Raw genomic sequence first — 115,343 nt, 5'->3', positions numbered from 1 at the left:
TTTGATCACGGACCCAAAGTCGCATTACTTTTTTATTGCCGATATTTCCTTTCTTAAAAATTTTAGAGAATATATGCTGTCCCTCTCTCCCAGCATCCGTTGAGCAATAAATTAATTCTGCTTGCTTCATCAAATCTACAACAATCTTATACTGCTTTCTAACTCCTGCATCATCCTTTACTTGTAAAGGAATATCTCTTAATAAGAATGGTAAATTTGATGGATCACCCTTCCAACCAAAATCAGGATTAATCTGATCTGGGTTTACACATTCAACTAAATGTCCAAATGCATATGTATATATCCGTCCATCATTACCTTCATAATAACCATTCTTTCTTGTAGAACCACCACTTAAGGCTTTTGCATAATCCTCCGCTTGCGACGGTTTTTCACAGACAAATAATTCTTTCATCATAATTCACTCCTAATTATATTTAAATTTATTTATTTTCAATTAGAGATTTAAAACAAATTCCAATAAACTATAATTTTTGAATAAAGTTTGATTAAATTTACTTAATAACCCTTGATAAAAGAGCGAATAAAAAAGCGTGTTTTGAAAAAAAGATTGATCAAAACACGCTTTTTCTATATTCAATTTAATCATCCTTTTATAAAAAAGTTTGATAATTTTTGTGAACCTTACTCAATTAAAGCGCCCGATAATTGAAGATGATTCACGTGATTTTATAATTCAAACCTTTTTGACACTATTTCAGCTACTTCTGCAGCACTCAAATTTGTATTATTAATTTTTATGTAGTTCTCATTTTTAATTTCACCTTTATGGGAGTTCAATCTGTATTTTTCCATTGATTCCCTTAGTTCATTCTCCGACCAATCAACGTTTCTTTTGGTAGGTTTATGCTCAAGTCGATGCGGACTTTTATTTCGTTCCAGCCTCTCGTCCATATCAGCTTCTAATTCCACAAAATAAATAGTGGCAACCTGGGATTTAAAGATTTCACATATCTGATCTACGAAGTTCCAATCCTCTTGTTGATCAAAAGCCCACACATATGTAAAGATCAAACCTTCCAGTTCACTCTCAGCCACTGCCTTGAATATTTCTTTTCTAAATAAAGTTGACAACCTCCACATTTCCGGGCTAAAGCTGAATAAGGGCTCAAGTAATTCAATGGTCATATGGTTATGAAATAGTTTCAATCCTGTTACTTTAGCTAACTCTTGCCCTACTGTCATTTTACCAACTGCTTGCGGACCAAATATAAGTACAAATTTCATAGACTTCCTCCATTAATGATTTTTCATTATTATACCAGTAATTTCAAGTACCCTTTTTCACAAACTTCATACTATCTGAAAAATTTTAGGTTGTTCAGTAAATATGTTTCACATTAACGTTTTAAATTTGTTTACCTGAAAAAGTTATGCCGTTAAATGGCCCGATTGTTGAAGAAAGAGATACTCTGCAAAATAGATCTTTTTATCAAACTTTTTTACAAATTATCAATCTTTATTACAAATGATCAAACTTTATTTTAAATCAACATAAACGACTAAAAATACTACTAGCCAAAAGGGTAAGACTAAGAAAAGAGCATTAATGCATCCTTCTATAAAAGCAAATGGATTTTCTTCAATTTGCACAATGTTTTCCATATAATGTTCTCTCTTTCTTTATCTAATTTTTTGTTTTACCATTTTACCGAAGAGCATGCTTATATGTGCGCTCTTTATTTACACAAAAGTTGCACATATACAAGAAGCATACGCAGGATGTTATTGCATTCGCTTCTCACTTTTCGATATAAGTAATGATCAAAGAGTGTCCCCCTGCTATTTGGACACATTTACCAGTGTTTTTACCAAAAAATTCATGATATGGTTAATTTGTCGAGTACGTCATTACTTGACACTTACCCTTAGAAGCCCCGTAGATAATCGGGGCTTCTTTTATCAATATATAGTTATCAAAATAATTAGTTGAGTGTTAAAATATCATAAATTCTCCTTAGGGAGTTTTCATGTAATTAAACAAGAGTTTACAAGTTCTCGAATCTCAGCCCCTTGGAGCGCCCTTCAAGGGGCTGAACTAATTAAGATAACGATTTTGTTAAGAATTCTTTTCCTTTTACAAAACAATGATATGATGTTCCGTCTTCATTTTCGCCATTAATAATGTTCTCATTGATACATTTAATTAATAGGAATTTCCTTTCTAAAACCTCATCTTTATTCATAACTAAAAATAAGCCCCAACTTGTTAAAGTAAGAGTCTATTTCTAAATTAATCATTTATTATATGCCACACTAAAGTATAACCAACTGTTATCCATAATATTATTTCTTATATTCTGTATATGTCCCAATAAAACTAAATTTATTATTATCATATTTAAAAATTTCTATTGTATTAACTGCTTTATTAATCTCTAGATAACTACCTATGATGTTATTTGCCATACCACAAGCTTCCTCTTCGCTTGCTAAAAGATAGCTATCACAATCTACGATAGTATTATCGTTCTTCGTTACAAATGTGTATACATCTTTCAAAATATATCATTCCTTTCTACAAAATAAATTAGTAATATTTAAATTCTATTTACCTAGCAACCTCTAGATCATGCTTTTTTTACTGGATCTCTTTTGAATCTTCTTTTATTAATTTGCTACTTTTTCAGTGTGCCTGCATTGTGGAAAAGATGAACAACCTAAAAACACACGTCCATCATGAGTCCGAGATACCAATACCTCTCCACATTTCGGACACTTCCTTGTAGCTGGTTCTACTGATTTTCTTATATCGGCTGGCTTCTGTTCTGGATTTACTTGTACAATAAATGCTTGTAAAGATGATCTATCCAGTAATTTCACATCACATGCTCTTGCTAACTGTTTTGCTGATGATGTATATGTACTATTTGTAATTACCCACGCTTCATTAGCTTTATAAAAGGCTTTTGCTGCATATATTTCTTGTATAGCTTTAATCCCTACTTTGTTTTTAAAGCCATATCGTTTCGCCTGAATAACAATTTTATTTTTCCCTTCAAATATTAAATCTGCTCCGAAATCATGACTACCATTTGTAACAGCTGCCTTATATCCCAGCTTTATAAATAGAGCCTCAAGAAAGAATTCAAATTGTCTTCCATCCATTTGATCAATATCTCTAATCCCTGACTTTAAGAATATATTTTTCACTTTACGCTTTTGCATTACTTTATAAAGCATCAACAGCACAAATAATACGATGCTGCAAAAAAACATATATGGTGAAACATTTATGAGAAGCAAATCTACACCTCCTCTTTAAAAAGAAATAATAAAAAAAGACCAACTCTATCAGTTGCTCTAAACTTCATCAAGTATTGAATTTAGAATTCCTTTATCTTTCCATAGCATTTTCTAACGTACTTTTGCGGAATAAGGAAAAAGCTTTGTACTTATTAGGATGTGGATTTGGTGGCTCTTTAAACATTTTACTAATGTCTTTTTGTAAATTATAAAATCTTTCATCCTCTTTTAACCAATCAACTGCTGCTTTTGGTTTTCCCCATTCTCTGACAACTTGATTAGGCTGCTTCATTGAAGCGAAAGTATAAAAAAAAGAATCCATATTTTCTTTATCTGTTAATTCAACAGCATAGAAATGGATTCTTTTATTCGTATCTGATTTTCCTAAGGGTTGTATTTTATTTACTTCAAGCATTTTATCTTCCATATGCTCATATTTACATTCCCCTTGATCTGTAGTTAAGAAATTTAATTTTTCAGCGATAATCGCACGTTCAAAACATTGCATTGCCTCTTTATGACCTGGTGATTCTTCATTTAACACTTCTACAAAGTCCCTTTTTTTCACAAAATCTCTCTTTTTCAAAAGCTCTTTGTAATTTTTTAGTACGGCAATCTTAGTATCTAAACCTACGCTAGTTAATGGCATTGATATTTCATCATCATCAAAAAACTCAATTCTTTCAGTCTTAATGACTCCATATACAGGAACATTTCCTTTAGCTGAACGTTTGTAATATGTAACACTTTCTGGAACTTTAATTTCATCTGCCCTCAACTTATGATTAGTTTGCTCAGTTCTGCCTCCATGTGAAGTTATTTGAAGAATTGGTAAAGCTATCATTCTGTTATTGCCAGCATTTATAACAAGACCGAATCTTCTTTTCCCTTCTTGTTCTTCCGTATCATTACTTAATGCTTTCGGTTTAAAAGGATAAAAAACCCTTACAATATCACCCGAATTATATGTTTCCACTTGATTCACCTATCCTTTTATCTTTTAATATAAACAACATCATCTTCATCAAAATCATCTTCATCTTCATGAATATCAATTAACAAAAGAATTCTTCTATCTAGGTGATAGCCACTATATTCTCCTTCTATTGCTAACTCTTTGATTGCTTGATCTAGATATTTTTGTTCGTAATCTTCAAGTTCCATTTCCTCAATAATTTGCTCCCTATCCTTTCCTTTCCATGAATAATTTAATAAAAAGTCAATCGATTTATTATTTTCCACACTAAAACCTCCATTTTATTGATAAAATTATTATATCATTCGGCATTAAAGAAAATTATTATATTGTATTCACTTCTTACACTTTTTTCTCAACAACTTACCCCCTTTAATAAATGAGGTTACTATTATATTTAAAATACTTGCAACTACTATCATGCATAATGCAAATAGCCAATTATTCACCTATTCACCTCCTTTCAAGTCTAGCTTTCCAAATTATTAAGTCGACTAGGAGGCACAAACATCTATAATATATACATCTACTTCATGATGAATAAACTTCTTACATTCTTCTTTGATAATCGCTAAACATTTTTCTTTTTTTAATCCTCCTGTACCGCTTCCTATGATCGGCATTGCAACCGAACTATATTTTTTCTTTATTACTAATTGCAATGCGTTATAAGTTGACTGCCTAATTGAATACTCTGTTGCTTTCCACAAAGCATTAATACCAGCTACATGAATTAACGCTTTGCAGTTTAAAAAGCCAGATGAAGTTATAACCGCCTCACCTAGCTTTAATAGCCCTTCTTTTTTCAATTGTTTAAATGGTTCATGACCTGCCTTTTTCCTAATTCCCTTTGAAACACCAGCTTCATTTAACAAATAATGTGGTAAAAAGTTTCTATTCCATGCATTAACTATTACATCAACTTTAGTATCATAATTTGTGATATTACCATTCTTCATAAAGATTCTCACGCAATAATCAACCTTTCACTTTTTATTCTTACCAAAATTCATTAGAAATTTTTGCAATAAAAAACTTCACATGTGAAGTCCACTAATTAACTAAATTTATCTAATAATAAATCAATATTCGCAATCGAAATTAGTATATAGGCTATAAATCTCATAATATAATTATATCTCTAAAAACAGATCATTCCCTCCCAACATACTCCCAACAAACTCTCATTTTTATCTTCCATATCCATTTTCAATTTGGTCTTGTAATTGTTCATATTGTCGTTGGTTCTTCCATTGTTCATATTCATTATTCATATGATGGTTCATATTTTTTAAGCTTCTCATAATATTAGTACGTTCTTTAATAACAGAACGTATACGTTTACCACGAGAAAAAATATTTTTCCCTTTATGAAATTCAACTTGCTGTTGTTCTTTTGCTACCTGCTTCATTTCTTTTAAAACTGCGTTACCCAATCTAGTATATAAATCATTAATCTTTGTATCACCAAATTGGTTATAACGTTTTTTATCCTCTTCACTTCCTCCATAAGCTTCTTTCATTATCTTCATTTCTTCATCCAATTTCTCTTTTAATTCTTCATATTCTTCCTTATGGTATTTCTCTATGTACATATCACTTAATTGATCTATTTTATCTCTTACATGACTAATAGAATTATAGTTATACTGCCACTGTTTTTTATCTTCGGGTAGCTCTTTCATAATTTCAACAAACAACTTTTTCATTTTTCTTTTTTCAGAAAGGTTCACGTCTTTTTTACTTTTAACAATTTTATTTCGTATTAAATCATTAATTTTTTTATACTCTTCGCTACGATCCATAATGCTATTTACTACTTTTGATTTCATTGCATCAATTGATTTTTGTTTTCTTTTTCCTCGATGCATCACCTTAAATCTGCCTTTGGAAATTATCCTTCCCGCACTCGGTACAGGTTCCACCATTGCAACATGAACATGGATATTACCTGTATTATAATGAATGGCTGCTGACCAAATTGCCGTATCACGTAACCTTTCTTTTGTCATCATGACATCCATTGCTTTTCTTGTTACATCTTTTAATTTTTCTTCATCTAGCATTTTGCTTTCCTTGTCATAAATACCGTGTTTCTCTAACCATTCATTGTCAAAACTAATTACATCCTGCCACAAAACACTTTTATTTTTTTGTGCCTTTTTAAAAGCCTCTTTCAATCTATTCTTACCATCCAATGAAACTACGTCTTCCTCTTTTGTAAAAAGTGAAGACGTTTTTTCCTCGTTCCCCATATAATCTTGATAAGAACTAAATTCATTTCTATCTTTCTCTACAGCGTCTTTTCTTCCAATATAATCTATATAATCTCCAAATTCTTTATCTTAATTTTTACTAAAATCATTTCTTGAATATACGAATTGACTTTTAATTACTACACCAGGTGTATTCATTTATAACCTCCCTAATTTCAATCACTTGTACCTTGTTGTCTTTCTATCTTTTTCATTCGAGCATTTGAAATTTGGTCTTTAACAAATCCTTCTGCTTGTACCATTCCTTTGGACATATACTGACCTGTTGTAGCTAGGTTTTCAAATTTATTCACTGCAAAATAATGATTTGCAAATTGTAATAGCATTCTTGTATGTTTATCAGCTAGATTTGTACCAGCTCTAATTCTTCCTAAATCTTCATGAACAACTTCTTTAACTGCTCCTTTAATCTGTTCTAATAGATCATGATTTTGGTTTTGATGTTCAGCAACAATTCTTTCTAATGCATGGCTAGGTTTGATTCCTTTTTCTTCTGCATATTCCTTTATATAAGCAATTGTATTTTCATTTAAATAATAAGTCTTATCCACTTTTTTCTTAGACATATTTAAGCTCCTTTGCATATTTTTATTTAATCATTATCCAATTCAACATCTTCAATAACTTGCAACACACGATTCATAGTTTGTGTATTTTGTTTTATGAGAAGCATACTTTGTTTTTGTAATTCTATATGTTTATCTTGTAGATCTTTCATATCTTGAAGTACTGCAAGATTACTAATGTATCTATGCAAAAATTCTTGTCTAGAAATTTTTTTTGCCTTTGCTAGTTCGTCAATTCGTTTCACTAAACTAGCATCAAGATCACGGATTAACACATTCATAGGGGAAAACCTCCAAATTAGTGATTTTAATTGCAAGAGCATAAGGGTTTTTTGCTATCACCGAAGGTGACAGGTTAGGCAGAGCCTAACAAAAACGTGATATCATGAGAAAGAGAAATTCAATGTAGTTTCAGCGTGGTTTCAATGTAGTTTCAATGAAAATCCAATGTATTTCCAATGTAAATCCAATGTGGTTTCAATGTATTTCCAATGTAGTTTCAATGTACTTCTTCCAATCTTTATTCTGAACCACAACTCCTTATATAATGGCAAAAAAAATTATCAGATAACTTTTTTTATACAACCAAAAAATCATCTGATAATTATATTCGTAATGTTTATATCTCTTTTTATTTTTAAAAAAAGTTTAATTTCATTCTGCTATATTAAACTTTTTACGCTGATCTTCTAATTTCTTCTGAAGATTTTTCTCTTTTGCTTCTAACTCTTTGGTTTTGTTTTCTAGCTCTAATTTTCTCTTTTTATACTGTTCTATTTGTAGCTTTCTTTTTTGAATTTCCGATTCACTTTTTTCTTTTTCATCATCTGTTTGATATACTTTATTTGCTTTAATCCTTTCAATTTCATTTACAATTTTATCTGTTAGTTCATCTTGTAATGGGATTGTTTTCTTTACATTATTTATTTCTATCTTTACAGATTGTAATTCTTCCTCCGTTTCATCTTGTGCATACTCATTTTCATTTTTTCTTAATAAAACTTTGTTTGTTTTTATTTTTCGATAATCCCCTGTTAAAACAATTTTCTTTTCCTTTAGATTATTATTTTCTGCTTTTTGAATGGTTCCATTCAACACCTAACATGACTTATTAACTGATAGATACAGAAACTAATCAAACAGTTGCAACTATTCCAATTAACACGCAACATAAAAAAATGGTGAATGGTACTATAAACTATTCAAAGCCGATCTAGGTAAATTTATAGTTGTTCCTAAATATTACAGGGTAGATGTAGAAAATAATTCTAAAATTGGGACAAACATTGGATTTGATTTAGATAATTATGTTTACGAACAATAAAAGAACCAGTACCACCTTAACGTTAGGATAAAATAGATTTATAATTATTATTTTTTAATACTTAACAAGGGTTACCTCCACATCACCATCAAGCTAAGCTTATATAAGTTTAATTTCATGTGAGATTTTTTCTTTTTTCTAAAGGTCCAATGTAAGTTCTTTAAAGATTTGCATACTAAATAAGCCCTATTGGGTTTCATTTTTTTGATTATGCTACAGGATTGTAAGACATAGTAAAATCATATACGACGCCTAAGATATCAAAAACTTTTTCTTCTTGTACCGGTAAGATTTTCTCCCGTTTTTCTCTAAAAGATAAAACAAACGCAGTAAAACTTTTGATAATTCATGGATGCCCTGCTGTAATCCTTCATAAAACAATAGATAATAATTTTTTATCATATAGATGGATTTGTATTCACTTAGCTCTTTCTTGATTTCTTTGCACTTGTCAATTTGAAAGAAAGATTTCCATGTTTTGAACAAGATTTCAATTTGCCAGCGTAATGAATATAAGTCATGGATATGTTCCGTTGGAACATTTTCTGCAGAAAGATTCGTTATATACACGTTGATTCCACTCAACCTTTTACTTCGTTCTTTGTAGGTAATACCTTTCTTCTTTTCTTTTTTTGCTTGTTCCTTCAATCTTTTCTCTGTTTGTTCTCCTGTTAATCGATGAATAATAACACGAGCTGATAGTTTTTGATGTATGTTATTGCTAATCGTAATGGTATTCTCATTAATACCAAAGAGCACTTCGCTAGAGAATACAAACGAAATAGTTAAAACACAAAGCATGTGGTTTGTTTTAATGAAAGCTATAACTCTTTCTTTCATCGCTCCTATCTGTGAAGAAATTTTGTTCAGAGGCTTTATTCTTAGTCGTTTTACATATAAATTCGGAATAAAAAAAGCAGTTATATTCTCTTCCATCTGCTTCGGTGTTTTACATCTAAACAATGGATTTGGAACCACAATATTTGGGATTATTTCTTGTTTAATGTACTTGAAAACTAAAAGTTTATTCCCTTCTATAATAGCTCACATGGTTAATAATATAATTGTAGCTTCAAGAGATATCTTTTCTGCTTTAAAGTCTACAACTACAAACACACCTTCAGCACAACCTGAATTAACTATCATTCTATTAATGTCTGTTGTGCTAATAACAATTGGATTAATGTGGATTATTCCTTTTATTAGAAGACATTCTGAACTAATAAGATATGATAGTTTACCGCCTTTAAAGTACACCACAACCTAATTAAATTTGTTATGGTGTATAAAAATAGTAATAGAAGTTTTTGAGTAGTAAACGTAATCATTTGTAGTACAGAAAAGGATAGATAAGGCTAAAATGCCTTTATCTATCCTTTTCTCTAATATATTATGTGAAGAATTTTTTTGTTTTGGGGGCATTATAAAATTTTAACTTGATGGTGATGGGATAGCACCAACATTTCGCGAATTTTGTACGCTAAGCAAAATTTTATAAAGAAAAAGCCGATTTCCCTTACGCTAGGGACTCGACTTTTTTAGATTGATATATTCCGACTAAAACTCCCTCAAATAACTAAGGGAGTTTTTTAGTAAATTATAGTTTAGGAATATATTGTACTCATTGAGTAAACAATTTTGCATCCGCCCAGTCAGCATGATCATTGTCAATATTATCATTAGCATAATAGGAAACTAACTCAAGTGTATTTTTCCCTGCAATATTTACTTCTACATGTTCAGCTGACTCGTGAGATTTTTTAACCGGACTTATATACAGAATTTTACCATCAGCGATTATCACAAAATTCACAGAACCATGACCAGGTGCTACTTGATCATCTATTCCTACATCTACTGTAAATTTAGAATACTGTCCATTCAAATTATACTTAATTGTGCTATTTGAATGCGAGCCAATCCCTTTGTCATATTTCACACCATTAATAGATAACTGTGTTTTATAAAACGATTGATTTTTATTATACGAAAAATAATTAGGTGTCATTTGTTCTATATCGCCTACAACTGAAACTGGAGTTAACGTATCACTCAATTGTACAGATCCAGGTGTAGGAGCTGCTAAAGTTTTTGTATTTCCACTTGCAAAAAATGTACAAATAGTAATCAATAAAACTGCAACTAAACTTAATACTTTAAACCGAAAATATTTTGGGCTAATAACATACTTTGTATTCATATCAAATCCCCTTTCGATTTTGTGAATTACCTCTCTAATCTTTACATATCAACCTAAGAAATTTCAAACTATTTATACAATTATAAATAGTTATACAGAATTGCAAGAAAATTGAAAGCGTATTCCTATGTTTTTAAGCAAAAGTTGATACAGAGATTTTCATATATCTACAAAAATGGACACCTATTTCGGTAGGTGGGATACAAATGATTTTGCATAATTAAGTTATAGCAAAATCATTTGTATCGAAAGTAATTAAAATTAACTTTGTAACCCTAATACCTTAATAATCTCAATTGTTTTATTATCTTTTATTTTAAAATGAAGTCTTTTCCCTATACGTTCACTAATTACAATATTTCCAAAGGCTAATTTACGCAAATGTTGTACAATCAAATCTTCTGTAATTCTTGTTTGCTTACTTAAATCAGAAACTGACAACGATCCATATGTAATCAATTTACAAACAATTGATAATCGAGTAGAATTCCCTAATAACCCTAAAACTTTTATATTTTCTGTATAGAAACTAAAATCCATATGAAAAGCATGTAACAGATCTTCCAACCTCCTAAAATAAGATGAATAACACCCAAAATATCTTAACATAAAAATAGCTCTCCCCCCCTAATATATACCAATTATTCGTTGAGAAAAATAATATTTGAATAGGAGTCCAATACATATTCTTAGAATTAAAGTGATTCAAGTCGGAAGAAGGCACCTTTGGGTGTCTTTTCTTTGTGCTTTTATACAAATAAAAAAGCCTCGTTATGAAGTGCACCCCAATTGTTAGACACAGTTTAACAATTGGAGGTGCACTTCATATTTGTGAGCAACTTTTAGAATTTCAAACCCAAAAGGATATGATATTGTTAAAACTAGGAAAAGCTAAAAAGAATAATAAAGGATATAAAGAGGTATTCAAAACAGCAGACGCTATGGATAAAGCTTTAGACCGTATGGAAAATATAAAAGTAACTGATAAGTACAAGGACATTCACGAACTTGTGTTAGAAGGTGTAACAGATGCAAGACAAGGAACAAAGATAATACACGACGCTAATAAAGAAGATAGAAAGGAGATTGAATTAGCTATACTAAAAAGCACTCCCCATATGCCAGGTGTAGACGGTGAACAGTGGGATAAGGCAATTTATGAATTAAATCAGGAAACTAAAGATGCTTATGCTAAAACACTTGAAAAGAAAATGGAAGAACATGCAAAGTGATAGATTAACTTATCACAATACATACTTGATATATCATTTGATTTAGGCGGGCATCTTCATGAAAGTTGTGCGCCCTATATTTAAAGCTTTTCGTTTAATAGGTTTAATTGTAAAGCCTGTACTTAAAGCATTATCGATAAGTAAATTTTAGTATAATAGCAATAAAAAAGCCGTCATATGACAGCTCTTATTTTTGTTCATCAAACTATTCTTTTGTATAGAAGTATTTTAATCCTTTAGCATCTAACCACGCCGTCGCTTTGTCTAACTCGTTGCCTTGACGATAATCTGTCTCAAAATGCGCAAGCCCTCGACGATCTCCACGAGAAACTATTTTAGAAGTATATCCAAGACTATCCATCATTTGAACCATATCAGGAATTAAATTTACACCAAACTCATAAGTGATTACTTTATTATATTTATTCACTATAATTCCAACTCCTTCTTGTGTTGTTGCTTGCTCAACAGTTTGATTAGTAAACCACGCTAACGATTTATTTCCAACCAACTTATTTAAATCACACTTTCCGATACCAGCTACATTCCCTGTTTCTGTATATTGCCAAATATCACATGGGTACGCTGGTTTGTTACCACCATAACGAGGAATCCATACAAAGTCACTCTTTACATTTGCCATTCCAAATGGAGCATACATATGATGGCCAACATATAAACCGACTTTTTTAGCACCTAATCGACGTAATTCATTGATAAAAGCCTGTGTACCTGCCCGCATATTATCCATTGTTTTCACTTCTACATCAGCCACCCAAACTGTTGCACTCTTGTCACCACGTTTCCAGAAATCACGAGCTTCTACACGTGCATCATTTTCAGAAACGAAACGACAGAATGCATAGTTACCAAATGGTACATTTCGTTGCTTCATAGCCTGTACATATTTTTGATACATTCTATCTCTAACTCTTGAACCATCCTGCACACGAGCAATAACTAAATCCAATTGAGAAGCTGCTTGGCCCCAATCGATATTACCGTTATGATGAGAAATATCTACAATGTAACCCATTATTTATCGTCTCCTTCATATTGTTTGTCAGCAAACCATTTACCAGCATTAGGATTAGAAATTACACCTGCAGCAGGTAAAATAACCAACATCACGTCTACATACTCTTGATATCGCCCTAAATTAAAATTAGGGACAGTATCCATTATTATCATTCCCAACAGTGCAAATAAAGCTATCCATAATCCTCAATTTTTTAGTTTTTCTTTCATTATTTATCCCTACTTTCCTAAGAATTTAAAAAGCAATGCGATTGTTCCAGCAATAATTGATCCAATTACTGTTGTTCCCATCCAAAAAACTAAACAATCTACACGTAAATGCTCGCTTTTCGCTGACTGCTGTGCCTCAATTGCTAATTCTCTCACGTTACCAAGACCATCAATTTTTGTTTTTACTAATTAAATGTAAATTTCTTAATGATATTACTTTAATCCCTTTATTAACTTATTTTATAAAAATATAATAAAAATTTGGTACGTGAAATTTCATTACAACGCATTTGAGAGAAATACATATCAAATATTGGATTAATTATAAGAAATTCAGATTTAATAAGCTCAATATCTGAGAAGCCTTTCAGCCATTGAATTGTATGTTCTTTTTAAAAATCAGAAAAAAATCAAATTCAAAATATATAATATAGAAAATACAAAAATGTTAAATTTTAAGGATATAATTGGTTATAATATAGCTACTTAAAGTGGCTTTTTACTGTAGATTTTTATTCAATTAACTACTAAAATCTTTTTTAATATTTATATCTTCCGCATTACGAATAATGCAAAATAAACAGCAGGAGATGAGGGTATGTTAAAAGTAATAGAAAACAAAGTGGATTTAATAGCAGGAATTAGTTTATTTTTATTGCTTTTAGCTAATTCTTATATAAAAAATGAAATTTGGGTCATTTGTATAGATATCTTTTTAGCTTTGGTTAACTTAGCTTTGCTTATTATTTCTAGATTGAAACTGCATCCTTCTAATTAATAAGTACTACTTAAAAAACATAATAAAAAAGAGTGCTATTAAAATATGCACTCTTTCAAAAGAATTTACCAATCTCGATGGTCACCATGATTATGCTCACGATCGCGGTCATGATTACGTCTACGACGACACTCATCACAATCGCAGTCACGTCTACAATGACAGTCGTTAAAATCGTTTCTTCTTCGTCTACGGCCGCATCCGCAAAATACTAAATCATCCCAAAATCTATTACAATCTCGAGAATGCCTAAAATTATTATTCCATCCCATAGATATGATTCCCTCCTCTAAAAATAGAATTCATCATATTCTATGATTAAAAGGTAGAAATAGTTTGTTTACTAGTCTATGTTTCAGACTAATAATATTTCAATTTGCAAGTCTATCTCACCCCTTATCTTTCCTTAACATCAAACAAGACGCTAACCAGAACACCGCAGCGCCTACGGTACTTGCCATACACTTCATCAAAATCATTTATCCTCACTTTATTTATTTCTTTGTTTCCATACCCCATTCTCTTTACGATAAGTATTCTTGCCATCCATGAAGTCAGCTGTATTACCCGGAATGCTATATTACTTATTCTTTTTCTTAGCCTTCTTCTTCAGTCTCTTCTCTTTTTGAATAGCTTGCAAATCTACCTTCCATTGTTTCATTAAATCCTTTTCACGTCGCATCGAATTTGTACCCCTTTGATTAAAATGTGAACTAACCAATTAGATTCTACCTATTTATGTAGAATCCTTTAACCCAAATGTCCATTTTATTCACCCCCCTCGTTTAACATGTACCAATTAATTTTTTCCCTTCTATATAGACCAACGATATATTATAATTCTTTATATCTCCAAGAAGGTTTAGCATGCTTAATTCTCATAAAATATTCCCCGTCTTAGGATTCTTTTGGTTTTTATACGGTTTTATTGGTCTCATATTTTTATTACTATTCCTTAGCGTATCGTAACAACGCGTATACATATATGCTTAATGTGTAATTTCTATATAACAAAGAAAAAAGCACCCGTTATGGATGCTTTTGATTACTTATGCGCTTAATTTTTCAGTAATCTCTTCTGCTGTTAAATCATATTGTTATTCCTCACTGTCTATAAAATGATTAGTTCGTTAAGTTTCAATATGTAATATTGCATATTCTTTACTTTCAATTTCCATACATGCAATAATTTATTTATAAAAATACAAAATATTAGTAAGGATGATTTATATGAACAAATTCCGGAAGAAGATAATTAAATTCTTACAAACTTTTTGGGGATGCTTAGTATTTGGTGTATTAATGTTTGCTATCTTCTTAATTATAGATCTAACAGATACACCTTTAAATACATTAAGTTGGAGAGATTGGCTAGGTTCTTCAGTAGGTGCAGCCATTGTATCTGTAGGAATGTTTACTTTAAGTAACTTGGATTTAAAATAATTTTTCCGTCAATACTATATGTAGGCTGTATGTCAAAACTCATTTGAAGTAATTTTCTTTGTATCTCCTTGTATTGAGCAGTTAACTTTTGCTAACTGCTTTTTTACTCGTAACCATTATTGACAAGCTATCATATAATGTAGTCATACCTTTCTTAAAATTAAGTTCGTCACTTGAATTATAAAAATGGGATTAAACCCTATAACCTTTTCAAGAATCATCCATATTTTATTCCTGAAAAAGTGCTTTATTTTACTGAAAGGTGGTTGCGGAAACAACTGCCTTTTTATTTATGACAAAAGGATAATTTTTTTCAAATGTTCACTACTAATAATCAATGAATATCTTATAATTGTTATATATGAAATAATTTGTTTAGGAGCAGATTAAATGCCAGTTACACTAGAACTTATTCTTTTTATTCTTATAGCAATTAGTGCTGTTGGCTATTTGATAAAAGAATCTCAAAAAACTAAGAAAAGAACCCTTGGAATTTCACTAGAACTTTTAGTTCTTTTCTGGTCAATATGGAGAATATCGACTATTATAATCCAAATTTCGGAATATAATCTCTCGTGAATAAAACTCAATATTCCGTCAATACTTTATATGACATTAGATTTTCTCCTTGTTCCCCCTTGGAGAACCGAGCAGTTAGCTTTTGCTGGCTGCTCTTTGCCTGTAAAAATACACTCCATTAACAAGAAACGCATATAATATTCTGTGTTCCTTTCTTTATAAAATAAAGTAGTCTTCACAAAATGGATCTCGTCACGAGAGCACTTAATAAAGTGCTCTTTTTTGTTTTTAAAATAAACAAAATAAAATTTTTATTTATTTGTCTTTCATATATAATATTTTAATATTTGTTTATGATATAGTTGTAACTTTTTTTACAACATATATCTGTATCCAGTGAAACTTCTAAAATTGTACAACCGAGCAATTAGCTACTTTAGCTAGCTGCCTTATTATGTAAAATAAAGCATTTATAAAAAGCTTTCTCAACACCTAATTGATGGAATTCAATTACCTTTTATGGTAATCTATTGGTAATCCCATAAAAATCTATCGTTCCATTCACAGGACCCGTCCCCCTAATCGGGTCCTGTGAAATGTTCTCTATTAAAATGGTGTTTTGGTTCAACTATCGTCTTCATCTCCCCATGTCCTACAATTCAATATGCAACATTATATATTAAATTTATAAACATGTAATAATTGATTTATACAATATTTAAAATTAATATCGAAAGAAGGATACTAAATGTCTTTCTTTTCGTGGTCTCCTCTTATTTTCTTAACAGTTGTTGCAATCATCATTTCTATTAAAAAGACTAAGAAACAATAGCTTTAAATAGTTACAATAAGTTATTTTTAGAAGGTGTAGTTATGTCATTTGCAGCATGAAGTGCAATTTTTATGACTTTAATCGGAGCAATATTTGGTACAATTCCTTCTAAAAGGAGTAAAAATACCAACTAAAAACCTACTAATAAAAATGAATTTTTTTTAGTGACAGCTGATACAATCTTAATATTTCATCTGTCATTTTCTATTCAAATAACTATTTTTTCACTTTTTTGATACATTTATGAAACATTTATGTGTTAACTTCAGTAGGTTCTTTTCTTTTCATAAATTGTGTGAATTATACCCACACAAGAAGCTCTAGATCCCTAAATCTAGGGCTCCTTCGTTTAAATATATATTTTTTTAATTCGATGTATAGACGACTATATATTTGAATGTTAAAATATTATTGTGATTACCGCATGGTTTCACATACGACTTTTTTTCTTCGATTATGGGGTTCTTACGTAATAGTAAGAGCCATTTTTTTATTCCAATAATTTTTTTGTTAAAAATTTACACACACGTACTTTTAGATATATAATTAAATTATCAATATATTAGGAGTGTTAAGTATGTCAGGAACAATAATGATTTTATTATATATTTGTTTCGGAATGAGTGTCATTTTTAGCTTAATAAGGGAATTTCGAAAACCACAGAAAAACCAGTTCTTAATTTTAGTTGATTCTTTAATTTTGCTAGGAGCTCTATTCCTAGTAAGTAGTATCTTCATCTAAATCAATAATCACGTAACTCGGTACTATTAAGTTTTCTTTACCGCATACATTATATTTAGGATTTCCATATGCAGAAATCCCTTTAATAATTTCAATTTCTAATAAATCCATGTCTTTGTTATCAAATATTTCAATCACATGTAAAAGTTACGTAAAGATTGCTATGATTTAATCCTTCCACCCCAGAAACGTTATATAATGAAATTGCAAACATTAGGTTTTACCTTTCTGTACGACATAATTCTTTGCTAGGAGCAAATCCTAGCCTTTTTTATTTCACCCTCCGTTAATCCGAATTCCAGATTCCCTCTTTCAATTACATTAGCTTGCATGCTAGCCTCTTTAGGGAATTCAGTGTAATCAACAAGTATACACTCCTCCCCTTTAAAACCACTATCCTCAGTTCCAAGAATCACGCGTCATACCACTGCGGGCGTACCTGCAATTCATATCCTGGTGGGATCTCCAAAGCTAATCCCATTTGTACAACCTTTGTTTGGCCCGGCCAAATAATCGTGTCCTCTGCTGCTACAAGATCAAAACCAGCATCACCAGACTTTACATATCTTGGTAACTCCGCATCTTTTACAGATTTTCCGAACAGGAAATCCCACTACGGTGCGATAGCACCCACTTTAGGGGTGGGGTGGGATGAGAGTGAAGTCAAATGCGCTGTACAAATAAAACACCGAACGTATGTTCCGCACATCAAGAATTTGAAATGGTATCATTTTCATAATAGACAAGTAAAAGTCCCTAAAACAATCTTGTTCTCTAAAAACAGAATACATATGAGATTGGAGTAACAAATTCTTCTACTCTGTAAAATGTATTGAGTCGTCAAGCACAAGACGCTAAAACACATTTGAGAACTCACAATCTGACTCATTTGGTAATAGAATGAGTGCCGTATCTGCTATATGCACTGGATACCGAGTGGTAATGACACACCGCAATCTTGCACGTCAGCGATACTAGAAATAGACTTCGCCTTTAGTAGTAAGAATCCCACTGACATTAGTCAGCTTGTGGCTTTAGCCGTGGGAGTGTCAATTACCTCCCTTTGCTTTGATTAATAATTGAGTCACTTCGTAAACACCATGTTGTATTTCCATCATTCTTATTACTCCCCTTATTCATGCTTCTCACTGCTCTTAATATTCTACTTACTGCTAACTTTTCAATTGACATCACATATCTCCTTTTCCCTAAATCAAATAAAAAAAGCCCTTTGGGACCTTTTGAAGCGCAAACTTCTTCGGAATTAGATACAATTCTAGCAATCTATATTTACCAAGCTATAACGGTCCCCCTTATTACGTTCATTAATGTTTTCCAATTACCTTTTTTGGTACAGTATGCTCTCTACTAAACAATTAAATGCCCTATTAAGGGTATACTTGTTAACCATAATCAATCCCTTGTAAACAAACATCATAACATTGTATTTTAATTAAAATTATTTAGTCTTACTTAAAAACAATTTAGAACAAAGACTATAAAACAGTCATATAATTATCAATTTCATGTTAATACCAATAGAAAATCAATACATCTCGCCCATATTTAACATTAACATATCAACTAAGATTAACATATCAACCGAAGCGCGCCAACTTTATCACTATTATCCATCGATTGACATTAACATAATATTAACAAGCGGACACTTAACAGAAATGTTTGTGCTTATCTAAACTTCAAGATCTATATTATTTGAACATTAGTCCATTGCAATAGATTGTAAGGAATTATATTAAGTGATTAACTAGCATTAAAAATATTTCAATGCTAATAAGATATAAAAAAAGAAACAACATAAAACTATCAATCTCATGTTGATACCGATGAAACGACAACTGATTTCCAATCTTTCATTTGGTATTAACATGTTAAGTAATTATTTTCTTTTGTTATCAATATTATTCTGATTAAGATTGACATAACATTAACAATCCGACATCAAAAAGAAGAACTGTTTATAACTTTCAAGATTTCAAAGTCTCTATTGGCTGTTTTTTCTTCTGCGGTAGTTTTCTCAAAGCGAATCTAGTGAAGATTTATCCCGGGAAATGTTTCGACACTATCAAAAAATAGTTAAAAATTCAATTGAGTAATAAATGATTACAGCAATTCAATGATTTTCACCCTTTAACTATCATTTACATAGAGATAAAAAACAACAAATAGACAGGAATACTGTCTGTATTGTTAATCTCATATCAACAATTTGTATTTAACATTAATATAACATTAACAATTAAGTGGTTGAAATACGCATAAATGCAACTCTCGAAGATCCAAAATCTGAATTAGTTATAAATTTATCTAATACAACAGATTTCTATTGAAAAGTCAAAAAACACTTTAAAAGAACTATAATTGTGGTTAGAAGCTAACAAGAAAGCCATACAAATGATTATTTCTTATTAGTGACATCAAAAAAATAACAGTTTTCTTTTCTTTTATCATTGATATATAACCTGAGATTGACATGTTAAGCATTTTTTCTTTCGGTATCAATATTATTCTTATTGATATGACATTAACAATAAGGCACCAAGAAAGCCAAAATGTCTATGGCTTTCGAGATTTCAAAATTTATATTGGTGAGAATTTTCTTTTGTAGAGGTTTACTCAAAGTAAATCTAGTGATGATCTATCCTAGAAGATATTTTCACACTATCAAAACATAGTTATAATTTAATCGCAATATTAAATGACGACGGCTAAACAATGGTTTTCAACCTTTTTTTAACAATGACATATAGTCTAAAAGTAAAACGTAGAGAGACATGCTATTTAATTATTAATGTTATATCAACAATTTGCATTTAACATTAATATGACATTGACAATTAAATAGTAGAAATACACCTAGAAGCAGATCTCATTTTTTTAAAATCCACATTAGTTAAAAATTTTATCTACCACAACAGATTTCTATTAAAAAACAAAAAGAAAAACACTCTAAAAGAACTATAATTGTGAATAGATATTAACAAGAAATCCATACAATTGATCGTTTCTTATTAATAACACACGAAAATTAACAGTTTTCTCTTTATTTATCATTGATATATAACCTGAGATTGACATGTTAATAGGGCTAGTTATTAATTAATGGTAGTATCATGTCAACTATCTTTAATTAGTATTGACATAACATTAACAATTGTTGGTTCTAAAGTTGAGAATATACATACAGATAGAGTTTTAGATTCTACATCTATTAAAGGGCTTTTTTCTATAGTAAAATTCACTGCATAAACTGCGGAAGATATCATTCTTGAAAACATTTTGATAGTAATAAAAAACAATGAATCGCTTTTTATTACTTCCTATTTAAAAGTAGCAATTGTATAAATCAATTTTGATTATATAGAGATCACTTGTAAAGGGTGATGCCCTTAAGTAAGTTTATATTAAACCGCATAAAAGCTATAATAGCCTTCACGTGCATTCTAAAGACCTACCGAAACCAATTAGCTATACAGTTCTTGTTTTTCTAATACCGAGTGTCATAAACTATAATAAATATAGGCCTTTATTTACTATTAGTATGGGCTTTTCTCTTTAGATTTATACATACTTTTTAGCTTTTAAGTCTTTAAGTTTAATGCTATATCCTTATAATTTATTTACAAATCACTAATATTTTCTTATCATTAATATATTGTAGACTAATTTGTTAATTTCATAGCAACAATAATCATTAATAACTAATGGATTGTTAACAGGGCATTAACATTAGTTAATTCCAAACCCTTATTTATCAACTTTATGTTGACAAGTAATACTTTATATATCAATGACACATTTCATGTGAATGTCGATCGATAAAGGTATTAAGGTTTATATCGTCGAAAGACACTTAACATGTCAATCTCACTTTATATGTTAATTACATTTTGCTATGGCCATTATATTTCAAGGAGGTATAACGATGATTGAACAAGATAACAAAAATACAACTGAACATATGGAGTCAAATAATACAAACTCTAGTCATGAAGATACTTTTGAAAAAGCTTGGCGAATAACAGAGTTTTCAAAACTAGTAGGCCGACATCATAACACTGTATACAATTGGTTCAATATCCTAGAGGAAAAGGGGTTACACGGAACATTAAGAACCAATAATACAAATGAAAAGCTATATAACACACTGGATTTAGACATAGCTTTATTTATCAAGCTAAAGAGGGATGAAAAGTGGTCGCTAGATGCAATTATTGAGCTTTTACCACATCAATTTGAACTAAGACCAGTTTCTCCAGAAAATCAAACCAGTGAAGTCTCAACCCAATTAAACATGCAGGAAGCTGCAGCGACTATTGAAAAAATAGTAGAGCAAAAGATTCAAATGCATTTACAAAACATTGAATTAGAGTATCAAGGAAAGTTTGAAGAGGCTATACGTGCCATGCTACCTGAACCAGAAGACCCTGAGAAGTTAAAAGAGCGCCAAAGACAAGAAAGACTAGATAATATAATTATTCAACATAGGGCGCGTACAGAGTTAAGAAAACAAGCTGAAAACGAGTGGAATACACAGCCAGAAGAAACTCGTATAAAAAAAGTTGGTTGGTTTAAAAAAGAGGAAGATCTTGCGAGAAAACAACTTTTCATAGAAAACTATATTGATGAGAACATGATTGAATACATGAAAAATGTAATGAAAATAGAAAAATAAGCCTGGAAGATTCCAGGCTTATTTTTTATTTAGTTCCGAACATCTTATCAGGATCCATAAATGCCGCTAATTCTTCATCATTTTGAGCTTGTGGTTCTTCATCTTTATCTGGTTCTAATTCAAAGTAATCACCAAAATTAATATTGAAATCATCGTCCGAATCTTGCGCTTCAATAGTAGTAATTTGAGACTTTGTATATTGAATTTGACTTTGTTTTTCTTTAAATTCATTATATTCTTCAACTAATCCTTTAGATAATCGAGATGGTAGTGCATCTGTCTTATAGAAAGTATACACGCTACCCATAAAGTCATTTTTACTCACTAAATAACCATTAAAAACAGTTCCATTGATTGGTAGTTTATTTGTTACTTCTACTTTTGCATCATCCATAAATGAATCATCAATGTTCTTCTGTTCATCTAAAATTGCTAACATCCCAAAATGATGTACCTTTGATGCCTCTAAATCTCCATTTTCATTTGTCTTCATCAGGTCAATAGGATGATGGAATGAGCTTCCTTTCAATGATTCTGAGAACATATCTACAATTTCTTTACTGTTTTCAATTTGATTCATATTACGTGAAACCTTATTAATTACTAAACAGCCTGTTCTTTCTAGTAAAATTCGTTTAAAGTCCTGAGAATCTAGAATTACTGATGTTCCTGAACCATTTGCAGCTGTATTTAACTCATGAATAATATCTCCAATTCGTTGGTTTGCATAGTCTCGTGAGTTTCCAATGCCTTTTTTCTCATTTTCGTTTAATCCCTTAAACTCATCATAGAAGTGTTGGTTATCTGCAAATACAACAAATGCAACGCCTTTTGCTGGATCATTAGCTAACTTCCAAATTTCTTGTGAAAATTTATTCACCTGTCTCAGTACATCAGGTCCATCCGCTCTAACTGGAAGTGTAACTACAATACCCATTTTAATGAAATCTTTACGCTCAATAGCATTATTGAAAGCAATTCTTGCATACTTTTGTTGATTTTTTATTAATTCTTCTCTAGGAATTTTCATTGCCATACTTTTAAGTTCTTCAGCAATTACAGGTTTATTATGAAAAGCGGAGAATTCTTCAATTGCTTGAATAATTGTAGATGTACCTGTACCACCGCCTAAACCTGCAAAAAATAGTACTAATTCATCAGTTGGTCTAACACGTTCCGTTATAAATTCTTTTAGTTTATCTTTAGCTTCTTCATTAGATTCTAAAACCTTTACAGCACGCTCAGGATTCTTACCTAAACCACCTAATTTTAGTGAAACTTGGTTACTTTTCGGCACATTTTTCAGTTCAGCTAAATCTCCATCATTACTATTCAATGCTAGACAATTATAAACTGCTGTACCGTCTGTATGCTTATACTCAGCAAATTTATCTACCATTCTAGTTCCAGCTTGACCAAAACCAACCATAGTCATTTTCACAGCTACTTCGTTTTTTAGAAAGTTTTTTGCCATTATTTTATCTCTCCCTTATTCTCATTACTTTTTTTACGTTTCCCTAATTCAACTAATACTTGTTGTCCCCTAATAGTTGAAATTAAAAACTTATACGGATGCATAATTTTTTCTGTTATTAATGACATTGAAGCTAAAGTAGCAACACTACCTTCTGCCGATCTTCTTGAAATGTTAGTTCTTTCAAGTTCTAATGAATAGGATTTACCCTTAGGTTTCTTTACTCTCCTATCAATAACAACACTTTCTACTATTTCATTTATTGAGATTCCTCTCATATACTTTGTCTCTTGGTATTGTTTGTTTACTTGAGATCCTATGTAATGAAATACATTGTAGAGTATTTCGTCTCCTTCAATAATGTCTGCAAACATTTCCACAACTTCCTCAGTGAATTTGTTTTGTTTATATTTTTCGCTTAATACCTCGTTCAAGTTGTCCCCCCCTTAAAACGTTGGTTAATTATTCCTAAAAATATATTACATCATTGTAAGACGTATATCAAGTCGTTATATATAAGACTTATATTAAGTTGTTATATACAAGACTTATATAATATTTACAAAATATAAAATTGAAACAACGTCCTATATATCAATGTCAAATATATAAGACGTACATGAAAGCCGTTCATATAAGAAGTGAACAAAACATGTTAATATCAGGTTTCATATAACTAACAATAACTATTAAATAATAAATATGAGTGCAGTATTTATGTATATTTTTATCTAGAATTATAATTCTAATATATATTACTCCTAAAATAACGTACTAATATCATGGTCATTAGGTTCATACGTCTTGTATGCAAAAACTACATGTAAGACGTATGAATAAACACTTATAATTAAAGGTTTTTTATGCTTTTATATTAATTTCATGTCAATAGAATATCACCACAAATTATTACACGACCTATTTGAAAGACTTATATGAAAGACTTATAAATAAAACGTGTATATATCCCTATAAAAAAAGAGTAATACCTCTTAAGTATTACTCTTTTAACTATATAGTTTTATATAAAACACTTAGTTTATTAAACAGATTTTTATGATTCCGCTTCTTTTTTAATAACCCATTTTTCTGTTGATTGTCTACAGAAAGGTAAGGGGATGTCAATGTCATGTTATATTTCGTTATTTCTTTTATTAATTCCATAGTTATTTCTGAGATTTGCAGAAATAACACATAAAATTGTGATTCATTTGGTTTTCTTTGAAATTAAGTTCTATAAATTTGTCAGTATAACTTGTCAATTTCATATCAATATAATCACTATAACTCACATATAAAGCCATAAAGCGATTAAATTCAGCTAAACTATAAACATAGATGTACTAAATAAATCTTGTATACAGCTTTAAATAAAATAATATATTTAGTTTCTTTAATTGTCATTGCACAAACAATTAATCAATTAACAATTGAACATGACCAAAGATTCATGGATATCCCGTTAGGAACAAACTTGTTTATGATGATATTACTAATGAAGATGATACTGACAATGAAGGGGAGTTAACAAATAATCAGTCTGTGCAAAATTACTCAAGGAATTCTGCTCCTAAGCTAGAAAAGGAAGGTACTACAGCATCAATTGCTATTTCTAATACAACAGAATCCGCAAAAAGTAATGAAGTAATGGCTGTTCAGAAAGAAAATGGACCAGATACAAGTAAACATAGAGAACCTATTGAACTTAACAACAAAGCACCCGTTATTACTGAAACTCCAATAGAAGTGCCAAGGGCGAAGCATACACCACAAAATATAGAGAGCCTGCTTACACATCGACAGTAACCCATAATCAGCAGGAACATGAAATTCAACGAACTGCAGAAATCAATGGTAAAAATACAACATCTAACTTAACAATGCAATGATTATGACAAATGGCTGCTACTGTTCCTCAAGATGATGAAAATACATTACCTTTAGATAAAATGGAAGGTGGCTCTCATCTTCACAATCGTAAAGTAGCAGAAGTAACTCCAGAAAGTACGGCAATTAAGGATAAACTCAGTCAATATATCGAAGGTGACATTAATCGTGATTGCTATACTAAGCATATAACGAATATTTCTACTAGTAAAAAGGTGTGGGTCGTAAACTCATACCTTTTTATTATTTCATATGTAACTTTCCCCAAGGAGACAATTTCTTTATGCTAAAATTTAATTGAGTTTGTGTAGAAGGAGAAAATGGATGAAAGATTAAGGGTTGGAGGAATGACATTGGAAATAGCCAAATTAAATTTGCCCATTGATAGTATACACTTTTTACTTAATCATCAAATCAAAGAAAACGAATTCGAATGTCTCAATGTAGAATTTTACACCTATTCAAATGGTTTTCTTTTAGATGTAGTGGAATGGACAAAACAAAATGATTTTTCTTTATCGATATTGGATAAAGAATATACAGAAGCGTTTTTAACAAGTTTAGAGAAGTTTAAACGATACCTTGTTATTGGGAGTAATATGGATTCAGGTAATCTAATTACTATCTACCAACCCACAGGAGAAATATATGAGCTAGAACATGAAATTACAGAAAAAGTAGAAAGATATTTTGTCAATTCTTCTATAGAGAAAATGTATTGCTGCTTCAATTACTTTAAAAAGTTTTGGGTTCAACTAATAGAGCAGGAACACGACAAAAGTCACGATCTAACAAACAATTTTTATGAATTAAAGAACAAATTAGCGGAGTTTGATACTAACGTATTAATAAATGATGATGACTACAATAGACAATTTTGGAATTGTTTATATCACGACAATTTAAACTTTCTTTTGGAAAAGTCAGACGAGAATTAGATTATCTTTAATTGAGATACTTCCATGAAATAAACGTTATTTCGGAGTAAAAAATGACTTTTTAAGAACCAAAAGCAGATTAAGGAATAGCTCCTTACTGGTTAAAATTTCACTAGAAAAATAAAATAACAGTAAGGAGTGGTTTTATTAATCCCGCATTGCACCTGCTTCTCGGGAAGTCATTGCTCCTTATCCTTCTCTTACATCATTTTGAATTTGTTGTTTCACTTTTTTCGCATCAGTTTCTGCAAAATTTAGTTTCATAATAGAACTAGACTTTTCTATAGCTTTTTTATTATGTTGCATACAAACCCTCCTGACTTTAACATTTAACAATCTTATTATGTGCAAATGTACACATGATATCCACCGAGCAATTGAGCGCGTTTATGGATTAATACAGGCAGATATGGGGCTGGCAGAAGCGCTATTTAAAAGCAACAGCTATTTTACCTAAAAAGCTGATATTAGAAATTCAGAAGTATGTTCAAGAAGAAACAATATATATTCCTAAATCTAAAACCTCTCATCAGAGATGGGGTACACATTCTGGAACAAGAAAGCTGATCGATGAAAGAAATGCTTCTATTAAACGGTAGAACGATTAATCAAATAGCTGATGAATATCATCTCTCCATTGAAACAATCAAAAAATTGTCTACTCTAAATGAATAAAAAGGAAGCACAGGTGAAATGATGCTCCTTGCTTTTTATTATGGTGAATTTGTTTCTTAGTTATTTCCTGCATTTTATATCATTCAGCAACCATGTAATGTTAAGGGAGATGACAAAAGAAAGGAAGAATGTACAAATGAGTATAGTAAAAAACGGAACATTGCAAGTACTTGGAGCAAGCATCTATTATGAGGTGCGTGGCTCGGGTCCAATTCTTCTTTTGATTCATGGTGGGGGTGGTGATGCCGACAAGTTCCATAATATCGCCGACCATCTTGCTAAATGGTATACCGTTGTTACTTACGATCGTCGTGGTCATTCCCGTAGCAATCTCGTCAATAAAACTGAGGATTACCATGTGCACACACATAGCGAAGACGCTCACCGGCTGCTAGCCAATCTGACCAATGAACCGGCTTATGTATTCGGAAGTAGTTCAGGTGCTGTCATCGGACTTGATTTGTGCATACGCCATCCTGAGCAGGTACAGTTACTAATCCCACACGAACCGGTTTTATTACAACTTTTACCTGAAAATGAGTTGAAGCAGGCTATAAATTTCATGGAAGACCTTAAAGGAAATCATCAAAGTGAGGTCATGAAGTTATTGTCAAATATTGATGATAGCAATTCCGGACCATCGAAGGATATGCTAACAGAGCGACTACTCGGCAATTCGATTTATTTCACTGAGTATGAAATCCCGGGAATTCTCAGCTATACTTTAAACATCGATGCATTAAAGCACCCATTAAAACCTGCATTAATACAGGTACGTCCAGCCGGTGGAAGTATTTCACGAGAATCCTTTCCTTACCATTGCGCATTCAACTTAGCAGAACACCTCGGAACAGAATTCACAGAGTTTCCAGGACATCATGTGGGCTATAACACAGTGCATCATAAAGAGTTTGCTGAGAGGTTACATGACATTCTTGAGAATTTATCCGGAAACGTATCCATCGGTAGTGTATGAACACAATATCGCGAATAGATATCCAAAGAGCTACAAGACACTTCGTAATTTAGGGTTTTGTCTATATGTCTAAATTATAATACGATGCATGTTGTTTAAGAAATGGGCACGTTTGTTGAAAAATAAAGATAGAAAATAATCAAACTTTTTATAAAATCGAAACTTAAATTTGTTAGATAAGAATTCATTTTGATCAATCTTTTTTCAAAATGAATTCTCCTTGTTTACCATAAAGTACGAGTCTGTGAGATATTTTCAATCAAAGTTTATTTCAAAGCAACAGCAGAATATGAACAAACTAAAAAGAAGCAGGTACCTCTGTAAAGGTATCTGCTTCTTTTTACATAGACTCTATAATCATTTGTCTCTCATACCACTTGTTCAGTTTTTCATTAACGCTTTTTGAAATACGCTTCATTTTTTTATTACAGAATCTTGATAGCGTAGCAGGGGATAGTCCTATTTCATCTGCTATCTCACGCATTGTTTTATTTTGATGCATATGTTGATGCATAATTTTCTCTCGAATCATATCCTCTGATCCTACAGTAGGTTGTTTTACTGTATCTGCAATATAACGCTCCTCTTGCTTCTCTTGCGTATCTATTGTCTTTTTCTTCACCATACTATCTATATTATTCATTAATTCTTTTGGAGGTAAAATAATGATTCCCAACTTTTCAAAGTAATTCTTAAACCAATTGCGTTCTCCTATTTTTGTTTCATCCAATTCTTCTGCATATGCCCAATGTGAAATGACATTTTCCTTTTCTAAGTCAATTAAAACATTTTCTAGTTGTTCTCGAATTCGATGTGGACGTCCATTCGTAGTTTTGATACCCATTACAGATAGTAAACCTTTTTCTCCACCAATGGAGTATGGTCTTTTTAAAGTACTGTATTGCTGACGAATCCTCCACTGCCATGATAAATAACGAATTAAACGTTTATGAAACTTATGTCTATAGCTATTATACTCTAGTGCTTTTTTCGATAATAAAGCAGTTGTACTATTAGAGCCATACAAATAGCCTGATAAGAAACTACCTGGTTTAATCTTACAGGATTCTATGCCCATATATTCATTAGTATTCTTATCTCTCCATAACACTACTGAATCGAGTACGAATAGCCTTTTAATGACTTCACGTTTTACTTCGAATTGCTGCCCCGTTTCTGCTTGATCATTCAGTACTACAACTTCATTATCATCATTCAAATAAATAAAGATACTAGCTAAAGCTGCTATACGTTGTGCTATTTTTATCTTATCTTCTGCTCGATAATACTCTACACCATTTGCAGATGCTTTTGGCATATTGCACATTTCTAATACATTTTCATAACTAAAATCTATAAATTCATCTGGTGATTTAGCTTGATTTAACCACTGGATTGTAATGGTATCCAAACAATCTGCTGTAAGGTCATCCATATTACTAATTACTCCATCGACCAATATGGACCATCTCTCTGCTTCGTTTGTGTTAACAAGTCTCAAATCCTCATCCTTATGTGAGGATAGTTGTGCAACTCCACTTGAATTTTTCGTTTCTAATGGTAATACCGGTTTTGCTACTGCTTCATCTTCCTCAAAATGATTTTTTGCTATTCCATCACGTAATTGATAGTACATTGCGTCATTGGTTACAGGATAGTAATCATCCGATATATCTTCTATATGTTCTGTTACCTGACTATCTTCAAAAATTGAAATTTGAGTTGGTTCAACTGCTTCAACTTTTTCTTCGAATTCTTGTTCAATGATCTTATCTAGTACATTTTGAATCTCAATTTTATATTTATTCAGATTGGCATAAATGTTTAACAACGATATTCCTTGCTCTTGTTTCTGACCTAACCAAGAAACAAGTGTCGAAAAGGAAGGGGACATATTAGCTGATGTTACTAATTTATCGTGATTCTCTTGTACTTCTTTATAATATTTATTCCATTTGGCCCATAACTGCTTGTTTTCTTCATAAATTGGAGCAGCAAGTAGGAGGGCATCACTAAACAATGCTAACACTTTCTCCATATTTAAATACCTCCTAACAATGTTAATTACAAATATAATTTGAATCTTAAAAATGTGAAACGCCATAGCTATATGATGGCTATATAACCTTTAAGTTGAAATGTTGTCTGAATAATCTACATAATCGTTGTTTTTTTACACGTTTTACTGTGAATCATTGAAATTCTCTTTACTTGTCTTTAATTATATAAAACTGCTTCTATTTGTAAAATCAATACTTTACAATACAATTCCAATTTTTAAAAGTTTTTTATGCTCAAATTCAGTTACTGTTACATTTTTAACATCTATATTTTTGATTCAAAAAGTTGTAAACCCGAGTGGTAAATATGTTGATGTAAGTCCTTGGATATCTTATTCTTCAGTTTTCCATTCCCTAAATCTTCTTCATCAACAATAATAGTTTTTGGGGCGATTCGATTTGTTAGCTTAATAATTATGGGGCTTTCCTCTAAAAGAACCAAAGCAAACAATAAAAGCGCTTGCATAATTAAAAATCCGAGTTATAATACTTGTATACAAGTATACTTGATTAACATGAGGTGAATTTATGGCGAAATCAATGGAATTTCTTTATCCTGAAAAATGGCTTTCAAAAGCTTCTACAGGTGATCGTGTTGCGAGCGAACTGAGAATGCGCATTATTGCAGGTGAAATTGAAAGCGGTACCATCCTGTCGGAAAATAAATTAGCTGCCGATTTTTCTGTAAGTCGGTCACCTGTTCGTGAAGCATTAAAAGTACTAGCTTCTGAAAATATTATTCGCTTAGAAAGAATGGGCGCAGTTGTCATTGGTTTAACCGAGAAAGAAATCGAAGAAATATATGATGTTCGTTTACTTATAGAAAAGTTTATCTTTGAGCGACTTGTAAAGATGGACACAAATGATTTAGTAAGAGAACTAAATAAAATAATGGAAATGATGAAAATCGCCATTAAATATCATGATTCTGATGAGTTTTCTTATCAAGATCTCTTATTCCATGAAACGATTATTCGAACCATTGAGCATTCCTACATCCTGATGATCTGGAATAATTTAAAGCCTGTTATGGAAAGCTTAATCCTTTTATCAATGCGTACTCGTTTCAAGGAAAAGTACGAAGACTTTGAACGGGTTATTAAAAATCATGAGCTTTATATAAAAGCAATCGAATCAAAAGATCGAGCCCTCATGATTGAGGCCTTACATCAAAACTTTGATGATGTTCAAGGGAAAGTTGAAGATTTCTGGATGTCACAACAAATGTTATCTAAAGGAGTAGAGCAAGGACATGAGTAGCTATATGTTAGGTATTGATATCGGTACAACAAGTACGAAAGCAGTTTTATTTACTGAAAAAGGCGAAGTCATTCAAACTGAGAATATTGGTTATCCACTTCGCACACCGGATATATCCACAGCGGAACAAGATCCAGAAGAGATTTTCCAAGCTGTTTTACAAGCAATATCAAATATAACGAAACAGCATTCAGATAAAAAACCATCGTTTATTTCATTTAGCAGTGCTATGCATAGTGTCATAGCTATGGATGAAAATGATCATCCGCTGACACCTTGTATCACTTGGGCAGATAATCGTAGTGAGGCATGGGCACATAAAATCAAAGATGAACTGAATGGCCATGAAGTTTATAGACGAACAGGAACACCTATTCACCCAATGTCACCATTAAGTAAAATTACATGGATTGTGAATGATCATCCGGAAATTGCTATTAGAACGAAAAAATATATTGGAATCAAAGAATATATCTTCAAACAATTCTTTGATCAATATGTTGTTGATCATTCCATCGCCTCGTGCATGGGTATGATGGACTTAAAAACACTAGATTGGGATGAGGAAGCTTTAAAAATTGCTGGTATAACACCAGCTCAATTATCTGAACTCGTACCAACCACCCAAATATTTAGCAACTGCAATCCAGATTTAGCCCAAAAGATTGGTATCGATTCACAAACACCGTTTGTCATTGGTGCCAGTGATGGGGTGCTTTCTAATCTAGGTGTAAATGCAATTCGGAAAGGGGAGATTGCTGTCACAATTGGGACAAGTGGTGCTATTCGGACCATCATTGACAAGCCACAAACAGATAAAAAAGGAAGAATATTTTGTTATGCCTTAACTGAAAAGCATTGGGTAATTGGTGGACCGGTAAACAATGGCGGAATGGTCCTTCGTTGGATTCGTGATGAACTTGCTTCATCAGAAGTAGAAACTGCGAAAAGACTAGGAATTGATCCATACGATGTATTAACTAAAATAGCTGAACGCGTGAGACCTGGTGCAGACGGATTAATATTCCATCCATACCTCGCAGGTGAACGTGCACCATTATGGAATCCAGATGTACGTGGCTCCTTCTTCGGTTTAACAATGTCACATAAGAAGGAACATATGATTCGTGCAGCTTTAGAAGGCGTTATATATAATTTATACACTGTATTCTTAGCGTTAACCGAATGCATGGATGGTCCTGTAACCCGTATTCAAGCAACAGGCGGCTTCGCAAGGTCTGACGTTTGGCGACAGATGATGTCCGATATTTTCGCATCTGAAGTCGTTGTTCCAAAGAGCTACGAAAGCTCTTGTCTAGGTGCATGTATATTAGGTCTCTATGCTACAGGAAAAATTGATTCTTTTGAAATCGTTTCCGAAATGGTTGGCAATACCTACAAACATACACCGAAAGAAGATGCAACAAAAGAATACAGACAATTACTGCCGATATTTATTAACCTATCAAGGGCGCTAGAAGATGATTATACACGAATTGCAAATTATCAAAGAAATTTAGTAAAGTAAAACTTTCATCAGTAATCCCCCACGCCTCGTTTCTATCTAAATCTCGAGATGGGGGGCCTTACTGCCCACGAATAGCGGGATAAATACAAATACAGCTAAGATTAGGGGGGAACTACGATGCCATTAGTCATTGTAGCAATTGGGATTTTAGCATTACTTTTACTGATTATGCGCTTTAAATTAAATACCTTTATTTCATTAATCATTGTATCGGTCGGGGTTGCTTTAGCACTTGGAATGCCACCAGAAAAAATTTTTAAAACCATTGAAGCGGGATTAGGGGGAACACTTGGTCATTTAGCACTCGTTTTTGGACTTGGTGCGATGTTAGGTAAGTTGCTTTCAGATTCTGGAGGCGCACAACGCATTGCCATGACCCTTGTGAAAAAATTTGGTGAAAAGAACATTCAATGGGCTGTTGTGACTGCCTCATTTATTATCGGGATTGCATTATTTTTTGAAGTAGGATTAGTATTATTAATTCCGATTGTATTTGCGATTTCAAGAGAATTAAAAGTTTCTATCTTATATCTCGGTATTTCAATGGCAGCAGCTTTATCTGTAACACACGGATTTTTACCGCCACACCCAGGACCAACTGCTATCGCTGGTGAATTGCATGCAAACATCGGTGAAGTATTACTTTACGGTTTTATGATAGCGGTTCCAACGGTTGTGTTGGCTGGACCTGTATTTACTAAACTTGCAAAAAAACTAGTACCTGATGCGTTCACAAAAACCGGTAATATCAAATCTTTAGGTGAGCAGAAAGTATTTACACTTGAAGAAACTCCTGGCTTTGGAATCAGTGTTTTTACCGCTTTACTGCCTGTTCTTTTAATGGCAGTCGCTACAATTATTACTTTGCTGCAAAAAACAATGGGATTCAAAGATAATAGTTTACTAGCAACGATCGAGTTTATTGGGAATGCGGATACTGCCATGTTGATATCCTTACTAGTTGCAATCTATACAATGGGATTGGCAAGAAATATTCCAATCAAAAATGTGATGGAATCTTGTACAACAGCGATCTCGAATATTGGGATGATGCTCTTAATTATTGGTGGAGGCGGCGCTTTCAAACAAGTATTAATTGATGGCGGCGTTGGTAACTATGTAGCCGAATTATTCAAAGGAACTTCATTATCACCGATCTTGCTCGCATGGATTATCGCTGCCATCTTACGTATTTCATTGGGGTCTGCTACGGTTGCTGCATTAACAACTGTCGGTTTAGTGATTCCGATGTTAGGTCAATCTGATGTTAACCTTGCTTTAGTTGTCCTTGCAACAGGGGCTGGTAGTTTAATTGCTTCACACGTAAACGATGCTGGTTTCTGGATGTTCAAAGAGTACTTTGGTTTAAGCATGAAAGAAACATTTGCAACATGGACTTTACTTGAGACTATCGTTTCTGTAGCTGGATTAGGATTTACTTTATTATTAAGTTTATTTGTATAGATCTTTCTAAACAATACAAGGGATACGGAAGCTGTTTAATGTGATTTTCCATAATTAACCGGTTATTTTTCATGATTGATTAATAAGGATGAAAATTTCTCTTTATTTTTTAACTTGATAGTGATGCGCCGTGTCCCTATAACCTTTTGCACAAATACTGGTGGAGCCTATTGAAATGAAAAAGATTGATTATTTGATTAAAGTGTTATTTTAGGTATATATACTATAATACAGAGTAACATACATGGAAAGGAACGATGGAATATGGAAAAGTTACAAATTGGAGTTGTTGGTGTGGGTGTTATGGGAAAAAGCCTCGCACTTAACTTTGAGAGCAAAGGGTATTCTGTTGCCCTATATGATATTTCAAAGGAAAAAGTTGATGAAATCATTGAGGAAAACCGTGGTAAAAACTTAGTTGGTACTCATATAGTTGAAGAGTTTGTTAACTCACTTGAATCACCAAGAAAGATTTTATTAATGGTTAATGCAGGGGAAATTACAGATAAGGCAATTGATTCTCTAGTCCCTCACCTCGATAAAGGTGATATTTTAATTGACGGTGGTAATACATACTTTGTCGATACAATCCGCCGAAACAAACGTCTTGCCGAAGAAGGAATCAATTTCATCGGTGCAGGTGTGTCAGGCGGCGAAGAGGGTGCATTGAAGGGACCATCTATTATGCCAGGCGGACAGAAGGATGCATACGAAAAAGTAAAGGAGATGCTTGAAAACATCTCTGCAAAAGTGAATAACGAGCCTTGCTGTTCTTATATCGGACCTAATGGGGCAGGCCACTATGTTAAGATGGTTCACAACGGTATTGAGTATGGAGATATGCAATTAATTTGTGAAGCATATTTCTTCTTGAAACAAACACTTGATTTGACTGCAGAAGAGTTCCATGAAATATTTGCTGAATGGAATAAAGGTGAACTGAACAGCTATCTAATTGAGATTACAGCCGATATCTTCAAGAAGAAAGATGAAGAAACTGGTAAGCCATTAGTGGATGTTATTCTTGATACTGCAGGACAAAAGGGTACAGGGAAATGGACAAGCCAAAGCGCACTTGATTTAGGTATCTCTCTCCCTATTATCACAGAATCTGTATTTGCACGTTGCATTTCTGCTTTAAAAGAAGAGCGAGTGAACGCAAGCAAAGTTTTATCTGGTCCTAAAGATAAAACAGCAATTGGAGTTGAAAAAGCTGAATTAATTGAAGCAGTGCGCCAAGCTTTATATATGAGTAAAATTTGTTCTTATGCACAAGGATTCACGCAATTGAAGGCAGCTTCTGATGAATATGATTGGAACCTTGATTTTGGCAGCATTTCTATGCTTTGGAGAGGCGGATGTATTATCCGTGCTGCCTTTTTACAGAACATTAAAGAGGCTTATGAAACAAACACTGACCTACCGAACCTTTTACTTGATCCATACTTTAAAGAAATTGTAGAGTCATATCAAGGTGGATTACGCCAAATTATCTCAATGGCGGTACAACAGGGCATTCCGATACCTGCATTTTCAGCAGCAATTTCTTATTATGACAGCTATCGTACTGCCAAACTACCTGCCAACTTGTTACAAGCGCAGCGCGATTATTTTGGAGCGCATACGTATAAACGAGTAGATAAAGAAGGTACATTCCATACAAAATGGATATAAAATAAGAAATGGACTAAGATTAAATTCTTAGTCCATTTTTCATCCCACAATTCGCAGGCTATAAGACTCCCACTGATGGAAGTTCCACTTTAAACGAATGACTGAATCAAAATGCGTTTATTTTTCCCATTTAGATGAAAAACCACATAACCTTTAAGGCGAAATGTTATCTGAATAATCCGCACAATCGTTGATTTTTACTCCTTTTATTTTGGATTATTTAAATCCTCTTTACTTGTCTTTAATTATATAAAACTGCTTCTATTTGTAAAATCACTAATTTACAATACAATTTCAATTTTTAAAAGTAAATTAGTTAAACACACTGATTTTTTGCTTAACGCCTAGATAACTTGTTACTCTAAGTCACAACTTAAATACCCCAGCTGCTTCTTATTTAAAATTACATAGCCTTATCATGGCTATATACTCTTATTTGAAACTATATAGCTTTATCGGGGCCATAAGCTCTTATTTAAAACTGCATAGCCTTATCACGGCTATTACTTCTTACTTGAAACTGCATAGCCTTATCATGGCTATAGGCTCTTATTTGAAACTATATAGCTTTATCGGGGCTATAGGCTCTTATTTGAAACTATATAGCTTTATCGGGGCTATAGGCCCTTATTTGAAACTGCATAGCCTTATCACGGCTATTACTTCTTACTTGAAACTATATAGCCTTATCACGGCTATTACTTCTTACTTGAAACTCCATAGCCTTATCATGGCTATAAGCTCTTATTTGAAACTATATAGCTTTATCGGGGCTATAGGCCCTTATTTGAAACTGCATAGCCTTATCACGGCTATAAGCTCTTATTTGAAACTATATAGCTTTATCGGGGCTATAGGCCCTTATTTGAAACTGCATAGCCTTATCGCGGCTATTACTTCTTACTTGAAACTATATAGCCTTATCACGGCTATTACTTCTTACTTGAAACTGCATAGCCTTATCGCGGCTATTACTTCTTACTTGAAACTATATAGCCTTATCACGGCTATTACTTCTTACTTGAAACTCCATAGCCTTATCGCGGCTATTACTTCTTACTTGAAACTATATAGCCTTATCACGGCTATTACTTCTTACTTGAAACTCCATAGCCTTATCATGGCTATAAGCTCTTATTTGAAACTATATAGCTTTATCGGGGCTATAGGCCCTTATTTGAAACTGCATAGCCTTATCACGGCTATAAGCTCTTATTTGAAACTATATAGCTTTATCGGGGCTATAGGCCCTTATTTGAAACTGCATAGCCTTATCACGGCTATTACTTCTTACTTGAAACTCCATAGCCTTATCGCGGCTATTACTTCTTACTTGAAACTATATAGCCTTATCACGGCTATTACTTCTTACTTGAAACTCCATAGCCTTATCGCGGCTATTACTTCTTACTTGAAACTGTATAGCCTTATCACGGCTATTACTTCTTACTTATAATAATGAATAGCTATATTGTGGTTATAATTTCGTAATTTATGAAACGTTATAGCTATATGATGGCTACAACTTTTAAAAAATGAAACGAGAATATCCTGAAAATCATTCGACTAAAAAAAATTTATTCTATGTAATTTACTAATAAACGTTGATATAAAGCCATTTCATTAAATATGAAAGAAAACGCAATAAAATTATTATAGCTATATGATGGCTACAACTTTAACTTTAAAACTTCAAACAAATCTATATATACCAAGGGTTAAAGCAGCTTTCAATAAAATATAACTTGTTTTAAAAACATGAAACGTTATAGCTATATGACGGCAGGAAACATGAAACGAAATGAAACGTTTATAGCGGTATGATGGCTGTAACTTTTCATTTAAAAACAGTTATAACTCCCTATATATCAGTATTTATAAGAAATCTATAACAATTTCTTAGTCAATCCAAAACATGAAACGTTATAGCTATATGATGGCTACAACTTTAAAACGAAATTAGCGTAAAACCCTATAAAATCAATGGTTTAGTAAGATTCACCCCACAACATACTACGTTTCATATTCAAAAAACTTCATAGCCCTATGGTGGCAATAAACTTTTTTTTATGAAACGTCCAATCCCTTGTCCCCCAAGGGATTGGGGCACGTTTCATTTTTTTATTTTTCCTCTTAAAGGGACAGATTTCACCAGCATTCGATTTGATATAATCAAAAATGAAATTCTATATCTAATTGTGGGGAAAACTGCAACTTAACATAAAAGGAGGTGAAAAAGATGGCAAAACCTTTCGTTATAAAGAACAAGCGTAGTTTGAATGGTGAAACAACAACACCGGTAATTGTAACAATTAAATCGTGGCAAAAGTTAGTAGAAGCTTTGGAAGGTAAGTATTACAGTTTTAAAGATACCTATCTAGAAGACATTGTGAATTCAATGTCCTATGAAGAACGAATTGCAGATGAAGAGGGATTTGTTGAACAAGCAAAGCCATCTTTTTCACTGAAAATGAAAAAGATTGTAGATAAAGTAAGTGGATTTGATAAAAATGAGGGCAGAAAACATAAGCTATATGGTATTACAAATGCTGATTTAGAAGTATTTCTATTTCTTCATAAAAAATGTAATACATATGGTGAGCTTTCACATGTATCGATCCATATGCTTTGGGAAGATTATAAAAATTATAAAGAAGCATTTGCACATATTCACCACTCGCAATTTTATGTGGCTTTGAAGAAGTTAAGTTTCCATAACATCATTACAATTGAAAATGAGTACAGTGGTAAATATAAAATCACCTTAACTGACTTCATGAATAAAGAAACGAATAAAGCAAATGCATATACATTTATTAGCCCGATAGTATTTACCAAAGAATTCTTTGAGTTATCCATTGCAGCTAAGAAACTATTCATGGATGTAGCAATGCAGCAGAAACGCGAAACTACCCTGAAACGTTCTTTATTTAAAGTTGATGAGCAAGGTAATTCAACTCACTTTGGTGGAATGTATCGTTACTTACATAAGAAATACCCGCATCAGATTCGTGCTGTACTTGAGGAACTAGAAACAAAACTATCTGCTACCGAATCTCCTTTATTTAAAATTTGCAAGTTAGCAAAAGGGAAGAAGAATAAAAAGCAATATACAACATTGCATTTATCTGTACATCCTAATTTCTTATGCGCAAAAGAAGAAGGAGCAGAATACCGTGACCCATTTACACCACGAGATACATATAAGCGTAAAGCTAAATTCATAGAAAACTTGTTAGTAGAAATGAATATTGCTGAATTTGCAAAGGATATGAACCAATTCATTAACGTTTTAAAACACTCTTGTCATCGTCAAATTCGCCAAGTAGTTCGTGGCTTACGTGAAATGATTGATCGACAAGAAGGATATCCGAAAAAGCTTGTTTATACACTAAGTAAATTATTAAAGCAATCTTCTCAATACCGTGTATTAGATACAGCTGCTAAAACTGGTATTTATCCTTTAATTACACACCATGTACCTAAACATGAACAAGAAGAGGCCATTTTTAAATTTGGTACTCATTTTGCTATATACTCTTTACGTAATGTTCAAAAGCTATTCCGTAACGCGCATGACCTGCTTCATGCGAAATATGCTGTACCTGTAACCTTAGATGCTTACCATCGTAATTACATGCAGTATCAAGAGGAATCACTATTTAGAAAATACGCTTATGAACAAGGCGTAAATATTAACGCATATACAGCGTTAGAAATTGAAATTCGCGAACTATTAAAGTCTAGTGGGTATAAAGGAAATCAAATCCCTAGCGATATTCGTGAACTGTTCATTGAAAAAATTGATAGATTACCGAAGGAAAAGATTCGTGTAATTGAAGTCCCTGAAGACTTTAATTTAATTCAGTTTCTACAGTCCTTAGAAGCATATTACCGTTCAACAAGTGAAGTACCACATACGGTTGATCAACTGCTTCCAGCAATGTAATGATACAGCTCTCTATTTTTGAAAAAAGCAAAAGTGGAGGGCTATTCGTGTTGGAGATAACATGTGAAGAGTATTACTTCAAACAAAACAGAGAGTAAGTTTTCAATTTTAATGATTACAACTCTCTATTTTTTATGCAATTACATACAGTGCATGTGAAAAAAAATGAGATATTCACATTTTTTAATTTGTTTATTCTGAATTATCAATCCAATTACGTCGTTTAATCTACAAAAAAGCGAAAATATTTTTTAGTATTCTGTTGATATCTTAATAATTTTAGCCTGATGTGTATAATATAAAGCCTTAAGTACTGTTCTTATCATGTTTTACCTCTAAATCTACTTAAAATCAGAAAAACATCTGTTAATTCTGTTTAAAAAGTAGATTATGTTCCTAACTTTGCCCCCTTTGTTAATAAATTGTGGGTAGTTTTTTATAAATGTGGAAATTTTGTTCATAAGTCATCGAAATTAACATTTATTATTTATTCAGTTACCTGTATAAATTTAATGATGATTATATGTAGTTTATATATATCTACTTTACGATATTTTGTAGTTTTAAATCATCATCCAGCTCATTAAGTACGTTCCCAGTATTTACTTTTTATGATTTTTTACGGCTAGAGAAATTATGAACCCTTATTACAGCAATGTTTAAACACGATTTTTTCTCTGTATAAAAGTTTTATCTTTTTTCTTTATATATATTAAAGATATATATTATATTAGGTTTTAATATTGTGTAATCCTTACTATAGAGAATCGTTCCTGTGTATAATCAATTTCATTATTTTATTTCTCTTAGATTAGATAGTTGATTAGTGAAAATTACAATGAAGTTTGTAATCTCCTAACCATAAAAAATAATCAGTTCGATTTATCGAGCTGATTATTACATCCAGAAATCCTCAAAGTCTACGCTGTAACCTTTTCTTTTTAAGGCCCTAATTAGTTTTTGGCCGTTCCCTAATGAAGGCTTAAATGTATTTGAACGAGAAATACGACTAATTGTATTTTGATTTACTCCACTCCATTCCTTTAATTCGGTTTGAGTAATATTATTCTTTCTTAAAAATTTACCAAACTTTGATAATGGTTTCCCCAAGCCAAACATTGTGAACACTCCTATCCGTAAATCTCCTATTAATCACATCTTTACCAAAGCATGATTTTTTTAAACAAAAGTGTTAATAATGTACAAGCCCCACGTAATATGATGTATCAAGGTAGCCACTATGGTATATAGCAAACTTATTACCAAATTAGATGCGAAATCAACTAGCCTTTGTACTAGCAAAGTTTCTACCAAGTTAACAGTCAAGATAATGCTATCAAGGTAATAGGCATATAAACCCTATATTTTAACTAGTTTTTTCATTTTGTTTATAGAGGGGGACATTTAAATGCGTAATAGGAAGGAAACAATTTCTTTTCGTGAATGTATGAATCAACCATACGAAGAGAAAGAAAAGAAAAATCATAAATACAATTCATTTAGTCCTTTCGCATTCCTTCATGTATCGGATCAGGTACTACATACTTACATTGCATTAGGAGTAATGGGAACGGTTTTAATAGGGGCAGTCATGTTAGAAAGATATTTAGTGCGGCATGACCATATATCGGCAGCTAAATTTATAAGTGAAGGTATTTATTACGGCATGCGGATAGGTGGAATTTGTTTGATTGGATATGTATTTTTTCGCATCCTAATCATGTTTTAGGGGGAAGTATATGAGAATGATAAAGAATTGGCTTCATATAAAAAGGTTAAGGAATCAACTTATAGAGGTATTTGGAAAAGCGGGTCTATATACGGAACATCAAACACGTGGGGGGAAATTTCCTATTTATCCAAAGATATATAATATATCTTCTTCAGCAGAAAGCGTGAGATATGTATTTACCATACCAAACGGATTAGATCCACAGAAGATTGAAAAGAAGTGGTTTTGTTTTCAACAAATATTAGGACGGAATATTACGATTGAAGGGGATGTGAAAAAGTTTGTCCTACATGTATTTCATTCGAATGCTGGGCTAAATCCGTATACTTATTGTTATAGAGAATGGCAGCCACAATTAAAAGGTTACGATTTACCTGTTGTGGTCGGCAGGGACCAATACGGAAAAATAATTGCGTATGACATGATTGGTTCCAATTCACCGCACTTATTAATCGCAGGAGAAACGGGAAGCGGGAAAAGTAGTATGGTACGTGTTGTGCTATCCACACTCATTCAATATATGTCTCCTAATACGTTGCATTTGTATCTTGGTGATTTAAAAAACTCTGAATTTCATTTTTTACGTAAAGTCAAGCATGTAAAAGAAGTTTGTATGGAGGAAATCGAAATGAAAATAATGCTTCAAAAGTTATGGAAGGAAATCAGGGAACGAAGAAAACTTATGGAAAAATATGAAGTTGATCATATTAATGCGTACAACAAATTAAATCCAAATCATCAAAAGCCATATATCCTACTTGCTATTGATGAAGTGGCTATGCTTAAAGATGAAAAAGAGTGCATGACTACGATTGAAAAGATTTCAGCAGTCGGGCGATCACTGGGGGTTTTTCTTTTGCTTAGTATGCAGAGGCCAGATGCCAAGGTGTTAGATGGTAAGTTAAAACTTAATATGACTGTAAGAATGGGCTTTAAATGTGATAGTGCGATTAATAGTAATATTATGGGGACTCCTGGTTCAGAGCATTTAGAGCAATCTGGACAAATGATTTTTAAACGAAATGGATTAAAGAAAGTGCAAGCTCCTTATTTGGAATTAAGTAAGGCGAAACAAATTGTTGAACCATACCGAATGTCTAAAGAGGAGAAGATACTCAAGAACTCATCGCAAGAAGAAATTCCGTTATTTGGGGTGTTAGATGATGAAGAGTAGAGATAAAGGAATTCTGAATGATTTGAAGCAATTTAGATGCATGTCCCGAGACGATATTATTGATTTGCACTTTCAAGGCTTAAAGAATGCGATAACCTGCTGTAATACGGTTATGAAAAGATTAAGAAGAGATGGCTATGTTGATGCTAACGTATTACAGCACCCATACATTTATTTTCCGCAACCCAGTACTATCAGAAAAACTAGTCAAAAAATTCCTCATTTCCTTGGTATTGTGGACGTATACAAACAACTTGTTCATTATGAAAATCCTAAGTTATTCAAAGTGGAACCAAAGTATGGGAAGGAATATATGGAGCCGGATGCTTTTACTATATGGCGTAGGTCGCCATTCTTTATTGAAGTTCAAAAGTCGGTGTACAGTAAAAAGATAATGCAAGATAAGATAAACAGATATGAGTTATACTTCCATAGTCAAGAATGGCATAATGAATCTTGGCAACCGAAAACTTCTAAATTCTTTCCTTCAATTCTTATCATTACCGACAAATATTACGACGTTCAATCTCCTTATTTCCGTATATTCCAGGCGAATTCTATAGTGAGTTTTATGAATAATTTAGTAGTGAAATCATAAAGAAAGCCTGCATAGTGCAGAGCTTTTTTTCTTTCAATAATGTATTAAGTCATGTGTGATGATCGTTAAAAGGCAATAAATGCGAAGGGTGAATTTGAAGCAAGTTATGAAATAGTAAAAAAATGAAGAAAGTAATTGTTTAAATAATTTTTAATGGTTAAGCGAATATCTCATTTAGAAACATTGATATAGGTAATCTTGTTATCTTTCGAAAATGTAATGTTGACGTAATGTTTTTGAATTTCTCTTCAAACGAACACAGATTAAGATTACAGTATCATAGAAAATCAATGAGGTGAACAATATGAAAAAATATTTGGCACTTTTAAGCCTCTTAGTTGTATTTGCAAGTCTACTAGTTGGGTGTGATATCAATCGTATGGGTAAGGATGAATATTATGTTCAAATTACAACGGATGGAAAAGAGGGAGTTTCAAAATCTATGGATGATAAAGTGATGGGAAAGGAGTATGAATATACATTATCGGGTTTTGATAAGGAAGGTAAAGAAAAAGAGTTAGAATTTAAGGCACAAAAGAATCTTCGTAAAGAAGCATTCATACGTGTATATCACTCAGAGAAAAAAGGTGTAACAGCTTGGGAGGAAGTGCAGGAAGACGAGCTTCCTAAGAAAGCAAAAGAAAAACTAGGTGTGAAATAATTAGTTATTTGTGATGGTGGATTCTCCTACGTGGAGGGTTCGCCTTTTTTTATTATATTTTATGTTGTAGCTTTTTATATAAAACATATTGAAAAGATAGGGTAAATCTTCTGGAATGATATATCCAAAATTAATAACTTGTACGATAACCTCTCAATTATCACTAAATCCATTCATATCAACAAGTTGTCCCACCTATTACTTTGTACCAATATCTTTTAAAGTACGCTAAAAAATGCCCTTTATCTTATCTTTATCTTATCTTTACCTTATCTTTAATTTTTTATATTAAACTTAAAACCTTAAAGTATTGATGTTTGAGTCTAAAAAAGTGCGGGAGATAGATGTTCATTACATAGTTTGTAAATAACCAATTATCTTTGGAAAATTGAATTTCTTATACGAGGAGGAATATATGAAGGATATAAGTAAAAATCAAATTATAAAAGTGTTCCTTATTAGTATTTTAGGTTTAGGAACAATACTTGGCATGCTATATTTTAATCATAAAACTAATATTCAACAAAATAAAGCGCTAGCCACCGAAAAACGTGTATTGCAATATGAGTCTACCTTGAAAAAAGAATTAGAAAAATATAATTTAGGAGAGAAAACAGCAGTTTTATTAGGAATTATGTATCAAGAGAGTAGAGGTGAGGGAAACGATCCTATGCAGTCATCCGAATCATTTGGATTAAAGCCAAATGAAATTCAAGAGACAAGCTTGAGCATTGAACAAGGGGTAAAGCACTTTGCTAAAATGTACAAATATGGAACGGACAAAGATGTTAGCATGGATACAATTATTCAAAGCTATAATATGGGGCCAGGGTATATTGATTTTATTGCTAGTCAAGAAGTTAAACAACACTCGGAGGATTCAGCCAAAAAGTTTTCTAAGATGAAAGTTGATCAAAATCCAGCGATGTATACTTGTGGTGGAAATAAAAATAATTTTAGGTATCCATATTGTTATGGTGATTTCACATATGCCACAAAGGTAAATGAAAAAACAAAACTTATTGAAGAACTTCTTCGAAATGTACATAGCTCTTCTAAATAAGTTGCAGAATGAAATATAATGATACCATCAGTTATTAACAATAATATTTAAGAAAAAAACTACTTCCTTTCTTAATTCACATAATTTTCAAAAATAAATCCCGTGGATGTTAATATTTGTTATATAATATATTTGTCAAAGCATTACCCCTAAAGTTTCTACAGTCAATCTGTAAGATAGTTTGTTTGGTCCGTATATTCACCTTAAACTAAAAAGAACTTGTAGAGAGTCCTACAAGTTCTTTTTGTTTTAAGGGTTAAATGTGGATTTAAAATATAGTTGCAATTCTTTGAGGGGGAAAAGTAAATGTTTATAGAAACAGAAAGATTATTAATACGAAAATTTGAGTTCAAAGATTGGCAAGCTGTTCATGAGTATACATCAGATATCAATGTTATGAAATACATACCTGAAGGGGTTTTTACTGAAGAAGGTGCAAGAAACTTTGTGAATGAAAATATTGGTGAAAACGCTAAGAACTTTCCTGTAGTATTAATTGATAAAGATATTCTGATTGGTCATATAGTTTTTCATAAATACTTTGGTGAGCATACTTATGAGATTGGTTGGGTGTTCAATCCAAAATATTTCAATAAAGGATATGCTTCTGAAGCAGCACAAGCTACAGTAAAATATGGCTTTAAGGAAATGAAATTACATAGGATAATAGCTACATGTCAGCCACAAAATATCCCATCATATCGGGTGATGGAGAAGATTGGAATGAGAAGAGAAGGCTATTTCAGGAAGTGTATACCACATGGGAATGAATGGTGGGATGAATATTATTACGCTATTTTGGAAGAAGAGTAGTGTCTCAGAACGCATTTTTTAAATTGAAGCTTCTATCTCTAAAGGGGCAAGTTGACTAACGTTAGTAGGATTCTTGTTACCAAAGGCGAAGTCCATTTCTGCTATGGCTGACGTGCAAGACCATGGTGTCCCATTACAACTCTCGTGATTGACCCTATGGGTTCTTAAAATATAGAATATTAGAAAAATATTATGGTAAAATGTGTATAACTATAAATTATTAAATAGATTGGAGAATACTAGAATGAAAGTACAATTATTAAGAATAGGGATATTGGCTTGCTTCATGATATTCTGTTGGTCCTATGAAGATGTCTCTGCTGCATCTACGTGTGAGCCATATGGTGAAATTAAGCCGAACCAAAATCCCTCTCGTCAGCACATAAATTGCCTACTAACGAACGCAGCATTAAAAGAAAATGTTCCTCCTGAAGTTGTAAAAGCTGTAGCTACACAAGAAAGTGGATGGAAACAATTTGATGGAAACGGCCAGCCAATCATAGCACAAGATGGTGGAATTGGGATTATGCAAATTACCAATCAACCTCAGTTCGATCAACAAAAGTTAAAATATGATATTAATTATGATATTGAAGCAGGTGTTAAAGTTCTTCGTAGCATGTATCAGCGAACAGACCTACCTAAGGTAAACGTTGCTGGACCAGAAATAATCGAAAACTGGTACTTCTCTGTTATGGCTTATAATGGAACAAAACCTGCAAACAGTCCTTTGTATAAAGCTACCGGTCAAAAAAATTTAAATGCTTACCAAGAAAAAGTGTTTTCTATTCTAGAACAATACAGTTTTTTAAATGATACAAAATTGGGGCAGTTTCCTTTCAGTACAGCTGATTTTGAATATGATCCTAACACGAGCACAAATATTATATTTAAAAAGAAGGAGTACATACTAACAAATCTACATTCTTCTATCTATCATCTAAAAACAGGTGATCAAGTACTTGTAACAAGAGATGGAGTAAATTTAAGATCTAAACCTACTTCCGCTTCAAGTGGGAAACCGTTAAGTAAAAATACGAATTTGATTATTCAAGGAAACTTTGCATATGATGAATCTGTAGATAGTAGCAATCAGTTTGTATGGTATCCAGTTAAAACTGCAGATCAAAAACTAGTAGGTTATATTTCCTCCGCATATATTATGAAAAAAGTATAATTTAAGAACTAACGAAGAAGAGGTTCACTGATAAAGATATGGTAGTGATGAGAACGGTTGAGCACAATACAGTTGTAGGTTCTGGTGCAAAAAAATTATCAAACTTGGACATACCGATACTATTCCTCTACAAAGGCTTGTAAATGGTATGCAAACAAAAAAGTTGTTCAATTGGAAGCATTTAGGTTCGGACTGTATTTTGTAAACAGTGAGATGATACATGCGGTAAAACTTGAATCTTCGTACAGAAGCATTCCTACGTGTATATTACACAGAAAAAAAGGTGCAACAGCTTGGTAGGATATGAGGACAGACGAGCTTCCAACGAAAGTAAAAGAAAAAATAAATATGAAATGATTAGTTACTTGTGATGGCGGATTCTCTTACATGGAGAATCCGCCGTTTTTTTATTTACAATGAGAAACGCATGCTAGGATGAATATTGGGGTTAATTAGAATGTTTGACTGGTCAATACTGCTAATGTATTAATGATCGATATGTATAAGTACCTATACATATCAGATTAACGAAATTTTGTTCATTTGTTTTCACTAGAGGTTGTATCCTGGGTGAGAAGAAGAAATTGTGATAAAGAAGTGTGAGAAAGCCGTAGCGTGACTGACAGAATTAAACTCGTAAGATATCTCGTAATAGACAGCAAAGTAGAGAATTAACCCATTGTATATTTTAATATATTGTTATAATATTACGAAGGTGCCTAGGTAATATAAGGTAAATACACTATTGTATTTGTATAAATATGGAGTGAACAGGGGGAATGGACATGAAAAAATATCTAGTAGCAGGATTATTGTTACCAAGTTTATTAGTGGGATGTGGTCAGGAGAACGTCTCTACCAAGAAAGAAACATCTAAGAATGAACAGATAGTGAAGAAGGATGAGCAAGCCGATAAGAAGGTAGATGATACAAAGCGTGATGAATTAAAGGACAAGGAAAAGTTGGATGACAATGTGCCAAAGGATAACGAAAACAAAGAGGTTAAAACGGAAAAGAATGAGGAAAAAGTTGACATTGTAAAGTATCAGTTTCCATCAGAAGATAGTAGTTCTACAATGCCTGTCGATTATTTTGAAGCACTTGAACATGGTATGCCATATGAAGAAGTAGCTAAGGCATTACACCGTAATGCGACAAGTGCATTTAAAACGAAGAAGTATGATATGGAATTAATTGAATATACTTATGAGGCGCCACAAGCGGTAATACAAGTTCAATTTAAGGATGGTAAGTTACTTGGTGCGGATTACGTTGGTCAAGATAAGGAAATGTATTCAGTTATTCCTGTTGGATGGGATGAAAAAAATAATCGTTGGGCTGAAGAGAAAAACGTAGGCGTGCAATCTAGTGAGAATAAGCCAAATAATCACAAGCCTCAAATAAACGAAGGCAAGAATATTGAAACGAATGATAAGCCCGAATCTAGTACAGCAGGTGTAAAGGCAGATAATAAGCCTGAAGAAGCTACTACAAACCATAAATTTAATAATAAAGAAGTTGAACAACCTCGTAATAAGGAACAGCAACGTAAGGAAGTAGAAGAATTTAAGCCGAGTGATGCAGACATGGAACGTATTAAACGACAGGAAGACCGTTGGAATACACCATCAGGTGGTGTTGGTGCTACATGGCAAGAAGAAATAAAAAAACAGAAATAAAATAACAGAAATAAAATAACATACCAACCTATTATACGGATTAAGTGAATTTAAAGTGGGAAATTTATAGTTTTTATCATATTTTATTATATTCATTCTATAAAATTCAAAAAGATGACAGAGTGTTGGAAACCCAAAAGGATTTTTCATCACTCTGTCTATTACAAAATATTAATATTGTTGTTGATATTGTCTTATAAGAAGGAGTTCATTTAAGATATTACAGGTCCCGTTCTTTGGTTTAGATAGTAAACAGATTGACTTAAAATAGGTTAAAAAAGGCTATGGATTAGAAGCAAATATTTTTGATGGGACATCTTTATTTGATAACTCATATACAAAAAGATTTTCAGAGGTTCTTTCTTTTGTTCTAACCCTTGATCCATCCCTGTTAACGTTGCATTTTCCTACTGATAATGCAGACTACCTTAATGATGAATTTATTAATATTGCTATAAAGTATAATGCATCAGGTATAACAGTGCATGCTAATCAATTCATAAATGTCGTGGAATTTCAGAGCTATAATCTTCTTGATAATAAAAAAAGGATTATAGAGTTCTTTAACATGCTAGATGAAGAAATAAAAGGAACTGATATATATAGAATCAAAAACCTACCCATTTTTGGAAACTTGGGCGATGCTTTTGATCCTATATTTATATATCCAAGGGATTTTACTGATTTGGTTAATTTGGAGGTATCTAACGCTGGAATAACATGGGATATATATCATTGGTCTATAACCTATCTTACACGTCTAGGTATTTCTAAATTATTAAGGCAAGAGGAAATTGAATACAAGGATTTTCATAAGTATTTAAGCTTAATGGATCATATTAAACATTTTCATTTCAGTTCTTTTAAGCATTTAACGATTCCTTATAGTGAGGTACGTTGCTTTGGGGGGGAGAATCCGGTTAATGAATCTATTGATGAGAGTTTATTACATGAAACTTTATTAAAATTGAAGAACAATACTTTGGATAAAAACATAGGTATTGTATTTGAGGTTCAGGAAACTGATTATAAGAATAGAAAGAGGTCATGGGAGACTCTTAATTGGTTTCAAGTAATAGACGCAAATGATTTAGTTATCCTAAGCTCATTATTAATAGCTTATACAGTTTATACAGTAGGGGAAATGATTTATGTCACCAGTCCAAATGACATTTGTTGCTAATATAGCTCCAGAACATTTGAGGGGGACTTATATGGGAGCGGCTAATCTTCAACGGATTACAGGTAATGCATTTGGACCACTTCTAGGTGGTGTATTACTGGATCAGCTTTTAGGGCATATGTTATTTACAATCTTAGGTGTGGTTGTATTATTTCTGGATTTGTTTACTTACTACTAGATAGACTTATTGAAAATAGAAGTAAAGAAATACCTATAAAACAAACATCTTAATTTTAATATTGTTAAGGAGTTGAAAATTAAATTTTATGTTTTAAGAATTAAATAAAGTGCACGTTTATTAATAGTAAACGTGCACTTTATTTATTAGTATTTAAAATTAATTCGTATATAGTAATTTTTTAGGTTGCGACCTAAGTATATAAAAGTAATATACTGCTTCTTTTAATCAATTACAACTAAGCTTCTTGACCTATCAATATGATTAAGTAACATACGATACTCTTCTTCGTACATAGTTACACGTTGTAGAAGGAACTGATTTTCTACCTCTAAATTTTTTATTTGACCTTGTAAGTTTGTAAATTCATTTGTTTTTTTATAATTTTGTAGAAAGAGAATAATATCATCTAATGTCATAGATAAAGAGTTGGTTTCTTTTTTTTGTTGAGAGGGAGAAATATTGTTTCCCATTTTTCGATTTTGTTTTGCTTGTTTTATTTCCTCTTGGTATTGTTTTCTTACGTATGAATTCCAACGAAATCCACAAGCGGCAGGTGTCCTATTTAGTAGTTTTGCTACTTCTTTGAATGCAGCTAACTGTGTTCCACCGTTACGAATATTCTGGAGTACTGTTGATGCGAGAAGTAAATCGTTATCGTTAGTCCAGGAATCTTGTCTTGAGATTACCACGTTTTGACCTCCTTTACATGCTTTATATTACATATATGCAATTACTTAAAATGATAGAAGTTTAACTTATCTTGAAATAATTAGGAGTAAGTTGATAGAAGTATGTACTATTTAAAATGCGAAATTGCATAAAAAATTAGATTGACTATTTGTTATAAGTGTAACTATAATGGTTACAACAATGCAGCTAAATTAATAGGTTTGATGTTATGAAGTAGTTGTATTAATGATGTATAAGCAAATATTAACAAATGAACGGAGTTGGAAATATAAGAAGCTAATATAAAAAAGAATTAAGGCCATATAAAACATTTTATAATCATATACAAATTAAAAGAGGTGCACATTTTGAAAATTTTTAAGGGAATTATAGTTTCTTCAATTGCGTTAACAGCATTTAATGGGGTGGGTGGACTACTTCCAAGTGATAAATCAGAAGTTGCCTATGCAGCTAGTTACAATTATTCAAATAAGCAATTGAATTCTACTGTACATAAGCAAGTTACGAAACAATTAATTTTGAAATTTAAAAATGAGGCAAATTTGCCATATCAGGATGGAATAGAAAAATTCATTAAAGAAGAAAAACAAGATCCTGAATTAATTGGAATTTTAAACGAATACCCAAATGTAACTATAAATCGACTTTTTAATTCTTTAAATCCTAAAGAAATTAAAAATCTTGGTAAAGAAATAAAAGATTCCGATCATATTTCTTCTAATTTGCTAAACTATTATATTGTAGAAAACCAAGGTGATATTGATGTACAAGCCTTACTTACAAAGTTTGAGAAATCATCTCTTATTGAAACGGCATATCTACAGGAAGAAGAAACGCCACCTGAAGAGCGTTTACCAAATTTATCTGTTAATCCATATGATGAGCCTAGACTTACAAGACAAGGTTACCTTGAACCAGCACCATTAGGAATTAATGCACCTTATGCTTGGAGTATAAATGGTGGGAACGGAAAAGGAACTACTTTCGTAGATATGGAGTATGGTTGGTTATTAAGTCATGAAGATTTAGTGAATCAAAAGATTGAATTGATGTCCGGACAGAATAAGAGTGAACACCATGATCATGGTACCTCAGTATTGGGAATTGTTTCTGCAGAGGATAATAACATAGGTGGAATTGGGATTGCACCAAAGGCTAAGGTAAAGGTTGTATCCCAAATTAGGGATAACGGAAATTATAATACAGCTGATGCTATTTTAAGTGCGGTTAACAATATGCAAGCTGGAGATATTCTTTTACTAGAGGCACAAGCAACTTACGATGGATATGGAGATAAGAACTATTTTCCAGTGGAAGTAAAACCAGACATATTTGATGCAATTCGTATGGGAACAAATAAGGGCATTATTATTATTGAAGCAGGTGCAAATGGTGGAAACGACTTGGATCAATTTAGAGACCGTAATGGTAAACAAGTTTTAAATCGTAATAGTCCTGATTTTAAAGATTCAGGGGCAATTATGGTTGGTGCAGCTTCTGCAAGGGTTCCTCATAAGCGTTCATATTTCTCTAATTACGGTAGTAGAGTGGATGTGTATGGATGGGGGAATGCAGTAGATACTACAGATGCCAAACCAAGTGAATTTATAACAAATCTATATACATCTAGTTTTGCTGGAACATCTAGTGCATCGCCTATTATTGCTGGTGCTGCAGCATCAATTCAAGGAATTGTAAAAAATAATCAGGGGAGAGTATATACACCAAGACAGCTTAGGGATATTTTAAGTGATTCTAGTACTGGAACGAAATCTAACGATCCAATCTCTGATAAAATTGGTGTTTTACCTGACTTAAAAGCTATTTTATCTAAACTAGGTTTTTCACCGAACTTAGGCAATGATTCTTCCATTGTATTTCCTGAGGAGCAAGAAATAAATAAAGGGAATGAAGGATCTACTATTACATTCCCAAGGGAGGATTCCGCTAATGGTGAAGGGAACTCTAACTTCATTTTCCCAGAATAATTGTAGGGATAACTTCTATTTAATATAAAGGAATTTTATATAACCAGTTAAGTATAATACTAGTGAGGTAGGCTCTTATGTGTAATAGCATAAGAGCCTATCTGTTGTACTTTTAACTATATAAGAGGGAAAGTACTTCTTTAGATATTTACCTTACCAGGTGGAGATTTAAGATTATTTAACAAATTCGGTAGTGATGCATATATGAAAGAGGGATGGTTTAGGAAAGAGCAAGTTATTAGTACACGTCCCAAAGGAGGATATTACTATGGGGCAGGTACTTCAACTGCAACTCCCGAAGTTTCTGCGCGTTGGCATTAATTATTGATAAATATAAATTGAAAAATTCTCCTAATGAGGCAACTAGAGAATTATATAAATATGGAGTTAATAAAACTCCGCTAGATGCTTTATTTTTGGAAATGGAAAGCTAGACATCTATAATAATATAAATCATTGATTCTTAATTAATTATTATTATAAGACAAAATAAAAGGGAGAGGATTGAGAGTGAAAACTCATCCTACTCCTTTTTTATTTGTAAATATAAAAGTCCATTATTATTAAGTTATCAGTTGGTTCAAATTGAAACTATTTATACCATACTGCCAATTCTTTTATGCCAAATGAATAATGATGTTCCAAAAAATAAGGGTATAATTAATATAAATAAAACAAAGGTATAATCAAAGTTGTATGTTCCTCCTAAAATTGAAAAGGCAATATCTGGGGTGTGAAATAGAATGTTTTTTATTGAATCGAATAAATAAATGGAGGCTACTATAAATGCAATACTTCCCATAAATGTGAGTAGTGGTTTTTTTAAGATAACACTTATAAATGAAACTACAGAAAGTAATGCAATATGAACTATAAAAATAATAAAATAAAATTTTAGATTATATATACTGGAAGCAAATAAACCCATAGGTTCTTCTATATTATAATAATTTGCCTGTTCTACCTTAGGCATAAAGACATATCCAATTAAAGTGTTTGTTAGATATGTTAACAATAACATGCCTGCATATACAATTATTAATGAAATCCATTTACTTACGAGTGTTTTCCATTTTTTAAAAGGTCGTAGTAAGATCATCTTATATGCACCTGAATCAACTTCTGAACTTAATGATTCGGAATAGAATAAAGGTAAAATAATAATTATTAAAAGAATATGGTATGTAAGAATTTGGCCAACTGGAAAATTTAAATTATTCAAAGGAAGTTTTATTCCATTTACAACATAACTATCAAAATTCCAACGAAGTTGACTTAAATAAAAGAACATAAGTGGATATAAAATAGAAATTAAAAATAAAACTATTGTACTTTTTCTAGCAAAAATCCTTTGAATTTCGGCTGAAATTAATTTTTTCATAGTATACACCCTCTCTATATAGCATTAAATAAAATCATTATTTACTTTTAATAAGTCATAAAAATAATGCGTAACATATGTGTCTGTAGAGTTTGTAGGTTTAAAAAATATATTTAATACTCTCACATTTTAATTTGTTAGCGATTTAATCAAGATAATCGTTACGTGTAAAGGTTATATAAGATAAAGTTTTAAAAACTATAAATATAACAATTGGACTATATAAAAATATATTTGTAACGCCAGCAGCAAAATATGCAGCCCCTTTGACTTGAGTTAATATTAGTGATAGAGATTGGTATGTAAATACAACAGGATGATTTTCTGGATATCCTTTAATAAAAGGACTTATTACTATAATGTATAAAATATTAGCAAATATAAACCCTAGACTTAAACCGATAACACCTGTAATTGTTTTAAGTTTCAAGGAAATAAACTCAACGATGCTACCAAAAGCAAGTAAACTCATATACCCTAATAAATAATATTTAAAAGAATATTGTACGAGCTCTTTAATTCCATAAAGACCATTCATGAAAAATAAAGGAATTTTAGTTAACTTAGGTAAGAATAACCAACCTATAATTAATGAAACAAGGAGTTGCAAAATTAGGATTAAAAAGATATTTAACATAAAAATTAAAGATTTTGCTAAGTATAATTGTTTTAATGAGATACCTCTAGTAAAAGGGATTCGTAGAGCACCTTTTTTATATTCTTCATGAAAACTTATAGCACTAAAAGTAATGGCAATTGCATTAAAAGCAGTAAAGAGCATTTCCTGTAAACTTGTTAAATGAAAATTTAAATTTGAACTGAATGCTACACTTAATGGTTTGAGTGTAGCATTCGTTTGCATAGCAAATTTGAGAGATAGTAAAACGATAATAGGTATAGCAATAAAACATATTATATTAATTTTTTTAGACCAAAACTTTTCAGATTCATATAAAAGTAGAGATTTAAACATTGAATCCTCCTATTACTGATAGATATATTTTTCTTTAGAATGTGTGAGGTTTATTGGATTTTTAAGACATTAACTCCATAAAGACATCTTCCAGTTTCTTTTCATTACCTACTGAACTCATTAGAACATGACTATCACCTGTCCATTTAATTTTGCCCTCTCTAATGAATACATATTTATTGCATATTTTTTGAAGTTCATCTAGAAGGTGACTGGAAATGAAAAATGTAATTCCTAATTTCTTTCTAAGATTAAGAATTAATTCTCTTAAATCTCTCATTCCCATTGGATCAAGACCATTTGCAGGTTCATCTAATATCACTATTGTTGGATTATTAAGTAATGCTTGTGCAATGCCAAGTCTTTGTTTCATACCCAAAGAGTAACCTTTTACCTTATCATTGCCTCTATCTTTTAAATCAACAATTTCTAAAACCTCTTCAACCTTTGCTAATTGTTCTTTTCTGTTCATATTGGGATTTAATCGTGCAAGATTTTGGAGATTCTTTCGTCCTGACATATAATCGAAAAATACAGGAATTTCAATAATTGCCCCGATTCCATTTAGGGCTAATTCTCTATTTTGTAATACGTCAATACCCTTAGTATATACATTGCCATCATCAGGTTTTATTAACCCCGTTATTATTTTCATAAGAGTGGTTTTTCCAGCACCATTTGGTCCAATAAATCCGCATATATCTCCTTCTAAAACATCAAAAGTGGCATCATGAATTATCTTTCTTTTATTAAGGGTTTTATTAACGTGCTTCACTTCTATTTTTTTCATTTTTCATTTCCTTTCTAATTAAGAATTATAAAAATATCATTTGGCTTGAATAGGGGTAATTGTTCTTACACTTATATCTAAACAAATAAAAAACAACTCTTTATCAACTTTGTTTATTTTTCTTATTTTTAGTTTTAAAAATGAATAGTATGAATGAATAATTTAATGTGATTTTGCTCAAAAGAGGTATTTATTGTAAAATCTATGTAGCTATTATGTTAAGAATAGTAAAATAATTAATACTTATGTAACAATATTTATTTATATTACGATTATTGGATTTTAGGTCAGAGTGAAGGTAAGTAGGATTTATAAAGAGTTTATATAAAGATATTAAAAAAGGGTGATGTAAGAAATGGATAGACGAGTGCTTATAGTCGATGACAATATAGAAATAATCTCATTTGTAAAACCAGCACTTGAAGTTGAAGGATATACTGTAGATTATGCTGTATCAGGGGATCAAGCTTTACAAAAAATTAATTCAGATTTTGATATTATCCTATTGGATGTAATGTTGCCTGATACGAGTGGATTTGATATATGTAAAAAAGTTAGAAGTAGAGTTAATTGTCCGATTTTATTTTTAACTGCTAGGGGGCTTGAGCAGGAAAGAATCAAAGGGTTTTTAGTTGGGGGAGATGATTATATTGTAAAACCATTTTCATTAAAAGAACTTATCCTGAGAATGAGCGTACATATAAGAAAAGATAAAAGGGATTCGTCTTTAAAAAAATCTAATGAGTTAATCTTCGGTGACCTTAGAGTTAATATATTATCTAAAAGTATTCAAATAAATACACAATTGGTAGAGTTGACAAGAAAAGAATATGAAATTATTGAGTTATTATGTACACACCCTGGGCAAGTATTCTCTAAAGAACAAATTTTTGAAAGTGTGTGGGGAAATATAAGTGACAGTAATATAACTACTGTTACTGAGCATGTAAGAAGAATACGTTTAAAACTTCATGATTGTGGATTTAAGAACGAGTGTATAAAAACAATATGGGGATTGGGATATAAATGGGAATGCTAAAACGTTTAAATATGCACCTAAAAATAAAAACACAGTTTGTACTGTACTTTCTTTTATGTTTCATAGTATCAGTTATCATATCATTGCTATTTTTAGGTATAGCTTTATTTGCATTTGAAAATAAGAAAGTTGCAAATGCTATTAAGAATTATGCAGTAATTAATAGTGATAAAATTTTAAATGTAAACTTTCAAGATGAATTAAATAAACAAATTCCTAAAGATGATTTTGAATATTGGATTGTATCTAATAATAAGAAGGTATTATATACTTCAGCAAAAATAAAAAAGTTACCTGAAGATCTTACAATTAGTTCAAAGGAGTATTATGGCAAAGAATATAATAATGCTACATATGGAATTTCTTTTAAACCTTTTTTTAGCGAAGGCAAATTTCAAGGTGGAATAGTTTTAAGGTATAAAAGTAATATTTTTGTAGAATCCAGTATCATAAATACTCTTTTAAAAAAAATTAAATATAATGTATTCTTTTTCTTTTTTATTCTTTTTCCTATATTTGTGATTTGTCCCTTTATTATTATATTAATCTTTTCTGTATTATTTTCAAAGGATATTATACGTCCTTTAAAAGAAATGATTAAACTAAGTAATCATATAAAGGATGGACGTTTAGATTTTATAATAGACACGTCTTATACTAATGAATTAGGGCAAGTTCTAAAATCATTTGAAGATATGAGGATAGCACTGCAAAAATCGCTAAAAACGCAATGGATGATGGAAGAGCAAAGAAAAGATATGATTTTGTCACTTACTCATGATATTAAGACACCAATTACTATAATTAATGGACATTTAGAATTACTCGCAGGATCGTATAATCATATTTCAGAGGAAAATAGAAAAACATATATTAATATTATGCTTAGTAATTCTGAAAAAATAAAAAAAATGATTAATGAACTAAATGAAATCTGGGACTTAGAAAGACCGAATTTCACATTAAATATACAAAAGGTGGATTTAAATGACTATATTTTAGAGCTTGAAGGGGATTATATATATATATGTGCAAAAAAGAATGTTAATTTTCGTATAATATCTTCATTATCACCTGAGGAAAAATTTGATTTTGATTCTTTTAGAATAAATGAGGTACTCCAAAATATTATAACTAACTCTTTAAAGCATACAGAGGATAATGGAGAAATTATTCTTGAAATATACTTAGAGAATAGTAATTTAATATTTCGAGTGTCAGATAATGGGAAGGGATTTAATGAAGAAGTCGATTTAGTTTTTAATAAATATTATAAGGGAAATGGAGATTTAATATATAAAAATAGTTCTGGGCTAGGGCTTTATATTTGTAAGCTAATTATTGAAAAACATGGAGGAGAAATCTCTGCGTATAATAACAAAAGAGAAGGAGCTACTATAGAGTTTTCTTTACCTGGCAATAATAAGCTAATAGAAGATGATGAATGTAGTGATATTGTATAGAATTATACAATTAAGAAAAGAAGAATGATTTTGTACGATTCATATTCAATGCTAATCAGTGGTAATTAATGCGTTCTAATAATTAGATAGAAGAAAGGGCGTATGTTAAAGAGTGTTTAAAGATAAGTTCTTTCTTTTTTATTATTTCATTCTTTAGTTTGACACTTGTGTTAATATCCTCATCATGATGTGTAAGACTGGAAGGAAAGTCTCATTTAAGGTGGTTTAGATTTTTAATGTCTTTGTTTTGATATCGACTACAATAACATAATTAGTTTAAAGCAAATGTAGATACGACACTAACTTGTTTGCCGTATCATTTTGCTCTGCTCTGTATTCCAACATGGTCCGAAACTATAATCCTTTATGAATTAGGTGGCAATGAATTGGCCTCGGGCAAGAGGTGGTAGCAGGTCATTTTAATTGTTTGAAAGGTGATCAAGTGTTAATAATGAAGAGGGTGTTTTAATTTTCTTAATGTATTATAAAACGTAGCTGAAAAGGTTATATAATGGTTATGATATAATAAAATTCAAGTATAATAAGGGGGATTAATTAGATGATTTTTCAAAGCATGATAACAGCTATTATAGAAAAATTACAAGAGACGGTGAATCCCTATTGGATAATTGTGTTTGGATCAACGGCTGAGAACAGAGAACGAGAAGATAGTGATATTGATATAGCTTATTTAAGTGACACAACTTTAGGGAACTATGAACGTTTTTTATTAGCACAGGAGTTAGCTAACATTGTTCATAAAGATGTTGATTTAGTTGATTTATCCGAAGCTTCTACAGTTTTTCAAGCTCAGATTATACATACAGGAAAGACAATATTTTGTTCGGATGAAAGACGTAAGGTCATTTTTGAAATGAAAACCTTAAAAATGTATTCAAAATTGAATGAAGAACGACAGATAGTATTTGATGATATAAAGAAAAGAGGTTCTATATATGAAGAATGAGGTTATTTTAAATAAAATTTCTACAGTAGAGCGTTGTATAAAAAGAATCCAAGATGTGTATGGAAATGACCCTGAAAATTTAGAGGATTTTACAAAACAAGATTCAATAATATTGAACATACAAAGAGCTTGTGAAGCGAGTATTGATTTAGCAATGCATATTGTTGCGGGGAAAAAATTAGGACTACCCCAATCTAGTCGAGAGGCCTTTGATTTATTGGTTACAGCAGGATTACTTAGCGCTGATTTAGCAAATAAGTTAAAGGCAATGGTTGGATTTCGTAATATTGCTGTTCATGATTATCAAAGTGTGAATTTAGATATTGTTCGTCAAATTATTGAAAAACATTTAACTGATTTTAAACTATTTACAAAAGAAGTAATGGGGATATTGGAATTTTAGGTAAAAGAACAGGATATTAGGGCTGAGAAAGAAAGTAATTCTATGATTCCCAAACCAGCTATTGAAACAATCACTTAATTTCGTAAGAAGAAACGCGGTCATAAGATGAATTTGTTTATGTTGTAGTGAGGCTTTGCATGAGATTTGTGTAGATAAATAGTAGGGAAAATATCCATATACAATTTTATCAACAAATAAGTAAATATTTTCAAAACTAATTTTTATACATATAATGTATACCCAAAACAAAAAAGTTTCCATAAGGAAACTTTTTTGTTTTGGGTAAATTTATAGCGGTTAATTAATATACAGTTTTTGAAAAAAATGATGACTCATGTCAAATCATCTTCATTTACACGAACATGAATGTAGTATAAAAATGAAGCATATCCAAAATAATTAAAGGGGCTGAAAAAATGATTAAAAAACTTATTATTAGTTCTATTGCTTTAGGTGCAACAATAGGAGTGAGCAAACCTACATTTGCTGCTATAATACATTCTCCATCACAGTTTAAAGAAACTCGAAATGTTCATGTGCAATCCCTATATTCTCCATGGCAGTATTTAGGGCAAACTTCAAGGGAACTTCAAATTAAAAGTAAGGATCCAAAAGTACTAGCTTTTGAACTAGCAAAAGAAGCACCATTTTACGAAGAAGAATTAGTAGACATATGTTCTGTAATTTTAGATGCAAATGTAGATGTTGTATATTGGACAAGTAAGGAATGGGTTAGATTTGAAGAAGGAAATTATGAATTTAAACATGAAATTAAAATTTTTAGAGATAAAGAACGTCAGCAATTAATTACGGCACTAGAATCTTAGATCTTTTACAAAAAAGAAGCTATCTTTAGTATGCTATTCTCCCCTCATAGTAGATAGGAAAAAGAAAACACATTAACCTATTTATTATGGAGGGGATTTTTCTATGGGGTAAATTAGAATTACTTGCTATACAAAATGAAAGGAAAAGGAAGTGGGTTTATACTTAAAAGAAGATATAAAACTGTTAAGAAAGAAATAGACATTTATTATCCTATTGTAAGTCGTCGGATGAAATGATCCGAAACTTTAGGTATTAAAGAACTAGAAGAACATGGGAAAACAAAAGGGTTATATTTAGGTAGAATGAAACCTAATGGATTAGGTACTAAGAATAAACGATTGGAAAAAGAGAATGGGATGTTAGAAAAATGAAGGATAGTATGTCGCGAAAGTAAAAATTTTAGGATAGTGTACATAAAAAAGATTTCTTCATCTATCTTAAGTCCGCAAATATTTACAATTTTATAATCATCAAAGATTTCAAGAGAAATTAAATAACCTGAGTCCATACAAATATAGACTCAGGTGGCTTAGCTGCGCTTTGAAAATACTGTCTACCTGACAGAGCCCTCTCTTTTTATTCTTTAAATAAACAAACTGAAACAAGACTATTTAGAAGTATTAGTGAATTAGCCTCTCTTTAATTTTTATTTCGTGTCTCTTAACTTTAACAAGTACAAACATAATTCATTAATCTATATTACCTTTAAAACATTTATAAATTTGATAATATAAAAGCAATAGAATTATGTAATAAGTGAATCAAAAAAACAACCCCAAAAGCAGGCATTGTAACCTGATATTTTTCATTCTTTTTTTATATACCCAATAAGCATAGTTATATAAAAGACCAATTATCGTTGTACCAACTATATAAGTGATTCCATATCGATGATTTAATCCAAATATAATTGAAGCTATTAAAATGATAAGGTAATCGCGATTTTTAATGTAAGGAATCCAACTTAATAGCCAAAATAAAAATACTTGAAAAACTACTGTTTCATATATAGGTGCTGCTAATATCCCCAATAAAACTTGAAGAATAAGAGGTGCTTCTGTTATTGGGTTTTTTTGTATTTCAGGTAAGAATAGACCTAATGGTATTACAAATAAAAATGATCCTAATAAAATAAGAAAAATAAAAGAAATGGTAGGCAAAGTAAACATAAATCTATTTATTTTTTTGAGCATATATATTTCTCCTATAATCTTTTATTACATCTATACGAAAAGTAATAAATAATTGAGTCTCTTTTTGTTTGACATGTTTTCGTCTACCATTGATGAAAACCGTTCTGTAATTGAATTCTTGGCTTATATGTAGGTGTAGCGATAAAGTAGGCATATATTAACTCTATATAGTTAATATCAAAATATTAAAGAGCTAAGTGAGATATTAAGGTCACACCAATTTTATGATGAATATAATATCAAGCCCGTTAAGGAAATATGCTATATAGGACACGTTTGTACTGATTATTTTACTATATGAATATTTAAGTGCATATAGTTTTGGAGGAGTATGTATTTTTGCATTTTTTAATACAAACGTTTTTTATTAAAAATTTACTTACTGCGCTACCTCATATGAATTTAAGACAATTGAAGAGTAAAGGCCAAAAGAGTCTAAGTTTAGATTGTACAGGTAAATATTATAATGTTATAGAAAAATAAGGAAAAAAGTTATAAAATAGGAGATTGAATTAAACTTTCAGATTTTATTGTTCTGCAAGATAAAAATAACTAAAGATGAGGCTCTTAAAAATTCTTATCTTTATTTAAAACTAATGATATTATAAAAAATCCTCGCTGAAGGTACTGCAACAAATCTAATTTGAAAATCTTTAGGAGATAAATATGGAATTTTAAATATTCTTAGTCGTCTATTAAACATTATAGCAATTATTATAGGCAAATCCTTTAATATCATCGATTTAGAAGAAATCAGTACAAATAGAAAAGATGAAGTAGTAGAAGTATTACGTCTTCCTTTTAATATATTTTCAGGAGCAGCTGGACATATAAAAGATGCGATTGCAAATGAAAAAAATTGGAACGTTTGGTTGAATGATCAGTATGCTATTTTAAAGTTTAAATTAATAACAGAAAGAAAACCTCTTAATATGTTACTACTTTGTTTTTGTATTGTTGAAAATAAGAAAGGAGAAATCAATGAAAAAATATTGGCATAAGCTATCGTTGCTTCAAAAAAATGTATTACTAACGGTATTAGTAATTCTGACCCTTGTTGGAAGTATGGGAGCGTTAAGTTTTAATATGTTTCAAAATAGTATGATGTCTATATTTGAGAGGCAGTCTTTTGAAACAGGTGATGCGGTACTAAATCAATTAGATCTAGAAATAGTAAGAGATGTAGCAAAAGACCCCACAGCTCAAAGAGTGAAGAAAGAAAAGTTGACAGAGCAATTAGATAAATCTATAAAAGATATGAAAAGTGTTGGGCAAACATATGTTATAGGAGCCAAGCTAAATGATAAAGCTGAATTACAAATAGTAGCTTTGGATACAGAATTAGCAAATACTGTTTCTGTAAAACCAGGTGAATATTATGAGCAGCCTACTTATTGGATGAAAACATATGATAAAGTAATACAAACAAAACAGGCACAAATGACAGAAGTGTATGAAGATGAATTAGGGTTCTGGGTAACAATTTTAGAGCCAGTTACAGATGAAAATAAAAATATAATTGCAATTGTTGCAGCGGATTTGGAAGCTTCTATTATTCCTCTTACAAAGAAAAACTTTATGATACAAGGTTTACTATTTATTATAATTTCATTAACTATCGCAATTACAATTCAAATATTTATCTCACGAAACTCTCTATCGCCTTTAAAGGATTTACAAGAAGGGTTACGTAAAGTTGGTGAAGGGGATTTAAGTATTAAATTGAATGAAAGATCTGATGATATAGGGATAACCAATATCTATTTTAATAACACTATTAAAAAGTTTAATAGGATTATAGATAAAGTAAGGCAGACTGCTGAACAGGTTTCGACATCTTCACAGGAATTGTCGGTAAGTACAAAAGAGAATAGCATAGCCTTTAAAGAAATTGCAAGTGCTATTACAGGATTAAATTTAGGAGCACATTCTCATGAATATGTAGTGCAAAAATGTTTAGGGATTGTTCAAGAAATAGAAAGTAAGATGAAAGAAATTAAAGGAGCTGCAAAACAAGTTGGCAATGCTTTGGAAGACATGGATCAGCATTCTGTAGAGGGAAAAGGTTTGATTAAGCAAATCGTGAATCAAATGAAAAGAATCAAAGATACAGTTCAGGATGTATCTTCTAGTATTTATGCATTAGAAGTACAATCTAAGGAAATTCATGAAATTCTTACTGTAATTACAACCATTTCAAATCAAACAAATTCATTAGCTTTAAATGCTTCTACTGAATCCTCATGTGCTGGAGAGATGGGGGAAGAATTTTCAGGTGTTGCGGACGAGGTACGTATATTAGCGGAAAGAACCGAGGCATCTACAAGGGATATAGCTAAATTAATTGGTGAAATCCAAGCTGAAGCAGAGGAGGCTGTAAGATCCATACAGAAGAGTTCAAAGGAAGTAGAATCAGGAATAACACTTGTTCAAAGTAGTGGTGCTTTCTTTGAAAAGATTTCAGAATCTGCACAATCTGTTACAAATCAAATTAAAGCGACTTCGAATCATTCAAGTGACATTCTAAAAGATAATCAAACTATTGTTCATTTTATAAATGAATTATCACACATTGCAAATACATATGTGAATAGCAGTAGTAATGTGGAGACAAGTATGAAAGAGCAAGAACTATATGTACAAGAGATTGCAGAGTTAGCAAATTCTTTAAATTGGCTCTCGCAAGAGTTACAGGGGTTAATAGGGGAATTCAAAAGTAAGTAGGATAGGAGAAGGTGTAGGTATAGAGTATGACCTATACCTTTATTTATTTCTATATAAGAGATGAAAGCTTAGGTATATATAAAATAGCTAAACGAATAATTTTTTGCATATTTTGTTGGAAATAGAGCATGATATTACCAAATTCAACGGAGGTGTTTAAAAAATGCAAATTCACGAAAATAATAATTCAAACGAAATCTTAATAGCAGCTGCAGCAAGTGCAATTGAACAAATGAAATATGAAATTGCTCAGGAGTTTGGTGTTACACTTGGACCGGATTCAACTGCACGAGCAAATGGTTCAGTAGGTGGAGAAATTACGAAACGTTTAGTTCGTATGGCGCAAGAGCAGCTATCTGGTCAATATAAAATTCACTAAAACTAAAGGTATATCCCATGCAAGGGATATACCTTTTTAATTTGTTTGTAAAGAGGATCGTTACATTTTTTATTATTGGTTAAGTTTAGAAACAGCAAATTTAGCTGTAAAATTCATCTTCTTCATGTACGTAGAATTTACACCTGCTTGAAATTGTACAGAAATATTACCGTCTTTTTGCGCTTTAAATACGCGACCATATGGGGAATTAGCATTGAATGTGCCAATTACTTGATTATCCGCATCAAAGACCGTATAAGAAATTGGGAACCCTGAATTTTGTACAAAGACTGTAAGTTCTTCCCCTTTTTTAAGATTAAATGATTCTTTTTGAGACACTTCATAGGAACTCATAGAGTAGTATTTTGTGACTTCTTGAATTTCTAAATTCGTAGTAGCTGCACTCGCTTTTGATGCCTCAGCCCCTGGTAAGTTCATACCTGAAAATACTGCAATTCCTAGTGCCCCTGCTAAAATCAATTTTTTCATAATAGTATTTCCTCCTTTAATATATTGTGAGATTTGAAACGAAAGTGAAAATTTCAATCCCTGAAACCATTATAGTTACAATGAGAATTATTTTCAATGAGGGTTAGTATGTAATTTTGCATATATAAAGTATTAACATAAGGTAATCAGTCAAGTTTTGAAGTATTCTTAACAGAAGGGAAGGAAAAAATTAAAAAATCATGAATGATATTGTAACCGAACTATATATCTTTTGAGCATATTCCGTCTGCATCAAGTGAATATATTATTAATTTTATTTGTATTTGTTTTTTATTATAAAACATTTTAAGGTTGATAAAGTTTAATTGAATGGAATTATTAAACAAAAATGATAAATTATATGTTATGATAAAAAGGCAATAAAGTACATCATCCTGACTTTATTGTATGTGTTTAGCCTATGTATGTCGTTTGTATTAAAAATAAGAAGTCTCTTAAAAAGAGACTTCTTATTTTTTGTATGGAGGGGGTATTACAGATGATGGATTACTATCAAATGTTTTTAATTACTATGGCAGGTATTGCTTTATTTTTTTATATACAACATGCTAGAAAACCAACGAAAAGAAACAAATGGAAGTTTTTAATTGTAGTATTTTTATTTTACCTCTTGAATTATTTATTTCTTAAATTTTTATAGATAGATGTAGAGGGGATACGTTTAACATTCTAAAATATAAAAAAGGAAGGGGTAATCCTTCCTTTCATTATCCAGTATGTCCATGTGAATATTTAATAATATTTACAGTACTTTGAGTGCTTGTTGAAGAATTTGATCCAAAAGTTACTGTCACAACAATTAAGATACCCAGTAAGCTAACCGCTAATTTTTTCATTTTAATGCTCCTTTTTTAAAGTTTTTTTCACTGGCTTTACTAGCTTCATAAAAGTAATAGCTGGCTTTTTTATGATTATTTTCTTTGTAAAATTGGGTTGCTAACTTTTCAGTATATTCATTTATATACTCATATAGTTCTTCGCGTTCAAAATAGGAAATTCCTTCTAAAACAGTTTTTTCTATATCAGTAGCACAACTATTTAGATTCATTTTTTCTAAAATCTTAAAGTGATGTATATAGCCTTCAATTCCCAATTGAGTAGAAAGCTGCAGGCCTTTTTTTATTAATTCTTGAGCAGTTTGATGTTCTCCTAATTTATAATGTTCCCTAGCTTCAATAAAAACAGCTTTATAATCGCTAGGTAGTTTCTGATTAACTTCAGATAAATAACGTAATGCTACCTCGGATAAATTCTGTGTAGCATACATAAATCCTAGATTGTGACGAACAATCAAAATATTGTATTCTAAATTTTCTTTTTGGAATGTATCCATAGCCGAGATAAAGTGTTCCTCAGCTAATTCCCACTCCTTTAAATGAGTACATGCTAATCCATATAGGTTATTACAGAAGGCAACTTTCAATTCATACCCAGGATGTTTTGAAAATATATCTTTAGCCTTCATTACATGATTAATACATAAAATCGATTTATGTGTATGACAATAGAAAATGGCCAACTCATAATGGAATTCAGCATGTTCAATCTCATCAGGAATTGTTTCTAATAGGTATTCAGCTTTATCGTAATGTATTTTTGCAAGGCTATGATTGCCAGTAATATTGGAATGAATGGCTTTAAAGAAGTGATAATAGTATGAAAGGAAATCGTCTGTAGGAGTTTTGTAAGCATCACTTTGTTTAAAGCTATCTTTAGAAATACTTAAGCTATCAATTAAATATTGATGTCTAAAATCTAGTAGTGAGTAGTATAATAATATCGTTTGATTTTCTTCTATATCATGGATTTTGTTTTCAATTTCTTGTTTAAGTAATTGAGCGGCGTCTACATGCCTAGCCCTAATTTCTTGATACCATTCACTTAATAAATGAGTTATTTGCTCGTTCCCCTGTATATGAACATTCATTGTTCAATTTCATCCTCTCCAAAGATATTATTCAGCAATTAGTATCATATCAGAATTTTCCTCTATCAAAATCTATTTAATAGCATTTATCAATATAAGACGGAATATTCTATCAATTTATATTTATTGAGATTCAAGTAGTATGTATTATTGTAGTTTCTGTAAAAATAACCTTTTTTTAAATTTAAAGATTTGATCAAAATATATTTTCTTAACAGGCGAAAAGGGAACCATACCTAAGTAATTATGTATGGAGATAATAGGAAATAGAAATAAATAATAAAGGAGAATTTGGATTGTTAGAGTTAAAAGGAAAGCAAGAGAGAAAAGAAATCTTAGAAGAAGATGTAGAGTTATTAAAGGCGAAGGTACATCCAGTACGGCTACAAATTGTTAATGAGTTAATGTACCATAAGACATGTAATGTTACACAGTTAATAGAGATTTTAAATCTTACGCAATCTACGGTCTCACAACATTTATCAAAATTGAGAGGAACAGTACTTCGTGCAGAAAGAAAAGGATTAGAAATGCATTATTATATTGAGAATTCAAAAGCCCGTTAAATCGTCGGAGTTTTAAATGTGAAAATTGGAAGTAATATCAAAATCTCTTGTGTTAAAGCAGGGGATTTTTTATTTTTATTAAAATTTAAATATTTATATTAAAGTAAAAAACTATTTTCTTATTATAGAAATGAGATAGAAATATAAAATAGGTTTTCATTAGTAAAAATATAGAAAAATAAAGAAAAATATGTTAATGTAATAACCGCAATATAGTATTATTCGAAAAGGAGTGAAGAGAGTATATGTTAAAGAAGGGTGTAATGTTATTATTCTTTATTCTATCTATCTCGACATTTAGTATGGTAACTCACGCTGCTAATAGTTCTGAGTACGTGAATCAATCATTCTATGGGTATAAAGAACCGTCATTTACTTCAGCTAAAACAAATGGTGGGTCAGAGTACGGTGCTCAAAATGTAGGAGTCGTAGAAAAAAGAGATAATGGCTGGTGGAAGATTGAAACATGGGAAGGTCCAGTTTGGATTAACTTAAATGGGGAAGAACGTGTTATGGGAGATTTCTATGCATATGATGAACCTTCTTTCTCATCAAAAGTTGCGAATGCTGGAGCGAAGTACGGGCGACAAACATTTAGAATAGTAGATGGAACAACAGATGGTTGGCTAAAATTTAAGACGTGGGAAGGCGAAAAATGGATGAATCCTACGTCTGAACAAATTACTGTCAACAAAACAATTTATGCATATAATGAGCCTTCATTTAATGCAAAGAAAGCAAATTATGGAGAACCATTTAACCCACAAAATTGGGGAGTAGTAGAAAAAAAAGAAAATGGCTGGATGAAGGTAAGTACTTATGAAGGTTATAAGTGGATCAATCCAGATGGCGAAGAAAGGTTCATAAACAAATCATTCTATGCGTATAATGAGGCTTCATTTAATGCAGCAAAAGCAAACGCTGGAGCATTATATAATCCACAGAATTTTAGAGTTGTGGATGGGACACCTAGTGGATGGTTGAAGGTTAAAACATGGGAAGGCGAGAAATGGATGAATCTAGATGGAGAAGAACGATTCATAAACAAATCATTCTATGCGTATAACGAGCCTTCATTTAGCTCAGGCAAAGCAAACGCTGGAGCATTATATAGTCCACAGAATTTTAGAATAATAGATGGGACAACTAGTGGATGGTTGAAGATTAAAACATGGGAAGGCGACAAGTGGATTAATTTAAATGTGGAAGATACAGGCATAGAATTGTACGTGGAAGCTACTGCATACAGCGTAGAAGGTAGTCCACCACATGAAAGAATTACGGCGGCCGGAATAGACATAGGAAAAAATCCTAACATCAAGTTAATTGCAGTTGATCCTAAAGTGATTAAACTAGGAACGAAGGTTTGGGTTGAAGGATACGGTGATGCAATTGCTGGAGATACAGGTGGGGCCATTAAAGGCAATAAAATTGATGTCCTGTTTCCTACAGAAAAGCAAGCACGTGAATGGGGACGTAAAAAAGTGAGAATTAAAATAATGAAATAGGATATATCTATTCTTTGCTTCGAAAATTATATATTAGACAAAATAAAAGGGAGGATATTTTTATGTTTAAGAAAAGTATAGGAATCTTATTGTTTTTTATTCTATCTATCTCGACATTCGGTATGGTAACTCACGCTGCTAATAGTTCAGAATACGTGAATCAATCATTCTATGGGTATAAAGAACCATCTTTTAATTCAGCTAAAACAAATGGCGGATCAGAGTATGGTGCTCAAAATGTAGGAGTCATGGAAAAAAGAGATAATGGCTGGTGGAAGATTGAAACATGGGAAGGACCAGTTTGGATTAACTTGAATGGGGAAGAACGTGTCATGGGAGATTTCTATGCATATGATGAACCTTCTTTCTCATCAAAGGTTGCGAATGCTGGAGCGAAGTATGGGCGACAAACATTTAGAATAGTAGATGGAACAACAGATGGTTGGCTAAAATTTAAGACGTGGGAAGGCGAAAAATGGATGAATCCTACGTCTGAACAAATTACTGTCAACAAAACAATTTATGCATATAATGAGCCTTCATTTAATGCAAAGAAAGCAAATTATGGAGAACCATTTAACCCACAAAATTGGGGAGTAGTAGAAAAAAAAGAAAATGGCTGGATGAAGGTAAGTACTTATGAAGGTTATAAGTGGATCAATCCAGATGGCGAAGAAAGGTTCATAAACAAATCATTCTATGCGTATAATGAGGCTTCATTTAATGCAGCAAAAGCAAACGCTGGAGCATTATATAATCCACAGAATTTTAGAGTTGTGGATGGGACACCTAGTGGATGGTTAAAGGTTAAAACATGGGAAGGCGAGAAATGGATGAATCTAGATGGAGAAGAACGATTCATAGATAAATCATTCTATGCGTATAACGAGCCTTCATTTAGTTCAGGCAAAGCAAACGCTGGAGCATTATATAGTCCGCAGAATTTTAGAATAATAGATGGGACAACTAGTGGTTGGTTGAAGATTAAAACATGGGAAGGCGACAAGTGGATGAATCTAAATCAAACAGATTCTGGTTCTTCTGGAGTAATTGATTTAGCTTTAAAACAACTTGGAAAGCCGTATGTTGAAGCTGGGACAGGACCAAATGGATTTGATTGTAGTGGCTTTATTTATTACGTATTTAAAAATAATGGATATAACATTGTGAGAACAAGTGTTGCAGGATACTGGGGAATGGTTACAAAAATAAGTGATCCTCAGCCAGGAGATTTAGTATTCTTACAGAATACATATAAGCAAGGTCCTTCTCATTTAGGTATATATTTAGGAAATGGTGAATATATTCATGCCGCGGATGTGAAAACAGGTGTAATTAAAAGTAAAATCAACAGTCCATATACTCAGCAGCATTTCTTAGGATATGCTAGATTTTCAAAATAATTAAATTGGATTTAATGAAAAGACAGTTATCTAAGATAGCTGTTTTTTTATTTGGTGTCATTTTTGAATGAAGTTTAATCAAAAGCTTTAGATAAAATAATATGGAAAATAAAGATAAAATTTAACAGTAAAAATATAGAAAAATAAAGAAAAATATGTTAATGTGATAATCGAAATATAAAATTATTTGAAAGGGGAGAAAAGAATATATGCTAAAAAAGGGTGTAATGTTATTATTCTTTATTCTATCTATCTCGACATTTAGTATGGTAACTCACGCTGCTAATAGTTCAGAATCTGTGAATCAATCATTTTATGGGTATAAAGAACCATCTTTTAATTCAGCTAAAACAAATGGCGGATCAGAGTATGGTGCTCAAAATGTAGGAGTCATGGAAAAAAGAGATAATGGCTGGTGGAAGATTGAAACATGGGAAGGACCAGTTTGGATTAACTTAAATGGGGAAGAACGTGTTATGGGAGACTTCTATGCATATGATGAACCTTCTTTCTCATCAAAAGTTGCGAATGCTGGAGCGAAGTACGGGCGACAAACATTTAGAATAGTAGATGGAACAACAGATGGTTGGCTAAAATTTAAGACGTGGGAAGGCGAAAAATGGATGAATCCTACGTCTGAACAAATTACTGTCAACAAAACAATTTATGCATATAATGAGCCTTCATTTAATGCAAAGAAAGCAAATTATGGAGAACCATTTAACCCACAAAATTGGGGAGTAGTAGAAAAAAAAGAAAATGGCTGGATGAAGGTAAGTACTTATGAAGGTTATAAGTGGATCAATCCAGATGGCGAAGAAAGGTTCATAAACAAATCATTCTATGCGTATAATGAGGCTTCATTTAATGCAGCAAAAGCAAACGCTGGAGCATTATATAATCCACAGAATTTTAGAGTTGTGGATGGGACACCTAGTGGATGGTTAAAGGTTAAAACATGGGAAGGCGAGAAATGGCTGAATCTAGATGGAGAAGAAAGATTCATAAACAAATCATTCTATGCGTATAACGAGCCTTCATTTAGTTCAGGCAAAGCAAACGCCGGAGCATTATATAGTCCGCAGAATTTTAGAATAATAGATGGGACAACTAGTGGTTGGTTAAAGATTAAAACATGGGAAGGGGACAAGTGGATGAATCCGCATGAAACAGATTCGGGTTCTTCTAAATATCAAATGCCTATCAAAAATCCAAATGTTAGCTCATGGTATGGAAGTCGTTGGGGGACAGTGCATAAAGGTATTGATTTCTCAGCGGCAAAGGGTACACCAATAATGGCATCTAAATCAGGAACTGTAGAATTTGCTGGTTTTGGTGTAAGAGGTCAAGGATTTGGTGGATATGGAAATGCAGTGGTTATTAGGCATGAAGACGGACTTTGGACATTATACGGTCATATGGACTCAATTTTAACTACTGTAGGGGCACATGTACAACAAGGTCAAGTAATAGGAAAAGTAGGTAGTACAGGCGATTCTACTGGGAATCATCTGCACTTCGAAATTAAGAATCAGTATATAGGTGGACAAGTAGATCCAAAACCATATTTACCATTTTAATAAACATTAAGTTTGAATAATTAATATACGATAAGAATAATTTATTTATTGCATATTTAATAAAAGGACAGTTATCTAAGGATAGCTGTTCTTTTATAATTTATGGAATGGATTACTCGTGGGTACCGTGATTGTCATTTTATTGGAACAGTTTTGGAAAGAGTAAAGTATTTATATGCTTTTTCATTTAGAAGCAAATAAAGAATGAAAATCAGCATTTGGAAATATTTTAAAATATCTTGATATAAATCTATGTATTTTGTAATATATAGGTATATTGTTAGTTTATTTGATTCCGTTTATTCCCACACCTTATGTGTTGTGGTTGAGTTGTAGAAGTAAGTTTTGTTCTTACTTTAATTTTGAAAGGGCTTCTTTGAGCCGATTAGTGTATTTAGCTTATTTTGCTATGCACAATTAATCGACTTGAGGAGGCCTTTTTTGTTTGGGTTTAAACAGGTATAAATATATATTTCTGTATAAAACAACAGATTAAAATAGGAAGTTCATATAGGGGGAGAATACATATGAGTAATTGATTTGTATATCAGGGGATTTGGAGGGATATATAGTTTTTTTTACGTTAAATGTATACATGGATACATTTAACTATGATTCTAAAATAGATACACAATAGGCTTACGAATCGCAGCAAAAATAATTATATAGAAGTTTTGTAGACGACATAAATGTACTCATTATAAGAAGGATGAATAGAATTTTACTGTGAATTTTTTAAAAAACGTATCAATTGATACGTTTTTTATTGTAATTCTAGTAAATATGAGGTACGATTTGAAAGAGGAAAGAATTTTAATGCATATTAGCTTTCAAAATAGGGAGACAAAAAAGCACACTAATTTTACAATCGGGGAGATTGAGCAGTACATATTAGAGTTTAAAAAATTAATTAAAAATAATCGATTTACGGTTTCTCGAAATGAAAAAAGGAAAGAGAATAGTGAATTTTTAGAGGCTAATAAGATTAACGCTAGTAAAGTGAAAGAGATTCTTCTTAATATAGGAGTACGTGATTTTTGTTATGCAGTTGATAATAAAAATCCAAATTTTGCTCATGAAAAATTGTATATCTTTTGTCCACAATATGAGTTAGATAATTGGGGACAAAAGAAGTCGGTAGACATATATATTAAGATGAATCTAATTGAAAATAAGGACAGGAACAAATACATGATTGTTGTTTCTTTTCATAAAAGGAATAAACCAGTCACTTATCTTTTTAGGTAAAGATAAGTGACTAATGGTTTTAGAATGAGGGAGGATTTTTATGTTGGTTTTATGTGAGTTTTGTCGAGATATGGTAAAGTATTCTACTAAAGATGTTTCAAAAGTGACAGTCATTAGAGGGAAGCAATATCATTATGTAGGTAAAGAAGCAAATTGCGAGGAGTGTAAATCTGAAATATTTGTTCCTAACATTCATGATTATAATTTAGAACAATTAGATCATGCCTATAGACAACAGGAACAGTTAGTTACTATTTCTGAAATAAGAGAGGTTTTAAAAAAATATAAGATTGGAAAACGTCCATTGTCTTTACTTTTAGGTTGGGGAGAGGTTACCCTAACAAGGTATGTAAATGGAGATATTCCGACGAAGCAGTACTCGGATATATTGAAAAGATTAGGTAGAGATCAATCTTTTATGCTAGATATTTTGGAAAGAAATAAAGATTTAATTACTCAAAAAGCATATAGAGTCTCTAAAGAAGCAATCGCAAAGCTACAGGAAAATGATGATATTCCTTCTACGCAGACTACGAAAATCGAGGAAGTTGCTAACTATTTGCTATATAAAAATGATGATATTACTCCTTTAGCTCTTCAAAAGCTGTTATACTATGCGCAAGGATTTTGTAAGGTGTTTACTGGGACATATTTATTTGAAGATGATTGTGAAGTAGGAAGTCATGGCCCGGTATATCGAGTTATTTTTAATAAATATAAAGTATATCAGTACGACAATCTTGAAGTTAATTATGATAGTACAAATCAATTAACTCAAATAGAAAAGGAAATATTAGACTGTGTAATCAATACTTTAGGTTGTTATAGTGGGAAGAGTTTAGAAAAAATGATTCTATTTGACTTACCATGGGAAGTTACGCATCTAGAATTAGAAGATAATGATCCCGGTAAACCTATTATGGAAAAAGAAGAGATAGATAATTGCTTTAATACAATGAAACAGGCATATAATTTAGTTACAATTTCTGATATAAAAAAATATGGCATAAAAGCATTTGAAAATATAAACAATTCAATGTTGTAACTATATCATTTTTAATATGATTGATATATGAATTTTTTACTGTTAATCAGGCCTCTATAAAGGTATTAAAAGATAGTACTAATTACAAAAGGTTAGGATTGCAGAATATAAACATTATTAACACGATGTAAATATGCATATTAAATAAAAAGTAAAGTGGATTGATACATTATATGGTAAAATGATATATATGAAAACGTCTTATGAAGTAAATTTTACGCTTTGGACCTTTAGCTCAGCTGGTTAGAGCAAACGGCTCATAACCGTTCGGTCGTAGGTTCGAGTCCTACAAGGTCCACTTATAAACAAGGAGAAAGCACTCAAATGAGTGCTTTCTCCTTGTTTATAATAAATAAAGGGGATTGTGACATGAAAATAATTGATTTAGAGACAGAAAGAAAAAAGAAGGGAAAATTAATGGTAACTATTCCAATTATAGAACTAATATATGGAGAAAAAGGGGAAATTGAATTTAAAGTAGTGGGAAAAAAAGTTGTTCCGCAATCCATGTTAGAGAATTAAACTACTTTCAATTTCTATAGGCTGTAAGGTCGTTAAGTGGGAGATTTCTAAGTACGGAAACCTCGTGGATTTTGATTGATTATGCTATCCCTGTAGTTCCTAAGGCTAAGAGATGAGTTTTCTCCGTTAGTATGGGAGAAAAAGGAGAAAGGAAAGGACATAGCTATTGCGGTTTTAGATACGGGTTGCAATATTAATATAAAGACGTTATTCTTTCCTATGATTTCTCAGAAAGAATAACGCCTTTTTCATTTTAGAGAGTATTTTGTCTTGTTACCTTGATAGCGATAGGGTAGCGCCATCAAAACGCAAATTTCGTACGCTAAGAGAATTTGGAAAGAGCTAAGGTTCTGATTCCCTTAAAGGACAAAACGAAGGAGAATTCCTAAAAATAAAGTTGTATTCATCTAGGAAAATTAATATGCTCTGAACTAAGAGGTAAGATATTTGCCAACCTTCTTCATATTTTTTGTAGCTGGAGTTAAATACAAAATATTACAGAAGTAGAGACAACATTGATAATTAGATTTAGCCCACTGGTGCGTTGTAACTAGTCTAATAGTAATCTTTCTCGAAGCTCACTGTATTATCGAAAAGAATTGCGCATGCTAATGCATTCATTGCTTATTCTTTAGTTTATTGAATATAATGATCCTATTTCTAAAATAGAAGGATGATAGGATCAATTACTTGTCACTTTAAATTTAATTAAAAAACAATTGTACTAACAGCATGTAGATAATTGTTCCACCTGCTATGGAGAGAAGCATTTGTCTCTTCCATATGTGAAGGATTATTACTACTCCTACTGAAATTAATTCTGGAGCACCATGATTGCCGGATAATAAGTTCAGATCCTTAAAACAGTAAATAACTAAAAGACTTATGACAGCTGAAGGTAGTACCTTACCGAGATACTGGACATATTGCGGAGTAGGTTTATCTGATGGGAACACTAAGAAGGGAAGGAACCTTGTAATCATTGTGCCTAAAACCACTATACCAACTGTTATAACTTGTTGCAGTAAACTCATTGTCACACGGAAACCTCCTCTATGTTCTCTATTGGTTTTTTTAGGATAGTAAGTACTAATAAAATCATAATCATTGCAGGAATTATGAAATTGTTTCCACCAAAAATAATTAGGCTAAATATCGATAATCCCAGTCCTACAAGAGCGCTATAATGCTTTTTCTCCCTCATCCATTGTTCAACAAAAATCACAACGAAAAGTGCTGTCATAACGAAATCTAGTCCTTTTGTATTGAAGTGTACAAGGGAACCAAAAATACCACCAATTGCGGCTCCTATACCCCAATACAAATGATTAAGCAGTGTCACGAAGAACATAAACCAACCCTTATCAACACCTTTTGGAATATCAACAGTAGAATTAATAGAAAAAGATTCATCACATAGTCCAAAAATAAGATAAAACTTTTTCTTACCAGTTCCTTTATACTTATCTAGCATAGAAATACCATAAAATAAATGCCGTGCATTCACCATTAAAGTAAGAAAAAGTGCATGAATTGGATTAAAAGCAACCAGTAATAAATTAGCTGCAATAAATTCCATTGATCCAGCGAATATGATTAAACTCATTAGAATTGGATATATTGCACTGAAACCCAGAGAGTTCATGTAGATTCCATAAGCAATTCCTAAAAATACAAAACCAGCAAAAATAGGTATTGTATAAGGGAAAGCTGCACGGAATGCGATTCGTATTTGATTTCTATTTTTCATATTATTCACATCCTTAATCAAGAGCTTTATTGCATACAAATTTAACACATAAAATCCATACAATGAATAAGAAAATTGTATGGATTACAATTTTCTTTAGAGGAGTGTGTTATTCTAACTTTAAAATAATGCTGAGTTTATCTATAAAAATTTAATCGTAGAGGTGAAGCATGCCAGTAAATTCATTTGAAAATTACTCTATGTCTTGGAAACCTAATAAGGAACTATTAAAGCGTCCGTTTTATTCCTCTATTGCAGCACTACTTGAACATGATATTGTAAATGGTTTTTTAGCTCCAGGAACAAAATTGCCTCCACAACGAGAATTAGCGGATTTTTTAGATTTAAACTTTACAACAATTACCCGAGCTTACAAACTATGTGAAGTTAAAGGCCTAATTTACGCAATCACAGGGAGTGGAACTTTTGTAGCTCCTAATGCAACTCGTTCCATTACTATTTCTACAGAGGAAATCAGAAACTGCATTGATCTTGGATTAGTAGCATCATTTGAGCAAACTAATAGTATTGTCGCAGAGACTATTCAAAAGGTAGTAGATAAAAAGTATTTAGAGCAACTATTAAATTACAATGATCCAACTGGTCTTCCGCATCAAAAAACGGCAGGTCTCAATTGGATGAAGTCTTTTGGCATTAATGTGGATCAAGACCATATAGCAATAGTTTCGGGGTCACAAAATGCTTTAGCGATTACATTGACAGCGTTGTTTAAACCTGGAAACCGAATTGCAACTGATGTATACACCTATTCAAATTTTATCGAATTGGCAAAAATGCTACATATTCAATTAGTACCCATTCAAGGGGATGAATTTGGAATGCTCCCAAGTGAACTCGATAAGCAATGTAGTCAATTAGATATTCATGGTATTTTTTTAATGCCTTCTTGCTCTAATCCTACTACGATTATGATTGCAAATTTTCGAAAGAAAGAGTTAGCAGCAATCATTCGAAAGCATCAAATAATTTTGATTGAGGATGATATTCATGCATTTTTGACAGCAGGGGTTATTTCTGATTATGAGCAACCAATGTTTAATTTACTTCCAGAACAAAGTGTTTATATTAGTGGAACTTCTAAGTGCATTTGTTCAGGATTAAGGGTTGCTTATATGGTATTCGGGGATGCCTTACGTAAGGATATTTTAAAGGCTATATTTAATGTCAATGTTAAAACATCTTCTTTAGACGTAGAGGTGATAACAGAGCTAGTGTTATCAGGAAAAGCACATGAAATTGTTAAGCAGAAGAAACTTTTAGCGGAGTCTGCAAACGAAATTTATTCAGGATATTTTTCTTCCAACAAGCCTGTAGGGCATCCTTTTAGTTTTTACCGTTGGCTACCTATTCAAAATCATTATGATGCATTTCAATTAGAAACAGATTTGGAGAGGCACGGCATTCGGGTTTTTCATTCCGAGCGCTTTATTACCGCACAAACCATGCCTAATCAGTATTTACGAGTTGCTCTATCCTCTACAAACTCATTAGAAGAGTTGAAAATAGGGCTAGAAATACTAAAACAATATTTCGGCTAGTTTAAAAAGAATACAGCAGACATTTACTTAAAATAAAGGAAAATGCTATTTAACAGTAAAAATGTAGTAAAAACTCTTCTATAGGCAAGAAGAGTTTTTTTAGTCTATAGTGTTCTGGGGGGATTAGTATTTTTATCATTAAAAACAATAAATAAATATATATAAATATAATGTATTTGTGTTATTATGATTACGTTGGAAAATAAAGTATATTTTCATTCGTAAAAATAATTGGGAGAAGAAGGGGAAATAGCATGAAAATGAAAAAAATGATTTTAACAGGTGTAGTACTTGCAGCAACAACTTTAACATCTTTATCAAATGTACAGGCAGATACAACATTTAAAGATGTTCCAGCAAATCACTGGTCTACAAAAGCAATTTATGATTTAACAAATCGTAAAGTAGTGCAAGGGTACGGAAATAATATCTTTGGCTTTGGTGACAATGTAACCCGTGGGCAAGTTGCTCGAATGATTTATATGTACCTAAAACCAGCAGATGCAGATGCTAGCTTCAAAAATCCTTTTACTGATATTAAAGGACATTTGTTTGAGAAAGAAATCTTAGCACTTGCTAAAGCAGGATTTGTAAATGGATTTGGTGATGGGAAGTATGGTCCAGATGATATTTTAACTCGTGAACAAATGGCACAAGCACTTACAAATGCTTTTAAATTTAAGGCAACGAAAACAACAAAATTTGCAGATGTTGATAAAAATTCTTGGTCTTACGGTGCAATTAGTGCATTAGAGGAAAATGGGGTTACAATTGGTACAGGAGATAATATGTATTCTCCAAAAATGTTTGTAACACGTGAAGCGTATAGTCAGTTCTTATATAACTCTATTAATGCAGTTGAAAAAGAAACAAAACCAGAGCCAAAACCAGGGGTAACGCCAATAGGTATTCCCAATGCGTTAGTGACAGATGATTTTTTCTTTGATAGATATTCAATTGAAATTTCATCTGTAAGAGAGCAATCTATTTCTAAACAAGGTCAAAATCTTGTTACTGAAGTAAATAAGAAATATAATGCGAATTTCAGATATAGATATGTAGCATCAGAAATTGATCTATATACTCCTAATTTGCCAAGAATGATTGACTCTCATGGTTCATTTTCGTTTGTTGGGAAGGATGAAGATAACTTCTATTTCATGTTTGTCGTTGACAAATCAACTGTTGAGCTAGCGAAAAACTGGATGCATATGATAAATCCGAATTTCACTCTTGATAAAGAGATTGATAGATTAGTAAATCCAAATCCAGAATTTAAAAAAGAAATTGATAGTTTTGTAAAAAATGATAAGGATTATATCAATCGTTTTGAAAAAGATAATCATAGCGTAGAATTAAATGTAAGTCCTCTACAGTGGGTAAAACCTGGGGAGTCTGTAGTTACTCTACATCCAGATTACTATGTATTAGGAATTTCTGTACAAGGAAAGTAATATTTAAGTAGTGTATTGATTTTCGTACAGTGAAGGATAGACAATATTAGGGCTTATTGATTTTTTGAAAAAGACCTACTGTTATTGAAGTGCACCCCAATTGTTAGACACATAATTGGGGTGCATTTTTTTTATTTGCTTTAACTGTATAGATTTTTTAAACAATAGATACATTTCTTCTGCTTTAAAGATGGAGCACTCTCTTTTTCTCGTCAGCGTTTGAACCAACAATTAAAACATCTTAATTCCTTTAGCAAGGCTTGTAAAATTCCAAAAGTTCAACAGGAATATTATTTTTGTATGCTATACATGCTTTTGTATCACCACGCTGAATGGTCTTTTGGTCAATTAACAAAAGCGCAGCAAACGTATTTGCTTCTATCTCTAATTTATCAACGGAAAAGAATGTATTCTTACGCAGAAAAGGTGTATTTGCATGAGTATGTAGAACCGCGTGTCCTAATTCATGGGCACAAACAGTTCTCTGCATAGATGGAGATAAATTAGTATTAATAACAATGAAACGATTTCTTTTTTCATATTTATAAAAACCATTTATTTCTTCATGTAAATCCCATGTTAGTACATGTATTTTTAAGTAATCTGCAAGCTCATAGGGGTTTTTCGTGTTGTATTTGGTGCAAAGTTGTTGGACTAGATCTCTAATGACGAATTTCAATGTTTTCCCTCCTAAGCTTGCATCAGTTATCGTCTGGATTACGATATTTCTTAGGCACGTATTTTTTATTGATTACTTTTGTTTGTTTTACAATGTACTCCATCGCATCTAATAATGACTCTACCGCTTCTTGACTCATAGGTTCACCAGAGAACATTAAGCCATCTTCGCCTTGTAGATCTTTCTTTATTTCTTCCATTCTTTTTGCTATATCTTTCTCATCTTTTGGCGTTACTTGTTCGTTTGGTTCGCCTGTAACAGATCGACCAAGTAAATAGTCAGCTGAAACTGAAAAGCAATCAGCTAATTTAGTTAAAACATCATGTGGAGGGAACCTCTCTTCTGATTCGTAGTAACCTATCATTCTTTGGGATACGCCGATTTTTTCTGCCAGTTGTTTTTGAGTTAAATTCTCTTTTTTTCGTAAGGATTTTATTCTAAGTCCTATCACATCGTTCACCTCTCTAATTGAACTAATTGTTCTCTTTGAATTCATTTTAGCACAAAAAGTTCTTTTATGCATTGACAAAGAACAATTAGTTCTTTAATCTGTATTTAGAACTAATTGTTCTTATGGAGGTGTGATAATGGGAAATAAAATGTACGATCCGAAAAAAAACTTATATAAAGAAATTGCTAGCTATTGCGGAGTAACTGAACACTATATTCGAATGATTGATCAAAAAGAAAGAACGCCATCAATGGAGACAGCTAGGAAGATTGCACAGTTTTTTGATAAGAGTGTAGATGATATTTTTTTTAGTAATAAATCGAACTTTAAGTTCTTTTTAACCGCACTTTGGTTTAAAAAGCGTGGAAAGTAGATTTTGTCATGAGGAAGTTAAGAGTTTTAATAAGTAAGTAAAAAAGGTTTGAAAATATGAGAGGTAGATAATATGGGGATTTTCCGAGTAAAAAAAGATAATAATTATTCCGTTATTAATAATACCGGTCTAAAGGATAAGAGGCTTTCTTGGAAGGCGAAAGGAATATTAGCTTACATACTTACACTTCCAGATGATTGGGTGTTTTATAGAGAAGAATTATCGCAACATGCAAAAGATGGTATTAATAGCTTAAGAGCTGGAATGCAGGAATTAAAAGAGTACGGATATATTAGAAGATTTCCTGTTAGAGATGAAAAAAACAAAATTGTTAGATGGGAGACAATTATTTACGAAATCCCAGTGGATGATTATCCACCAGTGGAAAACCCACCTGCTGGAAAACCTGTTGCTGGTAACCTACCGGTGGATAATCACAAGCTACTAAATACTAATATACAAAGTACGAAAAAACTAAATACTGATATACAAAATATAAATCATATTCATGATAATAAACAAAGTTTACTCTCAAAAAAATTAACAAATGAAGATTTTAAAATAAGTCATCAATTTTTGATGAAGAATAGAATTTCATTAAGTGAAATAGCAATTATAGAGCTTGGTGCATTTTGTGAATCATTAGGTAGTGAACTAATTGGGGAAGCAGTAAATAGATCAATTGATGAAAATGTACCAAAGTGGAGATATGTACGTGGGATTCTTAAAAATTGGGAAGCCAAAAAGGTAAAAACACTCAAGGATGTAGCTATGCTAGATGCACAGTTTGATCTTGGTAAGAATAAAAAACAATTTGGGTCAGGGAATACCAATCGAAATGAAATGGTACCAGAATGGTTACATGAAAAAGAAGATATTCCAGAAGAGCAGCCTATAAAAAATAATGAGTTAACTATTGAAGAAGAGCGTGAGAGATTAAAAACTTTATTAAAAAAATATAAATCATAATTAATATTTATAAATTTTATTAAATTGATAATAAGGTTAGCTTATCTTTGGTGATAAAAATAAAAGCAGCATTTAAATAAAGAAAAGTAGGGGGATTATTATATGTTTGACTGGCTCAAAGATTATCAGAAACTAGAAGAAATTGCATATTTAGAATATAACTTAGACAAATCAAAAGCAGAATTAAAGCGCTGGACTAGTGGGGACTTGCAAAATATACGATTAACTGCTGAATCGGAAGGGGCTAAAGTAGAAGATCGGATTGAAGCTATTGAATATGAATTAGGACATAAGATGAATGAAGTACTTGATTTAAAGATTTTAATTAATAAGTTTACAGGATTAGATCATCAAATACTCAAAATGAAGTATATTGATGGAATGACCTTAGAACAAATAGCGTTTGACTTGCATTATAGTACAGGCTATATCCGACGCAAACATGCTGAAATAAGAAAGATTGTCAAGTTTGTAGAGGGGTTTTAATGTTACCTTTTTGTAGGATACATGCAGTGTACAGAAAGTATTGAAAAAGTGATTTATAGTAGTAATATAAGATTTCGACGAAAGGGCAACTATTTTTATGGTTGCTCTTTTTGTTGTGAAAGAAGGTGAGCAACATGAAGTAATTTTAAAAAATAATTTTCATTTAAGTGTTAGAGGTACTTAGTAGATTAAGAGTTTTATAGAAAAAATAATAGGAAAATAAGGAGAGATTTAGTAATGAGTATATTAGCTGCTTCAGTTAAAACAAAGAATCTGCCACAACAAGTGTTACGTTGGCAATCAATGGTAGAAAGTGAATGTTCAGCACAAGGTGTGTCTGAATTAGTTCCCTATGTACTTGGGATTATTATGGTGGAGAGTGGAGGAAACTCTGAAACAACACCTGATATTATGCAGTCCAGTGAATCACAAGGTTGGGCGATGAATACAATTAAAAATCCTAAAGATTCAATTTATTATGGAGTAAAGCATCTAAAAGGAGCTTTTGATGATGCAAAGAAAAATGGCATTACAGATTTAAGTGCCATTGTTCAATCATATAATTTTGGACGAGCTTACCTTCGCTGGTTAGCTTCTAACAATAAACAACATTCATTACCGGTGGCAGATCAGTATTCTAAAACGGTTGTTGCGCCATCACTTGGTAATACAACTGGTGCTATGGTCAAGTATAGTCAGCCTATTGCCATTGCATACAATGGTGGCTACCGATATAAAAATGGAGGGAATTTCTTCTACTCTGAAATTGTTAAGCAATATGTAGATTTTGATGAAGCTGGTAATAACAATAAACCAATACAACCGGTGGGCTTGGGTATTGCTGTAAATAAATATCCGAATAACGGGGGGATTAATCTATATAGCCAACCACAAGGAGGATATTTTACGAGGGTAATTTATGATAAAACACCTTACCTTATTATAGATGCAGCGTGGTATGAAAATCCTATGATTTGTCTTGGAAACGAGGCATGGGCTGCTTTGGAACATTTTGATGTACAATGGTTTAGTGCTTATTCAAAATACCCACCAGGTGGTGGTATTAATACGTATGATAGCCCTAATGGAAATTATACAGGTTTTGTAGACGGGTCTGTTCCATACAGAATTTTGGCGCGAAAAGATGGTTATTTGGCGATTGGAAATAATGCATGGGTAAAAGAAGAACATTTTAATGTTAGATAATGAGAGATAGCTTTTGTTCTGGTTATCTTGAAACTTGAAAAACTAAAACATATTAAAATAGGAAATGTAAATAGTAAAAAAAGGTACTTTTGTAAGTACCTTTTTATATTGTGTAAAAATAGAAAGGAAGATTAATATGGCAAAATTTATTTATCCTACAGATATAACGAGAGTAACAAGTGGTTTTAGAGGCAGCAGACCAGATCACCATGGGATAGACCTTGCTGAAGCAGGCTATCACCCTATTTATGCAGCGGCTAATGGTCAAGTTAGTCGTTCTTATTTTTCATCTAGTTATGGTGAATGTATTATGATTGTGCATACAATTGATGGAATTACATGGGAAACTGTATACGCTCATATGCGTAGTGGTTCTCGAACAGTAAAAGAAGGTGATTATGTTTCACAAGGACAAACTATTGGAGTTATGGGAAACACGGGGGATTCTAGTGGCCAACACTTACATTTTGAATTGCATAAAGGGCGTTGGAATGTGAGTAAGAGTAATGCTGTGAATCCGTTAGATCACTTGGGTAAAGATGGTGGTGGTAACAATACTGATAAACCAATTCAACCAGTAGGTCTGGGTATTGCTGTAAATAAATATCCGAATAACGGGGGGATTAATCTATATAGCCAACCACAAGGAGGATATTTTACGAGGGTAATTTATGATAAAACACCTTACCTTATTATAGATGCAGCGTGGTATGAAAATCCTATGATTTGTCTTGGAAACGAGGCATGGGCTGCTTTGGAACATTTTGATGTACAATGGTTTAGTGCTTATTCAAAATATCCACCAGGTGGTGGTATTAATACGTATGATAGCCCTAATGGAAATTATACAGGTTTTGTAGACGGGTCTGTTCCATACAGAATTTTGGCGCGAAAAGATGGTTATTTGGCGATTGGAAATAATGCATGGGTAAAAGAAGAACACTTTAATGTGAGATAGTATTTTGAAATCTATAAATATCAAATTAGATGGAAGAAGCAATGTGTGATACTTTTTTATGAATTCGTTTAAAACGATGGTGTAGGAGTGTAGAAAGGAATTAAAGGAAGAGCAACTGATAAACAGTTGCTCTTTTTCTTTTTGAGGAGGTGAGGACAAGGAATTTATTATAGAAAATGCTGGCCATACGGGGGTTAGGTTACTAGATGTACTAAATAATGCGGTGAAAATTTTAAGTAATAAAAACGAGAGATAAAAAGGAGATGTTCAGTAATGGAGATTAGGAAGAAATTAGTGGATTCAAGTAAATATGGTATAAAATGTCCCAATGCAATGAAGCCAGAATTCATCACAGTACATAATACGTACAATGATGCATCAGCTGAAAACGAAATTTCTTATATGATTGGAAATAATAATGCAGTTTCGTTCCATGTTGCAGTAGATGACAAAGAAGCAGTACAAGGTATTCCGTTTGATCGTAATGCTTGGCATGCTGGTGATGGTAACGGAAGTGGTAATCGTAAATCCATCGGAGTGGAAATTTGCTATTCTTTAAGCGGTGGGGATAGATATTACAAGGCGGAAGATAATGCAGCAATTGTTATAGCTCAGTTAATGAAACAATTCAACATTCCAATTAGTAATGTACGTACACATAAATCGTGGAGTGGGAAACATTGTCCACACCGTATGCTTGACGAGGGAAGATTGGATCAATTCATTGAGAAGGTAAATAAAGCATTTAACAACAATAATAATAAACCAATTCAACCAGTAGGTCTGGGGATTGCTGTAAATAAATACCCGGATAATGGAGGGATTAATCTATATAGTCAGCCACAAGGAGGATATTTTACAAGGGTAATTTATGATAAAACACCTTACCTTATTATAGATGCAGCGTGGTATGAAAATCCTATGATTTGTCTTGGAAACGAGGCATGGGCTGCTCTGGAACATTTCGATGTACAATGGTTTAGTGCTTATTCAAAATATCCATCAGGTAGTGGTATTAATACGTATGACAGCCCTAATGGAAATTATACAGGTTTTGTAGACGGGTCTGTTCCATATAGAATTTTGGCACGAAAAGATGGTTATTTGGCGATTGGAAATAATGCATGGGTAAAAGAAGAACATTTTGATGTGAGATAAGGTTAAAGAATGAGAGTCACCAAAGAAATGATCATTCAAGATTTTAGATTAGTAATTTATATATTGGTTTGCCAAAGGTGATATGATTTAAATAAAAAATCAGTAATGGTGAGCTTGTCTTATTAACGCCATGGAATGGTACATGTAAGTAGCTTTTTATTCCTGAATTATAAGCAGTAAATAAACGATTGATCAGATTAATAAAGACATTGTATTAACAAAAAAGAATAAAATTAAAGAGTAGAAGGTATAAAAAGACGATTTCTAAAGTGCAATTAACAACTGAGAAGAAAGAGAAAACGTAGCAAACATAGGCGGGTTTGTTTTCGGTTGTTTACAAGGAGAGATAACAGAATGACAAATCAAACTCCAATACAAACACAGAATACAAATTCAGGAAACAATCAATTACAGAACCAAATTATTAATCAAATTAAACCATATTAGCCCTAGAGAAGTTAGTTATGCAATTCATTCAAAATCCGGCTCCAAATAAAGATATGACACCAGGTAATGATAATTAATTTATGAAAGTTAATAACTTTGTAAAAAATTTATTAAATGCAGGAAATTTTATTGAAGTATATGTATACAGCTGATAAACAAAAAAATAATGAGATGTAAAGCAAAGCGTATGTAATGTAGGCTTTTTTATGTTGAATCAAATAAGAAGTGGGAAAGAGGTGGCAAAATGGATAGTTTACAAGAGGTGAAAAGTGATATTCTGGAAATAAGGCAAGATATTAAGGATATACGATTAGAGATTAGAAGTTTAGAAATGCGGACGACAGGTAATGAAAAGGACATTATTAATATTAATAAGCAATTAGACAAAATCAGTGCTAATACAACTTGGATCCTACGCCTTATTATTGGTGGACTAATTGGAGCTGCTCTTACCTTCTTTTTGAAAGGAGGAGGTATGTAATGATTGAAATTACAGCAATGATTGGGGTTGTTGTAGGAATTTCACAAATTGCAAAAACAACTGGACTGCAAACAAAATATATTCCGTTATTTAATTTAACACTTGGCATTACGCTAGGTGTTTTATTTTTGTCTCAAGATATTAAAATGAATTTATTTCAAGGAATGATTATCGGATTGTCAGCTAGTGGATTATTTGACCATACAAAAATTATAAAAAGGGATGCCGATAGAAAATGAAAAAGAAATATAAGCATATTTTATCTATAGTTGTTGCAATGATTTTAGTAGTATCAATTGGAACAAACGCACTTGCTGATAGAACGCTACTTATTCCTGATTTACCAAAACAACCATACCGTTATGGTGTTGGAGCTTATGAAGGTGTTGTGGCACATTCTACAGCTACCCCAGAGGCGCCAGCAATTAATATTCAAAAATATGAGTCTCGTACATGGCGTTCAGCGTTTGTTCACTACGCAGTGGATTGGGATGAAAAGATTCAAATTGCATCTACAAAACATCAGGCATGGGGGGCAGGTCCAGCAGCAAATGCTAGATTTGTTCATGTTGAATTGTGTGAGACAAGTGATCCATTGAAATTTAAACGTTCATATGAAAAATATATAGAATTAATTGGGAAAATCTTGCGAGAACGAAATATTCATCCCTCTAAAGGATTATGGACACATAGGGATATTACGTATAAATTAGGTGGGACAGACCATGAAGATCCACTAGATTATCTTCGTAGTCATGGCGTATCTGAGGCTAAGTTCCGAGTAGACGTGTTAAAGGTTTATAACGGGAGCACGGTTACAGTGGATACCAAACCACAAAAAACAAATAAAATATATGGTACAGTAGAGTCGAATGGTGTTGCATATATTGAAGGATACAATGTAAATCTCCGCTCTGGACCCTCAACAGAAAATAGTGTTATTTGTAAGCTACAAAAAGGTGAGGCTTATAAAGTATGGGGTAACTTAGGAAACTGGTTACATCTTGGTGGTAACCAATGGATTTATTATGATTCTTCATATATTCGTTACCAAGGAAATGAACCTGCTACAGTAATTGGTAAAAGAGTTATTTCAAAAGTAAATAATTTACGTTTCTATGATTCTCCATCTTGGCAGGATAAAGATGTTGCCGGTACTGTAGATATGGGTTTAGGATTCATTATTGATACAAAGGTAATTGTAAATAATTTATCACAATATAAAGTGCACAATAGTAAAGGTAAAACATATTATGTAACAGCAAACGAAGCCTATGTGTATGTGAAGTGAAAGAGAGGATCTGCTCTACTATGGGGAGATCCTCTTTTTTATTTATCATATATAAATTAGGTTTATTGGTGAAAAGAGGAGGCTATGAATGATTTTTGGTTTGGAAAAAATATTCTTGATAGAAAAATAATATAGTGTTATATTTAAATTTAATGATGTATTATTTTAAAATGGATTTTTGACATGCTATAGATTTATTTCAAGATGTCGATTTTGGGAAAACAGAAGGTAAGGTATTAGGTAAAGAGACATAGTGTTTATAACGAGCGTTAATCCTGTATTATAATTTAGGAGAAATATATCAAGTAAGGAGTTTTTTTATGCCGAAATGGGCTAAGTGGATTGCCTTGTTTGTGATTTTTATCTGTAGTATTTTAACTATCGACGCTCTTGTTGGTAGCAAAAAAGGTATAAAAGCCATTACAGCAGCAGTTGAGGAATTAACCGCAGATGAAAAAAATATAGGAAATCAAAAAGAAGTAAAGCAAGGAGCCGAAACAAGTAATTATAAACATTTAGACAAGCAGCATTATGCGTGGGTAATGGATGATTATTTAAAGGACCTATCTGATGTGGCTAACCGATTTAGCATTTTAGAGGCCGATGCAGAAATTAAGGGTACTATAAACAAATCATGGATTTCAGATGTAGGCGATGTTTTCTATAAAATGTCTTATCTCATCTCAAGTGTACGATATGTAGAACCCCCAACAGAATTAAAGGGTCTACATTCATCTATTTTAAAGGCGATGGATAACTTGCAATTTGTTATAGACAATTATGGAGATGCTGCGAGCCAAACAGATTTAGCGAAATTAGGTAAATGTTTAAAATTATTAAGAATTGCTAGGGATACAATAGAAGAGGCGCGTAGTGAATTATCCACTTACGAATAATTATCATAAAAATCAATGCGTATTACATAACATCCTCAAAAATATATATGAGGTTTGGCGTTTTCTTTGCGGTTAAGGAAACAGTAATCTCAAAGTTTTCAATTCTAATGCTTGGTACATGAAAGAGGATAACAAGTAAGGAATGGAAGGTGAAAGATCAAAGGTTTTGAGTTCATGGACAAGGCTGACATGAAGAAAGTAACATTTTACAAGAAAATGAGGGAATACGAGGAAATTAAATCATTAAAATTATATAAAAAGATGTTATGCTTTTAGTATTTGACAATGCAACCACAGTCATTAGAGAGGATATAGTAGTCTGTGTAGTAACGAAACCAAAACTTACGTTAAGTATTAGCGTGATTTGGTTCTATTGCTATACAAAGGCCATCATCACCATACTGAATAAAGTGAACAAAATATAAATTTGATTTATAAGTCGGAGGAAGGCACCTTAGGATGTCTTTTCTTTTGTCCATTACACTCATTGTTTACACATTGATTTTTTATGTTCATTTGATATAATTATTACTACAGTAGTATTACAGTAATACCTTGGGTATATAATAAAAGAAGAGATGCTCGATACATCTCTTCTGGTAACTGTTGCCGTAAGGCGGGTAGTTACTAAATAAAGTTATTTTCTTTTTCTAGAACTTCCCTTTTGCTTCCGACGGCGTAGGGAGGTTCTTTTACGTTTTTTGCTAATATTACTCACTAGTTTGTTTCCATAACCAGTAACAAGAATTGTCAAAAATACTTTCAACAAATCCTGTAGCAAAGACAGTAAATATTCCATCATAGGAGTCACTTCCTTTCCCACTACATAAAAAAAGAGAAAGGACAGCAACCAACCACCCTACGTCATACAGTTAAATCTATTCTATCATACTAGTACAATCTCACCAATATAAACAAGACCACCATTATTGATAGTCGTTTTAGGTATATTTAGAACAATTAATTACAACATGTTTATAGCGTGATTAATATATAATAATTTCGCCTTATGACCTTTATCATAAACTATTACATGGTATATATTTTTTGTACCACGCTTTGTTAATGCATTTAACCTTCGTAGGTGTTGAAGGTTTAGAATTATTGTTTAGTATAGTCATATCATTAGAACATCCTGCGGTATTTAGACAGAATGTAACTAATAAACACCATAGTAATAATTTATTCATATAATCACTTCTAATTCTTTATTAGTTAACATTTTTTCATGAAATACGTTCTTTACTAATTTTACATTACATTAAAGTTCAGGAAATATTCTTCTACTCATAAATTGTTACATTTGCTCTAGGGAAACTCTGTTAATAATAAAAGTCATTCTAGTCGAAGAAAGGCATCCTATTACTGATAAAGGTAAAACTGTTAGTTATCTAATTCTCCCAGTCATTATGTATTTGATGTATGTAACACAGGAACTAATAGCAGAAAATGAACTGAAAGGTACATAAATGAGGACAATCTGGAAATAGATCTTTTAGTTATTTATTGTACTATAGATTTTCTACAAATAAAAAAGGTATGTGCAGAGACTAGATTATTAAAATTACAATGTAGGGGGCTGGGGAGGGAGTTAAAACAGGTTGATAAAAAAATAGAGGTTTAGAAAATATCCATGTGACAATTTAGAGTTTCACATGGATATTAAGTTAAAATATTATAATAAATTTGTCTTCTTTAATTTATAAAGAAATTTTACCTCCATTAGCAAATAATATAGGGCCAATCCATATGGAAAACATGTTCAAACCTTTACCTGAACATGACCATGTTTATACTTTCAAATTCAAGAAGTCTAAACTTAGTGTGATCAAACTGAAAACATCCTCATAAAACCAAGTTTTAGTTATTGTTTTAATATAAATTATATTTCTTTACAGAAAAACTGCCTGCAAAATCTTAGAGATATGTCTAAGGTTTTGCAGGCAGTTTTTTATATACTCACTACGGTAGAGTTACACCAATTTTTTCGCGCTCACTACGGTAGAGCTACACCAAATTTAATCACCATTCTTTTAATTTGTATGATTACGAAGGTGAATGGGTAAGAACTTCGCTGAATATGTCCCTGTTCTTTTAATTTGTATAATTACGGAGGTGAAACAGAAAAGAACTCCGCTGAATTTGATCTTTATCGGTTTTTTATTTAGGTGAGCGTCTCCCGAAAAACAGCTCCTGTCTTTACTTCGTTTAATCGTTGTTTTCATTATAAAGTATTAAGAAGGGAAAATGCAATAACTTTACTTAATTTGACAACTGTTATATCATAACATAATGTATAATGAATATACAAATAAATTAATTTAATATGATTTTAGGGCAGCAAAGTCTGTGCTCTATATGGTTGTTGGAAATTGGAGGTCATTTTGTCGGTATGAGGATTTTTGCCATAATAGCTGTAATTATTATAGGACTAATCTTTTTTAAAACAATAATGTTGCAGATATTTGCACTTTTAGCGTTGATGGTCGTAATTATAATTGGAGCATACTATCTATTTCAAATTCTTTTGGGGTGTATAGGACTAATTGTGATAGTTGTTGGAGCTATCATGGCCCTGTCTTTAATCATATATGCAGTTACAACGTGGTTTTAAACAATGTAAATATAACATTTCTTAAAACTATTTAGTATTTTGGGATTATACTCTATAGAAAGGAATGATTCAGTATGCATGAATCATGTGGGGCATAGAGATGGAAAATTTAAAAGATAAACTTTGGGGAATTTTAAAAAGCTCGATAGGACCTGTTTTTTTATTTGCGATGGTTTTTGTATTTGTTATTGATTGGAACGACTTAAAAACGATAGATTATGTTTTTATTATAACAACTATCTGTTTTGCAGTAGCCACACTACTTAATATAGTTACGACAATTATAAATGAACGATTATAAAAGCGAGGGACTAAGAATGTATGAATTAAAAAGCGAAGAGGATATTAAAAAAATTGTAATTGATCATGTTTTGACAACATCAGAGGTATTGGAATTATTGAACGTATCTCGTCCTAGATTGAATGAGTTAGTTAAGAAGGAGCGGATTATCCCATTAAAACAAACGAAAAATATGAGTTTGTTTTGGAGATCAGATGTGGAAAAACTAAATGAAGAACTGACTGTATTAAGAAAGAAATACGGTCCGAAGGCATAAGTGCAAATATAAATCTATTGGTTACTACATATTTCTGAACAATGTAGATATTAATTGTCTAAGTTATATAGATTATTCAATTATACCTCTGGAACTATAAAGAAGACCCATCCGGTTAGCGTCATATTTGAACAACTGCTCAGGATTTTCAAGCTGCTTTCGGACTAAATGAAGGTGATGAAAAGTACATCTCAAGTATAGATTTGTAAGGGCTGACCTTAGCTGCTATTCAAGGTTTTAATGAAAAAAATGAATAACTCTAGGCTGAAAATACTAATCTGCATACGATATTAGCTAACCTTGAGGAACGTATATTGGCTCTAGAATCTAAGAGATAAATCAAAGGAAGTAAGTAATCAAAAGGACCCTTCTTAGGTCCTTTTGTTTGTTATCATCGTAAACTCAAGCTGTTCTGATGCTGATGTAAAAAATGTAAAATTCCCAAACCGAATTTCCTTTAGCAGCCTGTGGACTCATGAATAAGGGGGGATTTAAATAGGTACTCCATTATTAGGCTGGTGCTTCAAGGAGAGCATTAGAAAATAGATTGCATAGGAAAATAGGAATATGGACTTACGGGATATGAATAAAGTGGTCTTGGATTTTTATATTGCTGACATATTGGTTTACATTCATAACTATATCCTCCCTGAGATTGACACTCCCACATACATTGTTCATAGCTATAGCTAGAAGGTACCACAGGTATTGGCTGTTTTAAGCTAAATGTTGGATGTGTAGCCCCGTGATATTTACTACATGGAACTTTACATTCTTGATAAGTCCCTCCATAAGGTCCAGACATGCAATCTGTCATACATTGTTCATAGCTATGACTAGAAGGTGCCACAGGTATTGGTTATTTTAAGCCAAATGTTGGATGTGTAGTCCCATGATATTTACTACATGGAACATTACATTCCTGATAAGTCCCTCCATAAGGTCCAGACATACAATCCGCCATACATTCATTATAGGTGATACGATACAAAGACAATCACTCCTTATTTTTATCTTTATCATGTTTTATTTTTCTAGTTATTGTATTTAGTTGTATAATTTTTAGGTGATTGTCCATGCATAATAGGGGAATTGTCTTACATACATAGTACGGCTTATGATGGAGCAGGATTTAAAGAGTGTAACCAATAAATAATTTTAATGTGAACTAAAGAATGGAATTTTAAATGATCCCTATATCATCTTAAATATAAAAGCACACTTTTATATTTGCTTATAAATTAGAAAAGTAGTTTTCTATAAGTGCGGAGTCTCCATATGACAACGTATGTTTGTCCAGTTTTAATATGGATAGTTTTTAATAAAACCGCTATTTAAAAACAAAAAAGAGCGCACATATACATATGCAGCACTCTTTAAGATCAGATTTTTGAGAGAGGAAACAAGATATTATATGTAGTGTATTTTAGAATGTTGCAATTTACTGTCTTGATAGTCTCCAGATAGTAAAATATGTTTGCTTGATAAAAATGTGTGACAAAACTGTCTCCTAATTCTAAGATATGTCTAACAATTTGGAGGCAGTTTTTTTTATGCTTACTACGGTAGAGCTATACCAAATTTAATCACGATTCTTTTAATTTATCGTCCTTTATTTTTGCTCCAGATTTTGTTTTCATTACTATTACGTTTGTTTGTAACTGTTATATTTTGTTTTAAGAAAATAGGGATTATTTTGCCGCTAGGACACTCTGTAGACTTTTTTATATCTATCTTGTCGGATACTGCTTCCACAATTTGAGACAATATGAAAAGAGGGAAAACTAAGTACATGCGATAAACAGCTTATTGAATTAGGAGCAGTACGTGAGAAATTTCAACCTTATAATCAATCACAGTGAGTCATCTATCTAAATAGGTGGCTTTCTATAAATTAACTACCAGAATCTTTTTAAGAGGGGGAATGAAATGATGAGACAAGTTGTAAAGGAATATTTTTCTCCTAGCCAACAATATAAAGTGCAAATTATAAAACGAAAAGATGATTTGTACACAACAGAAGTTTATAGGTGGATGGAGGATTGTGGATATGAATTTTGGAGTTCTATCAATCAAGGGTTCTCTTTAATTGATAATGAAGAGCATGCACGAAAGATAGCTATTGAACAACTGAAGGGGTGTTCTGGAGAAAACTTAATTCAAAGGCCTAAAAGAATATAATTAATTAGAATGGAAGTAATTATCAAGTCAGAGGCTATATGGAATGGAGATTTATGGTGAATTTGAAGTTTGTTGTGTTAAATATATAGAAATCCTTGGGAGATAAATGAAATTTATATATTGTAGTTGATATTAAAAATTTTTAACGAATATTAGTATTTAAGAAAAAGAAAGAGAGAGAACTATAAAGAGTATAATTTTGCAACCTACCGATAAAGAGAATTTTAAAGATGATTCTACTATGTCTATTGGATTAGATATTAGTCAGATTCAACGCTTTATTAATAAGAAGGATTTCGAAGAGATATCCAAGATATATAAGAATGGAAAAGTTTATTTGTGGGGAGATAGACCTGGAGTTAGCAATGAACGAGAGTGAAATAAGATAAAAATAGGAGATATAGCATTATTTTATGGGAAAAAGAAATTTTTCACTTCTGCTACAGTAACATATAAAATACGCAATTCAAATTTAGCAAGGAATCTTTGGGGAGAAAATAAAGAAGGAGAAACATGGGAGTATATATATTTCTTAGATGAAATAAGAAGGCAATCTATTGATATTGATACTTTCAATACATTATTAGGTTATAAAATAGACAATACTATAAGAGGATTTAGATTATTAGATGAAGAGAAAAGTAATATTGTTATGAATACTTTTGACTTTTACAGTACTACACATGTACCTGTCATTACGAAAGAATAAGCTGAAAAAGATCTGGAAGTTGTTATAAATGAGCTAGAACAAAACAGCTCCATGGAACGTGAGGTTACAGGAAGAGCAAGAAGAGAGCAAAATATAATACGTGGGTATTTATTTGGCACTAAAAAAACATTTAATTGTGGTATTTGTGGAGAAGAGTATCCAGTAGACTTATTGGTAGCTGCTCATATTAAAATGAGAGCACACTGCTCCAGACAAGAAAAATTAGATATAAAGCATATCGCTATACCAATGTGTAAATTTGGGTGTGATGATTTATTTGAGAAGGGATATATCGGCGTTCAAAAGGGAGAAGTCATTAGTTTGGTGGATACGAAATATTTACCGAAATCTGTAAAAGGTTATATTGACATTATTCAAGGGAAAACTTGTGATCGTTGGAATATAGATAACGATAAATATTTTAAGTGGCATGCAAACTATCATATCAAAGAAATTTAAGTTTACATGTTTAATAGAATTTTGAAAGTTATATGTTGAAAGTATTAAGGGTAGAAGCGAAATGATTACTTTTTTTATCAAGAAAAAAGAAGAAGAAAATGGTATTCATTCGTTGAATACATGGAGTATGAAAAGAGCGGTAGCTATACAACCGTAGCATTTTTAAGATTTTTTATGGATTTAACATTTGCATTAGGGCTGCCTTTTTTACTCATTGATTTCTCTGCAACAATAGGTCCAATGCTGAAAATGGGAGTAGTTACGGTTATTTTAGAATTGATACATAAATCTATTCATGCAAACTATGTATATTTTGAAAAAGATACAGGTTATAGGGATTATGAAACGAATTCAGCGAAGAAAATAAACTTAGAAAAGAAAACGAAAAATAATTTGTAAGTAAAAAGAGCATCTGTAAAGGGTGCTTTTTTATTTGGGAAAATACGAAATATATCCAAGATCCTGTTTCTAGTAGAAAAAATATTAATAAAATTAAAAAAATCTTTCAAACTATTTTCTTGGATAAACAGATAGAGGAAATGAATCTAGGAAGTGCAAAAGGGGGAAACATATTGGCAATGTTAGCACTGATACTAGGGATGATTCTTACATGGATAACAATGATTGAAAACGCCCTAGTCATCCATAAAAAATAAAAAAGCTCAAAACCAAACGAAAACACCCTGCCAGACGTAAACAAAAATGATTTTGAGCGGAAGAGAGAAGCCCACCTTCATTCTTCTATACAGATTATAACAACTTGCCAATGTGCAAACGATATGAAAAAACAAGTGACGCATCCAGCATTTTAATTGTTTTAGTTGTGTAGTAAATATAGGGCATATGGAGGGGAATAACTGTTTATATTGTAAGGTGATTCTTAGAGTAAAGAAAAAAGAGATGAAAATAACTCATCTCTTTTAGATCTATTTATTACGAGTAGCATTACAATCTGCAAAAGGATTTGTACCTCAGAAAGATACATGTTAAATGCTTCTTTATTTTTTCTCCTGCTAAATACAGTGCAATGGATTCATTTCTTAAATTGCTTGATAATTGAAATGGTAAAGATCAAAATCCATAAAACAATAACTAATAAGTAGATAGTGTCTAACATTTGTAAATTAGAAAAATCAGTAACGATAAAGAAACGCATTGCTAGAAATAAACAAATAGCATTTAAAATTAATGAAGTTTTTGACATATTAAAATGGGAGATGATAATATTCTATGGGAAGCTCAATCAGTTAGGCTTCTTATAGGCTTACTTGCGTCTTCTTCATTTTGTTTTTGTGCTTGGTCGGCTGGAACCTTTGCGTTGAGGACGCTTATTTTTCTTTCTTGTTTTTTAAAACAGTATGTATATTCCTAGAATATAAGAAGTAATCCATCATAATTGGCCTAAAGTATCTAGAGCATACCTCTCCCTTATTCCCTCCTTTTATAACTTTATTATTTACATAGTATAGTTTGTATTAAAGTAGTTCGACTAATTAACATTCTATAATAATATAAAATATTAGCAGGTAATAAATTAAGTTTCTACAATCAGTATCAAACGTCAAATGCTCATCAAGTTAACAAAATAAAATCCCACCTAAAATGAAATAATACATATGTAGGTACAGTTTTATTTAATTTAACTGTAACAAATATTATAATAAATAGATATAAAATATAACACTACGGCATAAAGAATATGAAATGTGTATACGTTTGTAATAGCTAGTAGTGATAATTTCATATTAAATTTATCAAAAAGAAAGAGGAAAATGAGCGATGAAAATCAGTTCAAGCATAAATAACCGGATTTATCCTTTAAATACTAGAGTTTTAAAGGAAACAGATCCAAGTACTACAGCTTCACATTTGGTGAACAATAATCAAAAATATATTCCTGAAAGTAAGACTAGGAATAATCAACTTTCTGAAAAAAATATAGAACAACATATTAATAACAAATATAATTCAATCAACTCACAAGGTCTCTCTATATTTGAATTCCTTAAAATGTTATTGGATAAAGGTGTACCTATGTCGATAATAACAGAAATATTAGTGGGATTTGTAGAGGGGCATAGTAAGGAGAATGAAGAATCGGAGAAAGAAGTAGAAAAAGGATTAGAGAAAGAATTAGTAAACGAATTAGATAAAGGATTAGAAGAAGGAATAGTGAATGCTCAAAAACAATAATAATTTATAGTGAAGAGTAAGTTCTATGAAAACATAGAGAATAAATTTTATGATCTTGTTTCCGGGGTATAACTTTTCTTGATATATAAGTTATAAAAATTATAAAAATTATAAAAATTATAAAGAAAGGTATTTAAGGTTATTGTAAGGGTAATGAAAGTTACCTGAAAGAATCTCAGTTTAATATAAAAGTATGAATTAACACAGGAGGGATGAAATAATGTTAAAGAAACTGGGAATAGGTTTAGTAACTTCCTTAATTTTGTTGAGTACAAATGGTATTGCTGATGCATCTACTAACAGCGTACATGTAAAAAATGAAATGATATCTAAGAGCACAAAAAAGTGCAGTGACTGTTGGCGTGTTGGTCAATCTAGGGTTGAGGAAGGAGTTGCAGCAAAGCATACAATAAAAGGTGGAGAAAAAGTTGTAAAAGTTACATTGCAAGACGATGGAATGGTTAGGATGGATGTCATTGGAAAAGGGTTTGCTGAAGTTAAAGTAACTAGGGAAAATGGAAAAAGTGTATATTATCAGTTTGAGGTAATTTAATTAGTAATCAAATATATGTTTTCATTTTAGAACGTTGCCTTCCTATAATTAGGAAGGCTTTTATTATTACATAACTAGGATAAAATAATAGTTCGCTAAATTGGCTAGGAACATAACTAAAAATGTCAGAGGAAATTTAGTAAATTGTTTCACATGAATCATCTTCTCTTGTTTGGATTAAAATGTTTACCTTCGTCTAAATACAAGTTATACACACATATATTGATCATATAAAGATATATATTACACATAATATTATGTTAAAGGTGGCGAATTGTATCATGAAAGATTTTGTTCTCGAAAAAGAAAATATTATTCGTAAATATGGTGAATGGACCGCTTATGATATTAAATTAACGGATACTCTATATACAAGAGATATTCGACAACCAAATCCAGCATTAAAAAAAATTGTGACAATGATTCAAGATATCACACAATGTGATTTTAAAAATCTTCGAATCTTAGATTTAGCTTGTTTAGAGGGGCATTACGCTATTGAGTTTGCTATGCAAGGAGCAACTGTTGTAGGGATAGAAGGAAGAGAATCAAACATACAAAAAGCTATATTCGCTAAAGATTTATTAAGGTTGGAAAACTTAACCTTTTATCAAGATGATGTAAGAAATTTAAGTGCTGAAAAATATGGTCATTTTGATATTGTTTTATGCTCTGGTATTTTATATCATTTAGACTGCTCAGATGTATTCCACTTTTTAGAAAAAGTGTATGAAGTATGCAAAAGGTTTGTAATAATTGATACTCATATCACTTCTACACCTAATGTGTCAGTACTTTATAAAAATTATGAATATAAGGGACACACAATGCTAGAACACTCTGCTAATTCATCAATAGAAGAACGTTTAAAATCAAAATGGGCATCATTAGATAACGTTACTAGTTTTTGGATGACAAAATCCTCTCTATACAATTTTTTAACGCGAACAGGTTTCTCTTCTATAAATGAATCCAGAAGTTTAGTTCAAGAAGATAGGATCACTGTTGTAGCTTTTAAGAAATATCCAATAGAAATTAAAAGCTCTCCTGAAACAGAAAAATACATTGAACCCGATTATTTAGAATGCTAAAAACAACACTTTTAAGTTTAATAGTCTAATCACTCAGTATGAGTTAACACTATATGTCATTCAAGCTAAAAACTTAAAGTATCCCTAAACAAAATTATTAATTTTTTAAAAGCTATTTATATAAATGCAACCCGTTGTTTCTGTTTTGGGGGCACTATAAAGTTTTAGCTTTATAGTGATGGGATAGCACCGCATTGCTATCAACTTAAAGAAATACTTCCTAAAACAAAAAATGAAAAGAACAATAAAAAAGCTTATCATTACGTGTTAAAGGATAAGCTTTTTTATTTTAGTGTAATTACAAGTTTTGAAATTCTTTTACTACTTTCATAATAAACTTAAAGATGCTCTTTTCAACTTTGTAAAATTAATCCTTCATTATTTAAAAGCCGTGATATACCAAATAGCAACAACATTTCCATTTTTATCGAGTACTCTGCCTTCAGCTGCTCCTTCTTCATATGCTGTTACTACACCAGTTTTAGGGTTGACATAAATTTTATTTTCACTAAATAAGACATATTTGTATTGATTTCCGCTTGGCGTCATTGACCAAGGTTTCCCCACTTTAATGTGCATAAATTCACCTTGTACATCAGATACTTGATAAACCGATTTTGTTGATTCTGGATTGTTTACTGCAGCGTGAGTTTTAGTAGTAGCAAAAGTTCCTAAACCTCCAATTCCAATGGTAGCTGCTAACGCAATTCCAACAAATTTTTTCATGTGATAATGCCTCCTTTTTTAATTCATACCTGTATATTAAACGGTTAGTCTTTCATGTCACTTTCATTTACCTTACAATAACCTTAAATGGATTTTTGAAAATTCTGACCGATGCGAGGGAGAGTATGAAAAAAAATATATTAATTGTTGATGATGACAAAGATATTATTGATCTTTTAAAGCTTTTTTTAGAAATGGAAAATTTTTTTGTTGTAGAGGCTTTAAATGGGGAAGTTGCCTTAAAGTGTCTAGAAGAAAATCATATTGATTTAGCTATCGTTGATATTATGATGCCTAAAATGGATGGTTACCAATTAATTAAAAAGATTCGTGAGACGTTACAATTCCCAATACTTATATTGTCAGCCAAATCTCAAGAAGTAGATAAAATTATAGGTTTAGGGATTGGAGCAGATGACTTCATTACAAAGCCATTTAGTGCTTTAGAAATTATAGCTAGAGTTCAAGCTCACCTTAGAAGGTCCTATGAATTTAATGATAGGGCTGTAGAAGGTAAGGAGAAGCAAATTCATATGGGTGATTTAGTATTAGATCATCATTCTTGTACACTCTATAAATCAAGCGAATCCATTTCTCTCAGTGCTACGGAATATAAAATCTTAACACTTTTTATGGAAGAACCAGGGAGAATATTTACTAAAAAACAAATTTTTGAAAATGTATGGTCGGATTATTACTGTGCAGATGATAATACGATTATGGTTCATATTAGTAGACTGCGAGAGAAATTAGAGGATTCTCCTAAGAATCCAGTTTATATAAAAACGATCCGGGGACTTGGGTATAGATTTGCTAGGAAGGAAGAACTTTATGAAAAATAAAGTTTTATATATCTTAATTAAAAATTACGTTATATTTGCACTAGCAATAGGTTTCACGGTGATAATCTTATTTATATTTTTGATGTACCAAACAGAAAAGCAACTAGGAGAGCTAAATAATTTAAAAGCAAGTGAAGTAGTGCGTGAAAACTTTAAAACTATTAATTCAGAATCAATAGAATCATTTGGTGGTTGGGTAGAAATTCTTAATGAAAATTTACAAGTTATCTATACCAAAGGGGAAAAGAAGGATAAGCTTTTATCATATTCACAAAGAGAATTTACTACTTTATTTTTTGATAATGATCAACTTCCTTATTATTCATCTGTAGCAACATTTGTAACGAAAAAAGGTGAAACATTATATTGCCTTGTTAAGGTTCCTAAAAAAGCAATAAAGTATGAATATACGTTTTCTGATAAAAATGAGGAATACGTATATGCTTTTTATAAGATATTACTTACTACAATCATTTTATTTTTTGTATTTTTCTCTATGAATGTATATATTTTTAGTAGGCAAATTGCTAGGAAAATAACCAGGCCATTGGATAAACTAGCAACTGGATTTGAGGAAATTGCTAGTGGGAAATATGATAAAAGGTTAAACTATGAAACATATTTTGAGTTAATGCAAATACAGCATTCGTTTAATGTTATGTCGGAAAAACTGGATAAAATAGAGAAAGAGAAGAAGAAGTTGGAAGAAACCAAGCAGAAGATGCTTGTAGATTTGTCTCATGATTTAAGGACACCAATTACAACCGTTCAAGGTTATGTTGAAGCATTACAACTAGGAATCATTACTGAAAAAGGTGAAAGAGAAAGAACTTTGAATGTAATATATAATAAGATTCGAATCATTGCGGTATTAACTGAAGATATTTTTGAACTGTCTAAATTAGAGCATTCTGATTACCCTTTTGAAGTACATCCAACTGATGTATCTGAGTTTATTCGTGAATTGCTTGTAGAATATTATGATTTATTTCAAGCGAAGCGCTTAATCCTTCAATATCAAATTCCCTCTAAAGAAGTGATTGTTCCAATTAACAACAGATTACTATACCGTGCTATCTCTAACATAATATCTAATGCCCTACAGTATAATACGGCAGGTACGACCGTGTTTGTATCGTTAATTGAGGATAAAAGCAAAGTATTTATAAACATTATAGATAATGGAATTGGAATACCTGAGGATATGAAACAAAGTATTTTTGATGCATTTGTTCGAGTAGATGATTCTCGAGAAAATAATGGGGGATCAGGTCTTGGATTAACTATTGCTAAGCATATAGTAAAAAAACATGGAGGGAGCATAAATTTAGATAGTACAAAGAAAAAAACACATTTCTGTATTTCTTTACCTAAATGCAGTGTGTAAATATCTTATGAAAAGTGTTAGTAAGTTAAATGATTGTATAAAGAGAAAACTCACGATTTACTTCCTTTAAACTTAACTCTGATTCATATGAAATTGTATAAACATAGCAACTTAAAACTGCTCTTCTTTTTGTTAAACTTCGTGACTTTATCGGAAATCTATATTAGCATTTATGTATATGAAGTAAGCATAAAAGGAGATACCATATGAAAATAACAAAAATAACATGTAGTATGATGTTTAGTTTAATACTATTAACATCATGTGATATATCGGATAAAGAAATTAAACAAAAAGCTCAAAGTTATACAAAATCGCAGTATGGTTTTTCTGTTAAACTAAATGAAGTTGAAATACCGGGGAATTATAAAGATTTACTGGGGCCAGATGTACGGATAGCTCATGTACAGCAAGTAAATGAACCGTATTTGCAGTTTCAGCTAGCTTTGGATGGACGAATCTCTCCAAAAGTAGATAGTGATAATTATAAAATCAAAAAAGAAGCGAATGATTTAAAAGAAAAGTTCAATACATATTATGCTGGAAAAGAGAATAACGATATATTCACGTTTGAACAAATGTATACGGGAAATATTGTTTTTGATAAAAAGGAAGAAGCAGAAAAAGAAAAGAAAAATGTAAAGAAATATGTTACGGCAGTTTTTAGAAGTAATATATTTTTGGATGTAAACAATCCTGTGCATATGGAAAAATTAGCAGAGCTGGCAAGAAGTATTCAAGAATTTAATAAGATAAATGGAAATAATAAGAGTAGTGTGGAAGAGATAACGATTCAGTTGCCAAATGCGGATAAGGAGCTATTACAGAGCATTGCAGTAGATTATATATTAACAGCTGATGATGCAAAAAAAGCTCTTGAGAGAAAAGAGCATTATATGGAAGCTTTACTGCTTACAAAATAAAAAAGGGGCTCATTTTGATTTCTTGTTTTATCATTTTAGTCAAGGTGGTTCTTTTAAAACCTCGTATAGGTAATCAGTACGATAAAATGGGAGACATTAGTCATATTTAAAAATTAAAAAAGTCCCTTAGTCATGTTAAAGGGAACTTGCTCACGCAAATGATCTGTAAATCAATTCATTTTTGATATACAGATCATTTGTATGATAATTTTTATAAATAATTGCTAAATAGTGAATTTACATAAATGCTTTTAGAAGTTCTTGAATTAATGGGATTGCTCCACCTAGAAATTTTAAAACTGCCATTGCGATTTCCATATTATTTGCTCCTCTTTTTTCGTATTAAGATTTGGTGAATCTTTATAACTTTATTATAGTAAGCGTTTACAATTATAACAATACATTTATGTATGCAATATTGCATATTTATACATTAGGCCTCTATTAGCCATTTTTTAATGTTACCATAGCAAGGTGAGAGTCTATAAGGGTTGTCCTTAATAGGAGGAAATATGGAAAGAGTGCAAGCGATTTACAGTAATCAAAAATTTAAGAGTTGGGTTAAACAGGTATTAGCTGTAGGAGGAGTAATAGGGTGCTGCTATTTGGTGTTATATGTTTTCTGTTTCTTAGTTATTACGTAAATATTATACAACTAAACTAGTAGAGTCTTGCCTAGAGAGGTAAGGCTCTTTTATTGTAGTACCGGGAGATGAGCAAACTACATACAATATCTCTCAGGTTTTTCAGATCACTTTGTATGGTTCCTTGTTTAGAACACTAATTCCTATCATTGAAAACAGAATTCTATTGATAAAAAATATGTTATTACTAGATACATATTAAAAAGACAAGCATAAATTATATTAGATTTTGGCAAAGTCTTTTTGACTTGGAAAAGGATTTAAATCTTACTTATAGATTTGATCCCTTTTTATATACTATAATCCTCATATTTCCATGTAAACATAATACAGTAATAATGATTTAAAAGCAAGAATTTTAGTAGCGGTTCGTTCACACATCCATCAACTTAAGATTTTAAAGTAGCCCTTAAACAAAAAATTCTTTTTTTAATTGATTGATAGTAAACAAGAAAGGTTAGCAAATCAACAACTAAGAGATTTCTTCAGGTAAGCTAATAAGGAGTTATTACAGAACATTGCAGTAGATTTTGCATTAACGGCTAAGGATGCAAAAAAGGCCCTTGAAAGAAAAGGGGAATATATGAAAGCTCTACAGCTTACAAGGTGAAAAAGAAACTCATTTTAAAACTGTTTTTAACATTTTATTCTTGTACCGGAAAAACATAGGGGTTAAGGGTGGTAGTTTACAATTAATGAAGGATAAGCAAAAATAACTGTTAACAATATTAAGTGCAGCATCTTAATTGTAAAATCTTTTATATTCCTGCAAGTACAATTCCTGTTAAATAAAAAATTTTTAAGTTAATGGATGTGGAGTCTCGCCACATAATAAAAAGGTAGAAATATATTTAATATATTCCTACCTTTGATTTTATTGAGTTTAGCATCTATGATCTAAATATCACAGAAGGTAGTTTTCTTTTATACTTCTATATCTTTCCCTTCTGCTACCACTGTATCTCGCCACAACACAAGTAGTTTTCTAAATTCAGAGGTCTCAATTTTACATTGGTTATTTGGAGCACTCATAAATAAGTTAATAGCACTGGTGTAATTAGGTTCAATGTAGACTGCTGCTACGTTCCCTTCTATTTCATATTGCGGAACTTTTTGGTCTACTACATTATCTAAAATTTGTATATACTCATCTGCTTCATCATCTAAAATATCTTCCAAGAAATGAGAAATTATAGAAATTTCTTTTGGCAAACGTATTCTTAATCCGCCAAGTCCATCACGATAAAATTCGTATGTATATTTCATTTTTTACCTCCTAGTATAAACAGGATATGCTGTTATGATCTCATTATTTTGTATAATCATTTCTACTTTAAATCCGTGGGATGTTTGTCCTACATATCTAACTGTATCGACTTGAATCTTATTATCTTATGCTTCTTTGATAGAATCAAGTATCTGTACTCTATCCCAATCCTTAGGGAAAAATGAAGAAAGCGCATTTTTTGTTTCACCGTCTACTTTTACTTTTGCTCTATATACTCCCGCAGAATTTGGTGCATGGGTAATTCTAACTATTTCTCCTCCACCCATCATACTTTCATGGTGATATCCAACAGCTTTTAGTCCCCACCATTTTTGTTTTAGTTCCCCGTGAAAAAGGTGCTCCATAAGTGATGAATCAAAACTATACGGAACATTGCCACCATTAGTTCTGCTACTATTAATTCTTCCACTACTAGCAAATTGATAGGTAGAGAGTTTTTCTTCAGCTTGTTTAAAGTCTGGTGTGTCAAATCTAGATCGCAAACCATCTCCACCAGCAAAAGCAAATCGATCTTTTAATGGTAAGTGGCTTGAAATATAAGGTGTATCACCTGAAAATTTCGTTAACTTTACAGATCTCCAAGGGAAGTTACTTTTCCAATTTGGCCTGCTCCTTTATCTCCAATCCATCCTAAACCAAACTCCATAAAAATATTTGTTCCTCATTGCACCCATACCTGCTAGTGGCATAACTTGCTTTGTAATTTCAGTATTTGTTCTGATTCAGTCAATCTCTTCAATTTGTTCTAATAGTTCTAGTTCAACTACATCTGTTGAAGCGATCCTTAATTGAAATTCGGTATGAAAAGCTTCATTCTTATCATTAAGAGCTATCAATTCCTTACTAGAAATATTTGATACATTGAAATATTCTTACATGGTATAATTTTCTTGATGATTTTGGAACTAGAAGGGGTTTAAATGATGGGAAACTTTCAAAGTAATTTTCAAACGGCTACACAAATTGCTACACAAATGAAAAATGCATCGGATACAATTCAAGGTGCGACAAATCGTTCTATAACAAAGGCGAGCCGTACTACACTATCTGTTAATGCTCAGGCGCAAGAAGCGAATCAACAAATGCTAGATTTGACTAGACAATTTTGTGGGGCCTTTCAACAAGCAATTGATAATATTCATTTAGTAGCTAAGGATTTTGAAAGAATGGATAACGAACTACAAAAGACATTTCGCTAATGTGGCAACCTACGGTAAAGGGAGAAGGGTAGGAAGAATAAGATGAGTCAAGATGTGGAAAAGCAAATAAATGAATTTAATCATGAATTACGGATAGTATTTGAAAAACAGGATCGAAATCAAACGGAGATCCAAATCCAGAGACAAGCAGAAATGGACTTTCACGAATTGAGAAATCAAAAAAACCGTTTATTTAATAGGGTTTTAGAAACATGGCATGGTGATAAAGATGTTTCTCATTTTTTTATGAATAAGCTTCAAGAGTCGCAACATATTGAGCGGAAATTAACATTGGAATTGGAAAATCAAAAAGAAACATTACTTAAAGAAAGACGCAATCTTATTGATTTAGAAACCGACCTTATCTATCGGCAACAGCGATTAAAAAGGGAGGATAAAGCATGAGTTTAAATATGTATTTAGGGGAAGTACAAAATCAAACCCAAAGCATGAATGCTGTATGTGTCGCTACTATCCAAGCTATGGAGCAAGTAATCCAATCAATTGATACCTTTGCAACTGATACAGTTTTACAAGGGCAAACATATAGTAGTGCAAAAATATTTTTTGTCCAAACTTTTCGTCCTTTAGCACAAGGTATCATTTATTTATGTGAAGAATTAATCCGTCAAAACGATGCATTTCCAAGCGATTTTCAATCACAAGTTGCTTCCACAGATGTCATTGAACAAGAAATAAGAGAGCAAATTCAAGAAATTAATCGAATGGTCGCAAGTATAGAAGCGATTAGTATTGCTACAGTATTGCCTGGAATAGATGCCATGGTTATTGTTTTAGTCGAGATGAGAAAAAAACTGCAAGAAAAATTAGAGCATCTATATGAATTTAACTATACGTCCAGTAATAACTACCACACAGCTCTTCAACTTGTAGCTAGCCTTACTGCCGGCCTTGCTGAAGTCCAAAGTGGAAAAGGATTTAGTCCTGTAAGTGGTACGTTTAGTACACAAGGATTAAATATGGATTGGACCGTTTCGATCCAAGAAATTGCTGATGAAAGAAAACGTCAAGTTGATAATCTTTTAAAGGAAGGATCAATAGAAGAGGGAGCGGTGTGCAAGAAACCTCCTGAAAAATCTACTTCTGAAAAAATTATAGATGGTATTTTAGCAGGTACGGGTCAAGCAGTTGAAGATACAATAGATGGTATTGTCGCACTTGGTAAATGGGAAACATGGGAGAACATGGGGTACGCTTTTACTCATTTAAATGAAACCTTACCCGCTATGTGGAACACATTATCAGATTCGTTTATTAATGATGTAATAAATGGAGACGCTGAAAGTCGTGCTAAGTGGGGAAGTTATGCTTTTACACAAATTGGACTTGGACTTATTGGTGATAAGGGGATAAGTAAAGTCACTACATTAGCAAAAGGTGCAAAATTCTCTACAGGAGTGTCTTCTTTCGCAAATAAATTGCCACTGACGGATCGGTTGGCATTTGCAGGTGCAAGTGGATTTGGAAGCAATCAAATAAAAAGTTTTGAAGTCTTACAAAAAGCTCGTGAAACATTTATGTTTTCTACGACTGGTAGAAAAAGTAGAGTTAAGGATGTACAAGATGTAATTCAGGAATATGCAGATAAAGTACTTGATAGGGTAACTGTAGAAAAGGAATATCCTAATTCTTATACGGCATCTCAAGTGTTACGTGAAGAACTAAAAGATGCTGGAATTGATCCGCCTCCATACCATAATGCCGCACATCATATTGTACCGTGGAACGATGGTAGGGCTGTGGAAATACAAAAATTAATGAAAGAGTTTGAAATAGATCCTAACTCTGCTGCTAACGGAGTATTTTTACCTGGATATCGAGCAATAGATAGTAAATATGTAACTACGGAGGCAATGCATATAGGTAATCATGGACCTGAGTATATAGAATTAGTATATAATACGTTGACAGAGATTAAAGAGTTTGGTGGTACTCAAGCTGATGCTGTTGCAGCGCTCCAAACAATCAGAGAAGGATTATTAGATGGCAGTATAAAACTAAATCAACCAAAGTAATAAAAATTGAGTAAGTAACAGATCCTGTAGGAGGGAAAGTATGAAGATTTGGGAATTAAAAAGTAAGTTTAATAACTATGAGTCTTTCCAGTTATTAAATTTTGAAGAAGATCACAAAAAATATATTGATGGAAAAATAAATTCAGTAACTCATTTAGCAAATTCATGGGGAAATATATATATAGAGTGTATTGAAGGAGATATTCATAGTGATTTCCCTAAATTTTGGGGAGGAACTGGTGCTCCAATGATTAGTGAAAAAGCCAAGCAAGTACTTGAACCTTTAATAGGTGATAATGTTGAATTTTTACCACTCTTACGCAATTCAACTAGTGAGGTATATTACTTGGTCCACGTGTTGAATGTACTAGATGCGATTGATGGTGATAAAGCAATCTTTAAAAAACTGATTACAGGCCTTATAGTAGGTTGTGAAAAGTTCGCATTTGATTTTAATATAGTTCAAAATGAAATGATTTTTAAAGTTTACATAAATGGAAAAATTCATCCGACGGTTGTCTTTATTTCAGACGAGTTGAAGGCTCTTATTGAACAAAGTGAATTAAAAGGTTTTGAATTTATTGAAGTATGGGATTCGGAAGAGGGTGCCTAAATAATCTAATTTAATTAGATACCCCTATATCTAATATAGCAAAAAATAAAAAGCTTATGCAATTGTATAAGCTTTTTATTATAAATAAGTAAAGGTTCAGAAACAACAACATATTACTCAGTAGTAAAGGAGAATCGTTATGAAGATATGGGAATTAAGAAGTTCTTCTGATAACTATGAGTCTTTTCAATTATTAAATTATAAAGAAGATAAAAAGTTTTTTGAAGGGAAGTTTAACTCTACAATAAAACTAATAGATTCATGGAGAAAGTTACCTATTGAATGCTTAGAAGGAGGAAAGACCACTGATTTTCCACACTTCTGGGGAGAAATTGGTGCCCTAATGGTTAGTGAAAAAGCAAAAGCATTATTAGAACCTTCAATAGGCGATAATGTTGAATTCTTACCACTTTTACGCGATTCAACTAGTGAGGTATATTACTTGGTCCATGTGTTGAATGTACTAGATGCAATTGATAGTGATAAAGCAATTTTAAAAAAACTGATTACAGGTTTAATAATAGGATGCGAAAAATTCGCATTTGATAGTAATACTGTTCAAAATGAGATGATTTTTAAGGTTTATATAAATGGGAAAATTCATCCCACGGCTGTTTTTATTTCAGATGAATTGAAGATTCTTATTGAACAAAGTGATCTAAAAGGTTTTGAATTTATTGAAATATGGGATTCAGAAGAACTTTCGTAAAGAAATTTAATAAAATCACATCAGATTAATGATGTTAATTAATACCTAAGAGAGTAATAAATAAAATAGAAGAAGCTTATGTATTTGCATAAGCTTTTTCCTATGGTTATGTATAAAAAGGCATACTAATCAATATTAAATATATATTTTGAGGTTGCAAAGTAAGTGGTGATTGTGCTCCAGGACATAAAAATATAGCTGCTGATAATCGAATACAATCACATCATCCTATACAAAATGAATGGGCTATTAAGGGTGGATTTGATTATAACGAAAAGAAAGCACAACCAATACTTTTACCATCAAGTTTTGGTTTTCCTCATGCGAAAATTTCCGCCATACAAAGAAAACGAAGAAGACTTGAAGGATATGATACTGAAATAAATTATGAATTTAATGTAACCTATAGGGAAATGATTGAGGCAGGTGTTGATCAGAAAACTGCAAGAAAAGTATTGGTAGAAGATTATAAATGTTTAGATGTTTCGGGAGGTTTTGTGAAAAATGATAAATTTATCTAATGTTTCTGGTTTAATAAAAAATAAGCCAGCAAATGATATTGAAATTCAAGAAATAGAAGATGTAATGAAAGTTGAATTACCAAATGTACATAAAGATTTATTGAAATATACAAATGGTTTTTCTATAGGTGGATGGTTAATAATTTATCATTTTAGCCAAGAAGACTCCTTCCTCAAGGAGCGTGAAGGGTCATAGTCCAGTGAGTAGGTGGGAGATGAATTGGCTTCGAACAAGGGATGGCAGGAAGCCATCTTAATTGTTCGACATATAGAAAGTATTACTCCACTACCTATCGAATGTACGTTTGGTGTATAATAGTCATATACCGAAATGGAGGTGAATGAAATAATGATGAATAAAGCCTATAAGTTTCGTATCTATCCAAATCAAGCACAAGCAATTCTAATTAACAAAACGATTGGGTGTTCTCGTTTTGTATTCAATTATTTCCTATCCTTATGGGATCATGCATACAAAGAGACAGGAAAAGGCTTGACCTATGGTACATGCTCTGCCAAACTACCTGCCATGAAGAAAGAGCTTGTTTGGCTAAAAGAAGTGGATAGTATTGCGATTCAGTCGTCCGTTCGCAACCTTGCGGATGCTTATACGCGCTTTTTTAAAAAACAAAATAGCGCACCGCGCTTTAAATCTAAGAAGAACAACTTACAATCTTATACCACAAAACAAACAAATGAAAACATTGCCATTATAGGGAATAAAATAAAGTTGCCGAAACTAGGCCTTGTTCGATTTGCCAAAAGTCGTGAAGTAGAGGGACGTATTGTAAATGCTACAGTTAGACGGAACCCTTCTGGTAGATATTTTGTGTCACTATTAGTTGAAACAGAAGTACAAGAACTTCCGAAAACACATTCTTACATTGGAATAGATGTAGGACTAAAAGATTTCGCTATTTTGTCAAATGGAACACACTATAAAAATCCGAAGTTTTTCCGATCATTAGAAGATAAGTTGGCGAAAGCACAGCGTGTTCTTTCTAGAAGAATGAAAGGATCTTCTCGCTGGAATAAACAACGAGTAAAGATAGCTAGAATTCATGAATACATATCAAATGCTAGAAAAGATTACTTGGACAAAATCTCAACTGAAATCATCAAAAACCACGATGTTATCGGTATAGAGGATTTGCAAGTATCGAATATGTTAAAAAATCATAAGTTAGCAAAAGCAATTAGTGAGGTATCTTGGTTGCAATTTCGATCCATGTTAGAATACAAAGCAAAATGGTATGGCAAACAAGTCATTGTCGTATCGAAAACATTTGCTTCCAGCCAATTATGTTCCTGTTGTGGATATCAAAATAAAGACGTTAAAAATCTAAACCTACGTGAATGGGACTGTCCTTCTTGTCGTACACACCATGATAGGGATATTAACACAAGTATCAATCTAAAGAATGAAGCGATAAGGCTTCTAACCGCAAGGACTGCGGGGTTAGCCTAATCAATTAGAGTTCGATAGAACTCTTTACTTAGGAATCCCTCACTTCTAAACGAAGTGAAAGTGGGGGTAGTTCAATGAGTGGGTAAATACGGGGTGTTTGAATCAAAAAATACAGAAAATAAAAGAAGAGATCCCTGGTACGTGTAATATAGTGTTAATAGAAATTCCTAATGGAGGATTAAAAGATTTAGTAAAGATAAAAAGTGTACTAGCACTTGATATTTCAACAGGGGAACTATTAAAAGGAGCTCCATATGGTAAAGCAAAAAAAAAATTGGAAAATTAGGATCTATTGGTTTAGCACTAAATACAATACCAATGGATAAAAATAATTAATGTTAAACATAATTTGAAATTCATTTTTTATTTTTTACAAGAATTAAATAAGGAATGTGAACCCAAACGGTGTTACATGGAATAGGAAGAGATTTATTAGAAGGTAATTTGCGATTAAATGGACCCAACAAATAACTATATAAATAAATGGTAATAATAAAGGAAAATATATATGAAGATTTGGCAATTAAAGAGCTCGACTGATGATTATGAAACCTTTCAATTATTGAACTATGAAGAGGATAAAAAATATTTTAAAACTAGTTTTAATTCTATGGTGAGTTTGTCAGATTCATGGACGCCTAAGTTTATTGAGGTAAAAGATGAAGGGAAATCAAGCGATTCCCCTATTTTTTGGGGAAAGTCTGGTGTACAAATAATTAGTGAAAAAGCCAAGAATGTTTTAGAACCTATAGTAGGAGATAATATTGAATTTTTACCATTAATTCATAAACAAACAAATAAAAAATACTATGCTATGCATGTTTTAAGGGTGTTGGAAGCACTTGATACTAATAAAACAATCTTTGATAAGTTAAGTTCAGGTTTAATAATAGGATGTAAAAAATTTGTATTTATTCCTTATGTTGTACAGCACGAACTAATTTTTAAATTGAATATAAATGGGAAGGTACATCCTAACTATCTTTTAGTATCAGATCAATTCAAAAATGCAATTTTAGATAGTGAATTAAAAGGTTTTCAATTTACTGAAGTGTGGGATTCAGAAGAGGGTGCCTATCAATAATCTAATAGAGTAAAAAATAAAAAGCTTAAGCACATTGAAGTGAGCTCGAATATTAGTACATGATAAAAACATCACCTGAATTCGCATTCTAATCTTTCTCGTTTTATCTTTTTGCAACGATGAATGAGGAAGAATGCTTAACATGTTTTAACATATTTCCCGAAAGAATTCTCCTTCCACAAGCGTGTGAAGGGCGTAATCCGACAATAGGTGGGAGATGAATTTTGGTTTGGCGGAGCCAAAAGGCTTTGCTTTTTAGTAGTCGATGAACAATCACACGGGTTGGGATTTTATCAGTCATTCCTACATAAGCGTTGGATTATTTTGCAGGTTTGTCTAGAATGAAAAGAGCTTATTAAACCATCCATTATTCACGTTCTTCTTCATATATTTGTACCACAATTATTTTTTTGTTATTAAAACTAGTTTTTAAGAAGCATATGCTTTAGCAACTGCAGAAATTCTGTATCACTTTTATCATCTTTTATATAATCCTGTTCGTAGTTAAAAATCATTCGTACTAACATAAAAGCTGTAAGCGGTAATGGTACCTTATGCAAAGCTCCTTGCTGATAACCTTTTTCGAGTAAATTACTTATCATGTTAATTGCTTCTTCTTCAGATTGTTTAAAACAAGTTGTAATTTCAGGTGAATGGTACTCTTTATATTCTTGAAAGAGTGTAGAAACAAATGGATCTTGATGATATTCTAGGCTGATATAATGAAGAATTTTTTGTATTCGAAGTAAAACGTCTTTTTCTTCTTTATATAAATTAAATAATTGTGAGCGCTTAAGCTGAATATGACGCATATAGCAGTCGCATAATATTTCAGTTTTATCTGTATAGTAATAATAAATAGTACCTTTACCAACTTTAGCTTTCTTTGCAATTTCATCAACCGTTGTGTTACGGACACCACGCGTAGAGAACAGTATTGTGGCAGATTGAATGATTTTCATCTTTTTATTTTCTTTTTCTAATTTGATCATTGTCTACACCCTATCCTTGAAATATTTAGCGAAGTTTTCTGTCTTTACATTCTGTATCAGTTCATTTGTAATTTTGTAACTCCTAATAGAAAGTCCTTTATTTGCTTCTTATAGAATAACATACACCATTCTTATTTCTAGTATATAACTATAATAGAATGCAACTGTATAACTTAGGATAAAAATGAAAGTTTAAGGTAATAACTATTTAATTGGACAATGAAAATTCAAGTGAAAGGGGACAGTGATTTCTTTATCGATTGAATTATTTGATTTTTTATTCAATTCATTTTATTATATAAACATGACTAAAAGATGTTTTTAGTCGGATTTTTTTACAGAAAACCGACTGATATTTAATTTTAGTCGGTTTCTATACTATTTGAGAGAAGGTAGACACTATGTGTGGAATTGCAGGGTGGATAGACTGGTCTAAAGATCTGTCTCATGAACAAGAAACGTTAAAAAAAATGACAGATGCTATCATTCACCGAGGACCTGACGCAGAGGGGCATTGGTTTTCAAAACGAGCGGCATTAGGTCATCGACGTCTCATCGTCATTGATCCTGAAGGTGGCCTTCAACCTATGCTGTATAAAGATGGAAATGATACGATTGGCCTTACGTTCAATGGAGAAATTTATAACTATCAAGAATTACGTAAAGAACTTGAGGAGAAAGGTCATGAATTTCAGACCAAGTCAGATACAGAGGTATTACTACATGCTTACTTAGAGTGGCAAGAAGATTGTGTTCAACACTTAAATGGGATTTTTGCTTTTGGTATTTGGGATGAAAGATTTGAGAAATTGATGCTTGGTCGTGACCATCTAGGCGTGAAGCCTTTATTTTTCGCTAAAAGGGGAAGCGCAATTCTTTTTGGTTCAGAGTTAAAAGTTTTACTTTCGCATCCACTTGTAGATGCTGAGGTAGATAAAGAAGGACTTTCTGAAATATTCTGCCTTGGACCAACACGTACTCCTGGTCATGCTATTTTCAAGGATATACATGAAGTGCGTGCTGG

General features: G+C 31.8%; 106 protein-coding genes, 1 tRNA gene and 15 pseudogenes (1 of these 122 running past the window's edge). 77 read left to right on the top strand and 45 right to left on the bottom strand.

What is annotated here, in order from left to right:
• The 13 genes and pseudogenes from MHI26_RS28835 to MHI26_RS28775 form a co-directional block, all read right to left on the bottom strand.
• Positions 1-415 carry the 5' portion of a DNA topoisomerase gene (locus MHI26_RS28835; RefSeq protein ID WP_340809252.1) on the bottom strand. The gene continues 1,658 nt to the left of window position 1, outside the view, so 415 of the gene's 2,073 nt are visible here — the first part of the coding sequence; it begins with the start codon at positions 413-415; its stop codon lies off the left edge, out of view.
• Between the two features lie 275 nt (positions 416-690).
• On the bottom strand, positions 691-1,248 hold the full coding sequence (locus tag MHI26_RS28830; RefSeq protein ID WP_061666038.1) for an AAA family ATPase: 558 nt from the start codon (positions 1,246-1,248) through the stop codon (positions 691-693).
• A 252-nt stretch (positions 1,249-1,500) separates the two neighbouring features.
• Complete coding sequence (locus MHI26_RS28825) at positions 1,501-1,626, bottom strand: hypothetical protein (protein ID WP_255253848.1); 126 nt, start codon at positions 1,624-1,626, stop codon at positions 1,501-1,503.
• Positions 1,627-2,307: 681 nt separating this feature from the next.
• The gene (locus MHI26_RS28820; protein WP_061666032.1) at positions 2,308-2,523 is read right to left on the bottom strand and encodes a hypothetical protein; all 216 of its coding nucleotides are present in this window, start codon (positions 2,521-2,523) and stop codon (positions 2,308-2,310) included.
• Between the two features lie 108 nt (positions 2,524-2,631).
• Positions 2,632-3,240 carry a restriction endonuclease gene (locus MHI26_RS28815; RefSeq protein ID WP_061666033.1) on the bottom strand — a complete coding sequence of 203 codons (609 nt, stop codon included), beginning with the start codon at positions 3,238-3,240 and terminating at the stop codon, positions 2,632-2,634.
• A 118-nt stretch (positions 3,241-3,358) separates the two neighbouring features.
• Entirely contained in the window at positions 3,359-4,243 is an 885-nt protein-coding gene (locus tag MHI26_RS28810) for a hypothetical protein (protein ID WP_340809250.1), read from the bottom strand.
• Positions 4,244-4,260: 17 nt separating this feature from the next.
• Positions 4,261-4,509: a hypothetical protein gene (locus MHI26_RS28805; RefSeq protein WP_061667858.1), complete on the bottom strand. Its 249-nt coding sequence runs from the start codon at positions 4,507-4,509 to the stop codon at positions 4,261-4,263.
• Between the two features lie 228 nt (positions 4,510-4,737).
• A complete protein-coding gene (locus tag MHI26_RS28800; RefSeq protein ID WP_097888929.1) occupies positions 4,738-5,202 on the bottom strand; it encodes a macro domain-containing protein in 465 nt (154 codons plus the stop codon).
• Between the two features lie 231 nt (positions 5,203-5,433).
• Positions 5,434-6,657, bottom strand: a pseudogene (gene mobP2, locus MHI26_RS28795) (MobP2 family relaxase).
• Positions 6,658-6,674: 17 nt separating this feature from the next.
• Positions 6,675-7,085: a hypothetical protein gene (locus tag MHI26_RS28790; RefSeq protein WP_098301132.1), complete on the bottom strand. Its 411-nt coding sequence runs from the start codon at positions 7,083-7,085 to the stop codon at positions 6,675-6,677.
• A gap of 26 nt (positions 7,086-7,111) precedes the next feature.
• Positions 7,112-7,366 carry a ribbon-helix-helix protein, CopG family gene (locus tag MHI26_RS28785; protein WP_098472452.1) on the bottom strand — a complete coding sequence of 85 codons (255 nt, stop codon included), beginning with the start codon at positions 7,364-7,366 and terminating at the stop codon, positions 7,112-7,114.
• Between the two features lie 373 nt (positions 7,367-7,739).
• Entirely contained in the window at positions 7,740-8,180 is a 441-nt protein-coding gene (locus MHI26_RS28780; RefSeq protein WP_340994727.1) for a hypothetical protein, read from the bottom strand.
• A gap of 437 nt (positions 8,181-8,617) precedes the next feature.
• Positions 8,618-9,120: pseudogene (locus MHI26_RS28775) on the bottom strand (transposase); the annotation flags it as partial.
• An 88-nt stretch (positions 9,121-9,208) separates the two neighbouring features.
• On the opposite strand from MHI26_RS28775, the gene MHI26_RS28770 reads away from it, so the two are divergent.
• Entirely contained in the window at positions 9,209-9,676 is a 468-nt protein-coding gene (locus MHI26_RS28770; RefSeq protein ID WP_340994725.1) for a CPBP family intramembrane glutamic endopeptidase, read from the top strand.
• A gap of 354 nt (positions 9,677-10,030) precedes the next feature.
• Here the strand turns inward: MHI26_RS28770 and MHI26_RS28765 are convergent, their stop codons facing one another.
• Both MHI26_RS28765 and MHI26_RS28760 read right to left on the bottom strand, forming a co-directional pair.
• Positions 10,031-10,609, bottom strand: coding sequence for an NPCBM/NEW2 domain-containing protein (locus MHI26_RS28765; protein WP_061667526.1), 579 nt, complete (start codon positions 10,607-10,609; stop codon positions 10,031-10,033).
• A gap of 261 nt (positions 10,610-10,870) precedes the next feature.
• Positions 10,871-11,149, bottom strand: a complete 279-nt coding sequence (locus MHI26_RS28760) for an ArsR/SmtB family transcription factor (protein ID WP_061667528.1) — start codon at positions 11,147-11,149, stop codon at positions 10,871-10,873.
• 233 nt (positions 11,150-11,382) lie between these two features.
• Between MHI26_RS28760 and MHI26_RS28755 the strand changes: the two genes are divergently transcribed.
• On the top strand, positions 11,383-11,841 hold the full coding sequence (locus tag MHI26_RS28755) for a hypothetical protein (protein WP_340994723.1): 459 nt from the start codon (positions 11,383-11,385) through the stop codon (positions 11,839-11,841).
• Between the two features lie 205 nt (positions 11,842-12,046).
• Here the strand turns inward: MHI26_RS28755 and MHI26_RS28750 are convergent, their stop codons facing one another.
• The 3 genes and pseudogenes from MHI26_RS28750 to MHI26_RS28740 form a co-directional block, all read right to left on the bottom strand.
• Positions 12,047-12,877, bottom strand: a complete 831-nt coding sequence (locus tag MHI26_RS28750) for a GH25 family lysozyme (protein ID WP_061667525.1) — start codon at positions 12,875-12,877, stop codon at positions 12,047-12,049.
• Complete coding sequence (locus MHI26_RS28745) at positions 12,877-13,023, bottom strand: hypothetical protein (RefSeq protein ID WP_242469805.1); 147 nt, start codon at positions 13,021-13,023, stop codon at positions 12,877-12,879. Before MHI26_RS28745 ends, MHI26_RS28750 begins: the two co-directional genes overlap by 1 nt.
• A gap of 75 nt (positions 13,024-13,098) precedes the next feature.
• Positions 13,099-13,275: pseudogene (locus MHI26_RS28740) on the bottom strand (hemolysin XhlA family protein); the annotation flags it as partial.
• Positions 13,276-13,687: 412 nt separating this feature from the next.
• Here MHI26_RS28740 and MHI26_RS28735 point away from each other — a divergent pair.
• Positions 13,688-13,867, top strand: a complete 180-nt coding sequence (locus MHI26_RS28735; protein ID WP_061667524.1) for a hypothetical protein — start codon at positions 13,688-13,690, stop codon at positions 13,865-13,867.
• 65 nt (positions 13,868-13,932) lie between these two features.
• Here MHI26_RS28735 and MHI26_RS28730 read toward each other — a convergent pair whose 3' ends face one another.
• A complete protein-coding gene (locus tag MHI26_RS28730) occupies positions 13,933-14,139 on the bottom strand; it encodes a hypothetical protein (protein ID WP_097961996.1) in 207 nt (68 codons plus the stop codon).
• 218 nt (positions 14,140-14,357) lie between these two features.
• Positions 14,358-14,549 (bottom strand): annotated as a pseudogene (locus tag MHI26_RS28725) (hypothetical protein).
• Positions 14,550-15,097: 548 nt separating this feature from the next.
• Between MHI26_RS28725 and MHI26_RS28720 the strand changes: the two are divergent.
• Both MHI26_RS28720 and MHI26_RS28715 read left to right on the top strand, forming a co-directional pair.
• Positions 15,098-15,310 carry a hypothetical protein gene (locus MHI26_RS28720; protein ID WP_061667523.1) on the top strand — a complete coding sequence of 71 codons (213 nt, stop codon included), beginning with the start codon at positions 15,098-15,100 and terminating at the stop codon, positions 15,308-15,310.
• A gap of 390 nt (positions 15,311-15,700) precedes the next feature.
• The gene (locus MHI26_RS28715; protein WP_001145518.1) at positions 15,701-15,889 is read left to right on the top strand and encodes a hypothetical protein; all 189 of its coding nucleotides are present in this window, start codon (positions 15,701-15,703) and stop codon (positions 15,887-15,889) included.
• A 1,490-nt stretch (positions 15,890-17,379) separates the two neighbouring features.
• Here the strand turns inward: MHI26_RS28715 and MHI26_RS28710 are convergent.
• Both MHI26_RS28710 and MHI26_RS28705 read right to left on the bottom strand, forming a co-directional pair.
• The gene (locus MHI26_RS28710) at positions 17,380-17,514 is read right to left on the bottom strand and encodes a hypothetical protein (protein ID WP_340994721.1); all 135 of its coding nucleotides are present in this window, start codon (positions 17,512-17,514) and stop codon (positions 17,380-17,382) included.
• A 194-nt stretch (positions 17,515-17,708) separates the two neighbouring features.
• A pseudogene (locus MHI26_RS28705) lies at positions 17,709-18,007 on the bottom strand (dUTP diphosphatase); the annotation flags it as partial.
• Positions 18,008-21,349: 3,342 nt separating this feature from the next.
• Between MHI26_RS28705 and MHI26_RS28700 the strand changes: the two are divergent.
• On the top strand, positions 21,350-22,099 hold the full coding sequence (locus MHI26_RS28700; protein ID WP_061667522.1) for a hypothetical protein: 750 nt from the start codon (positions 21,350-21,352) through the stop codon (positions 22,097-22,099).
• A 25-nt stretch (positions 22,100-22,124) separates the two neighbouring features.
• On the opposite strand, the gene MHI26_RS28695 is transcribed toward MHI26_RS28700, so the two are convergent.
• The 3 genes and pseudogenes from MHI26_RS28695 to MHI26_RS28685 form a co-directional block, all read right to left on the bottom strand.
• Positions 22,125-23,573, bottom strand: coding sequence for a cell division protein FtsZ (locus tag MHI26_RS28695; protein WP_061667521.1), 1,449 nt, complete (start codon positions 23,571-23,573; stop codon positions 22,125-22,127).
• Positions 23,573-24,007 carry a hypothetical protein gene (locus tag MHI26_RS28690; RefSeq protein WP_001006721.1) on the bottom strand — a complete coding sequence of 145 codons (435 nt, stop codon included), beginning with the start codon at positions 24,005-24,007 and terminating at the stop codon, positions 23,573-23,575. Before MHI26_RS28690 ends, MHI26_RS28695 begins: the two co-directional genes overlap by 1 nt.
• Before the next feature lie 577 nt (positions 24,008-24,584).
• A pseudogene (locus MHI26_RS28685) lies at positions 24,585-24,968 on the bottom strand (hypothetical protein); the annotation flags it as partial.
• Between the two features lie 84 nt (positions 24,969-25,052).
• On the opposite strand from MHI26_RS28685, the pseudogene MHI26_RS28680 reads away from it, so the two are divergent.
• The 4 genes and pseudogenes from MHI26_RS28680 to MHI26_RS28665 form a co-directional block, all read left to right on the top strand.
• Positions 25,053-25,633: pseudogene (locus MHI26_RS28680) on the top strand (type IV secretory system conjugative DNA transfer family protein); the annotation flags it as partial.
• A 174-nt stretch (positions 25,634-25,807) separates the two neighbouring features.
• The gene (locus MHI26_RS28675; RefSeq protein WP_061667527.1) at positions 25,808-26,398 is read left to right on the top strand and encodes an SUKH-4 family immunity protein; all 591 of its coding nucleotides are present in this window, start codon (positions 25,808-25,810) and stop codon (positions 26,396-26,398) included.
• A gap of 407 nt (positions 26,399-26,805) precedes the next feature.
• Positions 26,806-27,073, top strand: a pseudogene (locus MHI26_RS28670) (CD3324 family protein).
• 136 nt (positions 27,074-27,209) lie between these two features.
• Positions 27,210-28,049, top strand: coding sequence for an alpha/beta fold hydrolase (locus MHI26_RS28665; RefSeq protein WP_061667518.1), 840 nt, complete (start codon positions 27,210-27,212; stop codon positions 28,047-28,049).
• A gap of 340 nt (positions 28,050-28,389) precedes the next feature.
• Here the strand turns inward: MHI26_RS28665 and MHI26_RS28660 are convergent, their stop codons facing one another.
• Positions 28,390-30,087, bottom strand: a complete 1,698-nt coding sequence (locus MHI26_RS28660) for a helix-turn-helix domain-containing protein (protein ID WP_061667517.1) — start codon at positions 30,085-30,087, stop codon at positions 28,390-28,392.
• Between the two features lie 550 nt (positions 30,088-30,637).
• On the opposite strand from MHI26_RS28660, the gene gntR reads away from it, so the two are divergent.
• The 5 genes from gntR to MHI26_RS28635 all read left to right on the top strand — a co-directional run bounded on the left by gntR (position 30,638) and on the right by MHI26_RS28635 (position 39,984).
• On the top strand, positions 30,638-31,369 hold the full coding sequence (gene gntR / locus MHI26_RS28655) for a gluconate operon transcriptional repressor GntR (protein WP_061667515.1): 732 nt from the start codon (positions 30,638-30,640) through the stop codon (positions 31,367-31,369).
• Positions 31,362-32,897 carry a gluconokinase gene (gene gntK, locus MHI26_RS28650; protein ID WP_061667514.1) on the top strand — a complete coding sequence of 512 codons (1,536 nt, stop codon included), beginning with the start codon at positions 31,362-31,364 and terminating at the stop codon, positions 32,895-32,897. Before gntR ends, gntK begins: the two co-directional genes overlap by 8 nt.
• A gap of 117 nt (positions 32,898-33,014) precedes the next feature.
• Complete coding sequence (gene gntP / locus MHI26_RS28645) at positions 33,015-34,361, top strand: gluconate permease GntP (RefSeq protein WP_061667513.1); 1,347 nt, start codon at positions 33,015-33,017, stop codon at positions 34,359-34,361.
• A 264-nt stretch (positions 34,362-34,625) separates the two neighbouring features.
• Positions 34,626-36,035, top strand: coding sequence for an NADP-dependent phosphogluconate dehydrogenase (gene gndA / locus MHI26_RS28640; protein ID WP_061667512.1), 1,410 nt, complete (start codon positions 34,626-34,628; stop codon positions 36,033-36,035).
• A 2,239-nt stretch (positions 36,036-38,274) separates the two neighbouring features.
• Complete coding sequence (locus MHI26_RS28635; RefSeq protein ID WP_061668077.1) at positions 38,275-39,984, top strand: hypothetical protein; 1,710 nt, start codon at positions 38,275-38,277, stop codon at positions 39,982-39,984.
• Between the two features lie 897 nt (positions 39,985-40,881).
• Here MHI26_RS28635 and MHI26_RS28630 read toward each other — a convergent pair.
• A complete protein-coding gene (locus MHI26_RS28630) occupies positions 40,882-41,103 on the bottom strand; it encodes a helix-turn-helix domain-containing protein (protein WP_061668076.1) in 222 nt (73 codons plus the stop codon).
• Between the two features lie 289 nt (positions 41,104-41,392).
• On the opposite strand from MHI26_RS28630, the gene MHI26_RS28625 reads away from it, so the two are divergent.
• The 4 genes from MHI26_RS28625 (at position 41,393) to MHI26_RS28610 (ending at position 44,149) form a co-directional block, all read left to right on the top strand.
• Positions 41,393-41,713, top strand: coding sequence for a hypothetical protein (locus MHI26_RS28625; RefSeq protein WP_061668075.1), 321 nt, complete (start codon positions 41,393-41,395; stop codon positions 41,711-41,713).
• Between the two features lie 10 nt (positions 41,714-41,723).
• Entirely contained in the window at positions 41,724-42,890 is a 1,167-nt protein-coding gene (locus MHI26_RS28620) for an FtsK/SpoIIIE domain-containing protein (protein WP_061668074.1), read from the top strand.
• Positions 42,891-42,912: 22 nt separating this feature from the next.
• Entirely contained in the window at positions 42,913-43,488 is a 576-nt protein-coding gene (locus tag MHI26_RS28615) for a replication-relaxation family protein (RefSeq protein ID WP_061668078.1), read from the top strand.
• Positions 43,489-43,792: 304 nt separating this feature from the next.
• Complete coding sequence (locus MHI26_RS28610; protein ID WP_061668073.1) at positions 43,793-44,149, top strand: YxeA family protein; 357 nt, start codon at positions 43,793-43,795, stop codon at positions 44,147-44,149.
• Positions 44,150-44,227: 78 nt separating this feature from the next.
• Here MHI26_RS28610 and MHI26_RS28605 read toward each other — a convergent pair.
• A pseudogene (locus MHI26_RS28605) lies at positions 44,228-44,341 on the bottom strand (vancomycin resistance histidine kinase VanS); the annotation flags it as partial.
• A gap of 223 nt (positions 44,342-44,564) precedes the next feature.
• On the opposite strand from MHI26_RS28605, the gene MHI26_RS28600 reads away from it, so the two are divergent.
• The 6 genes and pseudogenes from MHI26_RS28600 to MHI26_RS28575 form a co-directional block, all read left to right on the top strand.
• On the top strand, positions 44,565-45,212 hold the full coding sequence (locus MHI26_RS28600) for a lysozyme family protein (protein WP_061668072.1): 648 nt from the start codon (positions 44,565-44,567) through the stop codon (positions 45,210-45,212).
• Positions 45,213-45,518: 306 nt separating this feature from the next.
• The gene (locus MHI26_RS28595; protein ID WP_097889081.1) at positions 45,519-46,025 is read left to right on the top strand and encodes a GNAT family N-acetyltransferase; all 507 of its coding nucleotides are present in this window, start codon (positions 45,519-45,521) and stop codon (positions 46,023-46,025) included.
• A gap of 244 nt (positions 46,026-46,269) precedes the next feature.
• Entirely contained in the window at positions 46,270-47,202 is a 933-nt protein-coding gene (locus MHI26_RS28590) for a transglycosylase SLT domain-containing protein (protein ID WP_061665888.1), read from the top strand.
• 785 nt (positions 47,203-47,987) lie between these two features.
• Positions 47,988-48,881, top strand: coding sequence for a hypothetical protein (locus MHI26_RS28585; RefSeq protein WP_061665889.1), 894 nt, complete (start codon positions 47,988-47,990; stop codon positions 48,879-48,881).
• Positions 48,882-49,077: 196 nt separating this feature from the next.
• Positions 49,078-49,950: pseudogene (locus MHI26_RS28580) on the top strand (endonuclease); the annotation flags it as partial.
• 51 nt (positions 49,951-50,001) lie between these two features.
• A pseudogene (locus MHI26_RS28575) lies at positions 50,002-50,295 on the top strand (MFS transporter); the annotation flags it as partial.
• A gap of 171 nt (positions 50,296-50,466) precedes the next feature.
• On the opposite strand, the gene MHI26_RS28570 reads toward MHI26_RS28575, so the two are convergent.
• Positions 50,467-50,934 carry an RsfA family transcriptional regulator gene (locus MHI26_RS28570; RefSeq protein WP_061667319.1) on the bottom strand — a complete coding sequence of 156 codons (468 nt, stop codon included), beginning with the start codon at positions 50,932-50,934 and terminating at the stop codon, positions 50,467-50,469.
• Between the two features lie 348 nt (positions 50,935-51,282).
• On the opposite strand from MHI26_RS28570, the gene MHI26_RS28565 reads away from it, so the two are divergent.
• Complete coding sequence (locus tag MHI26_RS28565; RefSeq protein ID WP_061667318.1) at positions 51,283-52,923, top strand: S8 family peptidase; 1,641 nt, start codon at positions 51,283-51,285, stop codon at positions 52,921-52,923.
• A 595-nt stretch (positions 52,924-53,518) separates the two neighbouring features.
• On the opposite strand, the gene MHI26_RS28560 is transcribed toward MHI26_RS28565, so the two are convergent.
• The 3 genes from MHI26_RS28560 to MHI26_RS28550 form a co-directional block, all read right to left on the bottom strand.
• On the bottom strand, positions 53,519-54,304 hold the full coding sequence (locus tag MHI26_RS28560; protein WP_061667317.1) for a hypothetical protein: 786 nt from the start codon (positions 54,302-54,304) through the stop codon (positions 53,519-53,521).
• Between the two features lie 145 nt (positions 54,305-54,449).
• The gene (locus MHI26_RS28555; RefSeq protein WP_061667316.1) at positions 54,450-55,277 is read right to left on the bottom strand and encodes an ABC transporter permease; all 828 of its coding nucleotides are present in this window, start codon (positions 55,275-55,277) and stop codon (positions 54,450-54,452) included.
• A 61-nt stretch (positions 55,278-55,338) separates the two neighbouring features.
• Positions 55,339-56,067, bottom strand: coding sequence for an ABC transporter ATP-binding protein (locus MHI26_RS28550; RefSeq protein WP_061667315.1), 729 nt, complete (start codon positions 56,065-56,067; stop codon positions 55,339-55,341).
• Positions 56,068-56,422: 355 nt separating this feature from the next.
• On the opposite strand from MHI26_RS28550, the gene MHI26_RS28545 reads away from it, so the two are divergent.
• The 6 genes and pseudogenes from MHI26_RS28545 to MHI26_RS31655 form a co-directional block, all read left to right on the top strand.
• On the top strand, positions 56,423-57,106 hold the full coding sequence (locus MHI26_RS28545) for a response regulator transcription factor (RefSeq protein WP_061667314.1): 684 nt from the start codon (positions 56,423-56,425) through the stop codon (positions 57,104-57,106).
• On the top strand, positions 57,094-58,569 hold the full coding sequence (locus MHI26_RS28540; protein ID WP_061667312.1) for a HAMP domain-containing sensor histidine kinase: 1,476 nt from the start codon (positions 57,094-57,096) through the stop codon (positions 58,567-58,569). The genes MHI26_RS28545 and MHI26_RS28540 overlap by 13 nt, the downstream gene beginning before the upstream one ends.
• A gap of 559 nt (positions 58,570-59,128) precedes the next feature.
• Positions 59,129-59,536, top strand: a complete 408-nt coding sequence (gene mntA / locus MHI26_RS28530; protein ID WP_046956012.1) for a type VII toxin-antitoxin system MntA family adenylyltransferase antitoxin — start codon at positions 59,129-59,131, stop codon at positions 59,534-59,536.
• Positions 59,526-59,939, top strand: coding sequence for a type VII toxin-antitoxin system HepT family RNase toxin (gene hepT, locus MHI26_RS28525; protein WP_046956013.1), 414 nt, complete (start codon positions 59,526-59,528; stop codon positions 59,937-59,939). The genes mntA and hepT overlap by 11 nt, the downstream gene beginning before the upstream one ends.
• Positions 59,940-60,355: 416 nt before the next feature.
• Complete coding sequence (locus MHI26_RS28520) at positions 60,356-60,766, top strand: hypothetical protein (protein ID WP_061667310.1); 411 nt, start codon at positions 60,356-60,358, stop codon at positions 60,764-60,766.
• Positions 60,767-61,223: 457 nt separating this feature from the next.
• Positions 61,224-61,328 (top strand): annotated as a pseudogene (locus MHI26_RS31655) (hypothetical protein); the annotation flags it as partial.
• 153 nt (positions 61,329-61,481) lie between these two features.
• Here the strand turns inward: MHI26_RS31655 and MHI26_RS28515 are convergent.
• Positions 61,482-61,960 (bottom strand): annotated as a pseudogene (locus tag MHI26_RS28515) (CPBP family glutamic-type intramembrane protease).
• A 981-nt stretch (positions 61,961-62,941) separates the two neighbouring features.
• Between MHI26_RS28515 and MHI26_RS28510 the strand changes: the two are divergent.
• Positions 62,942-64,684 (top strand): methyl-accepting chemotaxis protein, encoded by a 1,743-nt coding sequence (locus tag MHI26_RS28510; RefSeq protein ID WP_061667308.1) that lies wholly within the window; start codon positions 62,942-62,944, stop codon positions 64,682-64,684.
• A gap of 163 nt (positions 64,685-64,847) precedes the next feature.
• Positions 64,848-65,063, top strand: a complete 216-nt coding sequence (locus MHI26_RS28505) for an alpha/beta-type small acid-soluble spore protein (protein ID WP_061667306.1) — start codon at positions 64,848-64,850, stop codon at positions 65,061-65,063.
• A gap of 72 nt (positions 65,064-65,135) precedes the next feature.
• Here the strand turns inward: MHI26_RS28505 and MHI26_RS28500 are convergent, their stop codons facing one another.
• The 3 genes from MHI26_RS28500 to MHI26_RS28490 all read right to left on the bottom strand — a co-directional run bounded on the left by MHI26_RS28500 (position 65,136) and on the right by MHI26_RS28490 (position 67,500).
• Positions 65,136-65,552: a hypothetical protein gene (locus MHI26_RS28500; RefSeq protein WP_000733523.1), complete on the bottom strand. Its 417-nt coding sequence runs from the start codon at positions 65,550-65,552 to the stop codon at positions 65,136-65,138.
• Between the two features lie 728 nt (positions 65,553-66,280).
• On the bottom strand, positions 66,281-66,409 hold the full coding sequence (locus tag MHI26_RS28495; RefSeq protein WP_255259137.1) for a hypothetical protein: 129 nt from the start codon (positions 66,407-66,409) through the stop codon (positions 66,281-66,283).
• Positions 66,406-67,500, bottom strand: coding sequence for a Rap family tetratricopeptide repeat protein (locus tag MHI26_RS28490; protein WP_061667305.1), 1,095 nt, complete (start codon positions 67,498-67,500; stop codon positions 66,406-66,408). The genes MHI26_RS28495 and MHI26_RS28490 overlap by 4 nt, the downstream gene beginning before the upstream one ends.
• A 296-nt stretch (positions 67,501-67,796) precedes the next feature.
• Here MHI26_RS28490 and MHI26_RS28485 point away from each other — a divergent pair, with 296 nt between their 5' ends.
• The 8 genes from MHI26_RS28485 (at position 67,797) to MHI26_RS28450 (ending at position 75,372) form a co-directional block, all read left to right on the top strand.
• A complete protein-coding gene (locus tag MHI26_RS28485) occupies positions 67,797-68,066 on the top strand; it encodes an ArsR/SmtB family transcription factor (protein ID WP_061663378.1) in 270 nt (89 codons plus the stop codon).
• A gap of 245 nt (positions 68,067-68,311) precedes the next feature.
• Entirely contained in the window at positions 68,312-69,574 is a 1,263-nt protein-coding gene (locus MHI26_RS28480; RefSeq protein ID WP_340809242.1) for a 3D domain-containing protein, read from the top strand.
• A gap of 62 nt (positions 69,575-69,636) precedes the next feature.
• On the top strand, positions 69,637-70,977 hold the full coding sequence (locus tag MHI26_RS28475) for a C40 family peptidase (protein WP_340809241.1): 1,341 nt from the start codon (positions 69,637-69,639) through the stop codon (positions 70,975-70,977).
• 209 nt (positions 70,978-71,186) lie between these two features.
• On the top strand, positions 71,187-72,557 hold the full coding sequence (locus MHI26_RS28470; RefSeq protein ID WP_340809240.1) for a M23 family metallopeptidase: 1,371 nt from the start codon (positions 71,187-71,189) through the stop codon (positions 72,555-72,557).
• An 816-nt stretch (positions 72,558-73,373) separates the two neighbouring features.
• Complete coding sequence (locus tag MHI26_RS28465; protein ID WP_000548170.1) at positions 73,374-73,805, top strand: hypothetical protein; 432 nt, start codon at positions 73,374-73,376, stop codon at positions 73,803-73,805.
• Positions 73,806-73,845: 40 nt separating this feature from the next.
• Complete coding sequence (locus tag MHI26_RS28460) at positions 73,846-74,850, top strand: type II toxin-antitoxin system antitoxin SocA domain-containing protein (protein WP_061667959.1); 1,005 nt, start codon at positions 73,846-73,848, stop codon at positions 74,848-74,850.
• 224 nt (positions 74,851-75,074) lie between these two features.
• A tRNA-Ile gene (locus MHI26_RS28455) sits at positions 75,075-75,148 on the top strand.
• A gap of 71 nt (positions 75,149-75,219) precedes the next feature.
• Positions 75,220-75,372, top strand: a complete 153-nt coding sequence (locus tag MHI26_RS28450; protein WP_000691090.1) for a hypothetical protein — start codon at positions 75,220-75,222, stop codon at positions 75,370-75,372.
• Between the two features lie 704 nt (positions 75,373-76,076).
• On the opposite strand, the gene MHI26_RS28445 is transcribed toward MHI26_RS28450, so the two are convergent.
• Together MHI26_RS28445 and azlC are read right to left on the bottom strand one after the other, a co-directional pair.
• Positions 76,077-76,412, bottom strand: a complete 336-nt coding sequence (locus MHI26_RS28445; protein ID WP_000178819.1) for a branched-chain amino acid transporter permease — start codon at positions 76,410-76,412, stop codon at positions 76,077-76,079.
• Positions 76,409-77,122, bottom strand: coding sequence for an azaleucine resistance protein AzlC (gene azlC / locus MHI26_RS28440; protein WP_000797393.1), 714 nt, complete (start codon positions 77,120-77,122; stop codon positions 76,409-76,411). Before azlC ends, MHI26_RS28445 begins: the two co-directional genes overlap by 4 nt.
• A gap of 170 nt (positions 77,123-77,292) precedes the next feature.
• Between azlC and MHI26_RS28435 the strand changes: the two genes are divergently transcribed.
• The gene (locus tag MHI26_RS28435) at positions 77,293-78,681 is read left to right on the top strand and encodes an aminotransferase-like domain-containing protein (RefSeq protein WP_061667960.1); all 1,389 of its coding nucleotides are present in this window, start codon (positions 77,293-77,295) and stop codon (positions 78,679-78,681) included.
• A 254-nt stretch (positions 78,682-78,935) separates the two neighbouring features.
• Positions 78,936-80,135, top strand: coding sequence for an S-layer homology domain-containing protein (locus tag MHI26_RS28430; protein ID WP_061667961.1), 1,200 nt, complete (start codon positions 78,936-78,938; stop codon positions 80,133-80,135).
• Between the two features lie 250 nt (positions 80,136-80,385).
• On the opposite strand, the gene MHI26_RS28425 is transcribed toward MHI26_RS28430, so the two are convergent.
• Both MHI26_RS28425 and MHI26_RS28420 read right to left on the bottom strand, forming a co-directional pair.
• Positions 80,386-80,814, bottom strand: a complete 429-nt coding sequence (locus MHI26_RS28425) for an ImmA/IrrE family metallo-endopeptidase (RefSeq protein ID WP_000673778.1) — start codon at positions 80,812-80,814, stop codon at positions 80,386-80,388.
• Between the two features lie 22 nt (positions 80,815-80,836).
• On the bottom strand, positions 80,837-81,265 hold the full coding sequence (locus MHI26_RS28420; RefSeq protein WP_000579788.1) for a helix-turn-helix domain-containing protein: 429 nt from the start codon (positions 81,263-81,265) through the stop codon (positions 80,837-80,839).
• 136 nt (positions 81,266-81,401) lie between these two features.
• On the opposite strand from MHI26_RS28420, the gene MHI26_RS28415 reads away from it, so the two are divergent.
• The 18 genes from MHI26_RS28415 to MHI26_RS28330 all read left to right on the top strand — a co-directional run bounded on the left by MHI26_RS28415 (position 81,402) and on the right by MHI26_RS28330 (position 99,887).
• The gene (locus MHI26_RS28415; protein WP_061667962.1) at positions 81,402-81,638 is read left to right on the top strand and encodes a helix-turn-helix transcriptional regulator; all 237 of its coding nucleotides are present in this window, start codon (positions 81,402-81,404) and stop codon (positions 81,636-81,638) included.
• A 72-nt stretch (positions 81,639-81,710) separates the two neighbouring features.
• Entirely contained in the window at positions 81,711-82,607 is an 897-nt protein-coding gene (locus tag MHI26_RS28410; RefSeq protein WP_061667963.1) for a DnaD domain protein, read from the top strand.
• A gap of 102 nt (positions 82,608-82,709) precedes the next feature.
• Positions 82,710-83,093, top strand: a complete 384-nt coding sequence (locus tag MHI26_RS28405) for a DUF1492 domain-containing protein (RefSeq protein ID WP_061667964.1) — start codon at positions 82,710-82,712, stop codon at positions 83,091-83,093.
• Positions 83,094-83,330: 237 nt separating this feature from the next.
• The gene (locus MHI26_RS28400) at positions 83,331-84,299 is read left to right on the top strand and encodes a lysozyme family protein (RefSeq protein ID WP_097888972.1); all 969 of its coding nucleotides are present in this window, start codon (positions 83,331-83,333) and stop codon (positions 84,297-84,299) included.
• Positions 84,300-84,435: 136 nt separating this feature from the next.
• Positions 84,436-85,257 (top strand): M23 family metallopeptidase, encoded by an 822-nt coding sequence (locus MHI26_RS28395; protein WP_151547551.1) that lies wholly within the window; start codon positions 84,436-84,438, stop codon positions 85,255-85,257.
• Positions 85,258-85,530: 273 nt separating this feature from the next.
• Positions 85,531-86,415 carry a peptidoglycan recognition protein family protein gene (locus MHI26_RS28390; protein WP_016083107.1) on the top strand — a complete coding sequence of 295 codons (885 nt, stop codon included), beginning with the start codon at positions 85,531-85,533 and terminating at the stop codon, positions 86,413-86,415.
• Positions 86,416-87,106: 691 nt separating this feature from the next.
• Positions 87,107-87,343 (top strand): hemolysin XhlA family protein, encoded by a 237-nt coding sequence (locus MHI26_RS28385; RefSeq protein ID WP_021728083.1) that lies wholly within the window; start codon positions 87,107-87,109, stop codon positions 87,341-87,343.
• Entirely contained in the window at positions 87,343-87,582 is a 240-nt protein-coding gene (locus tag MHI26_RS28380) for a hypothetical protein (RefSeq protein WP_000570185.1), read from the top strand. The genes MHI26_RS28385 and MHI26_RS28380 overlap by 1 nt, the downstream gene beginning before the upstream one ends.
• Entirely contained in the window at positions 87,579-88,634 is a 1,056-nt protein-coding gene (locus MHI26_RS28375; protein WP_061667558.1) for an N-acetylmuramoyl-L-alanine amidase, read from the top strand. Before MHI26_RS28380 ends, MHI26_RS28375 begins: the two co-directional genes overlap by 4 nt.
• A gap of 320 nt (positions 88,635-88,954) precedes the next feature.
• On the top strand, positions 88,955-89,530 hold the full coding sequence (locus MHI26_RS28370) for a hypothetical protein (protein WP_061667559.1): 576 nt from the start codon (positions 88,955-88,957) through the stop codon (positions 89,528-89,530).
• A 2,699-nt stretch (positions 89,531-92,229) separates the two neighbouring features.
• The gene (locus MHI26_RS28365; RefSeq protein WP_340994708.1) at positions 92,230-92,445 is read left to right on the top strand and encodes a hypothetical protein; all 216 of its coding nucleotides are present in this window, start codon (positions 92,230-92,232) and stop codon (positions 92,443-92,445) included.
• Between the two features lie 16 nt (positions 92,446-92,461).
• On the top strand, positions 92,462-92,701 hold the full coding sequence (locus MHI26_RS28360; protein ID WP_000273122.1) for a helix-turn-helix domain-containing protein: 240 nt from the start codon (positions 92,462-92,464) through the stop codon (positions 92,699-92,701).
• A 1,932-nt stretch (positions 92,702-94,633) separates the two neighbouring features.
• Complete coding sequence (locus MHI26_RS28355) at positions 94,634-94,882, top strand: hypothetical protein (RefSeq protein ID WP_061667562.1); 249 nt, start codon at positions 94,634-94,636, stop codon at positions 94,880-94,882.
• Positions 94,883-95,642: 760 nt separating this feature from the next.
• Positions 95,643-96,050 carry a hypothetical protein gene (locus MHI26_RS28350; RefSeq protein ID WP_176523498.1) on the top strand — a complete coding sequence of 136 codons (408 nt, stop codon included), beginning with the start codon at positions 95,643-95,645 and terminating at the stop codon, positions 96,048-96,050.
• A 120-nt stretch (positions 96,051-96,170) separates the two neighbouring features.
• Positions 96,171-96,449 (top strand): hypothetical protein, encoded by a 279-nt coding sequence (locus MHI26_RS28345; protein ID WP_061667563.1) that lies wholly within the window; start codon positions 96,171-96,173, stop codon positions 96,447-96,449.
• Between the two features lie 1,380 nt (positions 96,450-97,829).
• Positions 97,830-98,243, top strand: coding sequence for a hypothetical protein (locus tag MHI26_RS28340; protein ID WP_061667564.1), 414 nt, complete (start codon positions 97,830-97,832; stop codon positions 98,241-98,243).
• Between the two features lie 220 nt (positions 98,244-98,463).
• Positions 98,464-98,796 (top strand): hypothetical protein, encoded by a 333-nt coding sequence (locus MHI26_RS28335; RefSeq protein WP_061667565.1) that lies wholly within the window; start codon positions 98,464-98,466, stop codon positions 98,794-98,796.
• 281 nt (positions 98,797-99,077) lie between these two features.
• Entirely contained in the window at positions 99,078-99,887 is an 810-nt protein-coding gene (locus MHI26_RS28330; protein ID WP_061667566.1) for a class I SAM-dependent methyltransferase, read from the top strand.
• Positions 99,888-100,265: 378 nt separating this feature from the next.
• On the opposite strand, the gene MHI26_RS28325 is transcribed toward MHI26_RS28330, so the two are convergent.
• On the bottom strand, positions 100,266-100,613 hold the full coding sequence (locus MHI26_RS28325) for a hypothetical protein (protein WP_000714877.1): 348 nt from the start codon (positions 100,611-100,613) through the stop codon (positions 100,266-100,268).
• Positions 100,614-100,738: 125 nt separating this feature from the next.
• Here MHI26_RS28325 and MHI26_RS28320 point away from each other — a divergent pair, with 125 nt between their 5' ends.
• The 3 genes from MHI26_RS28320 (at position 100,739) to MHI26_RS28310 (ending at position 103,765) form a co-directional block, all read left to right on the top strand.
• Entirely contained in the window at positions 100,739-101,455 is a 717-nt protein-coding gene (locus MHI26_RS28320; RefSeq protein WP_061667567.1) for a response regulator transcription factor, read from the top strand.
• A complete protein-coding gene (locus MHI26_RS28315) occupies positions 101,445-102,842 on the top strand; it encodes a HAMP domain-containing sensor histidine kinase (protein ID WP_061667568.1) in 1,398 nt (465 codons plus the stop codon). Before MHI26_RS28320 ends, MHI26_RS28315 begins: the two co-directional genes overlap by 11 nt.
• Before the next feature lie 206 nt (positions 102,843-103,048).
• A complete protein-coding gene (locus MHI26_RS28310) occupies positions 103,049-103,765 on the top strand; it encodes a hypothetical protein (RefSeq protein WP_061667569.1) in 717 nt (238 codons plus the stop codon).
• A gap of 237 nt (positions 103,766-104,002) precedes the next feature.
• On the opposite strand, the pseudogene MHI26_RS28305 reads toward MHI26_RS28310, so the two are convergent.
• Positions 104,003-104,189, bottom strand: a pseudogene (locus MHI26_RS28305) (hypothetical protein).
• A gap of 88 nt (positions 104,190-104,277) precedes the next feature.
• On the opposite strand from MHI26_RS28305, the gene MHI26_RS28300 reads away from it, so the two are divergent.
• Entirely contained in the window at positions 104,278-104,409 is a 132-nt protein-coding gene (locus tag MHI26_RS28300) for a hypothetical protein (protein ID WP_000442766.1), read from the top strand.
• 924 nt (positions 104,410-105,333) lie between these two features.
• Here MHI26_RS28300 and MHI26_RS28295 read toward each other — a convergent pair.
• Positions 105,334-105,675 carry a hypothetical protein gene (locus MHI26_RS28295; RefSeq protein WP_000878117.1) on the bottom strand — a complete coding sequence of 114 codons (342 nt, stop codon included), beginning with the start codon at positions 105,673-105,675 and terminating at the stop codon, positions 105,334-105,336.
• A gap of 3 nt (positions 105,676-105,678) precedes the next feature.
• Positions 105,679-106,358: pseudogene (locus tag MHI26_RS28290) on the bottom strand (EndoU domain-containing protein); the annotation flags it as partial.
• Between the two features lie 259 nt (positions 106,359-106,617).
• Between MHI26_RS28290 and MHI26_RS28285 the strand changes: the two are divergent.
• From MHI26_RS28285 to MHI26_RS28240, 10 genes are all read left to right on the top strand, one after another.
• Positions 106,618-106,896, top strand: coding sequence for a TIGR04197 family type VII secretion effector (locus MHI26_RS28285; protein ID WP_000971917.1), 279 nt, complete (start codon positions 106,618-106,620; stop codon positions 106,894-106,896).
• A gap of 42 nt (positions 106,897-106,938) precedes the next feature.
• Positions 106,939-107,301: a DUF3958 family protein gene (locus tag MHI26_RS28280; RefSeq protein WP_061667570.1), complete on the top strand. Its 363-nt coding sequence runs from the start codon at positions 106,939-106,941 to the stop codon at positions 107,299-107,301.
• Positions 107,298-108,932, top strand: coding sequence for an AHH domain-containing protein (locus MHI26_RS28275; protein ID WP_061667571.1), 1,635 nt, complete (start codon positions 107,298-107,300; stop codon positions 108,930-108,932). Before MHI26_RS28280 ends, MHI26_RS28275 begins: the two co-directional genes overlap by 4 nt.
• A gap of 40 nt (positions 108,933-108,972) precedes the next feature.
• Positions 108,973-109,545 (top strand): imm11 family protein, encoded by a 573-nt coding sequence (locus tag MHI26_RS28270; protein ID WP_016078296.1) that lies wholly within the window; start codon positions 108,973-108,975, stop codon positions 109,543-109,545.
• A 139-nt stretch (positions 109,546-109,684) separates the two neighbouring features.
• Positions 109,685-110,254: an imm11 family protein gene (locus tag MHI26_RS28265; RefSeq protein WP_061667572.1), complete on the top strand. Its 570-nt coding sequence runs from the start codon at positions 109,685-109,687 to the stop codon at positions 110,252-110,254.
• A 194-nt stretch (positions 110,255-110,448) separates the two neighbouring features.
• Complete coding sequence (locus MHI26_RS28260) at positions 110,449-110,775, top strand: hypothetical protein (protein ID WP_324287259.1); 327 nt, start codon at positions 110,449-110,451, stop codon at positions 110,773-110,775.
• On the top strand, positions 110,759-110,971 hold the full coding sequence (locus MHI26_RS28255; protein ID WP_000609237.1) for an SMI1/KNR4 family protein: 213 nt from the start codon (positions 110,759-110,761) through the stop codon (positions 110,969-110,971). The genes MHI26_RS28260 and MHI26_RS28255 overlap by 17 nt, the downstream gene beginning before the upstream one ends.
• Positions 110,972-111,124: 153 nt before the next feature.
• Positions 111,125-112,243 (top strand): IS200/IS605 family element RNA-guided endonuclease TnpB, encoded by a 1,119-nt coding sequence (gene tnpB / locus MHI26_RS28250; protein ID WP_151547552.1) that lies wholly within the window; start codon positions 111,125-111,127, stop codon positions 112,241-112,243.
• Between the two features lie 97 nt (positions 112,244-112,340).
• Entirely contained in the window at positions 112,341-112,529 is a 189-nt protein-coding gene (locus MHI26_RS28245) for a hypothetical protein (protein WP_061665812.1), read from the top strand.
• 222 nt (positions 112,530-112,751) lie between these two features.
• Complete coding sequence (locus tag MHI26_RS28240) at positions 112,752-113,327, top strand: imm11 family protein (RefSeq protein ID WP_000708213.1); 576 nt, start codon at positions 112,752-112,754, stop codon at positions 113,325-113,327.
• A gap of 422 nt (positions 113,328-113,749) precedes the next feature.
• On the opposite strand, the gene MHI26_RS28235 is transcribed toward MHI26_RS28240, so the two are convergent.
• Entirely contained in the window at positions 113,750-114,319 is a 570-nt protein-coding gene (locus MHI26_RS28235; protein WP_061665811.1) for a TetR/AcrR family transcriptional regulator, read from the bottom strand.
• Between the two features lie 401 nt (positions 114,320-114,720).
• Here MHI26_RS28235 and MHI26_RS28230 point away from each other — a divergent pair.
• A partial coding sequence (locus tag MHI26_RS28230; protein ID WP_430981337.1) for an asparagine synthetase B family protein occupies positions 114,721-115,343 on the top strand: 623 nt, incomplete at its 3' end.

Origin of the sequence: Bacillus sp. FSL K6-1218, assembly GCF_038006445.1 — a bacterium.
GTDB classification, from domain to species: Bacteria; Bacillota; Bacilli; order Bacillales; family Bacillaceae_G; genus Bacillus_A; species Bacillus_A thuringiensis_S.
This window is presented reverse-complemented; position numbering and strand designations above follow the sequence as displayed.

Bases quoted from the DNA above. Each gene is read 5' to 3' on its own strand.
- MHI26_RS28345 (WP_061667563.1), top strand. From the start codon at position 96,171: ATGGAGTATGAAAAGAGCGGTAGCTATACAACCGTAGCATTTTTAAGA.
- MHI26_RS28560 (WP_061667317.1), bottom strand. From the start codon at position 54,304: ATGAAAAAATTAATTTCAGCCGAAATTCAAAGGATTTTTGCTAGAAAA.
- MHI26_RS28830 (WP_061666038.1), bottom strand. From the start codon at position 1,248: ATGAAATTTGTACTTATATTTGGTCCGCAAGCAGTTGGTAAAATGACA.
- gntK (WP_061667514.1), top strand. From the start codon at position 31,362: ATGAGTAGCTATATGTTAGGTATTGATATCGGTACAACAAGTACGAAA.
- MHI26_RS28520 (WP_061667310.1), top strand. From the start codon at position 60,356: ATGATTAAAAAACTTATTATTAGTTCTATTGCTTTAGGTGCAACAATA.
- MHI26_RS28770 (WP_340994725.1), top strand. From the start codon at position 9,209: ATGTGGTTTGTTTTAATGAAAGCTATAACTCTTTCTTTCATCGCTCCT.
- MHI26_RS28280 (WP_061667570.1), top strand. From the start codon at position 106,939: ATGAGTCAAGATGTGGAAAAGCAAATAAATGAATTTAATCATGAATTA.
- tnpB (WP_151547552.1), top strand. From the start codon at position 111,125: ATGATGAATAAAGCCTATAAGTTTCGTATCTATCCAAATCAAGCACAA.
- MHI26_RS28450 (WP_000691090.1), top strand. From the start codon at position 75,220: ATGAAAATAATTGATTTAGAGACAGAAAGAAAAAAGAAGGGAAAATTA.
- MHI26_RS28790 (WP_098301132.1), bottom strand. From the start codon at position 7,085: ATGTCTAAGAAAAAAGTGGATAAGACTTATTATTTAAATGAAAATACA.
- MHI26_RS28320 (WP_061667567.1), top strand. From the start codon at position 100,739: ATGAAAAAAAATATATTAATTGTTGATGATGACAAAGATATTATTGAT.
- MHI26_RS28335 (WP_061667565.1), top strand. From the start codon at position 98,464: ATGTTAAAGAAACTGGGAATAGGTTTAGTAACTTCCTTAATTTTGTTG.
- MHI26_RS28350 (WP_176523498.1), top strand. From the start codon at position 95,643: ATGGAACGTGAGGTTACAGGAAGAGCAAGAAGAGAGCAAAATATAATA.
- MHI26_RS28240 (WP_000708213.1), top strand. From the start codon at position 112,752: ATGAAGATTTGGCAATTAAAGAGCTCGACTGATGATTATGAAACCTTT.
- MHI26_RS28475 (WP_340809241.1), top strand. From the start codon at position 69,637: ATGTTTAAGAAAAGTATAGGAATCTTATTGTTTTTTATTCTATCTATC.
- MHI26_RS28550 (WP_061667315.1), bottom strand. From the start codon at position 56,067: ATGAAAAAAATAGAAGTGAAGCACGTTAATAAAACCCTTAATAAAAGA.
- MHI26_RS28730 (WP_097961996.1), bottom strand. From the start codon at position 14,139: ATGGGATGGAATAATAATTTTAGGCATTCTCGAGATTGTAATAGATTT.
- MHI26_RS28325 (WP_000714877.1), bottom strand. From the start codon at position 100,613: ATGAAAAAATTTGTTGGAATTGCGTTAGCAGCTACCATTGGAATTGGA.
- MHI26_RS28500 (WP_000733523.1), bottom strand. From the start codon at position 65,552: ATGAAAAAATTGATTTTAGCAGGGGCACTAGGAATTGCAGTATTTTCA.
- MHI26_RS28355 (WP_061667562.1), top strand. From the start codon at position 94,634: ATGAGACAAGTTGTAAAGGAATATTTTTCTCCTAGCCAACAATATAAA.
- MHI26_RS28285 (WP_000971917.1), top strand. From the start codon at position 106,618: ATGATGGGAAACTTTCAAAGTAATTTTCAAACGGCTACACAAATTGCT.
- mntA (WP_046956012.1), top strand. From the start codon at position 59,129: ATGATTTTTCAAAGCATGATAACAGCTATTATAGAAAAATTACAAGAG.
- MHI26_RS28295 (WP_000878117.1), bottom strand. From the start codon at position 105,675: ATGAAATATACATACGAATTTTATCGTGATGGACTTGGCGGATTAAGA.
- MHI26_RS28760 (WP_061667528.1), bottom strand. From the start codon at position 11,149: ATGGATTTTAGTTTCTATACAGAAAATATAAAAGTTTTAGGGTTATTA.
- MHI26_RS28785 (WP_098472452.1), bottom strand. From the start codon at position 7,366: ATGAATGTGTTAATCCGTGATCTTGATGCTAGTTTAGTGAAACGAATT.
- MHI26_RS28540 (WP_061667312.1), top strand. From the start codon at position 57,094: ATGGGAATGCTAAAACGTTTAAATATGCACCTAAAAATAAAAACACAG.
- MHI26_RS28465 (WP_000548170.1), top strand. From the start codon at position 73,374: ATGCATATTAGCTTTCAAAATAGGGAGACAAAAAAGCACACTAATTTT.
- MHI26_RS28385 (WP_021728083.1), top strand. From the start codon at position 87,107: ATGGATAGTTTACAAGAGGTGAAAAGTGATATTCTGGAAATAAGGCAA.
- MHI26_RS28255 (WP_000609237.1), top strand. From the start codon at position 110,759: ATGATAAATTTATCTAATGTTTCTGGTTTAATAAAAAATAAGCCAGCA.
- MHI26_RS28710 (WP_340994721.1), bottom strand. From the start codon at position 17,514: ATGGATTTATTAGAAATTGAAATTATTAAAGGGATTTCTGCATATGGA.
- MHI26_RS28370 (WP_061667559.1), top strand. From the start codon at position 88,955: ATGCCGAAATGGGCTAAGTGGATTGCCTTGTTTGTGATTTTTATCTGT.
- MHI26_RS28275 (WP_061667571.1), top strand. From the start codon at position 107,298: ATGAGTTTAAATATGTATTTAGGGGAAGTACAAAATCAAACCCAAAGC.
- MHI26_RS28490 (WP_061667305.1), bottom strand. From the start codon at position 67,500: ATGAATGTTCATATACAGGGGAACGAGCAAATAACTCATTTATTAAGT.
- MHI26_RS28390 (WP_016083107.1), top strand. From the start codon at position 85,531: ATGGAGATTAGGAAGAAATTAGTGGATTCAAGTAAATATGGTATAAAA.
- MHI26_RS28555 (WP_061667316.1), bottom strand. From the start codon at position 55,277: ATGTTTAAATCTCTACTTTTATATGAATCTGAAAAGTTTTGGTCTAAA.
- MHI26_RS28620 (WP_061668074.1), top strand. From the start codon at position 41,724: ATGAGAATGATAAAGAATTGGCTTCATATAAAAAGGTTAAGGAATCAA.
- MHI26_RS28625 (WP_061668075.1), top strand. From the start codon at position 41,393: ATGCGTAATAGGAAGGAAACAATTTCTTTTCGTGAATGTATGAATCAA.
- MHI26_RS28610 (WP_061668073.1), top strand. From the start codon at position 43,793: ATGAAAAAATATTTGGCACTTTTAAGCCTCTTAGTTGTATTTGCAAGT.
- MHI26_RS28380 (WP_000570185.1), top strand. From the start codon at position 87,343: ATGATTGAAATTACAGCAATGATTGGGGTTGTTGTAGGAATTTCACAA.
- MHI26_RS28660 (WP_061667517.1), bottom strand. From the start codon at position 30,087: ATGGAGAAAGTGTTAGCATTGTTTAGTGATGCCCTCCTACTTGCTGCT.
- MHI26_RS28435 (WP_061667960.1), top strand. From the start codon at position 77,293: ATGCCAGTAAATTCATTTGAAAATTACTCTATGTCTTGGAAACCTAAT.
- MHI26_RS28330 (WP_061667566.1), top strand. From the start codon at position 99,078: ATGAAAGATTTTGTTCTCGAAAAAGAAAATATTATTCGTAAATATGGT.
- MHI26_RS28675 (WP_061667527.1), top strand. From the start codon at position 25,808: ATGACATTGGAAATAGCCAAATTAAATTTGCCCATTGATAGTATACAC.
- MHI26_RS28635 (WP_061668077.1), top strand. From the start codon at position 38,275: ATGGCAAAACCTTTCGTTATAAAGAACAAGCGTAGTTTGAATGGTGAA.
- gntR (WP_061667515.1), top strand. From the start codon at position 30,638: ATGGCGAAATCAATGGAATTTCTTTATCCTGAAAAATGGCTTTCAAAA.
- MHI26_RS28745 (WP_242469805.1), bottom strand. From the start codon at position 13,023: ATGGATACTGTCCCTAATTTTAATTTAGGGCGATATCAAGAGTATGTA.
- MHI26_RS28375 (WP_061667558.1), top strand. From the start codon at position 87,579: ATGAAAAAGAAATATAAGCATATTTTATCTATAGTTGTTGCAATGATT.
- MHI26_RS28755 (WP_340994723.1), top strand. From the start codon at position 11,383: ATGAAGTGCACCCCAATTGTTAGACACAGTTTAACAATTGGAGGTGCA.
- MHI26_RS28410 (WP_061667963.1), top strand. From the start codon at position 81,711: ATGGGGATTTTCCGAGTAAAAAAAGATAATAATTATTCCGTTATTAAT.
- MHI26_RS28265 (WP_061667572.1), top strand. From the start codon at position 109,685: ATGAAGATATGGGAATTAAGAAGTTCTTCTGATAACTATGAGTCTTTT.
- gndA (WP_061667512.1), top strand. From the start codon at position 34,626: ATGGAAAAGTTACAAATTGGAGTTGTTGGTGTGGGTGTTATGGGAAAA.
- MHI26_RS28495 (WP_255259137.1), bottom strand. From the start codon at position 66,409: ATGAAAAAATTAGCGGTTAGCTTACTGGGTATCTTAATTGTTGTGACA.
- MHI26_RS28395 (WP_151547551.1), top strand. From the start codon at position 84,436: ATGGCAAAATTTATTTATCCTACAGATATAACGAGAGTAACAAGTGGT.
- MHI26_RS28460 (WP_061667959.1), top strand. From the start codon at position 73,846: ATGTTGGTTTTATGTGAGTTTTGTCGAGATATGGTAAAGTATTCTACT.
- MHI26_RS28430 (WP_061667961.1), top strand. From the start codon at position 78,936: ATGAAAATGAAAAAAATGATTTTAACAGGTGTAGTACTTGCAGCAACA.
- MHI26_RS28600 (WP_061668072.1), top strand. From the start codon at position 44,565: ATGAAGGATATAAGTAAAAATCAAATTATAAAAGTGTTCCTTATTAGT.
- MHI26_RS28715 (WP_001145518.1), top strand. From the start codon at position 15,701: ATGCCAGTTACACTAGAACTTATTCTTTTTATTCTTATAGCAATTAGT.
- MHI26_RS28315 (WP_061667568.1), top strand. From the start codon at position 101,445: ATGAAAAATAAAGTTTTATATATCTTAATTAAAAATTACGTTATATTT.
- MHI26_RS28340 (WP_061667564.1), top strand. From the start codon at position 97,830: ATGAAAATCAGTTCAAGCATAAATAACCGGATTTATCCTTTAAATACT.
- MHI26_RS28505 (WP_061667306.1), top strand. From the start codon at position 64,848: ATGCAAATTCACGAAAATAATAATTCAAACGAAATCTTAATAGCAGCT.
- MHI26_RS28695 (WP_061667521.1), bottom strand. From the start codon at position 23,573: ATGGCAAAAAACTTTCTAAAAAACGAAGTAGCTGTGAAAATGACTATG.
- MHI26_RS28415 (WP_061667962.1), top strand. From the start codon at position 81,402: ATGGGAAATAAAATGTACGATCCGAAAAAAAACTTATATAAAGAAATT.
- MHI26_RS28270 (WP_016078296.1), top strand. From the start codon at position 108,973: ATGAAGATTTGGGAATTAAAAAGTAAGTTTAATAACTATGAGTCTTTC.
- MHI26_RS28235 (WP_061665811.1), bottom strand. From the start codon at position 114,319: ATGATCAAATTAGAAAAAGAAAATAAAAAGATGAAAATCATTCAATCT.
- MHI26_RS28765 (WP_061667526.1), bottom strand. From the start codon at position 10,609: ATGAATACAAAGTATGTTATTAGCCCAAAATATTTTCGGTTTAAAGTA.
- MHI26_RS28750 (WP_061667525.1), bottom strand. From the start codon at position 12,877: ATGGGTTACATTGTAGATATTTCTCATCATAACGGTAATATCGATTGG.
- hepT (WP_046956013.1), top strand. From the start codon at position 59,526: ATGAAGAATGAGGTTATTTTAAATAAAATTTCTACAGTAGAGCGTTGT.
- MHI26_RS28825 (WP_255253848.1), bottom strand. From the start codon at position 1,626: ATGGAAAACATTGTGCAAATTGAAGAAAATCCATTTGCTTTTATAGAA.
- MHI26_RS28545 (WP_061667314.1), top strand. From the start codon at position 56,423: ATGGATAGACGAGTGCTTATAGTCGATGACAATATAGAAATAATCTCA.
- MHI26_RS28800 (WP_097888929.1), bottom strand. From the start codon at position 5,202: ATGAAGAATGGTAATATCACAAATTATGATACTAAAGTTGATGTAATA.
- MHI26_RS28700 (WP_061667522.1), top strand. From the start codon at position 21,350: ATGATTGAACAAGATAACAAAAATACAACTGAACATATGGAGTCAAAT.
- azlC (WP_000797393.1), bottom strand. From the start codon at position 77,122: ATGAAAAATAGAAATCAAATACGAATCGCATTCCGTGCAGCTTTCCCT.
- MHI26_RS28480 (WP_340809242.1), top strand. From the start codon at position 68,312: ATGTTAAAGAAGGGTGTAATGTTATTATTCTTTATTCTATCTATCTCG.
- MHI26_RS28510 (WP_061667308.1), top strand. From the start codon at position 62,942: ATGAAAAAATATTGGCATAAGCTATCGTTGCTTCAAAAAAATGTATTA.
- MHI26_RS28360 (WP_000273122.1), top strand. From the start codon at position 92,462: ATGTATGAATTAAAAAGCGAAGAGGATATTAAAAAAATTGTAATTGAT.
- MHI26_RS28405 (WP_061667964.1), top strand. From the start codon at position 82,710: ATGTTTGACTGGCTCAAAGATTATCAGAAACTAGAAGAAATTGCATAT.
- gntP (WP_061667513.1), top strand. From the start codon at position 33,015: ATGCCATTAGTCATTGTAGCAATTGGGATTTTAGCATTACTTTTACTG.
- MHI26_RS28585 (WP_061665889.1), top strand. From the start codon at position 47,988: ATGAAAAAATATCTAGTAGCAGGATTATTGTTACCAAGTTTATTAGTG.
- MHI26_RS28400 (WP_097888972.1), top strand. From the start codon at position 83,331: ATGAGTATATTAGCTGCTTCAGTTAAAACAAAGAATCTGCCACAACAA.
- MHI26_RS28815 (WP_061666033.1), bottom strand. From the start codon at position 3,240: ATGTTTTTTTGCAGCATCGTATTATTTGTGCTGTTGATGCTTTATAAA.
- MHI26_RS28735 (WP_061667524.1), top strand. From the start codon at position 13,688: ATGTTAAAAGTAATAGAAAACAAAGTGGATTTAATAGCAGGAATTAGT.
- MHI26_RS28365 (WP_340994708.1), top strand. From the start codon at position 92,230: ATGTGGGGCATAGAGATGGAAAATTTAAAAGATAAACTTTGGGGAATT.
- MHI26_RS28310 (WP_061667569.1), top strand. From the start codon at position 103,049: ATGAAAATAACAAAAATAACATGTAGTATGATGTTTAGTTTAATACTA.
- MHI26_RS28720 (WP_061667523.1), top strand. From the start codon at position 15,098: ATGAACAAATTCCGGAAGAAGATAATTAAATTCTTACAAACTTTTTGG.
- MHI26_RS28590 (WP_061665888.1), top strand. From the start codon at position 46,270: ATGAAAGTACAATTATTAAGAATAGGGATATTGGCTTGCTTCATGATA.
- MHI26_RS28470 (WP_340809240.1), top strand. From the start codon at position 71,187: ATGCTAAAAAAGGGTGTAATGTTATTATTCTTTATTCTATCTATCTCG.
- MHI26_RS28665 (WP_061667518.1), top strand. From the start codon at position 27,210: ATGAGTATAGTAAAAAACGGAACATTGCAAGTACTTGGAGCAAGCATC.
- MHI26_RS28595 (WP_097889081.1), top strand. From the start codon at position 45,519: ATGTTTATAGAAACAGAAAGATTATTAATACGAAAATTTGAGTTCAAA.
- MHI26_RS28630 (WP_061668076.1), bottom strand. From the start codon at position 41,103: ATGTTTGGCTTGGGGAAACCATTATCAAAGTTTGGTAAATTTTTAAGA.
- MHI26_RS28300 (WP_000442766.1), top strand. From the start codon at position 104,278: ATGGAAAGAGTGCAAGCGATTTACAGTAATCAAAAATTTAAGAGTTGG.